General features: G+C 67.1%; 108 protein-coding genes, 1 tRNA gene and 1 riboswitch (1 of these 110 cut by a window edge). Of the genes, 39 read left to right on the plus strand and 70 right to left on the minus strand.

Annotated features, from left to right (window positions below; translation table 11 throughout):
- Positions 1 to 214: 214 nt before the first annotated feature.
- The 8 genes from cas2 to CHB73_RS09145 all read right to left on the minus strand — a co-directional run bounded on the left by cas2 (position 215) and on the right by CHB73_RS09145 (position 8,700).
- Complete coding sequence (cas2, locus tag CHB73_RS09110; protein ID WP_089274268.1) at positions 215 to 505, minus strand: CRISPR-associated endonuclease Cas2; 291 nt, start codon at positions 503 to 505, stop codon at positions 215 to 217.
- Between the two features lie 11 nt (positions 506 to 516).
- Complete coding sequence (cas1c, locus tag CHB73_RS09115) at positions 517 to 1,548, minus strand: type I-C CRISPR-associated endonuclease Cas1c (protein ID WP_089274269.1); 1,032 nt, start codon at positions 1,546 to 1,548, stop codon at positions 517 to 519.
- The gene (gene cas4, locus CHB73_RS09120) at positions 1,545 to 2,192 is read right to left on the minus strand and encodes a CRISPR-associated protein Cas4 (RefSeq protein WP_089274270.1); all 648 of its coding nucleotides are present in this window, start codon (positions 2,190 to 2,192) and stop codon (positions 1,545 to 1,547) included. Before cas4 ends, cas1c begins: the two co-directional genes overlap by 4 nt.
- Positions 2,193 to 2,390: 198 nt before the next feature.
- On the minus strand, positions 2,391 to 3,254 hold the full coding sequence (gene cas7c, locus CHB73_RS09125) for a type I-C CRISPR-associated protein Cas7/Csd2 (protein ID WP_089274271.1): 864 nt from the start codon (positions 3,252 to 3,254) through the stop codon (positions 2,391 to 2,393).
- A gap of 3 nt (positions 3,255 to 3,257) precedes the next feature.
- Entirely contained in the window at positions 3,258 to 5,021 is a 1,764-nt protein-coding gene (cas8c, locus tag CHB73_RS09130; RefSeq protein WP_089274272.1) for a type I-C CRISPR-associated protein Cas8c/Csd1, read from the minus strand.
- Complete coding sequence (gene cas5c, locus CHB73_RS09135; protein ID WP_089274273.1) at positions 5,018 to 5,713, minus strand: type I-C CRISPR-associated protein Cas5c; 696 nt, start codon at positions 5,711 to 5,713, stop codon at positions 5,018 to 5,020. Before cas5c ends, cas8c begins: the two co-directional genes overlap by 4 nt.
- A 299-nt stretch (positions 5,714 to 6,012) precedes the next feature.
- Positions 6,013 to 8,295: a CRISPR-associated endonuclease Cas3'' gene (locus CHB73_RS09140; RefSeq protein WP_089274274.1), complete on the minus strand. Its 2,283-nt coding sequence runs from the start codon at positions 8,293 to 8,295 to the stop codon at positions 6,013 to 6,015.
- A gap of 81 nt (positions 8,296 to 8,376) precedes the next feature.
- Entirely contained in the window at positions 8,377 to 8,700 is a 324-nt protein-coding gene (locus tag CHB73_RS09145) for a hypothetical protein (RefSeq protein ID WP_089274275.1), read from the minus strand.
- Between the two features lie 614 nt (positions 8,701 to 9,314).
- Here CHB73_RS09145 and CHB73_RS16795 point away from each other — a divergent pair.
- Positions 9,315 to 9,578 carry a hypothetical protein gene (locus CHB73_RS16795; protein WP_089274276.1) on the plus strand — a complete coding sequence of 88 codons (264 nt, stop codon included), beginning with the start codon at positions 9,315 to 9,317 and terminating at the stop codon, positions 9,576 to 9,578.
- 78 nt (positions 9,579 to 9,656) lie between these two features.
- On the opposite strand, the gene CHB73_RS09155 is transcribed toward CHB73_RS16795, so the two are convergent.
- The 5 genes from CHB73_RS09155 to CHB73_RS09175 all read right to left on the minus strand — a co-directional run bounded on the left by CHB73_RS09155 (position 9,657) and on the right by CHB73_RS09175 (position 14,756).
- Positions 9,657 to 10,475 (minus strand): metal ABC transporter permease, encoded by an 819-nt coding sequence (locus tag CHB73_RS09155; RefSeq protein ID WP_089274277.1) that lies wholly within the window; start codon positions 10,473 to 10,475, stop codon positions 9,657 to 9,659.
- A 9-nt stretch (positions 10,476 to 10,484) separates the two neighbouring features.
- Positions 10,485 to 11,264: a metal ABC transporter ATP-binding protein gene (locus tag CHB73_RS09160; RefSeq protein WP_089274278.1), complete on the minus strand. Its 780-nt coding sequence runs from the start codon at positions 11,262 to 11,264 to the stop codon at positions 10,485 to 10,487.
- The gene (locus CHB73_RS09165) at positions 11,261 to 12,142 is read right to left on the minus strand and encodes a metal ABC transporter solute-binding protein, Zn/Mn family (RefSeq protein ID WP_089274279.1); all 882 of its coding nucleotides are present in this window, start codon (positions 12,140 to 12,142) and stop codon (positions 11,261 to 11,263) included. Before CHB73_RS09165 ends, CHB73_RS09160 begins: the two co-directional genes overlap by 4 nt.
- Positions 12,117 to 12,743, minus strand: a complete 627-nt coding sequence (locus CHB73_RS09170; RefSeq protein ID WP_089274280.1) for a class I SAM-dependent methyltransferase — start codon at positions 12,741 to 12,743, stop codon at positions 12,117 to 12,119. The genes CHB73_RS09165 and CHB73_RS09170 overlap by 26 nt, the downstream gene beginning before the upstream one ends.
- A 90-nt stretch (positions 12,744 to 12,833) precedes the next feature.
- Complete coding sequence (locus CHB73_RS09175) at positions 12,834 to 14,756, minus strand: TonB-dependent receptor (RefSeq protein WP_089274281.1); 1,923 nt, start codon at positions 14,754 to 14,756, stop codon at positions 12,834 to 12,836.
- Positions 14,757 to 15,078: 322 nt separating this feature from the next.
- On the opposite strand from CHB73_RS09175, the gene CHB73_RS09180 reads away from it, so the two are divergent.
- The 6 genes from CHB73_RS09180 to CHB73_RS09205 all read left to right on the plus strand — a co-directional run bounded on the left by CHB73_RS09180 (position 15,079) and on the right by CHB73_RS09205 (position 23,265).
- Positions 15,079 to 15,750 (plus strand): site-2 protease family protein, encoded by a 672-nt coding sequence (locus CHB73_RS09180; protein ID WP_089274282.1) that lies wholly within the window; start codon positions 15,079 to 15,081, stop codon positions 15,748 to 15,750.
- Between the two features lie 26 nt (positions 15,751 to 15,776).
- Positions 15,777 to 16,787, plus strand: coding sequence for a tryptophan--tRNA ligase (gene trpS / locus CHB73_RS09185; RefSeq protein WP_089274283.1), 1,011 nt, complete (start codon positions 15,777 to 15,779; stop codon positions 16,785 to 16,787).
- Between the two features lie 80 nt (positions 16,788 to 16,867).
- Positions 16,868 to 18,046, plus strand: a complete 1,179-nt coding sequence (locus CHB73_RS09190; RefSeq protein WP_089274284.1) for a pyridoxal phosphate-dependent aminotransferase — start codon at positions 16,868 to 16,870, stop codon at positions 18,044 to 18,046.
- Positions 18,047 to 18,086: 40 nt separating this feature from the next.
- Positions 18,087 to 18,668, plus strand: coding sequence for a hypothetical protein (locus CHB73_RS09195; RefSeq protein ID WP_089274285.1), 582 nt, complete (start codon positions 18,087 to 18,089; stop codon positions 18,666 to 18,668).
- 14 nt (positions 18,669 to 18,682) lie between these two features.
- Complete coding sequence (locus tag CHB73_RS09200) at positions 18,683 to 19,933, plus strand: HD-GYP domain-containing protein (protein ID WP_089274286.1); 1,251 nt, start codon at positions 18,683 to 18,685, stop codon at positions 19,931 to 19,933.
- Between the two features lie 80 nt (positions 19,934 to 20,013).
- Positions 20,014 to 23,265, plus strand: coding sequence for a UvrD-helicase domain-containing protein (locus CHB73_RS09205; RefSeq protein WP_089274287.1), 3,252 nt, complete (start codon positions 20,014 to 20,016; stop codon positions 23,263 to 23,265).
- Here the strand turns inward: CHB73_RS09205 and CHB73_RS09210 are convergent.
- Entirely contained in the window at positions 23,262 to 24,245 is a 984-nt protein-coding gene (locus tag CHB73_RS09210; RefSeq protein WP_235641572.1) for a M15 family metallopeptidase, read from the minus strand. The genes CHB73_RS09205 and CHB73_RS09210 overlap by 4 nt on opposite strands.
- Before the next feature lie 161 nt (positions 24,246 to 24,406).
- On the opposite strand from CHB73_RS09210, the gene CHB73_RS09215 reads away from it, so the two are divergent.
- The 3 genes from CHB73_RS09215 (at position 24,407) to CHB73_RS09225 (ending at position 29,162) form a co-directional block, all read left to right on the plus strand.
- Entirely contained in the window at positions 24,407 to 27,112 is a 2,706-nt protein-coding gene (locus CHB73_RS09215) for a M16 family metallopeptidase (RefSeq protein WP_089274288.1), read from the plus strand.
- A 112-nt stretch (positions 27,113 to 27,224) separates the two neighbouring features.
- Positions 27,225 to 27,554 carry a hypothetical protein gene (locus tag CHB73_RS09220; protein WP_089274289.1) on the plus strand — a complete coding sequence of 110 codons (330 nt, stop codon included), beginning with the start codon at positions 27,225 to 27,227 and terminating at the stop codon, positions 27,552 to 27,554.
- A gap of 120 nt (positions 27,555 to 27,674) precedes the next feature.
- Positions 27,675 to 29,162 (plus strand): fused MFS/spermidine synthase, encoded by a 1,488-nt coding sequence (locus CHB73_RS09225; RefSeq protein WP_089274290.1) that lies wholly within the window; start codon positions 27,675 to 27,677, stop codon positions 29,160 to 29,162.
- Positions 29,163 to 29,182: 20 nt separating this feature from the next.
- Here the strand turns inward: CHB73_RS09225 and cobT are convergent, their stop codons facing one another.
- Positions 29,183 to 30,250, minus strand: coding sequence for a nicotinate-nucleotide--dimethylbenzimidazole phosphoribosyltransferase (cobT, locus tag CHB73_RS09230; protein ID WP_089274291.1), 1,068 nt, complete (start codon positions 30,248 to 30,250; stop codon positions 29,183 to 29,185).
- A 112-nt stretch (positions 30,251 to 30,362) separates the two neighbouring features.
- Positions 30,363 to 30,500: riboswitch (cobalamin riboswitch) on the minus strand.
- A gap of 98 nt (positions 30,501 to 30,598) precedes the next feature.
- On the opposite strand from cobT, the gene CHB73_RS09235 reads away from it, so the two are divergent.
- The 3 genes from CHB73_RS09235 to CHB73_RS09245 are packed head-to-tail and all read left to right on the plus strand — an operon-like array spanning position 30,599 to position 33,612.
- Complete coding sequence (locus CHB73_RS09235) at positions 30,599 to 31,420, plus strand: WcbI family polysaccharide biosynthesis putative acetyltransferase (RefSeq protein WP_089274657.1); 822 nt, start codon at positions 30,599 to 30,601, stop codon at positions 31,418 to 31,420.
- A 3-nt stretch (positions 31,421 to 31,423) separates the two neighbouring features.
- Entirely contained in the window at positions 31,424 to 32,437 is a 1,014-nt protein-coding gene (locus tag CHB73_RS09240) for a glycosyltransferase family protein (protein ID WP_089274292.1), read from the plus strand.
- Positions 32,434 to 33,612, plus strand: coding sequence for a murein transglycosylase domain-containing protein (locus CHB73_RS09245; RefSeq protein ID WP_089274293.1), 1,179 nt, complete (start codon positions 32,434 to 32,436; stop codon positions 33,610 to 33,612). Before CHB73_RS09240 ends, CHB73_RS09245 begins: the two co-directional genes overlap by 4 nt.
- 6 nt (positions 33,613 to 33,618) lie before the next feature.
- On the opposite strand, the gene CHB73_RS09250 is transcribed toward CHB73_RS09245, so the two are convergent.
- The 21 genes from CHB73_RS09250 to CHB73_RS09350 all read right to left on the minus strand — a co-directional run bounded on the left by CHB73_RS09250 (position 33,619) and on the right by CHB73_RS09350 (position 56,075).
- Positions 33,619 to 34,113 (minus strand): metallophosphoesterase family protein, encoded by a 495-nt coding sequence (locus CHB73_RS09250; RefSeq protein WP_143337354.1) that lies wholly within the window; start codon positions 34,111 to 34,113, stop codon positions 33,619 to 33,621.
- A 17-nt stretch (positions 34,114 to 34,130) separates the two neighbouring features.
- Positions 34,131 to 34,976 (minus strand): MlaA family lipoprotein, encoded by an 846-nt coding sequence (locus CHB73_RS09255; RefSeq protein ID WP_089274295.1) that lies wholly within the window; start codon positions 34,974 to 34,976, stop codon positions 34,131 to 34,133.
- 21 nt (positions 34,977 to 34,997) lie between these two features.
- Positions 34,998 to 35,621: an MlaC/ttg2D family ABC transporter substrate-binding protein gene (locus CHB73_RS09260; RefSeq protein ID WP_089274296.1), complete on the minus strand. Its 624-nt coding sequence runs from the start codon at positions 35,619 to 35,621 to the stop codon at positions 34,998 to 35,000.
- 39 nt (positions 35,622 to 35,660) lie between these two features.
- Complete coding sequence (gene mlaD / locus CHB73_RS09265; RefSeq protein WP_089274297.1) at positions 35,661 to 36,104, minus strand: outer membrane lipid asymmetry maintenance protein MlaD; 444 nt, start codon at positions 36,102 to 36,104, stop codon at positions 35,661 to 35,663.
- Positions 36,105 to 36,147: 43 nt separating this feature from the next.
- On the minus strand, positions 36,148 to 36,978 hold the full coding sequence (locus tag CHB73_RS09270; RefSeq protein WP_089274298.1) for an ABC transporter ATP-binding protein: 831 nt from the start codon (positions 36,976 to 36,978) through the stop codon (positions 36,148 to 36,150).
- A 12-nt stretch (positions 36,979 to 36,990) separates the two neighbouring features.
- Complete coding sequence (locus CHB73_RS09275) at positions 36,991 to 37,797, minus strand: MlaE family ABC transporter permease (protein ID WP_089274299.1); 807 nt, start codon at positions 37,795 to 37,797, stop codon at positions 36,991 to 36,993.
- A 203-nt stretch (positions 37,798 to 38,000) separates the two neighbouring features.
- Complete coding sequence (locus CHB73_RS09280; RefSeq protein ID WP_089274300.1) at positions 38,001 to 38,663, minus strand: HD domain-containing protein; 663 nt, start codon at positions 38,661 to 38,663, stop codon at positions 38,001 to 38,003.
- Positions 38,664 to 38,803: 140 nt separating this feature from the next.
- A complete protein-coding gene (argJ, locus tag CHB73_RS09285) occupies positions 38,804 to 39,988 on the minus strand; it encodes a bifunctional glutamate N-acetyltransferase/amino-acid acetyltransferase ArgJ (RefSeq protein ID WP_089274301.1) in 1,185 nt (394 codons plus the stop codon).
- Positions 39,989 to 40,067: 79 nt separating this feature from the next.
- Positions 40,068 to 41,348: a diguanylate cyclase gene (locus CHB73_RS09290; RefSeq protein WP_089274302.1), complete on the minus strand. Its 1,281-nt coding sequence runs from the start codon at positions 41,346 to 41,348 to the stop codon at positions 40,068 to 40,070.
- A 143-nt stretch (positions 41,349 to 41,491) separates the two neighbouring features.
- A complete protein-coding gene (gene secA / locus CHB73_RS09295; RefSeq protein WP_089274303.1) occupies positions 41,492 to 44,044 on the minus strand; it encodes a preprotein translocase subunit SecA in 2,553 nt (850 codons plus the stop codon).
- 238 nt (positions 44,045 to 44,282) lie between these two features.
- A complete protein-coding gene (locus CHB73_RS09300; RefSeq protein WP_089274304.1) occupies positions 44,283 to 45,590 on the minus strand; it encodes a (Fe-S)-binding protein in 1,308 nt (435 codons plus the stop codon).
- Positions 45,591 to 46,988 (minus strand): FAD-binding oxidoreductase, encoded by a 1,398-nt coding sequence (locus tag CHB73_RS09305; protein WP_089274305.1) that lies wholly within the window; start codon positions 46,986 to 46,988, stop codon positions 45,591 to 45,593.
- A 37-nt stretch (positions 46,989 to 47,025) separates the two neighbouring features.
- Complete coding sequence (gene smpB / locus CHB73_RS09310) at positions 47,026 to 47,502, minus strand: SsrA-binding protein SmpB (protein WP_089274306.1); 477 nt, start codon at positions 47,500 to 47,502, stop codon at positions 47,026 to 47,028.
- Between the two features lie 5 nt (positions 47,503 to 47,507).
- On the minus strand, positions 47,508 to 49,292 hold the full coding sequence (ptsP, locus tag CHB73_RS09315) for a phosphoenolpyruvate--protein phosphotransferase (RefSeq protein ID WP_089274307.1): 1,785 nt from the start codon (positions 49,290 to 49,292) through the stop codon (positions 47,508 to 47,510).
- On the minus strand, positions 49,292 to 49,636 hold the full coding sequence (locus CHB73_RS09320; protein WP_407656610.1) for an HPr family phosphocarrier protein: 345 nt from the start codon (positions 49,634 to 49,636) through the stop codon (positions 49,292 to 49,294). Before CHB73_RS09320 ends, ptsP begins: the two co-directional genes overlap by 1 nt.
- Before the next feature lie 12 nt (positions 49,637 to 49,648).
- The gene (locus CHB73_RS09325) at positions 49,649 to 50,452 is read right to left on the minus strand and encodes a PTS system mannose/fructose/sorbose family transporter subunit IID (protein WP_089274308.1); all 804 of its coding nucleotides are present in this window, start codon (positions 50,450 to 50,452) and stop codon (positions 49,649 to 49,651) included.
- 4 nt (positions 50,453 to 50,456) lie between these two features.
- Entirely contained in the window at positions 50,457 to 51,500 is a 1,044-nt protein-coding gene (gene bioB / locus CHB73_RS09330) for a biotin synthase BioB (RefSeq protein WP_089274309.1), read from the minus strand.
- A complete protein-coding gene (gene rsmI / locus CHB73_RS09335; RefSeq protein ID WP_089274310.1) occupies positions 51,481 to 52,404 on the minus strand; it encodes a 16S rRNA (cytidine(1402)-2'-O)-methyltransferase in 924 nt (307 codons plus the stop codon). The genes bioB and rsmI overlap by 20 nt, the downstream gene beginning before the upstream one ends.
- Position 52,405: 1 nt before the next feature.
- Positions 52,406 to 53,665: an HD domain-containing protein gene (locus CHB73_RS09340; protein WP_089274311.1), complete on the minus strand. Its 1,260-nt coding sequence runs from the start codon at positions 53,663 to 53,665 to the stop codon at positions 52,406 to 52,408.
- A gap of 76 nt (positions 53,666 to 53,741) precedes the next feature.
- Entirely contained in the window at positions 53,742 to 55,274 is a 1,533-nt protein-coding gene (rlmD, locus tag CHB73_RS09345; RefSeq protein WP_089274312.1) for a 23S rRNA (uracil(1939)-C(5))-methyltransferase RlmD, read from the minus strand.
- Between the two features lie 48 nt (positions 55,275 to 55,322).
- On the minus strand, positions 55,323 to 56,075 hold the full coding sequence (locus CHB73_RS09350; RefSeq protein ID WP_235641573.1) for a DUF3108 domain-containing protein: 753 nt from the start codon (positions 56,073 to 56,075) through the stop codon (positions 55,323 to 55,325).
- A 140-nt stretch (positions 56,076 to 56,215) separates the two neighbouring features.
- Between CHB73_RS09350 and CHB73_RS09355 the strand changes: the two genes are divergently transcribed.
- Entirely contained in the window at positions 56,216 to 56,710 is a 495-nt protein-coding gene (locus tag CHB73_RS09355; protein ID WP_089274313.1) for a CBS domain-containing protein, read from the plus strand.
- Positions 56,711 to 56,720: 10 nt separating this feature from the next.
- On the opposite strand, the gene CHB73_RS09360 is transcribed toward CHB73_RS09355, so the two are convergent.
- The 4 genes from CHB73_RS09360 to CHB73_RS09375 form a co-directional block, all read right to left on the minus strand.
- Entirely contained in the window at positions 56,721 to 57,392 is a 672-nt protein-coding gene (locus tag CHB73_RS09360) for an energy-coupling factor ABC transporter ATP-binding protein (protein ID WP_089274314.1), read from the minus strand.
- Positions 57,389 to 58,102 (minus strand): ABC transporter permease, encoded by a 714-nt coding sequence (locus CHB73_RS09365; protein WP_089274315.1) that lies wholly within the window; start codon positions 58,100 to 58,102, stop codon positions 57,389 to 57,391. Before CHB73_RS09365 ends, CHB73_RS09360 begins: the two co-directional genes overlap by 4 nt.
- Before the next feature lie 18 nt (positions 58,103 to 58,120).
- Positions 58,121 to 58,945: a substrate-binding domain-containing protein gene (locus CHB73_RS09370; protein ID WP_089274316.1), complete on the minus strand. Its 825-nt coding sequence runs from the start codon at positions 58,943 to 58,945 to the stop codon at positions 58,121 to 58,123.
- Between the two features lie 90 nt (positions 58,946 to 59,035).
- Complete coding sequence (locus CHB73_RS09375; protein WP_089274317.1) at positions 59,036 to 60,013, minus strand: D-2-hydroxyacid dehydrogenase; 978 nt, start codon at positions 60,011 to 60,013, stop codon at positions 59,036 to 59,038.
- 165 nt (positions 60,014 to 60,178) lie between these two features.
- Between CHB73_RS09375 and CHB73_RS16800 the strand changes: the two genes are divergently transcribed.
- Both CHB73_RS16800 and CHB73_RS16805 read left to right on the plus strand, forming a co-directional pair.
- Complete coding sequence (locus CHB73_RS16800) at positions 60,179 to 60,322, plus strand: hypothetical protein (RefSeq protein WP_179216983.1); 144 nt, start codon at positions 60,179 to 60,181, stop codon at positions 60,320 to 60,322.
- A gap of 92 nt (positions 60,323 to 60,414) precedes the next feature.
- The gene (locus CHB73_RS16805; protein WP_179216984.1) at positions 60,415 to 60,555 is read left to right on the plus strand and encodes a hypothetical protein; all 141 of its coding nucleotides are present in this window, start codon (positions 60,415 to 60,417) and stop codon (positions 60,553 to 60,555) included.
- A gap of 340 nt (positions 60,556 to 60,895) precedes the next feature.
- Here CHB73_RS16805 and CHB73_RS09380 read toward each other — a convergent pair whose 3' ends face one another.
- Genes CHB73_RS09380 through CHB73_RS09390 form a run of 3 tightly spaced genes read right to left on the minus strand, consistent with a single transcriptional unit; the run spans position 60,896 to position 63,858 of the window.
- On the minus strand, positions 60,896 to 61,564 hold the full coding sequence (locus tag CHB73_RS09380; protein WP_235641574.1) for a cyclic nucleotide-binding domain-containing protein: 669 nt from the start codon (positions 61,562 to 61,564) through the stop codon (positions 60,896 to 60,898).
- A gap of 40 nt (positions 61,565 to 61,604) precedes the next feature.
- The gene (locus CHB73_RS09385; protein ID WP_089274319.1) at positions 61,605 to 62,126 is read right to left on the minus strand and encodes a hypothetical protein; all 522 of its coding nucleotides are present in this window, start codon (positions 62,124 to 62,126) and stop codon (positions 61,605 to 61,607) included.
- Positions 62,127 to 62,184: 58 nt separating this feature from the next.
- Positions 62,185 to 63,858: a glycosyltransferase family 2 protein gene (locus CHB73_RS09390; protein WP_089274320.1), complete on the minus strand. Its 1,674-nt coding sequence runs from the start codon at positions 63,856 to 63,858 to the stop codon at positions 62,185 to 62,187.
- Positions 63,859 to 63,935: 77 nt separating this feature from the next.
- Here CHB73_RS09390 and CHB73_RS09395 point away from each other — a divergent pair, with 77 nt between their 5' ends.
- The 7 genes from CHB73_RS09395 to groL all read left to right on the plus strand — a co-directional run bounded on the left by CHB73_RS09395 (position 63,936) and on the right by groL (position 71,521).
- Positions 63,936 to 64,568, plus strand: coding sequence for an L-threonylcarbamoyladenylate synthase (locus CHB73_RS09395; protein ID WP_089274321.1), 633 nt, complete (start codon positions 63,936 to 63,938; stop codon positions 64,566 to 64,568).
- A gap of 622 nt (positions 64,569 to 65,190) precedes the next feature.
- On the plus strand, positions 65,191 to 65,616 hold the full coding sequence (locus CHB73_RS09400) for an NUDIX domain-containing protein (RefSeq protein ID WP_235641575.1): 426 nt from the start codon (positions 65,191 to 65,193) through the stop codon (positions 65,614 to 65,616).
- A 71-nt stretch (positions 65,617 to 65,687) separates the two neighbouring features.
- Positions 65,688 to 67,142, plus strand: a complete 1,455-nt coding sequence (gene glgA, locus CHB73_RS09405) for a glycogen synthase GlgA (RefSeq protein ID WP_179217010.1) — start codon at positions 65,688 to 65,690, stop codon at positions 67,140 to 67,142.
- A 71-nt stretch (positions 67,143 to 67,213) separates the two neighbouring features.
- The gene (locus CHB73_RS09410) at positions 67,214 to 67,513 is read left to right on the plus strand and encodes an isoamylase early set domain-containing protein (protein WP_089274324.1); all 300 of its coding nucleotides are present in this window, start codon (positions 67,214 to 67,216) and stop codon (positions 67,511 to 67,513) included.
- Positions 67,514 to 67,687: 174 nt separating this feature from the next.
- Positions 67,688 to 69,274, plus strand: a complete 1,587-nt coding sequence (malQ, locus tag CHB73_RS09415; protein ID WP_089274325.1) for a 4-alpha-glucanotransferase — start codon at positions 67,688 to 67,690, stop codon at positions 69,272 to 69,274.
- 193 nt (positions 69,275 to 69,467) lie between these two features.
- On the plus strand, positions 69,468 to 69,758 hold the full coding sequence (gene groES, locus CHB73_RS09420) for a co-chaperone GroES (protein ID WP_089274326.1): 291 nt from the start codon (positions 69,468 to 69,470) through the stop codon (positions 69,756 to 69,758).
- 110 nt (positions 69,759 to 69,868) lie between these two features.
- Complete coding sequence (gene groL / locus CHB73_RS09425) at positions 69,869 to 71,521, plus strand: chaperonin GroEL (protein WP_089274327.1); 1,653 nt, start codon at positions 69,869 to 69,871, stop codon at positions 71,519 to 71,521.
- A 118-nt stretch (positions 71,522 to 71,639) separates the two neighbouring features.
- Here the strand turns inward: groL and lepB are convergent, their stop codons facing one another.
- Positions 71,640 to 72,497: a signal peptidase I gene (gene lepB, locus CHB73_RS09430; protein WP_143337355.1), complete on the minus strand. Its 858-nt coding sequence runs from the start codon at positions 72,495 to 72,497 to the stop codon at positions 71,640 to 71,642.
- Positions 72,498 to 72,681: 184 nt separating this feature from the next.
- Between lepB and ruvX the strand changes: the two genes are divergently transcribed.
- The 3 genes from ruvX to CHB73_RS09445 all read left to right on the plus strand — a co-directional run bounded on the left by ruvX (position 72,682) and on the right by CHB73_RS09445 (position 76,373).
- Complete coding sequence (gene ruvX / locus CHB73_RS09435) at positions 72,682 to 73,095, plus strand: Holliday junction resolvase RuvX (protein ID WP_089274329.1); 414 nt, start codon at positions 72,682 to 72,684, stop codon at positions 73,093 to 73,095.
- Positions 73,011 to 74,330, plus strand: coding sequence for an endolytic transglycosylase MltG (gene mltG, locus CHB73_RS09440; RefSeq protein WP_235641576.1), 1,320 nt, complete (start codon positions 73,011 to 73,013; stop codon positions 74,328 to 74,330). Before ruvX ends, mltG begins: the two co-directional genes overlap by 85 nt.
- A gap of 81 nt (positions 74,331 to 74,411) precedes the next feature.
- Positions 74,412 to 76,373: a molybdopterin biosynthesis protein gene (locus tag CHB73_RS09445; protein ID WP_089274330.1), complete on the plus strand. Its 1,962-nt coding sequence runs from the start codon at positions 74,412 to 74,414 to the stop codon at positions 76,371 to 76,373.
- A gap of 82 nt (positions 76,374 to 76,455) precedes the next feature.
- Here CHB73_RS09445 and argC read toward each other — a convergent pair whose 3' ends face one another.
- Both argC and CHB73_RS09455 read right to left on the minus strand, forming a co-directional pair.
- On the minus strand, positions 76,456 to 77,526 hold the full coding sequence (gene argC / locus CHB73_RS09450; protein ID WP_089274331.1) for an N-acetyl-gamma-glutamyl-phosphate reductase: 1,071 nt from the start codon (positions 77,524 to 77,526) through the stop codon (positions 76,456 to 76,458).
- Between the two features lie 2 nt (positions 77,527 to 77,528).
- A complete protein-coding gene (locus CHB73_RS09455; RefSeq protein ID WP_089274332.1) occupies positions 77,529 to 77,819 on the minus strand; it encodes a DUF1844 domain-containing protein in 291 nt (96 codons plus the stop codon).
- Positions 77,820 to 77,989: 170 nt separating this feature from the next.
- Between CHB73_RS09455 and plsY the strand changes: the two genes are divergently transcribed.
- Entirely contained in the window at positions 77,990 to 78,592 is a 603-nt protein-coding gene (gene plsY / locus CHB73_RS09460) for a glycerol-3-phosphate 1-O-acyltransferase PlsY (RefSeq protein WP_089274333.1), read from the plus strand.
- Between the two features lie 46 nt (positions 78,593 to 78,638).
- Entirely contained in the window at positions 78,639 to 79,694 is a 1,056-nt protein-coding gene (locus CHB73_RS09465; protein WP_089274334.1) for a GTP pyrophosphokinase, read from the plus strand.
- Positions 79,695 to 79,826: 132 nt separating this feature from the next.
- Here the strand turns inward: CHB73_RS09465 and CHB73_RS09470 are convergent, their stop codons facing one another.
- The 4 genes from CHB73_RS09470 to CHB73_RS09485 form a co-directional block, all read right to left on the minus strand.
- A complete protein-coding gene (locus tag CHB73_RS09470) occupies positions 79,827 to 80,417 on the minus strand; it encodes a hypothetical protein (protein WP_089274335.1) in 591 nt (196 codons plus the stop codon).
- A 30-nt stretch (positions 80,418 to 80,447) separates the two neighbouring features.
- Complete coding sequence (gene hflX / locus CHB73_RS09475; RefSeq protein ID WP_327438376.1) at positions 80,448 to 82,055, minus strand: GTPase HflX; 1,608 nt, start codon at positions 82,053 to 82,055, stop codon at positions 80,448 to 80,450.
- A gap of 172 nt (positions 82,056 to 82,227) precedes the next feature.
- Positions 82,228 to 82,827: an IMP cyclohydrolase gene (locus CHB73_RS09480; RefSeq protein WP_089274337.1), complete on the minus strand. Its 600-nt coding sequence runs from the start codon at positions 82,825 to 82,827 to the stop codon at positions 82,228 to 82,230.
- Between the two features lie 159 nt (positions 82,828 to 82,986).
- Positions 82,987 to 83,547, minus strand: coding sequence for a tetratricopeptide repeat protein (locus CHB73_RS09485; RefSeq protein WP_089274338.1), 561 nt, complete (start codon positions 83,545 to 83,547; stop codon positions 82,987 to 82,989).
- A 341-nt stretch (positions 83,548 to 83,888) separates the two neighbouring features.
- Here CHB73_RS09485 and flgB point away from each other — a divergent pair, with 341 nt between their 5' ends.
- The 7 genes from flgB to CHB73_RS09520 are packed head-to-tail and all read left to right on the plus strand — an operon-like array spanning position 83,889 to position 89,941.
- A complete protein-coding gene (flgB, locus tag CHB73_RS09490; RefSeq protein WP_089274339.1) occupies positions 83,889 to 84,299 on the plus strand; it encodes a flagellar basal body rod protein FlgB in 411 nt (136 codons plus the stop codon).
- The gene (gene flgC / locus CHB73_RS09495; RefSeq protein WP_089274340.1) at positions 84,300 to 84,737 is read left to right on the plus strand and encodes a flagellar basal body rod protein FlgC; all 438 of its coding nucleotides are present in this window, start codon (positions 84,300 to 84,302) and stop codon (positions 84,735 to 84,737) included.
- Between the two features lie 22 nt (positions 84,738 to 84,759).
- Entirely contained in the window at positions 84,760 to 85,089 is a 330-nt protein-coding gene (fliE, locus tag CHB73_RS09500) for a flagellar hook-basal body complex protein FliE (RefSeq protein WP_089274341.1), read from the plus strand.
- Positions 85,090 to 85,129: 40 nt separating this feature from the next.
- Positions 85,130 to 86,731 carry a flagellar basal-body MS-ring/collar protein FliF gene (gene fliF, locus CHB73_RS09505; protein WP_089274342.1) on the plus strand — a complete coding sequence of 534 codons (1,602 nt, stop codon included), beginning with the start codon at positions 85,130 to 85,132 and terminating at the stop codon, positions 86,729 to 86,731.
- 4 nt (positions 86,732 to 86,735) lie between these two features.
- Positions 86,736 to 87,734 (plus strand): flagellar motor switch protein FliG, encoded by a 999-nt coding sequence (gene fliG / locus CHB73_RS09510; protein ID WP_089274343.1) that lies wholly within the window; start codon positions 86,736 to 86,738, stop codon positions 87,732 to 87,734.
- On the plus strand, positions 87,721 to 88,635 hold the full coding sequence (locus CHB73_RS09515; RefSeq protein ID WP_089274344.1) for a FliH/SctL family protein: 915 nt from the start codon (positions 87,721 to 87,723) through the stop codon (positions 88,633 to 88,635). The genes fliG and CHB73_RS09515 overlap by 14 nt, the downstream gene beginning before the upstream one ends.
- On the plus strand, positions 88,619 to 89,941 hold the full coding sequence (locus tag CHB73_RS09520; RefSeq protein WP_407656611.1) for a FliI/YscN family ATPase: 1,323 nt from the start codon (positions 88,619 to 88,621) through the stop codon (positions 89,939 to 89,941). The genes CHB73_RS09515 and CHB73_RS09520 overlap by 17 nt, the downstream gene beginning before the upstream one ends.
- On the opposite strand, the gene CHB73_RS09525 is transcribed toward CHB73_RS09520, so the two are convergent.
- From CHB73_RS09525 to CHB73_RS17285, 6 genes are all read right to left on the minus strand, one after another.
- Positions 89,913 to 90,824, minus strand: a complete 912-nt coding sequence (locus tag CHB73_RS09525; RefSeq protein ID WP_089274345.1) for a hypothetical protein — start codon at positions 90,822 to 90,824, stop codon at positions 89,913 to 89,915. The genes CHB73_RS09520 and CHB73_RS09525 overlap by 29 nt on opposite strands.
- Positions 90,821 to 91,258: a DUF2784 domain-containing protein gene (locus CHB73_RS09530; protein ID WP_218819386.1), complete on the minus strand. Its 438-nt coding sequence runs from the start codon at positions 91,256 to 91,258 to the stop codon at positions 90,821 to 90,823. The genes CHB73_RS09525 and CHB73_RS09530 overlap by 4 nt, the downstream gene beginning before the upstream one ends.
- A complete protein-coding gene (locus CHB73_RS09535) occupies positions 91,255 to 92,472 on the minus strand; it encodes a GGDEF domain-containing protein (RefSeq protein ID WP_089274346.1) in 1,218 nt (405 codons plus the stop codon). Before CHB73_RS09535 ends, CHB73_RS09530 begins: the two co-directional genes overlap by 4 nt.
- A gap of 249 nt (positions 92,473 to 92,721) precedes the next feature.
- Positions 92,722 to 93,513, minus strand: coding sequence for an NYN domain-containing protein (locus CHB73_RS09540; protein WP_089274347.1), 792 nt, complete (start codon positions 93,511 to 93,513; stop codon positions 92,722 to 92,724).
- A gap of 20 nt (positions 93,514 to 93,533) precedes the next feature.
- Positions 93,534 to 95,669: an AsmA family protein gene (locus tag CHB73_RS09545; RefSeq protein ID WP_089274348.1), complete on the minus strand. Its 2,136-nt coding sequence runs from the start codon at positions 95,667 to 95,669 to the stop codon at positions 93,534 to 93,536.
- A gap of 30 nt (positions 95,670 to 95,699) precedes the next feature.
- On the minus strand, positions 95,700 to 96,218 hold the full coding sequence (locus CHB73_RS17285) for a MerR family transcriptional regulator (protein WP_089274349.1): 519 nt from the start codon (positions 96,216 to 96,218) through the stop codon (positions 95,700 to 95,702).
- Between the two features lie 108 nt (positions 96,219 to 96,326).
- Between CHB73_RS17285 and CHB73_RS09555 the strand changes: the two genes are divergently transcribed.
- Positions 96,327 to 96,737, plus strand: coding sequence for a hypothetical protein (locus tag CHB73_RS09555; protein ID WP_089274350.1), 411 nt, complete (start codon positions 96,327 to 96,329; stop codon positions 96,735 to 96,737).
- Positions 96,738 to 96,803: 66 nt separating this feature from the next.
- Here CHB73_RS09555 and CHB73_RS09560 read toward each other — a convergent pair whose 3' ends face one another.
- The 14 genes from CHB73_RS09560 to CHB73_RS09625 all read right to left on the minus strand — a co-directional run bounded on the left by CHB73_RS09560 (position 96,804) and on the right by CHB73_RS09625 (position 107,769).
- Positions 96,804 to 97,151 carry a helix-turn-helix transcriptional regulator gene (locus CHB73_RS09560; protein ID WP_089274351.1) on the minus strand — a complete coding sequence of 116 codons (348 nt, stop codon included), beginning with the start codon at positions 97,149 to 97,151 and terminating at the stop codon, positions 96,804 to 96,806.
- Positions 97,120 to 97,398, minus strand: a complete 279-nt coding sequence (locus tag CHB73_RS09565; protein WP_089274352.1) for a cytotoxic translational repressor of toxin-antitoxin stability system — start codon at positions 97,396 to 97,398, stop codon at positions 97,120 to 97,122. The genes CHB73_RS09560 and CHB73_RS09565 overlap by 32 nt, the downstream gene beginning before the upstream one ends.
- A gap of 119 nt (positions 97,399 to 97,517) precedes the next feature.
- Positions 97,518 to 99,950 (minus strand): phenylalanine--tRNA ligase subunit beta, encoded by a 2,433-nt coding sequence (gene pheT, locus CHB73_RS09570; RefSeq protein WP_089274353.1) that lies wholly within the window; start codon positions 99,948 to 99,950, stop codon positions 97,518 to 97,520.
- Positions 99,951 to 100,075: 125 nt separating this feature from the next.
- A complete protein-coding gene (gene pheS, locus CHB73_RS09575) occupies positions 100,076 to 101,146 on the minus strand; it encodes a phenylalanine--tRNA ligase subunit alpha (protein WP_235641577.1) in 1,071 nt (356 codons plus the stop codon).
- 3 nt (positions 101,147 to 101,149) lie between these two features.
- Entirely contained in the window at positions 101,150 to 101,503 is a 354-nt protein-coding gene (gene rplT, locus CHB73_RS09580; protein WP_089274354.1) for a 50S ribosomal protein L20, read from the minus strand.
- 88 nt (positions 101,504 to 101,591) lie between these two features.
- The gene (gene rpmI, locus CHB73_RS09585; RefSeq protein ID WP_089274355.1) at positions 101,592 to 101,789 is read right to left on the minus strand and encodes a 50S ribosomal protein L35; all 198 of its coding nucleotides are present in this window, start codon (positions 101,787 to 101,789) and stop codon (positions 101,592 to 101,594) included.
- A 58-nt stretch (positions 101,790 to 101,847) separates the two neighbouring features.
- Positions 101,848 to 102,393 carry a translation initiation factor IF-3 gene (infC, locus tag CHB73_RS09590; RefSeq protein WP_089274356.1) on the minus strand — a complete coding sequence of 182 codons (546 nt, stop codon included), beginning with the start codon at positions 102,391 to 102,393 and terminating at the stop codon, positions 101,848 to 101,850.
- Positions 102,380 to 104,314, minus strand: a complete 1,935-nt coding sequence (gene thrS, locus CHB73_RS09595; RefSeq protein WP_089274357.1) for a threonine--tRNA ligase — start codon at positions 104,312 to 104,314, stop codon at positions 102,380 to 102,382. The genes infC and thrS overlap by 14 nt, the downstream gene beginning before the upstream one ends.
- Positions 104,315 to 104,414: 100 nt before the next feature.
- Positions 104,415 to 104,491 (minus strand) — tRNA-Val (locus CHB73_RS09600).
- 120 nt (positions 104,492 to 104,611) lie between these two features.
- Positions 104,612 to 105,337 (minus strand): DVU0298 family protein, encoded by a 726-nt coding sequence (locus tag CHB73_RS09605; protein ID WP_089274358.1) that lies wholly within the window; start codon positions 105,335 to 105,337, stop codon positions 104,612 to 104,614.
- Between the two features lie 33 nt (positions 105,338 to 105,370).
- Positions 105,371 to 106,000 (minus strand): tetratricopeptide repeat protein, encoded by a 630-nt coding sequence (locus tag CHB73_RS09610; protein ID WP_089274359.1) that lies wholly within the window; start codon positions 105,998 to 106,000, stop codon positions 105,371 to 105,373.
- 5 nt (positions 106,001 to 106,005) lie between these two features.
- Positions 106,006 to 106,392 carry a hypothetical protein gene (locus CHB73_RS09615; RefSeq protein ID WP_089274360.1) on the minus strand — a complete coding sequence of 129 codons (387 nt, stop codon included), beginning with the start codon at positions 106,390 to 106,392 and terminating at the stop codon, positions 106,006 to 106,008.
- A gap of 4 nt (positions 106,393 to 106,396) precedes the next feature.
- Complete coding sequence (locus tag CHB73_RS09620; RefSeq protein WP_143337356.1) at positions 106,397 to 107,374, minus strand: YkgJ family cysteine cluster protein; 978 nt, start codon at positions 107,372 to 107,374, stop codon at positions 106,397 to 106,399.
- A gap of 206 nt (positions 107,375 to 107,580) precedes the next feature.
- The gene (locus CHB73_RS09625; RefSeq protein ID WP_089274361.1) at positions 107,581 to 107,769 is read right to left on the minus strand and encodes a ferredoxin; all 189 of its coding nucleotides are present in this window, start codon (positions 107,767 to 107,769) and stop codon (positions 107,581 to 107,583) included.
- A gap of 318 nt (positions 107,770 to 108,087) precedes the next feature.
- Between CHB73_RS09625 and CHB73_RS09630 the strand changes: the two genes are divergently transcribed.
- From CHB73_RS09630 to CHB73_RS09640, 3 genes are all read left to right on the plus strand, one after another.
- Positions 108,088 to 109,287 (plus strand): aminopeptidase, encoded by a 1,200-nt coding sequence (locus tag CHB73_RS09630; RefSeq protein ID WP_089274362.1) that lies wholly within the window; start codon positions 108,088 to 108,090, stop codon positions 109,285 to 109,287.
- A gap of 103 nt (positions 109,288 to 109,390) precedes the next feature.
- Positions 109,391 to 110,473: an ABC transporter substrate-binding protein gene (locus tag CHB73_RS09635; protein WP_089274363.1), complete on the plus strand. Its 1,083-nt coding sequence runs from the start codon at positions 109,391 to 109,393 to the stop codon at positions 110,471 to 110,473.
- Positions 110,474 to 110,597: 124 nt separating this feature from the next.
- A protein-coding gene (locus tag CHB73_RS09640) for an ABC transporter substrate-binding protein (protein WP_089274364.1) crosses the window boundary here: on the plus strand, positions 110,598 to 110,917 show its 5' end (the start). The gene runs 703 nt beyond the window's last position; only the first 320 of its 1,023 coding nucleotides appear in the window; its start codon is at positions 110,598 to 110,600; its stop codon lies off the right edge, out of view.

Here is a 110,917-nt window from a genome sequence, read left to right on the forward strand (position 1 = left end):
GTTTCAATCCACGCCCCCGCGCGGGGGGCGACTGTACGCTAAAAAGTTGTTGTCCCGCCTTGTTTGGCGAGCCTGATCGCGCGAACCTCAATCTCCATAAGCCAGAAAAATTAGCTGACCGTCAAACCAAATACGCAATATACTGATTTTGTAGCCTAAACGCCCTGCGCGAACCTGCCAGGAAACAGCGGACAACTCCAGGTTCGCGCTCAACTCACACCACCAGCGGCCCTTCCAGGTCGATAGCGGGCTTGGCCCCCACGTGCTCCACCCTTTTGCGCCAATTAGACCCCAGGAAATAGTAGCGTAGACTGTCCTGCGCCGGGTCAATAATCTCCTCCAGCCGTGCGCGCAACCGCGTCCACTGCGCCGGGTCCACAATACACTCGAACACCGAGTACTGCACGCGCTGTCCAAAGTCCTTGCAGGCCTTGGAAACACGCCGCAGCCGCCGCGCACCGTCAGAATCGGACAGGCTTACATCGTAGCTTACCAGAACCATCATGTCGTTCTCTCCTAGCGCCACAAAAAGGCCGGATACCCGTCCAGGTCGCCACGCAGGCGGCGGGCCAAGAGCAGGGCCTGCACATGGCAAAGCAGGCCCAGCTCCAGTTTCTCCTGCAGAAACGGATGCAGTATCTCCTCTTGCTTGCGCTTTTGGTAGGCCACCAGCACCAGCTTGCGGGCCTCGTCGCTGAGCAGCACGGCTCCGCTTTCCTCGTGGCGGAAGTCCCGAGCGCGCAGCTGCCCCAAGTTCATCAGATTTAGCGCTACGCGGTCGGCCAGCACGGGGCGCAGCTCCTCCATCAAATCCAGCGCCAGGCTTTGCCTACCGGGCCTGTCGCGGTGCAAAAAGCCCACAGAAGGATCAAGTCCGACCCCCTCCAGGGCGGAGCGCGCATCGTGCGCGAGCAAGGTATACAGAAACGAAAGCAGGCAGTTCGCCGCATCAAGCGGCGGTCTGCGGCTTCTGCCAGTGAAGCGGAACGCCTTGTCCTGGTTGGTGATGAGCGCGTCGAAAGCTCCGAAATACGCACCTGCGCCTTCGCCCTCGATGCCGCGCAGCTCGTCCAGGCCAGCCGCGCCACGCAGGCGCGACAGGCAGTCCGCAAGCCGCCGGGCCGCGTCCTCCAATGCCTCCACGTCGGTTTTGCCTTCGTGGTCGCGCCGGGCGCGCAACAGCACATGCCGGGCGTTGGCCAGCTTGCCGGTGAGCATATGCTTGGCGATTTCGGTGCATTTCTCTACATCGTCGGCCCAGCGGTACTGTGTGCGCCGCAGCAGCACGTTGCCGCACACCGGGCCGGAAACTCGGGCCAGGAAACGCCCGTTCTCCGAGTGGAAACTGACGCCCACACCGCGTTCCGCGCACAGGTGCAAAAGCTGCGGGCTGCACCAGACCTGGCCGAAGGTGACCAATCCGCCCAGGCCGTGCACCGGCACGCGCAGCAGTACCTCGTCATCGGCCCGCACCAGCACGTTTTCGCCTTCCTTCACCACGCTGGCCCCCTGCCGCGTGACGAAGAGCGTGTTGAGCAGCTTCTTCATGCGTTCTCCTCCGGCCCCAGCACGCTGGCCAGATAGCTCTCCACTCCGCCCCTGCGCGCCGCCGCCCTGGGCTGGCAGAGCGGCAGCAGGGAACAGGCGTCGCACAGGGCGGAATCATAGCGTGCGGGCGGGGTTTCGCCCCGGTCCAGCAGCTCGTGGAAGCGGCGGGCAGCGCCCGCGGTCGTCTCCCGCAGCGACATGTCAAAGGCCACATCCTGACGGCGGCGCGTCTGGCCATAGAACAGCGCGCCCGCATTGATCTCCACCCCCAGCATCTCCTCCAAGCACATGGCCTGGGCGCAGAGCTGCACCCGGTCGGCGTCGCCGTGCTTGGGCCGCCCGCGCTTGTGCTCCACCGGAAAGGGCCGCCATGGGCCGCCGGGCGTGTCCTGGCGGAACTCCACAACATCCGCCACGCCGGAGAGCCCCAGCGCGAGCGAGCGCAGGTGCAGGGAAAAGGCCGTGCGCAGCCCCGGCGCACTATGCCCCCCGCCGCCATGCACGCGCTCATGGGCCAAACGCCCCTCGGCGGTATATCTATTCTCGCCCCACTGCCCTTCCACGTGGATCAGCGCGCACTGGCGCTCGCAGTAGAGCAGGTGCTGCAGACCGGAGAGCGGCAACAGCTCGTCCTCGGAGTACATTGGCGGGCCTCCTTCCAGGGTGGGGCGGGGTTCACGGTTTACGCCGTTTGCCCCGCGCGGGGCAATTTCATATTTGAAGTAGGGCAACTCCCCTTCGTCATTTCAATCCTTGCCCCCGCGCGGGGGGCGACCTCCATACAATGGGACACATAATCCCAATCGCACAGTTTCAATCCAGGCCCCCCGCGCGGTGCTTCGCTAAATCTTCTCCTCCAGCGTCACCCCGGCAGGCAGGGCGGCGGCGTCCACAGTCACGGCGTAATCGCCGTAGCTGCGCGCCGGAATGTCCTTGTCTTTGGTCTTATCGATCTTCACCAGGTCGAAAAGCTTGTGCGCCGGGGCGCTGCCCAGCGCGTTGTCGTGCTTGAACACGATGAGCCTGCGCGCGCTCATCGTGCCGCGCGCCGCGCTGTGGTCGTGGTCGAACATCATGCTCAGCGCCTGCCAGAACAGCTCCAGGTCCGCCTCGGAGAATCCGGTCTGCGCGGCCAGCGGCGCGGAGATGAACCCATTGGCGCGGTACAGGCCATAGGGCACGATGTGCTTGCGGCCCATGGTGCGGTTGTCGCCGGTGTCCGAAGCGTCCTTGGCCGCCTCCACAGCCATGCGGGTAATCGTCACGTCCAGCGGAGTCACAGGCTCCACGGAGCGGGCAAAGGAGAACTGCACCGGCCCGCGCACCTGGCCGCAGTTGTTCTCCTTGGTGCTCATCACCGCGCCAAAGGAGCGCACGTCATAGAAGTTGGCGCACATGAAGTCGCGGCCCAGGCGCACCTTCTCGGCATCGGTCTTGGCCTTGCCTTCCACGGACTGGTAAGCCCCGGCGCGCGTGGCGGAAAGCACGGCCTTCTCCCGAACGTAGATGCAAAAAGGCGATTCCCCGCCCTTGGCCAGCTCCACAAAGTTGCGCACCTTGCGCTTCAGGCACACGTCGGTGATGAGCCCGTGGTTGGTCTCCGGGTCGATGCGCGGCAGGTTGCCCGCGTCCGGGTCACCGTTGGGGTTGCCGTTCTCCACATCGAAAAGCAGCACGAACTCGTAACGGTTCTGAATGGCGCTCATGGTCTATTCCTCCGTGGGGGTGATGTTGGCGGTTTCGGGTGCGGCGTTCTTCTTGCTGGTCCACAGGGCCTTGCGCTGGTGATAGTAGCCCAAGGCGAAACGCCCCTGGTCCTCCAGCGCCAGGTGCGCGGGGAAGTCCTTTTGCGGGTCGATGCCGTCCAGGATGTCCTGGATGCTGTTGTCATAGACGTAGCCGTACTTGAGCTTGGAGACGTGATGTTGGGCCAGGCGCAGCAGAATGGGGAAGGTGGCGCGCGGCGTGGCCGAGGCCGAGCCGAAGTAGCGGTCCTTGATGGTGGCGTTGATTCCGGGGATGGCCTCCTGCTGGAGTTTCTCCAACACGGCGAAGAGACGGCCCAGGCGGTAGGGAACGTTCTTGAACTGTTCGTCGAGGCTCACGAAATCGACCTCCGGGTTTTGCTCGCGTTGGCGGGCGTTGCGCACAATGCAGGCCTTGATGAGGGCGGCGCGGGGATAGGTGACCTCCTGCTCCGCGCGGATGCGCCCCATGACGGCGGAGAGCAGCGCGCCGGGATAGGCCGCGCCGGTGAGGATGGAGCGCATGAGCGCGCCGGAGAGCAGCGGGGAGATGTTGTCCAGCTCCTCCCGCAGGGCCACGGCCTTGAGCAGCAGCCATTGGGGCGGGAAGTCCTGCTCCTTCTCAAAGCGTTTGACGATGCGCAGGTCCGCGAAGTGCTGGCCGATTCTGCGCCACAGCTCCTCCACGGTGCCGGAATGCCAGAAGCGCACGGATAAGCGAGAGGCGTTCGGCGAGAGTCCCAGCGCGTAGAAACGCACCCCGCCTTCGTCCTTCAGCTCGTTGGGCATCTTGCCTTCGCGCACGGCCTCCAGAAACGCGCGCAGGTCGGCCACGTCGCCCTGGTCCTCCCCCTGGCCGTCCCCCTGGCCGAAGATTGCGGGGAACAGGCCCTCGGAGCGGGTGGCCCGCTCGGTCCAGAACACCACGGTGGCGTCGCCGATCTGCACCCTGCGCCCGCCATCTCGGCGCAGCAGATGGTTGAGCGCGGTGGTGTAGTTGAAGGCTGCCTCCTCGCTCACCGGGGCGTTGTAGCTCTGCTGCTTGCCGTAAGAGGCAAAGGCGTCCAGGTTGAATCCGACCAGGGTCGCGCCCTTGCTCTGGGCGCCACGCACACCCTTGAGGTCCGCGTGCAGCCGGGCGATGGGCTGGCCTTCCAGGCCCGTCACCAGACATTGGCCCAGCACCTCGGAGGTCCCGGCGAAGTAGTGCTTGAGCCAAGCCTCGCGCACTTTTGGCCGTTCATGCACGTATTCCCTGCGGCCAGCGAGCCGGAAAACCAGGTTCAGTCCGCTCATCTCCTCCCAGTGGGGCAACTCGGCGGCGCGTTCCGGGCTCCAGGAACCGAGAAAGGCCAGCACGGCGTCCACCCCCTCGTCCTCAACCCCGGAGCAGACCTCGCGCAGCTTCTGGCGGAAGGCCTCGAAGCACTGGGCGCTCCGTTCCGGCTTGCCCTTGGAATCCGCGCCCAGCACATAGCCGGAGTTGTCCCACAAGAAGTTGGGCATGACTGCCACTGTGCGCTTTGCCGCTTCCGGCACCACCAGTTGCCTGGGCACGGGCTTTTTCCCGGAATGGTCGCGCAGGTCCAGCACCTGCTTAAGTTCGCCGTCCGGGCCGAGTTCCAGGGCAAAGGGCACCGGCTGCCTGCTGAAGCCGCGCAGGGGGATGCCGGAGTCCTCGTCCGCCGCCAGCCGTCTGAAATACGCGTCCAGCGCCTGGAGGATCATGCCGCCCCCTTTCCGGTCGCCGGGCCGGCCTGGGCCTTGGGAGGCTCCAGCCAGTCCGGTGTCGGAACTTCGATGACGCCGTCCTTCATGATGGGTCGGAAGAAGCGCGGGGTCATGCCGCCCCCAAAGTCGATGTCGTGCAACATCCAGCCCAGGTCGCGCTCGCCCAGAAGCGACGCGGGGGGCGCGGGGAGGGGCTCCGGCGCGGGTTCGAACATGGCCGGGAACTCCCGGCAACCCAGATAGGGCCTGTGGAAGCACTGGCCCTTGGCCGCGCGGCGCTCGAACATGTCCTTGTGCTTTGCGGTGTTGCGGTCCTCGTCGCCCGCAAAGTCGAAGCGGGCCTCGATGACGTACTCCACATCGCGCAGCACCAGCGCCGCGCGCTGCTGGCGGTCCTCTTCGATGAACGTGGACACGGCGGCGCGCCCATCCTTCATGGCCAGCCGCACATTGCCCAGGGGCAGCTTGCCCGCCAGCTCGTTGCGACGGATGGTGTCGAAGCGGATGGGCCGGAGCACCCGTATCCGCTCCACCACCCAGCGAATGGCTGGCTTCCAGTAGATCGCCTCCAGGACTCCCCTGGCGGCGGAGGGCGTCATCACGTCGTAACTCACGCGCTCCACTTTCATCTCCGGCCGCGTGAAGCAGGCGTAATCGCCCCAGACCCTCAGCCGAATTCCGTAGGACATGGGCACCTCCTTGGGCTGGGTGAAGAGACTTCGGGAGGGTGACAAGGCGTCACACCTCCCTAAGCTCCACAAAACTACTGTTTCAACCCACGGCAGCGTGGCTGCCGACATTGATTATGCTGATGGCGCACGAATCGGAGGTCCATATACCCAGACAATAGCCTGAATACACTTCCCTATCTCGTCAAAACTACTAAATATGAAAACAGCCATGTCCAGAGTCTAGATCATTCCGTTCTGCCTGTCTATATGGTTATGCATGTTTTATTTTTGAAAACGATATTGGTATTCAGAAATTATTAAGAGATCAGATCCTCCGGGACCTGCACTCCCGGCGCGGCCCGGAACAGGTCCAGGCCCACAAGCGGATCGTACAGCCCCATGTTGCTGAGAACGAAGCAATGGCCACCCGGCCCGGCTCCAGTCTGTCCAACTCTGCGGATGGCCCCGGCCCCTTCAAGGGCGGCGAAGTCGCGTTCGTAGAGCGACACGGTGTGGCGCTGCAGCCTGCGCAGCAGCCCGCCCGCACGCTGGCCGGGGGCCAGGGAGTCCAGGGCGCGCACAAGGTCGTTGGCCGCCTTGTCATAGGGTATGATCAGGCCTTGGGTGGGCGTGTCGATGAGCTGAAAGTCGCGCTCGATCTCCCGAAAGGGGAACAGGCATTGCCGCTGCCGCTCGCAGGTGCGGGCCACGATCTTCCTGGCGTCCAGTTGGTCGTCGCCCACGCGCCAGTACAGTTCCCCAAAGTAGTCGCGAACGGCGTCCGGGTGCAGCAGGTCCTTCTCGTGGCGCCCAGCCACGCTGCGTCCCGCCTCGGCGGAACGACGGAAGACGCCACGCGGCAAACCGTTCTCCGGCTCGAACACGAAAACCCGGCCCGGCTGGGGCAGCAGGCCCTCGCGGTTGCAGCGGCCCGCAGCCTGGGCAATGGAGTCAATGCCCGCCTCGGCCCGGTAGACCACCGGGAAGTCCAGGTCCACGCCCGCCTCCACCAGCGTGGTGCTCACCACCCGGCAGGGCCGCTTCTCCTCAAGTGCGTCGCGGACGGCATTCAGCACCTCGGTACGGTGCTGCGGACACATGAGGGCGCTCAAATGGAACACGTCCTCCGGCGACGGCAGGGCGGCGCGCAGGGCCTCGAACACCTCGCGGGCCATGCGCCGGGTGGGCACAATGCACAGGACCTGACGCTCCGCCGCCAGCCGCGCGGCCAAGTCGGCGTCGGTGATGCGCCCAATGCGCCGCACCTCCACACGCCTGAGCGCGGCGTGCAGGCCCTTGGGGTCGTCCATGATCTCGCGCACGCCCGTCAGTCCCCCCTTGAGGCCCTCTTCCTCCCCTTCCCCCGGAGCGCCAAGGGCGGGCTGGGTTGCGGTGCACAGCACCACGCTGGCCCCGTAGCTCTGCGTCAGCTCGCGCAGGCCTTCCAGGCAGGGCCGCAAGTAGGTCAGGGGCAGCATCTGGGCCTCGTCCAGGATGATGACGCTTTGGGCCAGATTGTGCAGCTTGCGGCAGCGTCCGGCACGAGCCGCGAAGAGACTCTCGAAAAACTGGACGGAGGTGGTGACGATGACCGAGGCGTCCCAATTCTCCGTGGCAGGATGCGGGCGGTCGTCATCATCGCCCTCAGCCGGGGCAAGATTGCTGTGGTGCTCGATGACGAATCCGTCGGCATCGCCCTTCTCGTCGGCCAGGGCCTGGCGGAACACCTGGGCGTTCTGCTCGATGATACTGGTGAAAGGAATGACGTAGACCACGCGCCCCAGACCATGGCGCTCGGCGTGGGCCAGGGCGAACGCAAGCGAGGAGAGCGTTTTGCCGCCGCCTGTGGGTACGGTGAGGGAAAACATCCCCGGCGCACGCTCAGAGGCCTTGCGACACTGCTCCAGCACCTGGGCGCGGATACTGCGCACGGGCGTGTCGGCGACGAACCTCGTCAGGTGCACGTCCAGCCGCTGGCGCAGCTCCGTCATTTTGGGATACCTGCGCAGGCCCGCGCGTGCCAGGTCGGCGGGCTCCCCGGCGGCCTCGGCATCCAGTCGGTCGGCGTCCACCAGGCAGGAGAAAAGCATCCGCACAAACAAGGCGGCAGCGAAGCCGACGCCCTTACAGGCCACGTTAAAGGGCAGGTTCTTGGCATCCGGGCGTGGCATGTCCGCATCGGCCCCCAGACAGGCCTCCCATGCGGAATGGTCTTCGATGCGATAAAGCGCCGGATTGAGCCTGCGTTCCAGGCTGCCCGCCCTGTCCGACTGGTTCTCCATTTTGCCGTCGGGAAGCCCGGCATGGTGCCCGGCAATACAGTAGGCCAGAAGTTTGCCGGCTTCGCCCCATTTCTGCACGGCATGGCGGGCCCCTGCCGTGGAATGGTCGGTGCGCACCTCTTCGCCCCGCACGCGGCGCTGAAATACGGTTGAGGCCTTGCCGATGTCGTGCAGCAAGCCACAGGCCGCTCCCCACGACCCTGCGCCAAACCGCTTGGCAAATACCTCGGCCATCGTGGCAACATTTTGCAAATGTTCTCGCAGGCGCTGATTTGGCCGAGCAAGCAGATCGAACGGCACATCCCCTTCCCTCTCCATGGAACCTCCAGCATTTGTTGTTCATGGTGCACAATACTGCGACAAATGGCTTGCAGCGTGAGCCTGGAGGGTCAACTGCCGTTACAACCGGAGGATTCTCGTTGCTTCCTCTGCGACAAAGCGCTTCAGGCTTTCCGGCCCTTCAACCTGCACCCTGACTCCCCGCAGCGCATAGATTTCGGGAAGTTCATGCGCCAGGCCGTCTGGCGCCTTCTGCTCGAAACGATAGCTTGGCGCCTCGCGATCCCAGATTATGGAGGCGTTGGGTCTGTCGCGAAGATATTCCATGTCGCGCTTGAAGGTGGCGCGGAAAACGCCGAGCTCGACCCAAAATACGGCGAGGGGCACAGTCCGGCGTTCGGTGAGGAGGTGGTTGATGTGGCACAGACGTTCGGTGCTGTTCATGTTGATTTGAATACAGCCTAACTCATTCCACCTCAACAGCTATTTCGGCCACGCTGATTCGTTTCCCAAGCTTCTGCCTCCTCACGAGAACAAAACCGTCAGCCGCCATGAAAGACTCAAGCATGACATCCCACTAAATATACGCAATATTACGGTGTACAGAGATAGCATTCGCCTTGGACCACCTGCCCACAGAACTTGCTCACTTCACACGGAATGACCATATTCACCTATTCATGAGCACATTCCCCGCTCACCCCTTCCGCCAGACAGCGTCCCGCCCCTGGCTGGCGCAGTGCACGACGCCCTGCGCCTTGAGGTCATCCAAGACGCGCCGGATGGTCGAATGGCTGATCCCGACGCAAATCTGTTCCAGGTCGGCCCAGCGGGACTCTTCGGGCATCTCGCCCGCTTTTCTTTTGCGCCTTGGACTTGGCCCTGCCCGCTGCGTCTCGCCCCAGCAGCACCCCCGTGCACGTGCGACCAGACGCCAAAACTTGCGAAGTCAGTCGCACGACAAAAAGAATCGTGCGGGCTATACGTCCTGTGCTTCCGGCACTATACGGAAGACAAGAGGCCCCGTTCCCCTTCACCCCCAAACAAGGAGGCACGCCATGAAGGGCGACCACGATCATTCCCACGACCACGCGCACGAGCACACGCATAGCCACGACCACGCGCACTCGCACCCCGGCATCGGGGAGCACAGCCACCCGCACGAACACACCCACAGCCACGACCATCACCACCAGCACGCGCATCCCCACGAGCACGCGCACGGCGAGCAGGACCACGCACACGACCACGGCCACGACCACGGCCCCCACGAGCACGAGCACCCCGGCCACGAGCACGAGGCCCACGACCACAAGCACTAGCACAGCACAACGCCCGGAGGCCCACGGCGCACCTTGCCGCAGGCCTCCGGCGCCTTTGGGCGCGCGGACGTGTCGGCCTTAGCCGCCCCTGCGGCCGCGTTTCGGGGAAAAAGCCGCGCACACCACGAAAAGCGCGCTGGAGGCCAGCACGATGGAGGCCCCGGCGGGCAAGTCCATCTGGTAGGACAAAAACAGCCCCGCCTCGCAGGACACGACCCCGAACAGCGCGGCAAGCAGAAACATGCGCCGCAGGCTGTAGGTGAGCTGGTAGGCCGCAGCCGCCGGATTGATGATCAGGCTGTACACAAGCAGCCCGCCCACGCTGGGCAGGCAGGCGGTCACGGTGACGCCGGTGAAGCACAGAATGGCATAAAAGATGGCCGTGGCGGGAAGCCCGGCCGCCGCCGCGATCTCCCTGTGGCAGGCCACGGCCTGAATCTCCTTGTAGAACAGGCCGAGCGCGGCCACGGCGGCCAGGGTCACCCCGCCCAAGAGCCAGACATCCCTTGCCGAAACCGTGAGGATGTTGCCCCAGAAAAGCCCCAGGGCCTCCGCCTTGGACCCCGGCAGCAGGCCGATGCACAGGATGGCCGCGCCCAGCATGGTGGAAAACACGATGCCCACGGCCGTATCGGGCGAGAAATCGCCCCGGTCGGACATGGGGCCGATGACCGCGGCCGAGGCCAGGCTGAGGACAAGGCTGCCCAGCAGCGGGTCCAGCCCAAGCACCATGGCCAAGAGCCCCCCGGCGAAGGCCGCGTGGGCCAGGCACACCCCGATGAAGGTCAGCCGCATGAGCACGGCGAAGACACCGGCAAGGGAACAGCACACCCCGGCAAACGCCCCGGCAAGCAGCGCATGGCGCATGAACGCGTGTTCGAACAAACCAAAATCCATGGTGATTCCTCAGAAAAGCACCACCGGGCGGTCCTGGTGGGAAAGCACGGTGAAGGGCACGTCGAAAATCGCGGCCAGGCGCTCCGGCTCCAGGGCCTGAGCCGCTGGGCCAAGCCACTGCGGGCGGCCCTGCCGTAAGGCCAGCACGCGGGTGCACAGCACGGGCAGCGAGTTCAGCTCGTGGGTCACCATGACCGTGGTCAGGCCCAGACGCGCGTGGATGTCGCGCACGCATTCCAGAATTTCGCGCTGGGCGCGCCAGTCCAGAGCCGAGGTGGGTTCGTCCAGCAGCAGCACGTCCGGCCGTTGCAACAGCGCGCGCGCAATGGCCGCGCGCTGGGCCTCGCCTCCGGAGCAGCGGCCGATGGGCCGGTCCTGCAAATGCGCAATGCCCACAAGGGTGAGCAGCTCCCTGGCGCGCGCGCGCACCTCCGGCCCAGGGCGGCGCAGCGGCCCAAGCTCCGCGTAGGCCCCCACCATCACGGACTCCAGCACGCTGATGGGCAGCCGGGGGTCCAGGGCGGACATCTGCGGCGCCAGGGCCACGCGGCCCCTGCCGCCCTTGCCGGAACCCGGCACCAGCGCTTGGCCGCCGCCGCACCCCAGCCTTCCTGCCAGCACGGCCAGAAGCGTGCTCTTTCCCGACCCGTTGGGTCCGATGACGCCCAGAAACTCCCCCCGCACAATCTCCAGCAGGGGCACGTCCAGCACCACGCGGCCCTGCCGCAGCACGCGGACATCGCGCAGCAGCGCAGCAGCGCCGCCAGTGTCCGGCATCTCCCGGCTCATCCGCGCGCCTTCATGGCCGCAAGCAGGCGGTCCAGGTTCATCTCCACCGCCCGCTCCCAGGTATCCGCACGCGGGTCCCCGCCAGGGAAGTTGGTCAGCACGGCGTGCCCGGCCCGCAAGTCATCGGCCAGGGCCTTGCCCGAGCCACCCGTGCTCTGCATGTTGTCCACCACCAGCACGGCCTTCCCGGCCTTGGCCTTGGACATCACCTCGGCCAGCTGTCTCGGGTTCATGCCTTCGAAGCGGCCATAGTCCGCCACCACCACGCAGCCCAGCCATTCAAGAAACGGCTTCTGCATGGCGTCGCAGATGACCCGCAGGCCGACGATGCCGCCCTGGGCCGCCCGCGCCTTGACCCTGGCCGCCAGGGCCGCGATGCGCGCCTGGCGCTCGCGGGCGCGCCGCTGCACGTCCTTGGCACCTGCGGCGTCGATCTCCGCGAGCATTGCGGCCAAGGCCGTGGTGGCCTGGGCTTGCCGTTCCGGCAGCATCCAGTTGCCCGGAGCATTGACGGGGCGGACCCGCGCGAAGGTCTCCGGCGCGCTGCGCCGCAAGGCCTGGAGCATGGGCATGTCGCGCTGCCAGTCGTGGATAAGCACGGCCCTCGCGCTGCCCGCGAAGCTCACGTCCGACGCGCGCAAATCCGCATGGCCCGGACAGGCCGAGCCGGGGATCAAGGTCCGGACGCTGACACGCCCCTGCCCCAGGTCGGCCACGATGTCCTCGATCAGCGTGGTGCCCGCCAGCACGCGCGGCAGCTCCGCCGCGCACGCGTGGCGCGTTCCGGCCAAAGCCAGGCACAGGGCGAGGGCCAGGAGCGCCAGCCGGAATGCCCGCGGCAGGGCGGTCGCCTCAAAGCTTGCGCGCGCGGGCTTCATAATAGTTCTCCAGGCTCGTCACCTCCGGAGCCGGGAGCCCGGCCTGCAGGAACAGCTCACGCATGGCTTCGTCGGAAGGCAGGTGGTCGTCGGCCACGGCGGGATGCGTGCCGTGATGCGCGGCCAGCTGCGCGCGGCCGAGCAAATGCGCGATGACGACCGGCCCTCCAGGCCGGGCCACGCGGGCCATTTCGCGCAGGGCCAGAATCTTGTCCGTGAAATGCGGGAAGGCCGCGAAGCAGACCACGGCATCGAAGCTGGCGGAATCAAAGGGCATGTCCAGGGCCGAGGCGCAGACCACAGTGGCGCGGCCGTCCACGCATTTGCGCCGGGCCACCTCCACCATCACGGGCGAGGCGTCGAAGGCGGTGACGCGCCCCTTGGGCCCGATGGCCCGCAGCAAGTACGGAATAAGCGTGCCCGGCCCGGTGCCCATGTCCAGCACGTGGCCGCCCTCGGGCAGGCCAAAGGCCTCCACCATGGGCCAAAGCCTCTGGCGCACGGGGTCGGGGTAGCATTTGTCCTCCCAGCCTTCGGCCCGTTCGTCGAAAAACCGCGCGCGCGTTGCTTCCTTGTCCATTCCAGCGTGACTGGCGTCCATGGTTCCTCCTGCAAAATGCTGAAGGCGAAGGCCCGCGCCGGGGCCTCCGCCAGTGGGTATGCGTGTCGGCAAGCGTCCTGCCGACAGGGGTTAGAAGGTCAGGTTCATGCCCACCGTGGCCCCGATGCCCGGCATGGGATAGTCGGGCCGGGTGCAGTAGTTGCTGTCCGTAAGGTTGTCGCCCGCGATGAACAGCTCGCCGCTTTTCGCGCCCAGGGCCTTGGCGTCGAACAGCCAGGCAAGCTTGGCGTTGAGCAGAAAGTACTGCACCACCTTCAGGCTGTTGGTCGGGGACAGGCTGGCCCGCGTGGTGGTCAGCGCGTACATGGAATCCACGTACTGAGCGTCCACTGACAGCTTGAAATCTTTGAGGAACATCCAATTTCCGCCCGCCGAGGCCGTCCAGTCCGGGGCGTAGGGCAGGTTCTGGGGCGAGTGGGAAAGCCAGGTGAACCCGGTGTACAGCGAAAGCGTGCTGGTGGGCGCCCAGTTGATGTTGCCCTCCACGCCCTGCATCTCGTAGTGGCCGGTGTTCTGCCACACGCCGCCGAAGCCGGAGCGCACGTAGCGGTTGTCGCCGTGCTCCTGGAAGAAGGTCACGTCGGCCTTGAGCTCCTTGGTGAACGTCTGGGCCAGGCCCACTTCCATGTGGTGCATGATCTCGGGCTTGAGTTCACTGCCGTTTCTGCCCTGGGCCAGCACCTCCAGGCCGGGGTAGTTCACGCCCCTGGCGACGGAGAAGTGCGCCTCGGTGTCCTTGTACCCGGCCACGAGGCCCGCGTGGGGCGCCCACTCGCTGCCGAAAATGCTGTTGTCGAAGTAGCGCACGCCGGTGGACGGGATGACGTAGAGGCCGTTCTTGTCGCCAAAGAGCTGGCTTACGGCCATGCGCGGAGAGATGGTGGTGTACTTGTTGGCGAAGTCCGTTGGCGTGGCGCCGTTGTCGTAGTTGACGTTGGAGCGGCCGGTGGCCCGGTCGAAATCCAGGCCGGTCAAGATCTCGCCGCCGTCCCAGAGGGTGAAGGCCTCCTTGGCCTTGATGCCCATGTTGTCGCCGCGCATGGTGGTGTTCTTGGTGTTGCCGCTCTGGTCCTGCCACTTGGCCTCAATGTGGCTCAGGTACAGCTTGATCTCGCCGTTGGCCTTGTCAAAGGCGTTGGACAGGGTGATGGTGCCCAGGCTGTTGGTGGTGCGGTATAACTCGTTGCGCGGGTTGGGGTTCACGTCCGGGCCGGGGTCCGCGGCCTTGTTGTCCGAGCCCAGGGCGAAGGCCCGCACCTGCCAGTTCTTGTTCAGCTCGTAGCCGATGTTGCCGTACACGTCGTTGAGGAAGCCGTAGCTCTTGGCGCGGTGCCCGTCGGAATGGCGGTAGCCCTGGCCGAGGTAGTAATCCAACGCGCCTTCCTTGCCGCCGTGCTCCACGGTCTCCGTGAAGGTGTTGAAGGAGCCGTAGCTGCTCCCGACCTTGGTCTGGTAGCCGTCCTCGGCCATGCGCTTGGGAACGATGTTCACGCCCCCGAATCCGGAGCCCTGTTCAGTGGGCTGCACGCCCTTGATGACCTCGATCTGTCCGGCGGGATCAATGGGCATGAGGTCCATGAGGCCGTGGTTGAACACCGGGTTGCCCAGGTTCACGCCGTCGATGGTGGTCTTGATTTCGCCGCCCGGACGGCCGGAGCCCATGCCGCGGATGAACACCGCTCCGCCCTCGCCGCCGCCAAAGGAACCGATGACGTTGTACCGGGAGATGGTGACGCCAGGCGTGGTGCGCAGAGCGTTGGTCACGTCCTGTGCGTTCAGGTCGTGGATCTGCTCCTGCCCGACCACGGTCTTGACGCCGCCGTAGCGCGAAACCTGGTTGCCCTCGATGACGGGAGAGGCCACAACGACCTCCTCCTTCAGCAGCACCCCGGACTTTTCGTCCCCCGACCCCTGTTCCGCCGCCAGCGCGCCTCCGCACAGGCACAGGGCCATTGCCAGGGCCATGACCCCGCTTCCCGTTCTCCTCTTCATCACTCCCTCCCGTATTCGTCGCCGCCCGTCCTTTCCTCGGCGTCCCCCCTGCACGGGCGCGACGCTGATGGGCCTTGGTGACACGTTTCAAAATTTCGTTAGACCTTTGGGCAATTTCCATCTGCGAGTCAACGAAAAATGATGACGATTGCATTATTTGTGTTACTGAATCATGCGACCCGCCGGGACTTCCGGCAGGCACAGCGCCGCCGCGCCCGCTGCCCGCGTTCGCCGAACGCCCCGATGCAGCTCCGGGAACTGACCCCGCGCCCGGCACATTGCCCCTTGCCCGCGCTGGCGCTTCGTGCTAGCCGCCTTACCCATGTCCGATCTTGCCCAATACCTGCGCGAGCTCACCGTGCTGCTCGTGCCGCTGCTGTTCACCATCACCTGTCACGAAGCCGCCCACGGGCTTGTGGCTGGTTGGCTGGGCGACCCCACGGCCAAGCTCGCCGGGCGGGTCACCCTGAACCCCGTGCGCCACCTGGATCCCTTCGGCACGTTGATCATGGTCGTGCCGCCGCACATCGGCTGGGCCAGGCCCGTGCCCGTGGACGCGCGCCACTTCAAGAACCCGCGCACCGGAATGCTGCTGGTGGCCCTGGCCGGGCCGGGGGCGAACCTGCTGGTGGCGCTTTTGTGCGCGGCCCTGTTCCACGCGCTGGTCAGCGTGCCCATCAGCGATCCCGAGGGCCTTGGCGTACGCATGTTGGTGCCGCTGCTGACCATGGCCCAGGCGGGCGTGTACGTCAGCCTGCTCATCGGGGCCTTCAACCTGCTGCCCATCCCGCCGCTGGACGGCAGCAACATCGTGGCCCGGCTGCTGCCCGAGCGCCTGGCCTGGCGCTACCTGGACATGGGCCGCTACGGCATCCTGTTCATCATCGGGCTCATGCTGCTGGGCAACTTCGCGGGCATTAGCCTCTTCGGCACCCTGCTCTTCCCCGTGGTGGGCGCTGCGGCTTCCCTCATGGGCATGGGCAACCCTTTCTGACACACAACCAAACAACGGACACGCACATGACCGCCACCAAAGAATGCATCGTCTCCGGCATGAGGCCCACCGGGCCCCTCCACCTGGGCCACCACTTCGGCGTGCTGGCCAACTGGCTCGACCTGCAGGAGAAGCACGACTGCCTGTTCTTCGTGGCCGACTGGCACGCGCTCACCACAGAGTACGCCGACCCCAAAAAGGTCAAGGGCTTCGTGCCCGGCTTGGTGCTCGATTGGGTGGCGGCCGGGCTCGACCCGGACAAGTGCGTCATCTTCCAGCAATCGCAGGTGAAGGAACATGCGGAGCTGCACCTGCTTTTGTCCATGCTCACCCCGGTGGGCTGGCTGGAGCGCAACCCCACCTACAAGGACGTTGCCACGGAGCTGGCCGGGCAGAAGGACCTGGCCACTTACGGCTTCCTCGGCTACCCCGTGCTCATGGCGGCGGACATCATCCTCTACCGCTCCACCGCGGTGCCCGTGGGCCACGACCAGCTGCCCCACCTGGAGCTCACCCGCGAGATCGCCCGGCGCTTCAATTTCCTGAACTGCCCGGAGGACAAGCCCTTCTTCCCCGAGCCCAAGGCCCTGCTCACCGAGGAGGCCAAGCTGCCGGGCCTCGACGGACGCAAGATGAGCAAGAGCTACGGCAACTCCATCGCCCTTGGGGAACCCTTGGAGAACATCGCTCCGAAAATTAAGACCATGCTCACGGACAAGAACCGCCTGCGCAGGACCGACCCCGGCGACCCGGCCGTGTGCAACCTGTACCCCTACCACAAGCTGTTGACCGCGCCGGAAAAATGCGCGGAGATACGCGAGGGCTGCACCACGGCCTCCTTCGGCTGCGTGGACTGCAAGAAGGCGCTCATGGAGTCCCTCACCGCCTTCTTGACGCCCATCCACGAGCGCAGGCGCGCCCTGGAGGCCGACCCCGAGCGGCTTTGGCACATTCTGGAGCAGGGCAACGCAAAGGCGCGCGCCCGCGCGGCCGAGAGCATGGACGCCATCCGCAAGCTGTTGAACTTCGATTTCTAGGACAGGCGCATCCCGGCCGGGGCAGGGCGCACTTCGCCCCGCTCCGGCCTTTTCCTTTTCTGAACCGCACGAGGCCCCACATGAGCGAAAACGTCCGCGTGTCGCAGCGCGCCAGCGAAATCACCCCGTTTCTGGTCATGGACATCCTGGAGGCCGCGCACAGGCTTGAGGCCGCCGGGCACACGGTCATCCACCTGGAGATCGGCGAGCCGGACTTCGACACCCCCGAATGCGTGAAGGAGGCGGCGAAAAAGGCCCTGGCCGATGGCGAGACCCACTACACCCACAGTCTGGGCCTGCTCCCCCTGCGGGAGGCCATTTGCGAAAATCTGGCCCAGCGCTACGGCGTGGCGGTCGATCCCGGCCAGGTCATCGTGACCCAGGGCACCAGCCCGGCCATGCTGCTGCTGTTCTCCACCATTCTTGAGGCCGGGGACGAGGTCATCCTGTCCGACCCGGCTTACGCCTGCTACGACAACTTCATCCGCTTCGCCGGGGCCAGGCCCGTACGCGTTCCCGTGACCGAGGACGACAGCTTCCAGTACCGGCCCGCGGCCATAGAGGCCGCCATGACCCCGAAGACCCGCGCCATCCTGCTCAACTCCCCGGCCAATCCAACGGGAACGCTGCTCTCCGCCGAGCGCATGGATGCCGTGTGCCGCCTGGCCGACAGCCGCGGGGCCTTCGTGGTCTCCGACGAGATTTACGGCGGCCTGGTGTACGAGGGCAGCGAACACAGCGCGCTGGAGTTCAGCGACCGCGCCTTTGTGCTGAACGGGTTTTCCAAGCTCTACGCCATGACCGGCTGGCGGCTGGGCTATCTGGTGGCGCCGAAGGAATTCATCCGTCCCATGCAGAAGCTGTGTCAAAACTTCTTCATTTCGGCCAACTCCGTGGCCCAGCGTGCGGGCGTCGCCGCCCTCGAAAAGGGGGCGGAAGACGTGGCGCGCATGAAGGCCGTGTACGACGAGCGGCGACGCTTTCTTCTCCCCAGGCTGAAGGCCCTGGGCCTGGGCGTGGCCAACGACCCCACCGGCGCGTTTTATGTCCTGGCCAACGCCCGCCACTGGGCCGCGAACTTCGGCGGCAGCTCCCTCAGGCTGGCCTACGACATCCTTGAAAAATGCCACGTGGGCGTCACCCCCGGCATCGACTTCGGCCAGGGCGCGGAAGGGTACCTGCGCTTCTCCTACGCCAATTCCCTGGAGAACATCGCCGAGGCCGTGCGCAGACTTGAGAAGTACGCCGCACTGGCGTAGGAGAAACAACATAAGGAGCGGCAACCGCCGCAAGACCGCCATGAAACGTCTGCTCCGGCTCGACATCTGCCTGGCTTCCTGCCTGGCCCTCTGCCTGGCCTTCACCGGGGGCTTGGCGTCGCGCGGGCTTTGCGGTCAGGTTGGCGGCGCTCCGGAGACCCCGGCCAAGCAACCGGCCAAGCAACCGGCCAAGCGCACGGGCGATGCTGCGTCTAAACGGCCAAAAACGACGCGCAAGGCCAGAACCGCCCAGGCCGGCGTGTCCGAGGCCGAGGCGCTGCTGGGCAAGCGCAAGCTCACCCGCCAGGACATGGCCAGCCCGTTCAGCGCCACGGCGGACTACGGGCCGCCAGCCCCGGAACGGGCCGAGGAAGACAACGCGACCACCCGTCTGGACTTCGATCCCGCGCCCAAGAAGGGACCGTTCGCCAAACAACAAAACGATTCGCCCATCACCCTGCGTTTTGGCAGCGACAAGGTGGTGGACCCCATCACCGGGCTTGAGGTGAACCCGAAATCCGATGCGGCCAAGAACCGCGACCCGGCCAAATCCGAGATCAAGGGCGCTCTGGAAAAGGTCGGCGGCAAGGCCGAGGTCCAGGTGGACATCTTCAAGTTTTAACAGGCCCCCTGACAGTGAACCTGCGACTCTTCGACTTCCTCTCCGGGCTCTCCGGAGCCCTCGACCTCATGAGCAGCGAGGTGGTGGGCCACCACAAGCGGGTGGCCTACATCGCCGCGCGCCTGGGCAAAACGCTGGCCCTGCCCCGCCAGGAGCGCGCGCTCCTGTTCATGGCCGCCATCCTGCACGACGTGGGCGGCTTCACCCTGCAAAGCAGGTTGGCCGCGCTGTCCTTCGAAGCCGACGGTGCGCGCCACGCCGAACTGGGCTACCGCCTGCTGCGCGCCAATCCCCTGCTGAAGGAAGCCGCGGTCATCGTGCGGCACCACCACACCCCGCGCTCGCGCCAAGCGGAGCTGGACGAGCCGCCACGCGCGCTGGAGCTCTCCTGTCTGCTGAACCTGGCCGACCGCGTGGACGTGCTGACCCTGCGCTCCCACTCCTTCGACCCCGCCTGGGTCATGGCCCAGATAGCCCCGCGCGCGCCGCAGCAGTTCGCCCCGGCGGACGTGGACGCCCTTGCCGTGCTTGCCGCGGACCCGGACTTCTGGGCGCCCCTGGCCGGGCCGGATCCCGTGGCGACCTTAGAGGAGGAGCCGCTGCTGCTGGAGGAACGCCACGTGTCCCAGGCACAGCTGGAGCAGGCTTCCACCGCGTTCTCGCAGATCATCGACTTCCGCAGCCGGTTCACGGCCACGCACTCGCGCGGGGTGGCCGAAACCGCCGTGTGCCTGGCCGAAAAGGCGGGCATGGCGGACGGACAGCTTGCGGCCATGCGCCTGGCTGGAAACCTGCACGACCTGGGCAAGCTGGCGGTCCCCTCCGAGATCATCGACAAGCCCGGCCCCCTCGACGACCAGGAACGCGCGGTGATGGACCGGCATCCGGAACTGGCCCAGGGCATCCTCTCCCGCGTGGACGGGCTGGAAACCGTTGCGGCCTGGGCCTCGCAGCACCACGAGCGCCTTGACGGCCGGGGCTACCCGCGCGGTCTGGTCGGAACGGAGCTGTCGCTGGGCTCGCGCATCATGAGCCTGGCCGATGTGTTCACCGCCCTGCGCGAGGACCGGCCCTACCGGCGCGGCCTGGAGAACGGGGAAACCCTGAACATCCTGGACGACATGGCCGCACAGGGGGCGCTGGACGGCCATGTGCTGGCCCTGGCGCGCGCCAACCTGGACGAGCTGGACGTGCGCAGATGCGCGGCGCAAAACGCCGCTGCCCGCGAATTCCGGGAGTTCTACTCCGGCGTTCCGGTAGCCTAGCCCCCCCGCGGGCTCCCAAGGCTTGCCAAGCCTGCCCACGCTGGCGTACATCCAAAAAAATCGGTCATTCAAGGACAGGCATGAGCGACTTTGCGACGGACCTGCACATCCATTCGCGCTTTTCCCGCGCCACCAGCAAAGGCCTCACCGTGAGAAGCCTCACAGCCTGGGCCGAGGTCAAGGGCATCGGCGTGCTGGGCACGGGCGACTGCACCCACCCCGGCTGGCTGGCCGAAGTGGAGCGCGAACTTGCCGAGGACGGCTCCGGGCTGCTCCGTCTGCGCGACCCCTCCTCCCTGGCCGGGCAGATCCCCGGCCTGCCCGTGACCCTCTCCGGGTCGGCCCGCTTCATGCTCCAGGGCGAAATCAGCTCCATCTACAAACGCGGCGGCCGCGTGCGCAAGGTCCACAACCTCGTGTACCTGCCCACCCTTCAGGCGGCCAAGTCCCTCAACGCCAAGCTCGCCCAGGTGGGCAACCTCGCCGCCGACGGCCGCCCCATCCTGGGCCTGGACAGCCGCAACCTGCTGGAGATGGTCCTTGAAACCCACCCCGAGGCCTTCCTGGTGCCCGCGCACATCTGGACGCCCTGGTTCGCGCTCTTCGGCTCCATGAGCGGCTTCGATTCGGTGGAGGAGTGCTACGGCGACCTCACCGGACACATCTTCGCCATGGAGACCGGCCTTTCCAGCGATCCGGCCATGAACTGGACCCTCTCCGCCCTGGACCGCTACCGCATGATCTCGAACTCCGACGCGCATTCTGGCGAGAAGCTCGGCCGCGAGGCCAACCTCTTGCGCGGCGAACCGTCCTTTTCCGGCATCCGCGGCGCCCTGCGCGCGCACCTGCCGCGCGGGGAAGGCGGCGCCGGGGCCGGAGATTGCGAATTCCTGGGCACCGTCGAGTTCTACCCGGAAGAGGGCAAATACCACCTCGACGGGCACCGCAAGTGCAACTGGTGCATGGAGCCCGCCGAGACCCTGGCCCACAAGGGCCTGTGCCCGGTGTGCGGCAAACCCGCCACCCTGGGCGTGCTGCATAGGGTGCTCGCCCTGGCGGACCGCCCGGAACCCGTGCAGCCCCATGGCCAAGCAGGGTATTGCTCCCTCATCCCCCTGCGGGAGGTGCTCTCCGAGGTGCTGGACGTGGGGCCGGGCAGCAAGGCGGTGACCGCCGAATACTTCCGCCTCATCGGGCGCCTGGGGCCGGAGCTGTCCATTCTGCGCGAGGCCCCGGTGCAGGACATCGCCCGCGCCGCGCCCGTGCTGGCCGAGGCCGTGGAGCGGATGCGCGCGGGCAAGGTGCTGCGCCGGGCGGGCTTTGACGGCGAATACGGGGTCATCACCGTGTTCACCCCGGAGGAGCGCGCGCAAATGCGCCAGGGCAGAATGCTGGCGGGCATTCCCGCCCGCCGGGGCCGTCGTCCGGCCTCCGGTTCAGGGGCTGCCCGGCCGGAGCCCGAGGCCGAGGGCGAAGGCGACCCCGCCCCGGGACTTGCGCCTGCGGCCCAGGCCCTCCCGGCCGGGCTGAACCCCTCCCAGGAGGCCGCTGCCGCCTTGGGGCTGGGGGAGGTTCCGGCCCCGGCGCTGGTGCTGGCGGGACCGGGCACGGGCAAGACCCACACCCTCGTTTCCCGCGTGGAGCGCCTGCTGGAAACAGGCGTCGCGCCGGAGTCCATCGCCGTCATCACCTTCACCCGCCGCGCGGCGGACGAACTGCACGAGCGCCTGGCCGCGCGCTTCGGGCCGCAGGCGCGCCTGCCCCTGGCCGACACCCTGCACGCCCTGGCCCTGGACCTGTGGGCCGCGCGCCGGAGCCAGCCCCCGGTGCTGCTCTCCGAAGACGCGGCGCGGCGCATGTTCCTGGAGGCCCTGGCCCAGGCCGGAGGCCAGGAACTGCCCAAGGCCCGGCGGCTGGAGCTCTTCCGCAGCCACGGCCTGGCGCGGGAGACCCTTTCGCCCCTGGCAGGGCCGGACGCGGCGCTGGTTTCCGCCGCCTGGGAGCTGGTGCGCGAGGCCAAGGCCCTGCGCAACCAGGCCGATTTCACGGACCTGCTGGAATTCCTGCTGACCACGGTCAGCGAGCCCGGCTTCGCCGCGCCCTTCGCCCACCTGCTGGTGGACGAGGCCCAGGATCTTTCGCTGTTGCAGCTCCAGGCCGTGCTGGGCCTTGCCGGGCAGTCCGGGGCCGGGTTCTTCGCCATCGGCGACCCCAACCAGAGCATTTACGCCTTTCGGGGCGCGGCGGGCGACCTGCGCCAGCGCCTTGCCGCGCGCTGGCCGCACCTCGCCGTGGCCTCCCTGGCCGAAAACTACCGCAGCGGCCAGGGCATTCTGGACGCCGCGGCCGTGCTCCTGCCCGAGCCGCCCGTGCTGCGCGCTCTGCCGGAACGCACCTGGGACATGGAATTGCTGGAGGCCCCGGACGCCCGGCACGAGGCCTCGCTCATCGCCTCGCGTGCGGCGGCCCTGCTGGGCGGCACAAGCCTCACCCTCATGGACCGCACAGCGGATTGCGGGCTGGCGCCGGGCGACGTGGCCGTGCTGGTGCGCCTGCGCGCGCTCATCCCGCCCCTCAAGGCCGCGCTGGAGCTGGCGGGCCTGCCCTGCTCCGCCCCGGAAACCGAAATGTTCTGGGAGGAGCCGCGCGCGGCGCTCATCCTGCGCGCGGCAGGACGGCTCTTCGGCCTGCCCGAGTCCGAACCCAGCGGGGAACCCGGCGGAGAACCCGGCGGAGAACCCGGCGGAGAACCGCCCCTTGCCGAAGCCCAGGCGGCGCTGCCGGACTTTTTGCTGCTGCAGGGGCCGCGCGTGCTGCCCGCCGCCCTGCGCGAAACCCCGCCCTTCGACCGCTTCTTCTGGGACGGCGCTGCCTTCCGCGACCTGTGCCACGCCTTTGACGAGGGACGCGGCTGGGTGGGGCTGCTGGACCGCGTGCGCCTGGAGACGGGCTACGCCAGCATCCGGCAGGCGGCCCAGAAGGTGCGCATTTTGACCATGCACGCGGCCAAGGGGTTGGAGTTCGAGGCGGTGTTTTTGCCCGCGCTGGAGCGGGGCCTGCTGCCCCTGTGCGGACATGGCGCGCAGGACGCCGAGCTTCCGCCCGAGGCGCTGGCCGAGGAGCGACGCCTGCTGTACGTGGCCATGACGCGCGCCAAGAGCCGCCTGTGTCTGTCCTTTGCGCGTTCGCGCACGCTCTATGGCGCGGCAACGTTCCGCGACCCCTCGCCCCTGCTGGAGGAGCTGCTGGCGCAACTGCCCGCCCACGCGCTGCGGCGCACGGTGCTGGCCCAAAAGATCCAGACCCGGCAAACCCACCTGTCCCTCTTCTAGCCCGCTCCAAACGCCTTGCGGGACGGCGCGCCCGGCAGGCGGATGTCCCCGCGCAGATGCCGGGCCTTCAGGATCAGTTCGGGCCGGTATTCGAAGTGCATGAGGTCGAAGGCCGCCCACTTGCCGCCCCAAATGAAGCCCTCGGCCTCGAAGGCCGCCACGATGCCGCGCGGAAAGGCTTGCACGCGCGCGGGCGCGGCCTCCGGGTGGCGGCAGGTGAGCCAATAGGGCAGCGCGGGATTCAGGTCCACGGCGATGCCGAAAGCGTGGGCGCTCAGGCGGTCCGTGGCCGCGATCTCGCGCCAGCAGAAGCCGCCGCCGAAGGGCCTGAGCACCTGCCGCCACGCGGGCCGGGCCGCACGCGGGGCCAGCCTGCGCCACACGCGCGCCAACGCGTTGGCCGCGCCAAAGCGCGTGTTCATGGACGCCCCGTGGCCGTCGAAGGAGACCACGCGGCAGGCCGCGCGCACCGCATCCTCGTCCGCCCCGTAGAGCGCCGTGAACAGGGGCTCCACCCGGCTGCGGCCGGGATCGAAGCCGGGCCGCGGGTTCGCAGTCTTGGGCGTGGTCCGGCCCAGCGGATACACCTGGGCCAGCATGGCCCGCACGTCCGGCTCCTCCAGAACCTGCCCCGGCGTCCGGATGCGGCCGTCGTCGTAGGCCAGGCGCGCGCCATGGGCCAGCACAAGGTCCAGGCCCCCGGAATCCCTCCGCGCCAGGCCCAAGAATGCTCCAGGATACGCCGCGCGCAGGGCGGCGAGGTCCAGGACCGCCATGGCGGGCAGTTCGCTGGACGCCAAAAGGCCTTGCCACCGCGCCGAAGCGTCTAGGGCCTCGGCGCGCGCCGCCAGGCACAGCAGGACAATGATGGTGAGGGCGGCCAGGCGGGTCCAGTGGCCCCGGAACGCGCCATGCGCACGCCCCCGCACTCGCCAAGCCGGACGCCAGGCCAGGGCGCGGCGCTCAAGAAAAGTCATCATGCCGCGAGCCTAGTCCCTTGAACGGGCAGGGTCAACCATACCCCGCCGTCGCCCTGCAGTCCCCCTCTTGCCGTCCGTGCAGGGCGGGCTTATCTATGCGGACGCGACGCGTGCCCAGGCGCGCGCTCCGCATCCGCCGCAACCTGCCAAGGAGACTCCCCATGCATCGCAGCTTCTCCCCGGTCTTCGCCTTGCTTTCCGCCTTGCTGCTGGCCTGCTCCGCCACCGGGGCCCTGGCCGCACGAACCCTGCACACGAAATCCGCGCCCAAGGCCGCCCCGGCCATTGCCGCCGCGCAAAACACCCACATAGACGGCGTGCGCTTCGTGCGCCTGAAAAACGGCCTGGGCGTGCTGGTCAAAGAGGACGGACGCTTCCCCCTGGCGCATGTTCGGATGCTCGTGCACGCGGGCAGCGCCTACGAGACCCCGGCCCAGGCGGGCATCAGCCACCAGTTGGAGCACATGGTCTTCAAGGGCGCTGGCGACATGGGTCCGGGCGAGGCCGCCCGGCGCGTGGAGGCGGCGGGAGGCAGCCTGAACGCCGCCACCAGCTTCGACTACACCGTGTACTATGTGGAGGTGCCGGACGCTTCCTGGCGCATGGCCATGCAGGTGGTGGCGGACATGACCTTCAAGCCAGCCCTCGTCCCGGCGGAGCTTGAAAGCGAGAAGGAGGTGGTGCTGGCCGAACTCAAGCGCGGCGAGGACACCCCCAGCGACCTGCTTTTCCAGACCGTGCAGGCCATGCTGTGGAAAGGCACCAGCTACGGGTGGCCCATCATCGGCTATCGCGACACCGTGCGCTCCTTCACCAGCCAGTCCATCCGCGACTACATCGCGCCCCTGTACCAGCCGCAGAACATGGTGCTGTGCGTGGTGGGCAAGGTCAAGGCCGACGAGGTGATCGCCTGGGCCGAGGAGCGCCTGGGCGGCATGGCCAACACCGCGCCCCTTTCCCCGCCCACGACGCTGGCCCTGGCTCCTTCCTCCGGGCCGCAGGCCAAGGTGCTGCCCGGCGCCTGGAACAAGGTCCATCTGGCCCTGGCCTTCCCCGCGCCGGACTTCCGCTCCGCCAAGATGCCCGGTCTGGACATGCTGGCCCAGATTCTGGGCGGCGACGAGACCTCGCGCCTGTACCGCAAGTTCAAGTACCAGCTGCGTCTGGTGGACTCCATCGACGCCACCTCCTTCAACCTGGAGCGCGGCGGCGTCATCGGGGTCTGGGCCGTGCTCGACGCGGACAAATTGCCCGCCTTCTGGGACGCCCTCGTTTCCGAGCTGGCGGCCTTCGACGCGTCAAGCGTCACGGACGAGGAGCTGGCCAGAGCGCGCGCCAACATCGAGGCCGGGCTTTTCCTGTCCAGGGAGACCATCGGCGGTTTGGCGGGCAAGCTGCTGCACCAGTACGCCTTTGACGGCGGGCAGCAGGCCGAGGCCAACTACCTGACGCAGCTGGCCGCGACAAACCGCGCGCAGCTGGCCGCCCTGCACCGCGAGTTCTTCCGGCCCGCGGAGGCGCGCCTCGCCGTGCTCGCGCCCAAGGGCGCTCCCGTGACGGAAGCCGCCCTGCTCAAGACCCTGAACACGCGCTGGCCCGCGGGCGCGGCGGCGGCCACGGCCAAGGCCAAGGCGCAGGGCGGCGCGGTGCGTCAGGTGTCCCTGCCCGGCGGCGCCACCCTTGTGCTGCAGCCGGACCCCACCCTGCCCTACGCGGCGCTTTCCATGGCCTGGCCCGGCGGCGACGGCCTGCTCCACGCCGATGAGCAAGGCCTGGGCGCGCTCACGGCCTCGCTGCTGGGGCGCGGCACCAAATCCCTTTCCGCCACGCGCTTCGAGGACTTCCTGTCTGACCGCGCGGCGGCGCTCTCGGCCAGCAGCGGCTCGGAGACCTTCAGCCTCTCGGCCAAGTACCCCAGCCGCTTCGAAGCCGACATGCTGGGCCTGCTGCGCGAGGTGCTGACCGCCCCGGCCCTGGCCGGGACCGAACTGGCCCGCGCCCGCGAGGACCAGCTGAACGCCATCAAGCGCGGCGAGGACCAGCCCCTTGGCCTGCTGTTCCGCAAGCTGCCGGGCATCCTGTTCACATCCGCTCCCCACGCCTACCTGCGCCTGGGCGACCCGCAGCAGGTGGCGCGCTTCACCCGCGCCCAGGCGGCCGCCTTCTGGAAACGGCAGTCGGCCCAGCCCTTCGTGCTCTCCGTGTGCGGCCAGTTCGACGAGGCGCAGGTGACGCGCTTCGCCCAGGAGCTGGCCCGCATCCTGATCCCCGATGGCGCGGCCGCGGCCAAGGCCAGGGTCCCGGCCTGGAAGCCCACGCACCGCACCGTGCTGCACCTGCCGGAGCGCAACCAGTCCCATCTGCTGGTGGTGTTCAAGGCCCCTGGCCGCGCGGACCAGGACACCACCGCCAGGCTCTCGCTCCTGCGCGCGGCCCTGGCGGGCCAGAGCGGCCTGCTGTTCCGCGACATGCGCGACAAGCAGGGCCTTGGCTACACGGTGACCGCCTTCCTCTCCCAGTATCGCGAGGCCGGCTTCCTGGCCTTCTACATCGGCACCGACCCGGACAAGCTCGGCCAGGCGGTGGAAGGTTTCCGCAAGGCGGCTGCAGATTTGGCCGCCACCCCCCTGCCCGAGGCCGAACTCTCACGGGCCAGGAACATCCTCTCCGGCGACTACTACCAGGAGCGGCAGGCGCTTCTCGCCCGCAGCCGCGAAGCTGCCGGGGCCATCGTGCAAGGGTTTGACCGCGACGCCGAACTGAAGCTGGTGGAGGCCGCGCAGAAGCTCGGCGCGGAGGACGTGCGCAAGGCCGCGGCGGAAGTGCTCAAGTGGGACGAGGCCATCCTGGTGGAGGTGGCCCCGTAGGGACTGGCCCCGCTTATTCCTTGCCTGCCGGGGCGGGGATGGGCTACATGACCCGATGGCCGGGGCGACTGACGCCACGGCCCGCCCCGGCACACGGAACCAGGAGGAGCGCATGGCGATTTTCAAAGGCGGCAAGCCCAGGCCCGAAGAGGAAGAGAAATCGGACCCGCGCCTGGGCCAGGCCAAGGACGTGTATACCGGCGGCCGCTTCAAGATCGTCACCCTGGACGCCATCCCGGCGCGCGAGGTGCTGGGCACCTTCGGGCTCATCGTCAGCCGGAGCTACAATTGCGACAACGCCTTCTACGGCCTCATCGCCCAGGCGCTGGAGGTCAACGCCGACGCCATCCTCGGCTACAGGGAAAGCGTTGCCTTCCACCCCGAGGGCGCGCGCTACTACTCCTGCTACGGCACGGCAGTACGCCTGAAGCCGGTGAAATAGCGCGAAACGCAAAACGACGTGAAGGCCCGGAACTCCCAAGCGGATTCCGGGCCTTTTTCGCGGGTCGCGCCCCGGTCCGGACATCTGGACTTTTGCTCCTGGTCCGGGCACAGCAGAACAATGCTGGAAATCGCCGTCTTTCTCTGCGGAGCCGTAGTCATGGTGCTGGAACTCGCGGGCTCGCGCGTGCTGGCGCCCTTTCTGGGAACCTCCATCGTGGTCTGGACCAGCCTCATCGGGGTGGTGCTGGGCGCGCTCAGCCTGGGGTACTGGTGGGGCGGCCGCATCGCCGACCGCAGACCCGAACCAAGACTCCTCTCGCGCCTCATCCTGCTGGCGGCCCTGGCCACCCTGCTCATCGCAGGCTCCAAGGGGCTGCTCCTGCCCTTTTTGCAGCGCAAGGCCGGACTCTCCGCCGCAAGCCTGGCCGGAGCCACGGCGCTTTTCGCCCCGGCGGCAATTCTGCTGGGAATGGTTTCGCCCTTCGCCGTGCGCCTGCGCATGAAGGACGCCGACGCCTCCGGCCGCACGGCTGGCACCCTGTACGCCCTGTCCACGGTGGGCAGCATCGCCGGCACCTTCGCGGCGGGCTTCTGGCTCACCGCCGCCATCGGCACCACCAATCTGGTGCTCTGCATGGCCGGGGTGCTGGTGCTGGCGTCCTTCTGCATCCACCGGGGAGACCTGCCCGCAAAGCTCGCCACCGCGGCGCTCATCGGCCTGACGGCCCTGGGACTCTCAATCTACGACCGCCAGCTCCGCGCGGCGGACATCCACGACCTGGACACGCCCTACCAGCGGGTGCTTGTGTACAACGCGCGCAACAACCGCACCGGCGCGCTGCTCAAGATGCTCTCCACAGGGCCGGAGGGCAGCCAGTCGGCCATGGACCTTTCCGATCCCACCCTGCTGGCCCTGCCCTACACCCAGTACTACCGCCTGGCCACGCACTTCCGGCCGGACCTGCGCCGCGTGCTCATGCTGGGCGGGGGCGCGTGCTCCTTCCCCAAGTATGCGCTGAGCCGCCCGGAGGAGTTCGGCGGCGGCCCGCGCATGGACGTAGTGGAGATCGACCCCGGCGTGACGGACATCGCGCGGCGGCACTTCGGCCTCGCGGAGCTGCCCGGCCTTGCCCTGCGCCACGGCGACGCCCGGCGCTTCCTGAACCACGACGCCGCGCCGGGAAGCTATCAGGTTGCGCTGGTGGACGTGTTCACCAGCCACCTCTCCGTGCCCTTCCACCTGGCCACGCGGGAAACCGCCCAGGCGCTCTCCCGCGCCCTGGACGACCACGGCGTGGTGCTGGTGAACTGCATCAGCGCGGCCGAGGGCGGCAAAAGCCGCTTCTACCGCGCCCTGCTCGCCACCTACCGCTCCGTGTTCCCGCGCGTGGAGAGCTTCCTGCTGGAGCCGGAGGATCCGTCCTCGCCCCAGAACATCATCCTGGCGGCCTTCAAGGACGGCGAGGAGCCGCTCTTGCACAGCGACAATGCCGACTACGCGGCCATGCTGGCCACGCGCTACCTGCCGCCAGCCCCTCTGCCCGGCGATCCCCCCGTGCTCACCGACGACTTCGCGCCCGTGGACCACTACCTGCTTGACCTTTAGGCGGACGCAAGCGTCCAGGCCTAGGCGCTCTCGCTCACCCCGGCCTGGGTGAAGGAGGCCATGCCGTTGTAGATGGCCGCTGCCGAACGCAGCAGGAACATGGCCACGGCCGCTCCCGTGCCCTCGCCCAGGCGCATCCCCAAGTCGAGCAGAGGCTTCTGCCCCAATTTTTCCGCTGCCAGCTTGTGTCCGGGCTCGGCCGAGGCGTGGGCCAACGCCAGGTAGTCGGTGACGGCGGGCGCCAGCTTCCAGGCGGCAACGCAGGCGGCGGTGGAGATGAAGCCATCCACGCACACGAACTGCCTGTTCTTGGCCCCGCCCAGAATCAGCCCGGCCAGGCAGGCTATTTCCAGACCTCCCAGGGCGGCGAGGATTCCCAGCGCATCCCCCTTGGCCACCACGGCCGCGTTGGCCGCCAGGCCACGCCGCACCACCTCGGCCTTGCGGCGCACGCCCTCCTGGTCCAGGCCGGTGCCGGGTCCGGTCATGGCCTCCGGCTCCAGGCCCAGATAGGCGCAGTAGAGGGCCGTGGACGGCGTGGTGTTGCCGATGCCCATGTCCCCGGTGCCCAGCACGCGCACGCCCTCGGCATAGGCGATGTCCGCCAGGTTCACGCCCAGGAGCAGCGCGCCCAGGCACTGCTCTTCGCTCATGGCCGGCCCCTTGGCCAGGTTGGCCGTGCCCTGGGCCACCTTGCCGGACACCAGCCGGGGATGCTCGTCGAAGTCAGGGCCCAGACAGCCCGCGTCCACCACGAACAGTTGCGCTCCGGCCTCGCGGGCAAGCACATTTATCCCAGCGCCGCCATTCAGAAAATTGAGCACCATCTGCCGCGTGACTTCTTGCGGAAAGAGGCTCACGCCCTCCTCCACCACGCCATGATCGCCCGCCACGGTGTACACGCGGCAAGGGTCGGCCTTGGGCGCGCCGCCGCCCTGCGCCAGGCACAGGCGCAGGGCCAGCTCCTCCAGGCGGCCCAGGCTGCCGCGCGGCTTGGTGAGGTTGTCCAGATGGGCCTGGGCGGCCTGAGCCAGGGTGCGGTCCACCGGCGTTATGGCGGACAGGACGGATTCGAAACGCTGACGCATGGGGGGGCTCCTTTGCTTGCTGTGGGCGAAAAAAAGGTTCCGGCAGGCACATGACAAGCCCGCCGAAACCCTTTGCCATCGGATTCCTGCACTGGTTCGCCGCTGCGGACAGGTCTTCCGACTTCCGGATCAGCCCGGCGGGGACGGCCTTCCCAGGGGATTGCTCCCCCAGTGGCCCGGCGCGCGCGCCATACGTCCCCCCGGTCCCCGGTTACGGCGACGGGATCGCCACGGATTCGCACCGTGTTCCGGGATGTCCGCCCGGTTCACTGCTGCTAGCCCATGGCGGAGCGTTTTTCAAGCCTCGCCGGGCTTCCCCATCGGCACGGCGATTGCTACAGTGCGGGCGTGAAGCACCCTCTCGCCATACTGCACGCCAATTGCCAGGGAGAGCCCCTGGCCCGCGCCCTGCTCGCCAGCCCGGAATTTCGCCGCGCCTACGCCCCACGGGTGTTCCTCAACTACACGCGGGAAGAACTCCCGCAATCCGCCCTGAACGCCTGCGGGCTCTTCCTTTACCAGCACCTCGGCCCCCAGTGGGGCGGCCTCGCCTCGGACGCGCTGCTGCGCCGCCTGCCGTCGGGCTGCCCCAGCCTGTGCATCCCCAACATGTTCTTCCGGGGGCCCTGGCCGCTGTGGTCCGGCGCGCCGGGCTTCGACTTCCGCGACACGTATCTGGATCGACTGCTGGACATGGACCTGCCCGCCCAGGACATCCTGCGCGTGTACCTCGGCCCCGGACTGGCGAGGCACTTCGACCTGGACGCCCTCCTGGCCGAGACCGTGGCCATGGAACGGGAACGCCAGGCGCGCACGCCGGTCCCCTACCTGGACCACGTGCTGGAGCATTTCCGCAAGCGGCCCCTGTTCCTCACCGTGAACCATCCCTCGTCCGAACTCATCATCCTGGCGGCCCAAGGCATCCTGCGCGAGCTGGGGCTGGCCCCGGCCGAGGAACGCGAGCTGTCGGCCTTCACCACCGGGTACGAGGACTTCTTCCTGCCCATCCACCCGCAGGCGGCGGCCCATTACGGCCTGGCCTACGGCGGGGCCGAGGCGCGCTACCCGGTGTACGGGCGCGAGCGCTCCTTCACCGAGTACGCTGCGGCCTACGTGGCGTGCAGACAGGCCGGCGTGGACGACTTCATCGGCTTTTTGAAGGCGGCGTAAGCAATGGACGGACGCGAACGCAGCATCGCCTGGGTGGGCGGCATGTACTTCATGGAGGACATGCGCGACCAGGGCTTCCGGCCCGTGGCCCTACCGCTCACAGGCCCGGCCGTGCTCGGCTTTGAGGACATCGTCCAGAGGCTCGGCTTTGCGCCGGATGCCGTGGTCTACACCGACCGCAGCCTGCCGCCGCCCCTGGTGGGCCTGGAACGCTTCCCCTGCCTCACCGCCTTCTACTGCATCGATTCGCACATCCACAGCTGGTACCCGCTCTACGCCAGGAGCTTCGACCTCTGCGCCGTGAGCCTGCGCGACCACGTGGACGCCTTCGCCCGCGCCCTTGGGCAGGACCGCGTGGCCTGGCTGCCGCCCTTTGCCGCCCGGCACCACCGGCCGCGCCAGGCGGACACGGAATTCGACCTGCTCTTCGTGGGCACGGTGGACCCGGAAACAACGCCGCTGCGCTGCGACTTCCTCTCGCGCCTGGGCAGGCTGGCGCCAGGGCTGGCCGTGCGCCAGGGCAGCTTTCCGGAGCTCATGCCCCGCGCCCGCGTGGTGCTGAACATCGCCGAACGCGGGGATCTGAACTTCCGGGTGTTCGAGGCGCTGGCCTGCGGCGCGTGCCTGCTGACCCCGGAACTGGAGCATGGCCAGAACGAGCTGTTCACGCCGGGGGAGCATTTCGCCACCTACAGGGCGGACGATGCCGAGGACTGCGCGGCCAAGGCCCGCGAGCTGCTGGATGACCCGCAGCGCTGCGAGGCGCTGGCCCAGGCGGGCCTGCGCGCCGTGGACACCGCCCACAGGCCGCGGCACCGCGCCCGGGCTTTGGCCGCCCTGCTCCGCCAAGGACTTGACGCCGGACTCGCGGAGCGCCGCCTCGCAACCCCGGACCTGGCCCTGCGCAGGGAACTGCGCTTGCTGTGGCTGCATTGGGCCGAGCATTCCGACAACCCGGCCCTGGCCGCCCGCTATCTGGCCGAGGCCCGGCGCCTTGCCGGAGGCGCACGGCCATGATCCCTGGCGGCAACCGCCTGCCGCTCTTGGCGGCGCTCCTTTGCGCCTGCCTGCTGGCCTCGTCATGCTCCCTGGGGGACATGACCAACCTGGCGCGCATCGCCTCCGGCGACACCAATGCCGCCGTGGACATGGCGCGCAGCAAGGCCATCCGCTACGCCACCAACCCCAGCGCCATCCAGGCGGACTACAAACGCTTCAAGCGGCTCATCGCCACCTTCCGTAAGGCCGTGCGCGGCCAGTGGGGCGCGGCCGACGCCCGCGAGGCCCAGCCCAAGCGCTACGTCAAATACACGCAGAACTACCTGTCCCGCGCCAGCGTGGATTTCGAGAACGGCAGCATCACGGTGGAGACCCTGGATGCCGAGGCCCCGCTCAAGAGCCTGCGCGAGGCCATCGTCACCACCCTGCTGACCCCCTACGATCCACGCGCCGTGGACATGTACTCCAGCGGACCGGTGCCCCTTGGAGGCAGGCCCTTTCTGCTTGGCGAGGTCAAGGACGCGCGCGGCCGGGACATCACAACCGAGAAGCAGGCCCTGGAGTACGCCCGCGCCCTGCTGGCCCAGGGTCCGCAGGAGCGGCCCGCCTCAAGCCCCGGCAAGACCGTGCGCTTCGTGGTTATTCCCATGGTGCGCGACCATCTGCAGGTGCGCGCGGTGAAGTTCAAGCCGCTGGTGGAGGCGGCCTCGCGCCGCTTCGGCGTGTCCCGCGTGCTGATCTACGCCGTCATCCGCGTGGAAAGCGACTTCAACCCCTACGCCATCAACAGCGTGCCCGCCATCGGCCTCATGCAGGTGGTGCCGCGTTCGGCCGGGGCCGATGTGCACCGCGAGCTTACGGGCAGGCGCGGCGAGCCGGACAAGGCCTTCCTCTTCGACCCGGAGAACAACATCACGTACGGCACGGCCTACCTGTCCATTCTGTCCCGGCGGCATCTTGCAGGCGTGACCGATCCGGTAAGCCGGGAATACTGCGTCATCGCCTCCTACAACGGCGGCTCCGGCGCGCTCTTGAAGACCTTCTCGCCCAGCCGGGCCAAGGCCCTCGCGGCCATCAACGGCCGTGCGCCCACGGCCGTGTACGACACCATCACCACGCGCCACGCGGCCGCGGAGACGCGCCAGTACCTCCGCAAAGTGCTGGAAGCCAAAAAGCAATTCGTCGGGTTGTAGGAACCGCTAAAGGTCCACGAAGGTGCAGTCGAGCGTGCCGTCCTGGGCCACGTCCACCAGGGCCATGGAGCCCTCGGCCACGCTGCCGGGATTCAGGAGCCAGACGCCCTGGTGCTGCTCCCAGTGGCGGCGGTGGGTGTGGCCGTAGCAGAGCAGTCGATGACCGGGCAAGGCGTCGAACACGCGCCGCCACACGCTGTCGCGCTGCCCCCAGCCATGGGCCATGCCCAACGCGAGGGAGCCGCCGCCTGGAATCTCCAGCTCACGGCTTAGGGTCAGGGGCAGGTCGTGGTCCAGCTCGAAATGGTCGCAGTTGCCGCGCACGCACAGAAAACGCGGGTGTCGGCACAGGTAATGATACACCGAAGCGCCCACCATGTCCCCGCAGTGCAGCAGGAACGTGGCGGGCGCGAGGTGTGCGTCGTACAGCGTCTGGAAGGCTTCATCCGGCCCGCTCAGGTGCGTGTCGGAGATGACGGCCAGGCGCATGGGGGTGTGCACGAACGGCCCTGTCCGGGCTAGTCGTTCATCTTCTTCAGGCGCAGGCGCAGGTAGGCGTCGCGCACGGCCTCGTACGGATCGACGCTGGCGTCCTTGAGGGCCTCGTAGTCGCCGATGCGCAGGGACACTTCGTTGAGTTTGTCGTAGCTCTTGGCGCCCATGGACCAGTACCAGGGGTTCAGGTAGCTGGTGGGGGTCAGGAAGTAATCGCCCACGTAGCCCAGGCTGTCGCGCCCGGTGGAGGGGCCGAGGAAGGGCCACACGATGTAGAAGCCGTTGTCCATGCCCCAGTAGCCGAATGTCAGGCCCAGGTCCTGCTCGGTGGACGGGATTGGCCTGAATGGCTTGGAATCGCTGGTGATATCCGCCAGACCACCCAGGCCGAAGGCCGTGTTGCCGATGAAGCGCGAGGTCTCCACCGCTGCGGCGTCGAACTTGGCCTGGAGCATAAGGCTGGTGAAGCGCACCGGGAACATGAGGTTGTGGAAGAAGTTGTGCACCCACAGGCGCGGGCGTTCGGGGATGACGAAGCTGTATCCCTGGGCCACGGGCTTGAGGGCCCAGAAATAGAGCTTGTCGTTGAAGGTGAACATGGCCCGGTTCCACCCCTCGATGGGGTCCGCGGTCATGGCGACCTCGTCGGCCTGGGTCATGTTGGCCGCGCCATGGCCCTTCTTGATGATCTGGCCGTTTTCGTCCCAGATGTCGTCGTCGCCGTAGGCCAGCAGCACAGGAGCGGCGGGCTGGACCTGGGGCGGCGTCTCGGCGGCGGAAGAAATTCCGGCGCCAAGCAGGACAAGCAGCGCGGCGACGGACGCGGCGCGAGCCAGGGCGGTGAATGCGGTCCCGACGGGCTTCATCATCTGCTCCCCTTCCCTTTTGCGCTACTTGCCGACCACATCGTCGACGTTCTTGCCCTCGTCCAAGGCCTTGATCTTGTCCTTGATGCGCTGGAGCAACGCCTCGGGGCTCTCCTTGGAAAGCACCTTGGCGAACTGGCTGCGATAGTTCTTGACCAGGCTCACGCCCTCCACCACCACGTCGTAGACCATCCACTGGTCGCGCTTGATCATGACGTAGTTGATGGGGATGTTCTTGTCCTTCATCACCACCTGGGTGCTGATGAAGGCCTGGTTGCCCTCGATCTGCTCCTTCAGGTAGTTGACCTTCTCGTTGTTGTATTTCTCAAGCTTGAGGATGTACGTCTTCTGCAGCAGCTCGGAAAAGCAGGAAACGAATTCATCCTGCTGCTTGGCGTTGTACTTCTTCCAATTCTCACCCAGGGCGCGGCGGGAAAGCTCGTTCCAGTCAAAAAAGCCATCAGCCACGGTACGCAGCTTCTTCTGGCGTTCCTGCCGCTTGGCCGAGCCCTTGAGAGAGGCGTCGGACAAGATGGCGATGACCTTGTCAATGCCGACCTTGAGACGATCCTGCGGCTCGCCGGCGAAGGCCGAAGCAGAGAAGGCGAAAAGGAGCAACACCGCGAGAAAAAAAGCTGTTTTTTTCATTCCACCAGTCCTAATGAGATATGAAAATACGGGCGGACGCTACACGCCGCCGAACACATATTTACTGATTAACTCTTCAAGGTCAATAGAGGATTCCGTGTCCCGCAACACAGCGCCCGCCTGAATGGGGTCGCCGCCGCCGCGCGAAAGTTTCACGTACTTGTCGCCGATGAGGCCGCTGGTCTTTACCGAGGCGATGGTGTCATCGGTGAGCTGCACGTCCTTGCGGATGCGCAGGGTCACAACAGACATGCCGCTCTCAAGGTCGATGCCGATCTTCTCCACAAAGCCCATCTCCACGCCGTACATCTGCACCGGCGCATTGACCTTGAGGCCGGTGACATCGTTGAACTTCGCGGTGATGGCGTAGTCGTTCTCGCCGAACAGCCGCACATTGCCGAGCTTGATGCTCATGTAGGCGATGGCGATGAAGCCGATGAGCACGAACAGCCCGACTTGCGTTTCCTTTGCGTATTTCTTCATCCGGCACCTCGATTGGTCTGGCCCTGGCGCGCGCGCCCGGCCGCTATTGGCCCCGATATCCGGAGCAGTCGCGCTTCATGGCCTTTGTCCCAAGGTGCGGCATGGTCAGCCGGGGCGTGCTGCGGCTGGCCGCCCTGCGGTCCAGGAAGCGGCGCAGGTACTCGTCCTGCGTGGCCTCCAGCGCCGCAAGGCCGCCCTCGAAAAGCACCCGGCCCTCGCCCAACACAAGCACATGGTCGGCTATGGCGCGCATACTGTGCAGGTCGTGGCTCACCACCACCATGGTCATGTCAAAGCTCCGCTTGAGCTCCAGCAGCAACTGGTCCAGTTCCGCCGCGGTTACCGGGTCCAGGCCGCTGGTGGGCTCGTCGCAAAACAGCAGCGGCGGGTCCATGACCATGGCCCGGGCAAGCCCGGCGCGCTTGCGCATCCCCCCGGAAAGCTCGTTGGGGTAGTAGTCGTAAAAATCGGCCAGGCCCACCAGCCCCAGCTTGGCCAGCACACGCTCGCGAACGTCCTTCTCCGTAAGGCGGGTGTGCTCCCGCAGGGGCAGGGCCACATTGTCGCCCAGGGTCAGCGACCCAAGCAGCGCGCCGTCCTGGAACAGCACGCCCATGCGCTGGCGCAGGCAGTGCATCCCCTTGCGGTCCAGGGAGGAGAGGTCGTGGCCGTCGATGATGATCCGACCGGCCAGCACCGGGTGCAGGCGGAGGATGTGCTTCAGAAGTGTGGACTTGCCGCAGCCGGAACCGCCCAGGATGACGGAAATCTTGCCGCCCGGCAGGGTGGCGTTGATGTTGCTGACCACGGCGTGCTCTCCGTAGCCGATGGTCAGCCCCTCCATGACGATGTCCTGCGTGTTGGTCGCTGTCATGCGGCGTGTCTCCTAGAACAAGAGCGAGGTCAGCACGTAATCGGACAGCAGGATGAGCACGCAGGAGGTGACCACAGCCGATGTGGTCGCCTGGCTCACGGCCTCCGGCCCGACGGAATCGCGCCGCAAATGCGTGAAGTAGCCCATGTAGCAGCTCACGGTGCACACCACCACGCCGAACACCAGGGATTTGATGAATCCGCCGGAGATGTCGCTGCGCTGCAGATAGGCGCCGACGCGGTACCAGTAGACGCCGGAGTTGCCGCCCAGAAGCAGCACGCCGGTGAGGTAGCCGCCCACCATGCCTACAAGGTCGAAAAAGGCGGTGAGGATGGGGAAGCAGATGATGCTCGCGGCCAGCTTGGGGCTCACCAGGTAGCCCATGGGATTGATGTCCATGACCTGCAGGGCGTCCACCTGCTCGGAGATGCGCATGACGCCGATCTCGGCGGTCATGGACGAGCCCGCCCGGCCGGTGATCATGATGGCCGTGAGCACCGGCCCAAGCTCGCGCACCAGCGAAAGCGACACCGCCGCGCCAAGAAAGCCGTCGGCTCCGAACTTGGCCAGGGCGTAATACATCTGCAGGCCGATGACCATGCCGGTGAACAGGCTGATGAGCGTGATGACGCTGACGCTCTTGACGCCGATGAAGTAGACTTGGCGTACGGTCTTCTGCACTTGGCCGAAGGAGGTGAACAGGCGGCTGACGGCCTCCAGCAGGAACAGCAGCATGGCCCCCATCTCGCCCAGCAGGCGCAGGAAGGCGTCGCCCAGGCGGGCGATTGGCGGCATCTGCGGGCGTCGCGCCTCGATCATGGTGCTGGCGTCTCCTTCTGGCGGGCTCAAAAAACGGCCACGCCGCGACACGGCCGTACTGAAACCCCGGCCAAATCCAGGTTGAGCATGTCCAATCCCTTATGCCTACCACAGCCGAAACAGGCAGGCAAGCCGTGGCCTTGGCGGGCAAAGCATTTTAAACAAATCGGGATCATGCGCGCGGTTGTGCCGCCAGCAGCCTGCTATTCCCCGTCGCGCGGGCCGCCCTGGCCCGCTTTCGCGCCGCCTCCGGCCGCAGCCTTGCGCGCGCCGTTCTTGCGCTCCCACCAGCTCTGGTCCGGGCCCAGAAACCACCAGTCGGTGTGGTCCGTCTCCATGATGGTCCCGGCCAGTTCCTGGCCTTGCGGCGTGCGCAGGCGCTCCCTGGCCGCGGCAAGCCACTTGTCCGCATACCTGTTGCCCAGGTCGCTCTGCTCCTTCAGATTCAGCATCAGGTCCAGCTGGTCGGCGTCCTGCGCCAGCCTGGCCTCAAGGCTGGCCGTCTCCTCCAGCTCCTCCCACATGGGCAGAAGCTCGCCCTCAAGCCCCGTGCCGGACAGGCAATGTTCCAGGGCCTTGGTGCGCGTGCTGGTGTTGTAGATGCGGTTCACGTAATTGAAGTCGCCGGTGCGCGCCTCGTGCAGATCGTGGAACAGGCACAGAAGGGCCGTGCGCTCCTTGTTGGCCCCGGCCATGTGCGCCAGCACGAAGCCGATGACCGCCGTGCGGAAGGAGTGCTCGGCGACGTTCTCCTGCCCGGTGCCCAGAAACTGGTAGCCGCTGCGCGGCGTACGGCGCAGCATTCCGCATTCGTTGAGAAAGTCCACTATGCGTGTGAGCCTGGAGCGGGAGTCGAGTCGTGACATGGGGGATAGGCCTCCGGGGATGCGCCTTGCGGGGTGTTAGGGACGCCGCCGCTGGCGGAGGCGTTCCGGGCTGGGAAACAACGCCGCAGTCCGGGCCCAAATAGCTTCCCGGAGCAGCGGCGTCGAAAAGGTCCGGGGGCCTAGGTCCGGTAATCGGCGTTGATCTCGATGTAGCGCTTGGTCAAGTCCGAGGCCAGGAGCGTGAAGCGGCCCCGCCCGGCCTTGAGATCGAGGGATATCTCCACATCCTGGTGCCGCATGATGGGCGCGAGCAGCGCGTCCAGGTCCACGGGCGCGGGCTGCCCCTTCTCGAACACCAGGATGCCGCCGATTCTGAGCTCCACAGCATCGGGGTCGAAGTCCGCCCCGCTGCGCCCCAGGGCCGCCACGATGCGCCCCCAGTTGGGGTCGCAGCCGAAGAGCGCCGTCTTGACCAGGGGCGAAGTGCCGATGGCGCGGGCGGCCATTTCCGCCTGGGCGGCGCTTTTGGCCCCGGCGACCGTGATGTGCGCCACCTTGGTGCCGCCCTCGGCGTCCTGCACGATGCGGTAGGACAGCTCCTGGCAAAGCTCGGTGACGCATTCCCGCAGGGCCTTGAGGCCCTTGGCGTCGCGCACGGCCACGCGGGAGGCGCCGTTGGCCAGCCCCAACACGGTGTCGTTGGTGCTGGTGTCGCCGTCCACGGTAAGCGCGTTGAAGGAGCGGTCGGCCGCGTGGCGCAGGATGGCCTGCCAGTCCGCGGGGTCCACGTCGGCGTCGCAGAGGATGAAGCCCAGCATGGTGGCCATGGTGGGGCTGATCATGCCCGCGCCCTTGCACATGCCCAGCACGCGCACCTCGCCAGCGGGCAGGGAGAGGGTCTTGGCCACGAGCTTGGGAAAGGTGTCCGTGGTCATCATGGCCTTGGCCACGTCCATGGCCGTGGCCGTGCCCAAGCTTGCGGCCAGCTGCGGCGCGGCGGCCGCCCACTTGTCCATCTTGAGCTGCGCGCCAATGACCCCGGTGGAGGTGGGGAGCACGTCCCCGGCCCCGATTCCGACCGCCTTGGCGACCATTTCGAGGGTGGCGCGGCAGTTGGCGAGTCCTTCCTCCCCGGTGCAGGCGTTGGCCTGGCCGGAGTTCACCACCAGGGCGCGGGCCAGGGGCCGCGCGCCGAGCAGTTCCTTGCACACCAGCACGGGCGCGGCCTGGAAGCGATTTGTGGTGAACACCCCGGCGGCGGAGGCCGGGCCAAGGCTCAGCACGAGCCCCAGGTCGTTGCGGTCGGGCCGCTTGAACCCGGCCGCGGCAACGGCGAACTGGAAACCTTTGGGTTCAATGCTCATGGGCGCACCTCGCGAAAAAGCGTCGCGAGCGGGTGGAGCCCGCCGCGCACGAACAGCCCTAGCACAGGCCGGGACGGGTTTAAAGGGCCGGGGAGCAGCCGTCGAAGGCGGCGGGTTCGAAAAGGGTGACGCTGTTGCGGCCGACGGCCTTGGAGCGGTACAGCATCCGGTCGGCCTCGCGCAGCATGTCGTCAAGGCTCAGGCCCAGCGCGCAGCACAGACCGATGCTCACGGTATAGGCGATGGGCTGGCCGTCGAAGTCCACGGGCGTCTCGGCGATGGCCGTGCGCAATTCCTCGAACAGCAGGCGGGCCTGGTCGGCGCGCATGTCCGAGGCCAGAACGCAGAACTCCTCGCCGCCGATGCGGGCCACAATGTCCGACGCGCGGAAGCGGGAAACCAGCAACTGGGCCATGTGCTTAAGCACGGCGTCGCCTGCCTCGTGGCCGTAGGTGTCGTTGATGGCCTTGAAATTGTCGATGTCGAGCATGGCCACGGTGGCGGGCTGGCTGCGCCGGGTCAAAAGCGCGTGCAGCTGCCCCCCGGCGGAGAAGAAATAGCGCCGGTTGAACACGCGGGTCAAAAAGTCCCGCTCGGCCATGTAGCGCACCTGGGCGATGTGGTCGAGCATCTCCAGGTTCTGGGTGATGCGCGTGTAGAATTCCTCGGCCAGGAAGGGCTTGTTCAGGTAGTCGTTGGCGCCGCTCTTGATGAACCGGGCGGAAAGCCTGGCCCCGCCCACGGCGGAGACGCCGATGATGGCCAACTTGTCCTTGCCGGAGCGGCGGCGCATTTCGCGGACCAGGGCGAAGCCGTCCATGCCCGGCATACTGTAGTCCACCAGGGCCAGCTTCAAGTCCGGATGTTCGGCCAGCACGGCCAGGGCCTCCTCGCCGCTCGCGGCCTCCAGCACGTGGTAGCGGTGGGCGGCCAAGAGCCGGAGCACGGCCTGCCGATAGCTGCGCGAATCATCCACCACCAGGACCTTGGTCTGCGGATTGCGGTGCAGCCGCCCCAGCAGCCGCACGACGTAGTCCACATTCTCCGGTCCGTCCTTGAGCACATAGTCCACTATGTGGCGGCTCCAGAAATTCTCCTGCATGGCGTCGGAAAGGTCGGCGGTGAAGACGATGGCGGGAATGGAATAGGCGAGGGCGAGCTCCACGGATTGCCCGTCCGGGGCGTCTGGCAGGCGCAGGTCCACCAGGGCGGCCAGATACTCGTTCTCCTGGCCAATGCTTTCCACAGCCTCGGTGAGGCAATGGGCCACATGGACCTCGAAGCCCAGTTCGAGCCGCACCCGCCGGGCCAGCATTTCCGCAAAGGAAGGGCTGTCCTCGACGATGAGCACTTTTGTCATTGCGCACTCCCGGCAGGGGCGGACGGACAGTCACGCCCCCAGGCGTCGCCGCGTCGGGACGACCGGCCGCTTCGCCGCTTGGGCCCTAGCACACGAGCATCACGCAGCGCAATACCGCATTGGCGCCGCCGATACCCGGTCCGCTACTTGCCGCAGCAATTCTTGAACTTCTTGCCCGACCCGCAGGAGCAGGGATCGTTCCGGCCCACCTTGGCCGAACGCTTGACGGGCTGCGGCTTCCTGGCCTCCGCAGGCTCCGAGGATGGCGAGCCCTTGTACTCCACCTCGCCGGCGTCCTCCTTGTGCTGGAACTCCTCCTCGCGCACCTCCTTCTGGATGCGCAGGCGGCAGATGAGGCTCATGGACTTCTCGGCGATGGTGTAGAGCATGGCGCGGAAGAGCTCGAAGCCCTCGCGCTTGTATTCCTGCTTGGGATCCTTCTGGCCGTAGCCGCGCAGGCCGATGCCGTCGCGCAGGTGATCCATGCTGAGCAGATGGTCCTTCCAGTTGCGGTCAAGGGTCTCCAGGCTGAAGTAGCGCAAGATTTCCTGGTAGCTGTCCGGAGCGGCGTTCTCCAGCGCCTTCAGGCTCTCGGCTATCCACTCCTCGGCCTGCTCGCGGGAAGGCAGGGCGGCGGCGAAATCCGGGTAGCGGGAGAGGTCGAAGACCTCGTCCAGGCGGGAGGCGACGATGCCCGCGGTCTCCTCGTCGGGCTCGCCCTTCAGGTGCTCCACGGGCGCGTAGATGTCGTCCAGCAGCTCGGCCACGTACTCGTCCACGATGCCGTCCAGGGTCTCGGCGTACATGATCTCACGGCGGCGGGCGTAGATGACCTCGCGCTGCTGGTTCATGACGTTGTCGTAGTCGAGCAGCTGCTTTCTGATCTCGAAGTTGTGGGCCTCCACGCGCTTTTGCGAGCCCTCTATGGCGCGGCTGACCATGCGGTTCTCGATGGCCTCGCCATCCTCCAGGCCGAGCGTGTTCATCAGGCCCGCGATGCGGTCGCTGCCGAAAAGCCGCATAAGGTCGTCGTCCAACGCCAGGTAGAAGCGCGAGCTGCCCGGATCGCCCTGGCGGCCGGAGCGGCCGCGCAACTGGTTGTCGATGCGCCGGGACTCGTGGCGTTCCGTGCCCAGGATGTGCAGGCCGCCAAGCTCCTTGACGCCCTCGCCCAGCACGATGTCCGTGCCGCGGCCGGCCATGTTGGTGGCGATGGTGACCCGGCCCGCGTGTCCGGCCTCGGCCACTATCTGGGCCTCCAGCTCGTGCTGTTTGGCGTTCAGCACGTTGTGGGGCACGCCGCGCTTTTTCAGCATCTCGGACACCAGTTCGCTCTTCTCGATGGAGACCGTGCCCACCAGCACGGGCTGGCCGCGCTTGTGGCAGTCGGCGATCTCCTCGGCGATGGCGTGGTACTTCTCCTTCTGGGTCTTGAAGATCATGTCCGGGTTGTCGATGCGCACCATGGGCCGGTTGGTGGGAATCACGGTCACGTCGAGGTTGTAGATCTCCTTGAATTCCACGGCCTCGGTGTCGGCGGTGCCGGTCATGCCGGAGAGCTTCTCGTACATGCGGAAATAGTTCTGGAAGGTGATGGAGGCCAGCGTCTGGTTCTCGGCCTCCACCTTCACATGCTCCTTGGCCTCCAGGGCCTGGTGCAGGCCGTCGGAGAAGCGGCGGCCGGGCATGAGCCGCCCGGTGAACTCGTCCACGATGACCACCTGCCCGTCCTTGACGATGTACTCCACGTCGCGGCGGTACAGCTGGTGCGCCTTCAAGCCCTGCATGACGTGGTGCTGCAGGGTCGCGTTGGCGGGATCGTAGAGGTTCTCCACGCCAAGCAGCTTCTCGGCCTTGGCCACGCCGCGCTCGGTCAAGGCCACGGTGCGGCCCTTCTCGTCCACGGTGAAGTCGCCGCTGGGCTCCTCGCCCTCCTCCTTGGCCTTCTCGCCCTTCACCAGCATGGGGATGATGGCGTCCACCTTGCGATAGAGCTGGGTGCTCTCCTCGGCCGCGCCGCTGATGATGAGCGGGGTGCGCGCCTCGTCGATGAGGATGGAGTCCACCTCGTCCACGATGGCGTAGTTCAGGGGCCGCTGCACCAGCGACTCCTTGTAGAACTTCATGTTGTCGCGCAGGTAGTCGAAGCCGAACTCGTTGTTGGTGCCGTAGGTGATGTCCGAACCGTAGGCGGCCTGGCGTTCTTCGTCGTTGAGGCCGTGCACGATGACGCCCACGGACAGCCCCAGAAAATTGTACAGCTTGCCCATCCAGGCCGCGTCGCGCTTGGCCAGGTAGTCGTTCACCGTCACCAGGTGCACGCCCTTGCCGGAAAGCGCGTTCAGCACCACAGGCAGCGTGGCCACAAGGGTCTTGCCCTCGCCGGTCTTCATCTCGGCGATGCGGCCGTGGTGCAGAACCATGCCGCCCACCATCTGCACGTCGTAGTGGCGCATCCCCAGCACGCGCCGCCCGGCCTCGCGCACCAGGGCGAAGCACTCGGGCAGCAGATCATCCAGGCTGCGGCCGCCCGCCACCTCCTCCTTCCATGCGGCGATCCTGGCCGGGAAGTCGGCGTCGGAAAGCTCCTGCATCTTGGGCTCAAACGAGGCGATGGCGGCCACCGTGGGCTGAAGCTTCTTGAGGTAGCGCTCGTTGCTGGAGCCGATGATCTTTTTCAGGATGGAGCTGAACATGGGCAGATACTCCTCGGGCTGGGGGCCGTGCGGCCGACAGCGGATTTCGTCGTCATGGCGCCCCGCGAAGCGGCGGGACCGCGGTCCTGGCGCAGGGGGCGTCCCCCGGCCTGGGCAGGGGTGTTCTCGGATATTTCCCGAGCCGCGTCAAATTGTCCGCTTGCAGATAACGCCCCAGGCGCGTTCGTCAAGGCGCAAGGGTTCGATTTTCCTTGCCAGGCGGTGCAAGCGCTATGGTTCACGAGCAGCGGACGATCTCCAGCCAATGCCCCACCCTGGCCCCTGCCGGGGCCGTGGCCGCAAGCTGCAGCACGCAGGCGCTGCACCCGGTAAGCACGTATGCCGGGACCGCCTCCGGCGCGGCCGTGAAGCCAAGCGCACCGTCAAGCGTGTCCCAGCAGGCGCGGCCCACGGCACCGGAAAGCTGCGGCGCGGAAAGCTGCATGATGCCGCCAAAACCGCAGCAGCCGCCCTTGGCCGGAGTGCGCAGCCGTGCGCCCAGCAGCCCGGACAGAAGCGCATGGTCCGCATCGCCCAGTCCGTCGCGCACATCCGCGTGGCAGGGGCGATGGTAGCCCACCACGGCGGGCGCGCCGCGCCCGGCCTTGCCCCGCGCGCCCGCAAGCAGGGCCGAAAGCGGCAGCACCGAGGCCCGCCACAGCGCCTCCTCGCCCGCATCGGAAAAAATGTCGCCGCCCGCGCCGACATAGTCCACCAGCCCTTTGCGGCAGGTGGCGCAATAGGCCACGACCAGCGGCCGCCCGGCCTCGCGCCAGGCCGCGACATTGGCCCGACGCACCTCGGCCTGCTCCTGCGGCAAGCCGGCCGCGCCCAGGGTGGACCCGCAGCAGGAAAAACGCGCCGCCACGGGCGCACTGTCCAGCCCACGCAACAGAAACCGCGTCGTTTCGGCCCAGGCCCTTCGCGGTCCGCCGCCCACGCAGCCGTCGAACACGGCCACGGGCCTGCCCCCTGTGCGCTGGCGGCAGGCGTCCACGGGGAAATGGGTGATGCTGAGCCAGGGCGAGAGTCCCGCGCCGGGCCGAAGCCCGCGAAGCCCCTTGAGCGCAAGCCCCAGCCGCTCCGGAACAAGGGCATCGGGCGCAAGCGCGGCGCCCGCGCCAGCAAGTCCCCAAAACGGCGCCAGGCGGGTGATCCACTGCTTCCAGAGCCACTGGCGAAAATCCGGGTGCGCGGCGCGCAGGGCCGCCACAAGGGCGGGCACCGCAACGCCTTGCGGGCACAGCTTTTCGCAGCGGCCGCAGGCCAGGCACAGGGAACAGAGCGCGGCCACGTCGGCCTCGGGCAGCCCGCCCTCGGGCAGGGCGGCGAACTTGCTCGGCCCGGCGAGCAAGGCCTTGGCGCGCGGGGACAGCTCCTCGCGCCCGGTGGCGGCGAACAGCGGGCAGCCCTCCAGGCAGCAGCCGCAGAGCACGCAGGACGGCTGGCGCTGCGGGACCGCGCTGGCGGCCTCCTGGCCGGACAGCTCGCCGGGCTTCTCGACAGCGGCGTCGCCGGGCGTGTCGCCGGGCTTCTTGTCGGGCATTTATGACCACCCCTTGCCGGGGTTCAGGATGCCGCTCGGGTCGAACACCTGCTTGATGCCCGCCATGAGGCGGCGCTCCTCCTCGCCCAGCTGCCACTGCACGTACGGCCCCTTGGTGATGCCGGTGCCGTGTTCCCCGGAAAGGGTGCCGCCCAGGGACAGGGTGAGCCGGAACACGGCCTCCTTGCTGGCCTGGGCGCGCTGGCGCTGGCCCTCATCGGCCGCATCATAGAAGATGTTCACGTGGATGTTGCCGTCGCCCAGGTGTCCGTAGCAGGCCACCTGCACGCCCTGCTCCGCGCCGATGGCCTGGAAGCCCTCCACGGCTTGCGCGGTCTTGCCGCGCGGCACGGCCACGTCCTCGCCCAGCTTGTCCGGCCCCAGGCGGAAGCCCGCGGGGCTCACCAGGCGGCGCAGCTCCCACAGGGGCTCCTCCTCCTTCGGCCCCAGTCCCTTGAACAGGCACAGGGGCGCGGCAGGCGCCAGCGCGGCCTCCAGCCGGGCCATCTCCGCCGCAAGCGCGGCCTTGCCGCCGTCCACCTTGAGCACCAGCACAGCCTGGGTCTGCGCCCCCCAGGGCACGTCGCGAATCTGCCCGATGGCCCAGCAGGCCTTGGAATCCATGAACTCCATGGCCGTGGGCAAAACGCCCGCGCGGAACACGCCGCGCGCGCCCTCCAGGGCCGCCGGAAGCGACGCGAAGCCCGCCAGCACCGTGGCCGAACCTTCGGGCAAGGGCAGCAGCTTGAGGGTCATTTTGGTGATGAGCCCCAGCGTGCCGCAGGAGCCCACGAAGAGCCGCGTCAAGTCCAGGCCCACCACGTTCTTGTGGCTGCGGCCGCCAGCGTCCATGATGCGCCCGCCGGGCAGCACGGCCCGCACGCCCAGCACATAGTCCCGCGTCACGCCGTACTTGACCGCGCGCATTCCACCCGCGCAGGTGGCCACGTTGCCGCCCAGGGTGGAGATTTTGAGGCTGGCCGGGTCCGGCGGATAGAAGAGCCCGCGCTTCTGCGTCAGGGCCTGGAACTCCGCCGTCACCACGCCGGGCTCCACCTCGGCGCAAAAATCGTCGGCGTCGATGTCCAGCACACGGTTCAGGTGCAGGCAGCTCACCACCACCCCGCCGCAAACCGGCACCGCGCCGCCGCTCATGCCGGTGCCGCGCGCACGGGGGACGATGGGCACGGCTTCCGCCTCGGCCCATTTGAGCAGCTCCACCACCTGCCCCTCTTCCCTGGGCCGCGCCACGGCGAAGGGCATGGCCGCCCGGCGGCTGGAGTCCGCCCCGTATACGGCCATGGCCGCAGGGTCGGTGACCAGATCCCCGCCGGGGAACAGACCTTCAAGGAAGCGCAAATGCGCGGGAGTGAGGGAGGAAACCAGAGAATTCGTCATGGGATGCCGTCCGATGCGGACCGCGCCGGGGCGCGCCTTAGTGCTTCCAGTCCGCCAGTTGGCGCTGGGTATCGCGCTGCAGGTCGCGTTCTTTGAGGTCGTCGCGGCGGTCGTGCACGTTCTTGCCGCGCCCAAGCGCGATTTCCAGCTTCACGCGGCCGTTCTTGAAGTAGAGCCGCACCGGCACAACGGTAAGGCCCTTTTGCGCGGCGGAAGCCTGCAGCTTGTCGATTTCCCGGTGGTGCAGGAGGAGCTTGCGCTCGCGCGTGGGGTCGTGCGGGTCCATGCCCGCGTTGGCGTAGGGCGCAATGTGCACGCCCGTCAGCCAGGCCTCGTGGTTCTGGAAGCGCACGTAGCCGTCCATGAAGTTCACGCGGCCCTCGCGCAGGCTCTTGAGTTCAGAGCCCATGAGCACGAGCCCGGCCTCGTAGGTGTCGAGGAATTCGTACAGGCGCCGCGCGTTCCTGTTGCTGGCGATGAGCTTTTCGCCCGCGTGGCGATTGGGATTGGACATGGGGGTTATCCGCCGAGGTCGTCGTTGTCCAGCAGCGACGCAAAGAAGTTAAGTTCTTCAGGGTACTTATGGAAAATCGTGTCGCGCACCAGGCGGTTGATCTTGCCCACGGTGCGGCAGGCCAGCACATCGCGCAACAGCGCCTTGCACTCGCTCATGCGGGCTTGCCGGATGATGCGCTTGATGCCGGGGATGGCCTGCGGGGAAAGGGAGATGCAATCGATCTGCATTCCCATGAGGATGGGCACGCAAAAGGGGTCGCTGGCCACCTCGCCGCAGAGGCTGGCCTCGATGCCGGCCTGGTGCGCGGCGTCCACCACGTGCTTGATGCTCCGGAGCACGGCCGGGTGCAGCGGCTGGTACAGGTAGCTCACGTGGGCGTTGGTGCGGTCTATGCCCAGGCTGTACTGGATGAGGTCGTTGGTGCCGATGCTGAAGAAGTCGACCTCTTCCGCCAGCATGGAGGCCATCATCACCGCTGCGGGCAGCTCGATCATGATGCCCACGGGCATTTCCGCGTTGAAGCGGCGGCCCTGCGAACGCAACTCGTCCTGGGCCTCGCGCAGTTTCGCCTTGGCGCGGCGCACCTCGCGCAGGCCGGAGATCATGGGGAACATGATGGACACGTTGCCGTAGGCGCTGGCGCGGGAAATGGCCTTGAGCTGGGTTTTGAAGAGCTCCGGGTGCTGCATGCAGAAGCGGATGGCGCGCAGGCCCATGGCCGGGTTGGCCTCGTCCAGCGCCCCGAAGCTGGCGATGAACTTGTCCGCGCCCAGGTCCAGGGTGCGGAAGATGACCTTGCGCGGGCTCATGATGGCGGCCAGGTCCGAGTATTTGTCGGCCAGTTCGTCCTCGCCGGGCAGGTCGGTGCGGTTCAGGTAGCTGTACTCGGTGCGGTAGAGGCCGATGCCCTCGCCGCCGTTGTCCAGCACGGCCGCCACTTCCTCGATAAGCTCGATGTTGGCCAGCACCTGCACCCGGTAGCCGTCGATGGTCTCGGCCGGGAGCTGGCAGCCCCGGTAGATCCGGCGCTGATAGTCCTCGAACTGGGCGGCCAACTCGTTGAACTCGGCCAGCTCGTCCTCGTCGGGGTCCACCAGCACGCGGCCGCCCACGCCGTCGATGATGACCAGGTCGCCGTCGCCGACCAGCTCTTCCAGCTCGCCCGCGCCCACCAGGGCGGGAATGCCCAGCGTGCGCGCCATGATGCCCGTGTGCGAGGTCTTGCCGCCCTGCGCCGTGGCGAAGCCCATGATCTTGCCCACTTCGAGCATCACCGTGTCCGCCGGGGTCAGGTCGTGGGCCATGATGATGACCCGCCCCGCCACTGCCAGCTCCGAGCGCGCCGCGCCAAGCAGCCGCGACATGACGCGGTCGCCCATGACGCGCACGTCCTGCAGGCGTTCGCGGATATAGAAATCGTCCAGCAGGCTGAAGGCCTTCTCCACCTCGGCGACGGCCTTCTCCAGGGCCCACTCGGCATTGACGCGCAGCTCGCGCACGAGCTTGGCCGCAGCCCCGCAGAGCTTGGGATCCTTCAGGATCATCAGATGCGATTCGAGGATGTGGCGGTGCTCGGAAAGCTCGGCCGGAATGCGGTCGCGGGCGCTGGCCAGGTCGGCCTCCACCTCGGCGAAGGCGTGGCGCAGGCGGTTCTCCTCGTGCTCCACCAGGGCGGACGCAATGGACTGGCGAGGCACCTCCGCGTGGTGCCTGCGGTTGACGAACACGGCCTTGCCGATGGCGAAGCCCGTGGACACCGAAATGCCGCGAACGATTGCCCTGGCCACTATTTCTCCCCAAACCTGGCGGCAAAGAGTTGGGCGATTTTCTCCACCGCGTCCTGGGCGTCGGCCCCGCTGGCGCGAATCTCAAGGGTGCTGCCCGGCCCCGCGGCCAGAGTCAACACGTCCAGAATGCTTTTGGCGTCCACGGTCTGCCCCGATGCGCACAGGCTGATGTCCGCGGCAAAGGCCTGGGCCTCGCGGGCGATCTGGCTTGCGGGCCTTGCGTGCAGGCCCAGCTGGTTGGTCACCAGCACCTGCCGGGCGCACTGTCCGGCCTCGGAGGCATCGCACGCGGATATTGCGCTCGTCTCGGTCATGATCGTAAATCCGCCGTCCTTGTCCTTCATGCGTCTTGCGGCCTAAGGCATTCCCATGGGCGGCAGGCCTATGGGCAGGTTGTGGGCGCGCCCTGCAAGCCAGGGTATGGCCGCAACCAGGGCCAACACGGCCCCGGCCACAAGCCACCTGGGCAGCACGGGCCGAATGGAAAGCACCCCGGCCAGGGCGAACGCGGCCATGCCCCAGGTCCAGGCGAGGGCGTCCCCCTTGGGGAACAGAATCGCCCACAGCCACAGCAACAAGGCGGCGTTCACATACTTCACGCGCCGCCCCCAGTTGATGAGGTCCCAGCGCTTGAGCGCGGACAGGAAGCTGAAGCCCCTGCGCAGGCCACCGAGAAAAGTGTACACGCGGAAGGCCTGCAGTCCAAGAAAAAAGAGCAGCCCCACGGCCAGGGGCAGGGCGCGGTGCCCCAACAGCAACAGACAGGAGGACAACAACGCCCAGAAGATGAGCAGACTGCCCGCGAACACCGAATCGCCGATGGCGGACAGGGTGTAGCTGGTGGTGTTGCGAATCTTCTCAAGGGTTTCCGGCGGCAGCCTGCGCCCGGCGATGTCCGTTTCCACGGCGAGGAAGATGCCCACCAGACACGGCACCCAGAAGGGATGCGAGCTGAAATGCTTGGCATAGCGCTTGAGGGCCCGCTCCCGCGCCTTGGGTTCCTTGTGGATGATCCACAGCCCTGGCTGCATGGCGTAGAGGATGCCCACGCTCATGAGCCCGCGCGGGTTCATGGACGCGCCCACCAGATAGGTGCGCAGAAAGCACTTGAGGTAGGCCTTGCCCCGCTCGCTCCAGAACCGGTCCCTGAGCCCGCGCATGGTCCTAGCCTCCCTGCCCGGCCACGGCGAGGCCCAGCGCCTCCGCCAGGGCCAAGTCGGCCTCGGGCGGGGTGCCCGCAACGGTCAGGTAGTCGCCGATCATGATCCCGCTGGCACCGGAATCGAAGAGTTCGCGCTGGCCTTCGCCCCCGGCCGCGCCGAACACCAGCCCGCGCCCGCCGCACACCCTGAGCGCCGCCTCCGGCAGCATGAGCCGCAAGAGCGCCAGGATGCGCAGGGCCTCGGACGGGCCAAGAGGCGCGCGGTCCGCCATGCGCGTACCGGCAATGGGCACCAGAAAATTCACGGGCACATGCCGCACGCCAAGCTCCCGCAGGGTGGCGGCCAGCTCGGCGCGCTGCTCCCAGCTCTCGCCCAGGCCGAAAATGCCGCCCGAGCACACGAACAGGCCTTCCTCAAGCGCCAGGCGCACGGCCTCCACATCCTCCTCGTAGCTGTGGGTGGTGCACACCCGGGGGAAAAAGCTGCGCGCCACCTCCAGGTTGTGGTGCACGCCGGAGAGCCCGGCCGCCTTGAGCCGCCGCAGCCGCTCGCGCGTCAGCAGCCCCACGGACACGTCCGGGGCCAGGCCCGCGGCCCGCACAAGGGTCACGGCCTCGCACAAGGCGCGGAACTCCGCTTCCGTGGGCGCCAGCCCGCTGGCCACGATGCCGAAGCGCGTGGCCCCGCGCGCCTGCATGGCGCTGGCGGCGCGGACGATCTCCGCAGGCTCCAGAAAGGGGTGGCGTGGGCTCTGCGTCCTGTGGCGGGAAGACTGGGCGCAGAAGGCGCAGTCCTCGGAGCAGGCGCCGCTTTTGGCGTTCACAATGGCGCAAAATTCCAGGCGTCGGCCCGCGTGCCGCTCGCGAACGGCGCGGGCCCCGGCCAGCAGGCGCGGAACCTCCGCAGCGCCGCCCTGCGCGTTTCCGGCCGCGCAGCAGGCCAGCACGGCCGCAAGCGCGGGGGCGTCCAGGGCGCGGCCCTGCAAGGCCAGGGCAACGGCCCTGTCCAGGGAGTCGTGCGGGGCTTCACCGCTTGAGCAGATCATACACGTCCTTCACTGTGCGTCCAGGCGCGGCTCCGCCAAGACGCTCGACCACCCTGCGGGCCACTTCGCGGGGCTTGCCGCCGCGCGCCTTCTCCTCGGCCAGCACGGCCTCCAGGTCCGGCCCGGTTCCGGCCTCAACGCCCTGGGCCGAGGGCGACGCCGAAGCCGCCCCCGGAACGGGGGCCAGGGCCTCCGGCCCGATGACCACCGTCACCTCGCCCAGCACGCCGAGCCGGGCCTCGTCGAGCCTGCCCAGCCTGCCCAGAATAAATTCCTCGTATTGTTTGGTCAATTCCCGGCACACGGCGAATTCCCTGTCGCCCAGCACACCGGCCGCCAGGGCCAGGGTTTCGGCCAGGCGGTCCTTGCGCTCGAAAAAGACCAGGCTGGCCCCGGTGGCGGCATGGCGGGAAAGCAGCCGCTGGGCCTGGCCCTTGTGCCGGGGCAGAAAGCCCAGAAAGGTGAAGGGCGCCGGAGGCAATCCGCAGGCCGAAAGCGCCACGGCCGGGGCAAAGGGCCCGGGCAGGGAGGCGACGGGCAGCCCGGCCAGCCGACAGGCCCGCACCAGACGGTAGCCGGGGTCGGAGAGCACCGGCGTGCCCGCATCGCTGATGAGCGCCACGCTCTGCCCGGCCTGGATCAGTTCCATGACCTGCGGAATGCGCCCGGCCTCGTTGTGCTCGTGCAGGCTCATAAAGCCCTTGCGCCCGGCCTCGCGCGCAAGGTCCTGGCGGCGGAAGAACAGCCCGGCCCGGCGCGTGTCCTCGGCCAGCACCACCCCGGCGCGGCGCAACACCTCGGCCGCGCGCGGCGAAAGATCGCCCGCGTTGCCAATGGGCGTGGCCACCAGGTACAGGCCCGGCGCCAGCTCGTCCGGGGCGGATGCGTCCAGCGCCTGGTCCATGCTAGTTGAAATCCGCCAAAAGCGCGCCCACCTGGATGCCCATGACCTCCGGCCGGTTCTCGTAGAACTGGCGGATGCGCCAACGGGCCTGGTGCAGCTGCTCGTTGTTGATGCCATTGGTGAGCGCGGTGTCGGCCTCGATGAAGGCGGCCAGACGGTCGCACATCTTGAGCAACGGCCCGTCCTTGGGGTCCAGCTCGTCGCGGTTCATGGGGCCGAGCAGCTCGGCCTCGGTGACGTTGCGCACCTCCACGCCGCTGCCCGTCGGCTCGCGCACGGTGGCGATGAACTCCGAGCCCACCTCAAGCCCCATGAGATAGGAGAGCCGCTCGGCCAGGTCCTCGCAGCCGCCTTGGTTCAGCGGACCGATGATCTTGCGCTCCAACTCCTGGGTCTCATACTGCTTGATGAGTTCGCCGATGGAGGCGTCCGCGCTTTTGACCGGCGAGATGATGTCGCGGGTCAAGAGCTCAGGCAGGTCGTGGAACAGCCCGGCGAAGAAGTTGTTCTGCCGCCGGGCCTGGCAGGCCCCGGCCTCCACGCTGAAGAACCAGGCGTAAGAGGCCACCAGGAACATGTGTCCAAGCACCGTTGTCTCGGGCACGCGGGGGGTTTGCGACCAGCGCTTCTGGAAGCGCAGCTGGCCCGCGCGCGCGGCGAAGCGGCTGAACTCGCCCTCGCCGGAGAGCAGCTCGGCCACGCCGGGAATGTCGGAGAGATCCGCCAGGCGGGAGCGGAAGCTCTCCTCGATCTCCGGCATCTCCTCGTCGTGCGGGTTCATGGGCCGGAGCACGCGGAACTCCGAGTAGGAGGCGTACAGGTGCGCGGCCATGAGGATGCGCCGGGCCAGGGTCTTTTCCTCCGGCTCCATGAGGCTTGCGGTCATGCGCTCCCAGAACTCCGGCCCGAGCGGAGCCAGCCTGGCCTTGAGCTGCGGCAGCACCCACTGGGTGAGCTTCTGGTAGTCCTCGCGGTTTGCCTTGATCTTATAGAACACCGGCGGCTTGATGTCGGTGATGACCAGCCTGTAGAAATAGCTGAACAGCCCGCCCTCGATGACCTCCTCGACCAGGGCCAGGCGCTCGGCCGGGGCCATGTTCGCCGTGACGCGGGTAAGCAGCATCCAGGCGGCGATCATCTTGTGCGCCTGCTTGTCCACTTCCATGAGTTCCATGGGGCGCAGACGGTCGTTCCAGCGCTTCATGAACGCGCCGGAGAACACAAGCTGCAACAGGCTTTTACGGATTACCACGGATGACATGACAGCCTCCTTTGGGCGTCTTGCTTGAAATACCTAGCGCGTTTGCCCCCGGCGGGCAAACCGTCCGGCCGGGCCATCAGCCCCTGGGCGTGAACAGGGCCAGGCACTCGGCATGTGCCGTATGCGGGAACAGGTCCACCGCGCGCACGGCGGAAAGCTCGAAGCCCCCGCCCGCCCCGGCCAAGAGTCCGGCATCGCGCGCAAGGGTGGCCGGGTTGCAGGACACGTAGGCCAGACGCGCGGGCCGGGTGCGGTTCAGCCACTGGATGAGCCCGGCGTCCAGGCCCTCGCGCGGGGGGTCCGCCACCACGGCGTCGGCCCGGGCGAACCCCTCGGGCAGGCGCTCGGGCACGGCGCTCTCGCCGGTCAAGTCCGCGCGCAGAAAGCGGCAGTTGCCCGCGCCGTTGAGCTGGGCGTTGGCCTCGGCGTCGGCCACGGCGGCCGGGTTGGCCTCCAGCCCCAGCACGCGGGCGGCGGAGCGCGCCAGAAACAGCGCAATGCCCCCGCCGCCGCAGAACAGGTCCAGCACCACGTCCGCAGGGCGCAGGTCCAGCAGCTCGCGCAGGCCGGAGTACAGGGCCAGGGCCCCGCCGGTGCTGGTCTGAAAGAAGGCGTCCGCGCCCACGCGGTAACGCACGTCTTCCAGGCCCTCCACAAGGGCGTGCCCGCCCAAGGCCAGCACGGTGCGCTCGGCCTGGGCCAGGCCATCGGCACGGGCGCGCTCGGCGTGGACAAAGCCGACAAGCTTCGGAAAACGCGCCAGAAGCTCCTCGCCCAGGCCGCGGATGGCCTGGGCCGGGGCACTATCCGCCGGAAGGGGCGCGGTGATGAGCTGGGCCAGGAAACGGTCCTCCAGCACGCTGTGCCGCAGCACCAGGTGGCGCAGCAGGCCCAGGCCCGTGCGGCGGTCGTAGGCGGCAAGGCCCGCCGTGCGGCAGGCCGCGCGCACGTTGTCCACCAGTGCCGCCCCTTCGGCCGGGAAAATGGCGCAGGAGGCGAGGTCGAACACGCGGCCGGGGTCGGACGCGCAGTAGAGTCCCAGGCGCAGGCCCTCGCCCAGGCCCTGGAAGGCGAACTCCATCTTGTTGCGAAAGGCCGTGGCGCTGGGCGCGGGCACGGCGGGCAGCACGGAGCCGGGCGTCACCCGCCCGATGCGCGAGAGCGCGTCCAGGATCTGGCGCTCCTTCCATTGCAGCTGGCGCTCGGAGGCAAGGTGCATGAGCGGACAGCCGCCGCACACGCCGAAATGCGGGCACGGGGGCTCCACGGCCTCGGGCGAGGGTTCGAGCACCTCCACGGCCACGGCCTCGGCGTGGCGGCGGTGCACGCGGGAAATGCGCGCCCGCACCACGGAGCCAGGGAGCGCCCCGGCCACGAACACGGCCATGCCCGCGCCCTGCTCAAGGCCCGCCACGCCCTCGGGCAGACGGGCCACGCCCGCGCCGCCAAGGGCCAGGCTGTCGATGCGCAGTTCAAGGGCCTTGCCCTCCAGCGGATGCGCCTCGCGCTGCGGCGCGGACCTGCGCTGCTGGCCGCCCCTGGACGGCTTCTGGGAATGCCGGCCCGAGGCGTGCCCTCTGCCGCCGCGTCCGCTTGCTCTATTCTTCATGCTGCTCCTGGTGTTCGGGTAGGGGGGCGCAACCACATGCGCCCGTCGTCATCTTGGGGGCTCGTAGCCCGTCAGCTCCATGGAAAAATGGCCCACGGCCACCTTGCTCTTCACCCGCACGGGAATGCGCCGGGCGTCGTCGGTAATCCAGACCTGCAGGGTGGCGTCCGGGCTCTTGCGGAACACCCCGCCGATGTCCCGCACATCGGGCTCCACCAGCAGGGTGTCGAACTCGCCCGCCGGGGTCTTCACGCGCTCGCGCCGCACGACCTTGGCCGTGCCGGTGACGCTCTTGTCGCCATCGGTGACCGGGGCGGCGAACTGATAGCCCACGGCCAGCGGCTTGGTGCGGAACAGGAACAGCATGGACAGGGGATCGAAGGTGCCCTGCCGGATGATGACCGCGTTCTTGAGCGCGCCCTTGCTGTAGCGGTAGGCAACATTGCCGTTCGCATCAAAGCGCACCAGGTAGTGGCGCACGTAGTCGCCCTCGCTCTGGTCCTTGCGGTACAGGATGGCGTGGGTCACCTCCGGGTCCACCCAGGACTCTATGGAGTCGCGCACCTTGTAGAACGTGTCGATGAAGGGCGTGCTTTTGGCCAGGGCGCGGAAGTGCAGCGCGGGCCGTCCTTCCACCGGCTCGGAGTCGAGCGTCTCCAGCGTGGCCGATCCCGCCAGGATGAAGGTCCAGTAGAGCTTGTAGCTGAGCTTCTCCCCCGGCCCGAAGGGCAGCGCGGCCGCCTGCGCCGCCGGGGCGGCCAGCAGGACCAGCAGGGCCGCCAGGGTCAGAACGCGCTTCATATACCGCAGAGTGCGGCCTGCGCCCATGATTGTCAAGGCCGCGCCCCCTTGCCTGTCCGGGCCGCGCCGGGCTATGGTGCCGAAGACCGTCCGGCTCCGAACGTTTCCGGGCGGAAACATACCCCTGCGAGGTACGCCGCATGTTGTTTCGCAAACGGGCCTGGGATTTGATGCGTGACGATTTCGCCACCGTGGACGAGGCTGCGAGCCTGGCCGAGGCCGTGCGCGCCCTGCGCGCAAGCCAGAAGAAGGCGCCGGAAAACAACGTGGTGCTCGTCATGGGCAAAAGCGGCGGCAAGGACGTGCTCAAGGGCGTGGTGAGCGTGTGGACGGTGCTTGCCGCCCTGGACGAGAATGTTCTGCGCGATCCGGAGCTCAAGGTGGCGCGCGAGGGCGACTTCGACAAGGCCTTCGCCAGGGCCAGCGCCGTGTGCACCCACACCCCGCTGGACACCCACATGGAGCCCGACGTGCCCACGCTGAAGCCCAACGACCCCATGCCCGTGGTGCTGGAGCTGTTTCTGCGGCGCAGGCGCGGCTGGGCCGTGGTGCAGGAAAACGGCAAGGTCCTTGGGGTGATCCTGGTGGCCGACCTGTACAGGGAGCTTTCCGGCGACATCGCCGCCGCGCTGTAAGCTGCCGGGCTTACAGGCCGGACACGATGCGCCCCTCCTCCAGGGTCAGCACCGTGTCCGCGCAGGAGCTCAACCACTCCAGGTCGTGGCTGGCGATGACAAGGGTTGCGCCCTGCTCCGCGCGGGCGGCCAGCACGGCCTGCTTCACGTGCTGCACGCTGGCCCGGTCCAGCCCTGCGGTGGGCTCGTCGAGCAAAAGCGCCAGGGGCGAAAGCACCAGCCTGGCGGCCAGGGCCACGCGCCGGGCCTCGCCGCCGGAAAGCCGCCGCCAGCTGCGCCCGGCATATTCGCGCGCGCGAAGCCCCACCTGCTCCAAGGCCCAGGCGATGCGCTCCGGCGGCGTGGGCAGGCCGCGCAGCTTCAGGCCATAAGCCACGTTGGCCGCAACCGAGCGCGAAAGCAGGCAGGTATCCTGTCCAAGAAGCACGGCCTTGCGCCGCAGCAAGTGCGCCGAGCGCCAAGCCCTGGCGTCCACAAGCGCGCCGTCGAAAACCATCTCCCCCGCGCGCGGCATGAGCTGAAAGCCCAGAAGCTTGAGCAGGGTGCTCTTGCCCGAGCCGTTGTGCCCGGCCAATCCCAGGATGCCCCCGCGCGGAATGTCCAGCCGGGGCACGAAGAGCGCGGTCCCTTCCGCGCCGTAGGCGGCCTCCACGCCGCGCAGGCCATACAGCGGCGCGCTCATGCCCGGCCCCGCCAGTCCGCGCCGGAGCGCAGACGCAGCAAGCCCACCAGCACGTTCACCGCCAGGGCCACCAGCATGAGCACGATGCCCAGCGCGATGCCCGTGGCGAATTCGCCCTTGCCGGTTTCCAGCGCGATGGCCGTGGTGATGGTGCGGGTGTGCCACTTGATGTTGCCGCCCACCATCATGGCGATGCCCACTTCGCTGACGATGCGGCCGAAGGCCGAGGCCGACGCCAGCGCCATGGAGAAGCGCGCCTCGGCCAGGGTGGCGCACAGAAGCTGCCAGCGGTCCGCACCAAAGGCCAGCACGGTCTGGGTCAGGCGCACGTCCGTAGACTCGACCGCCGTCGCGGTCATGGCGGTGACAATGGGCAGGCCGAGCAGGGTGAGGCCTACGGCCATGCCCGGAACGGTGAACAACAGGCCCCACTCGCCCAGCGGCCCGCGCGTGGTGAACAGCCCGTAGACGATGAGCCCGATGACCACCGTGGGCAGCGAGAGCATCCAGTCCACAAACAGTCGGACCGCGCGGCGGCCGGGAAAACGGAAATGCCCCAGGGCGAAGCCGAGGGGCAGCCCCAGGGCAAGGCTGGCGGCCAGGGCCAGGGCCGTTACGCCGGCCGTGGCCCAGACCGCCGAAAAGGTCTCGGGGTCCAGGGCCAGCAGCAGCGCCACGGCCCTGGAAAACCCCTCGCTGAAGAAGTCCACGCTGCGCAGGGCTCCCGGCTACTTGGCCGCGTTGGGGATGAAGAGCTGCTTGCCCTCCACCTTGAAGTCGGCGATGGCCTTCTGCCCCACGGGCGAAACGAACCAGTCCAGCAGCTTCTTGGCCGCGCCGTGCTTGATCTTGGCGCACTTCTGGGCCAGCAGGATGATGCTGTACTGGTTGCGCAGGGCCAGATCGCCCTCGGAGAGGATCACCAGGCCGGACTTGCCATGATCCTTGGCCTCGTAGGCGATCCAGGTGCCCCGGTCGGTGATGGTGTAGGCCCCGCGCTCCGCGGCGATGCGCAGCGTGGCCAGCATCCCCTGGCCAACGCTCACGTACCAGGCGTCCTTGTCCGGGGCCAGGCCCGCGTTCTTCCACAGGCCCTGCTCCAGCTTGTGCGTGCCGGAGTCGTCGCCGCGGCTGACGAACACGGCCTTGGCGGCGGCGATGGTCTTCAGGGAGTCGCCCGCGCCCGCGCCCTTGATCTTGGCGGGGTCCTTGGCCGGGCCCACGATGACGAAATCGTTGTACATGAACTCCGAACGCTGCACGCCAAAGCCGTCGGCGATGAACTTCTTCTCCGCGCCCGGCGCGTGGACCATGAGCACGTCCACATCGCAGTTCTTGCCGTGCTCAAGGGCCTTGCCCGTGCCGACAGCGATCCAGCGCATGTCGAGCCCGGTGTCCTTCAGCACCTTGGGGGCGAGAGAATCAAGCAGGCCGGTGTCGGCGGTGCTGGTGGTGGTGCCCACCAGGATGGATTCGGCGGCCAGGGCGCTGCCGCAGAAGGCCAGCAGGGCCAGCAGGGCCAGCACGGTCAGAACCAGGGAAAATTTCCGCATGTGGAGCCTCCAGATTGTCTTTCATAACCTTCAACAACTCTGACACATGTCACAAATGACACAAGTCCCGTGACAGTGTAAAGTCCTGGTCTACCTCCCCACGCCATTGACCACGTTTTGCGGGCTGCCCGCGAGAAAGGCCCGCACATTGGCCGCGGCGATGCCGATGAGCCGCCTGCGCGCCTCCACGCTGGCCCAGGCCACGTGCGGCGTGACAAGGCAGTTGGGCGCGCCAAGCAGCGGATGGTCCGCGGCCGGGGGTTCCTGGCGCAGCACGTCCAGCGCCGCGCCGCCGATTCTCCCCTCCTGGAGGGCCGCCGCAAGCGCGTCCTCGTCCACCAGTTGGCCGCGCGCGGTGTTCACCAGAAAGGCCGAGGGCTTCATGCGCGCAAGCAGGGCGGCGTCCACCATGTTCTCGGTCTCCGGCGTAAGCGGGCAATGCAGGCTCACCACGTCCGCATCCTCGAAAAGATCCACCAGGCTGGCGAAGGCGAAGGGACCGTAAGGCGGAAGCTCCTTTGCGCGCGGCGCGTAGGCCAGCACGTTCATGCCGAAGGCGTGGGCCAGCTCGGCCACGCGGGCGCCGATGGCCCCGAACCCCACAACGCCCATGGTCTTGTTCGCAAGCTCCATGATGGGCGCGTCCCAGAAGCAGAAATCCGGCTGGGCGGACCAGCGGCCCTCGGCCACGGCGCGGGCATGGCGGCAGGCCTTGCCGAAAAGCTCCAAGGTCACGGCCATGACGTGCTGGGCCACGGACGAAGGCGAATAGCCCGGCACGTTGCAGACCGGAATGCCACGCGCGGCGGCGGCGGCCACATCGACCACGTTGTACCCGGTGGCCAGCAGGCAGATGCAGCGCAGTTCCGGCAGGGCCTCGATGGCGTTTTTGTCCAGCACGGTCTTGTTGGTGAAGAGCACCTGCGCCCCGTGCGCACGCTCCAACAGTTCCTCCGGGGCGGTGCGGTCGTACAGGGTCAGTTCACCCTGGTCGCCTATAAGCTCCCAATACGCCTCGCGCCCCATGGTCCAGGCGTCGAGCACGACAATACGCGGTGTTTCGGACATGCCATTCCTCCGATTGCGGTAGTATCGGAAATCCTAGCCCGCGTGCGGCGCCGCTGGCAAGAGGGCGAACCCGGCGACGAAACCCCCTTGACATTCCGCCGGGTTCGGGTGAAATGAAAACGGCCTGTGCGCCAGCATGGGCAAGAAACTTCCGGAGGGACGAGAATGTTCGCCGAACTCTTGAAAGACATGGCCCACAGCACCCCGCAGGGAACGGTCGGCGTCTCCCTGATCTTCATCTATCTTGCCTGGATCATCACCGTGGCCTTCATCCGCATCCAGCAAGGCAAGAAGGAAGGCCACCACTAGGCCTCCGGACCGGCCCGTCCGGTCCGCCATCATGGAAGAACCGATCCGCTGACCAGGCCGTTTCGCGCGGCTTGGTCAGTGTATATTTCGCCATGAGACACACCCGCCACAAACACCGTAAGCACATCGCCCCACTGCGCCTGTTCTGGCTCACAAGCGCGCTCCTGCTCTCCGTGCTGGCCGCGGCCGTGGGCGACGCCAGCGCCTCGGCCTGCGTTCCCGCGCTCTGCTGAAGCAGGCGCACGGACCGAAAGCCGCGCCTGGAGCGCGCCTACCTGTCTGCCCCTGGGGTCCGCCTCTCTCCTGCGCGGCACGCTTCCGGATAGTGCCCTCAATGCTCCCGGACAGTCCCTCTCCTGCGCTGAACGCGGCGCGCGCCAGCGGCAAGGCCGAATGCTTCATGCCAGCGGCCCTGCGCCAGTGGACCTACGCCGCCCGCTGCGCCCCCGAACAGGAAAGCGCCAACAGGGTCGCCCCGCTGGCTCCATGGGGACAGCCTCCCTTTCGTGGAACAGGACAAACAGCGGATCGGCCGACGGGGACGGAGTGCGAGCGAGGTCGTGCATGCCACAACTAGGCGTGCTGCTCCGCTCCGGCTTGATCCTTGCCGCCCAGAAGCACGGCCTGCAGCAGGTGGGGGGTGATGATGCGGATGACGCGGCGCCCCGTGGTGGCCGGACCGTCTGCGCCGGTGGTTTCGATGCTGATGTGGCGCTGGCCGACAAGACCCTGCAGATAGCCTTCGATGGTGGCGGGCGCGCAGACAAAGACATCGGCCAGTTGGCGCACGGCGGAATCGTACAGGAGCTCGCTCTGGCCGTTGGCCGCAAAAAGGTCCAGCACCCGCACGATGCCCATGGGCACGTTGGGCGCGCGCAGGGCCTTCTTGGTGGTGTTCTTGAGCCGCGTCACCATGACGTTCAGAATGGCCTGGATGGCGGGAGGCGCGGTCTGGATGTAGCCGTCCAGGTCGTCGCCATTCAGCACCACCACCTTGGAGTCCTCCAGGGCGATGGCCGTGGCCGTGCGGCTGTGGCTCTCCAGGAACAGCGCCATTTCCCCGAAAATGGACACGGGCTTGAGCACCGCGAAGACCTTCTTGCGGCCGTCCACGTTGCCGGAAATCTCCACCTTGCCCTCGACAAGAAGGTAGGCTTCGTCGCCCTTGCTGCCCTCGCTGAAGACGACGTTGTGCTTGAGCACGGTGCGCTGCAAAAACGAGCCCTGGCTCACCCGCTTCATGACCACGGAGCTGTCGCGGCTTCCCGGCAATGGCATGGCGCTACCTCGCGGTTGCTTCTTCGCTGACGAAAAACGGTCCCTTGCCGCCCTCTGCGCCGCGGCCCTCGGTCAGCACCATCCGGTAGCCGAAGGCGATGAACAGCGGGCGCTGGCCCCAGGTCTTCGGCCGCAGGCTGAACTCGAAGCCGATGCCCTGGTCGGCCCGCGCCTCGCGCGGGAGAAAGGTGCGCGTGTCCTGGGCCAGCACGCGGCCGTCCGCATCGCAAATATAGGCGGTGAAGCTCAGGGAATCGGCCCAGGTCGCCCACTGGGGCAGGCGCCTCATGTCCAGGTAGGCCCAGCCCTTGATGCCCGCAACATCGCCCACGGGCAGCACCTGATAGTCAAAGCGCATGAAATTCGTCGTCAGCGAGCGCGGCTCCTCAAGGGACCAGGCGTCGCGCTTCAGGTGCGCAGCGCTCATGGTCGGCTTGGCGCAACCCGCCACAAGCAGGACAAGAGCGGCCAGCGCCAGCGCGGCCACGACGCGCAGGGGGGTGGTGTGCGGCGTTTCTGTGCTCATGATTCCTGGATAGCACAAACGTCGCCGTATGCAAACAGGAACAGTCCGGACAGGGCAATCAGCCGCCGGGCATGTCCCGCCACTTGTCGCGCAGGTCGGCCCACAAGGCGGCCAAGCCAGCACGGAACACGGCGTCCATCTCCTCCCGCCCGTGCCGCCCCTCCAGCTTGATTTTGTTGCCGAACACCTGGCCCATGGCCGCCGGACCTTTGGCCTTGGCCAGGCTGGAATGCTGCACATGGGCCACGGCCACATCGCCCGCGTACACGGCCGGACGCCCGGCCGCGGCGCTGCGCAGGTCGCGGTCCAGGTCGTCGAACTGGGTGGGGCTGAAGCGGATGTCAAAACCGCCCAGGTCGCGCAGGGCGTCCACGCGCAGGGCATGGCAGCAGCCCGAGACGTGGACCGCCGGGCGCGCGTAGCTGTACAGGCCGAAATCCAGGGCCCCGGCGCAATTGTCGAACACGTTCACGTGTTCGGGCAGGCCGCGTATGGTGGCCTCGCGCCCGCTGGGGGCGAAGAGCTGGTAGTCGGCGGATTGCAGGCACTGCGGCGGTGTGGCCGAGACGATGCGGCACCCGGCGGCACCGGCCGAAGGATTGGCCTGCAACTCGCCCAGCAGGCGGGAAAGCCAGCGCTCCGGCAAAACCACGTCGTCGTCCAGAAACACGGCGAACTCCGCCGCCTGGACCTCCGGCTGGGCGATAAGCCAGTTGCGCGCGGCGGGCGCGCCCACGTTCACCGGCAGGCGGATGACCCGCAGGGCCCCCGGCGCGAACAGCCCGGCGGAAGCCTCCATGGCTTCGCCCGTGCCGTCGGCGCTGCCGTTGTCCAGGGCCAGCACCCGGGCCCCGCCCATGTCCGTGCGGGCCAGGCTGGCCAGGGTCTGTCGCGTCAGCTCCGCCTTGTTCCAGGAATAGACCAAAATGACCGCGCGCGAGGCGGCCTCGAGCCGGGCCTCCGGCCGGGGATGCAGCAGGCCGTGCAGCTTGAGGCCCAGATGCGTGTGCCAGGGCAAGGCCTTGAAACACCCGGCCAACAGCACTGTCCCGGCTTCCGCCTCGCCAAGGCGCAGAAGCAGCTCGGCGCGCAGGTACGCGGCCCAGGCGGCGAAAACCCCTTCCGGGTCCGCCGCGTCCAGGGCGTCCAGGGCGGTCAAGGCCTCGGCGGGCGCGGCGTGGAGGACGAGCAGCTCGGCCAGCAGGCGCGCGCGCAAACACGCGGCCCCGCCTCCCAGAAGCCTTGGCCAGGGGCAGGCGTCCAGGGCCGCCAAGGCAAGGTCCGCGGTGGGCTGGCGCGTCAGGCCGTCCCAGGCCGGGGCCAGCCAGGCCAGGGCGGAACGGGCGTCGCGCAGGCGTGGCAACAGAATCCGCAGAATGTCCCCGGCGCGGCCCTCGGAGAGCAGCAGCCCCAGCTCCGCCGGGTCCGGCCCGCCGGACAGCAACGGCGCAAGGACGGCGGCCATGCGGCCGGAAGGGCTTGCCGCCAGCGGCCCGGCCAGCAGGGCCGCGCGCGCGGCGTCCAGGGGCGCGCGCTGCCAGGACCACAGGGCCAGCCCGGCCCCGCAGGCGACAATATCGGGGTCTGCCGCGCCACAGGCCGTGGCGGCCAAATGCCGCGCCAGGCCAGGCTCCTCCAAGCCCATGGCCCAGTGGGGCAGCGCGGCGTGGAGCTTGTCAGCCAGTGCGGCCGGGGCTATGGACAGGGCCGGGAAGCCTGAGGGGCGGGTCATGGGGCCTCGCTTGCTGCTGGGGTGGACATGCTGGCCGCACTGTAGGCCATGCACGCGAGGATGAAAAGGAGCAGGGCATGGATCTGGAACTGGAGCGCGGGCTTGCGGAGACGGCGGCGGCGCTCGCGCACGGCGGTGTGGCCGTGTACCCCACGGAAACCCTCTACGCCCTGGGCTGCCGCGCCGAGGACGCCCGCGCCTGCGCGCGCATCGCCGCCCTCAAGGGGCGCCCCGAGGCCAAGCCCTTTCCGCTCATCGTGGCCGACATGGACGGCCTGGCCGCCATTGCCGAGGAACTGCCAGAGGACGTGCTCCGCCTGGCCGGAGCCTTCTGGCCCGGGCCGCTCTCCGTGCTGGTCCGCACCAGGGACTCCCTGCCCCGCCACGTGCGCGACGCCGACGGCTTCTCCTCCGTGCGCATGAGCCCGCATCCCACGGCCCGCGCGCTGTGCCGCCTGGCTGGCCCGGCCCTTGTGGCCACCAGCGCCAACAAAAGCGGCCGACCCGCCACGGCCCTGCCCGCCGAGCTGGACCCCGGCCTGCTTGCCGGGGCCGATGCAAGCCTGCTTTGCCCGCCCCTGCCCGGCGGCGGCGCGCCCTCCACCCTGGTGCGTCTGCTGGGCGGCGGCAGGCTGCGCGTGCTGCGCCTTGGCGCAGTGGACGCGCAGGCACTTGGCGCAGTGTTCCGGCTTGAACCGCACGCGCCCTGACCCGGCCCGTAAAAAATCCTGAACCACGCCCACAGGGTTTCCGGGCATTTCCTCTTTCATGGTTTAAATTTCTGTACCATTTCCTTGCATTCCAGCCACCCCACGCGGACACAGCCCGCGAAAAGTATCTGGCAACACACTGAATTAGAACGATTATTTTTTATCCACCTCAAAGTGCCCCCACTTGGCCCGACTCTTGCTCTATTGAAAGCATCCTTCCTTCTTTTGCTGAAATCGGCTTCCCTGGGGCGGTCCCACGGGAAGCCGATTTCGTTTCAGGGGTCCGCACGGGCCGCTGCAGCCCACAAGCCCCCGCCATTCCGCCATGGGCGCACGTTTCCCGGCTTTCCCCGGCCAAGGCTCAAGGAAGCCCGCCGCGCGGTTGGAGGCGCACAAGTGCCTCTGCGCGCCCCGCAACGCGCCTCCGCCATTCCCGACCCATCCGGTACAAAGACTTTGACCGCCCCTCCTGCCGCCGCCGGGGCCCGTCCGTTTGAAACCAGATTCTCGCGGATTCGTCACCCCAATGTGCTTGTCAGCCCGCGCGAAATGGCCTAAGCAGGAAATGCTGTACGCAAAAGACCAGTATCGGCGGTCTTTGCGTCAAGCGGAAGGAGAACGCGTGCCCGCAGGCCAGCAACCCAGAAACCCCGCCCCCACCGTGGACGTTGTCATTTTCGACCCGGCGCGCGGGGTGGTGCTGGTGGAGCGCAAGAACCCGCCTCCGGGCTGGGCCTTGCCGGGGGGCTTCGTGGACTACGGGGAAAGCTGCGAGGCGGCGGCCCTGCGCGAGGCGCGCGAGGAGACCGGGCTCGACATCGTGCTCATCGGGCTGGTGGGCGTGTACTCCGACCCCGCCCGCGACCCGCGCGGGCACACCATGAGCGTGGTCTACGCCGCCCAGGCACTGGAACCGGCGCGCCTGCAAGCGGGCGACGACGCCGCAAACGCCGCCTTCCACCAGTTGGACGCTTTGCCGCCCCTGGCCTTTGACCACGGGCGCATCGTCCGCGACTTCATGTCCGGCCTGGCCCGCCTTCGCCCGTAAGGTTCGCCGCCGGACCGAACTGACCTGCGCCGGAGCCGACCCGGCCGGTCGTTTTGAGGGCTCGCATGGGCATCAAGCCGCTCGTCCTGTTCATGACCTCGGAGATGTATCCTTTCTCCAAGACCGGCGGTCTGGCCGACGTGCTGGGGGCCCTGCCCCTGACGCTCTTCCGCATGGGCGTGAACGCCGCCGTGGTCACCCCGCTCTACGGCCGCATGAACACCTCGGAGTTCGGCCTGCGCCTGCTCACGGAGCGCTGCCCCGTGGGCTACCCCTGGGCGCCCATCACGGCGGAAATCTACCAGGCCGACTACTACGGAATGCCCATCTACTTCGTGGGCCGGGGCGAGTACTTCGACCGCAGAAACCTCTACAACACCCACGCGGGCGACTACTTCGACAACTGCGAGCGCTTCAATTTCTTCTGCCGCGCCACGCTGGAGTGGGCGCGCAGGCTCGACTGGGCCCCGGCCGTCATTCACGCCCACGACTGGCAGAGCGCGCTTGTGCCCGCCTATCTGCACTTCTGGCGACGCACGGACCCCTTCTGGAAAGACACCAAGACGGTCCTGACCATCCACAATCTGGCCTTCCAGGGCCGCTTCGCCTCGCGGCTGTTCTTCGAATCCGGCCTGCCCGCGGAGGCCTGGAACATGGACGGGGCCGAATTCTACGGCGACTTCAACCTGCTCAAGACCGGCATCGCCTACGCCGATTCCGTGACCACGGTGAGCCCCTCCTACGCCGAGGAAATCCTGACCCCGCGGTTCGGCTGCGGCCTGGAGGGAATGCTGGCCCGAAGACGCGGCGTGCTGCGCGGCATTCTGAACGGGGCCGACTACAGCGTATGGGATCCCCGCGACGACAAATTCCTGCCGTGCATCTACAAGGCGGGCTGCGCAGAAGGCAAAAAGGACTGCAAGGCCGCGCTCCTGAAGGAAATGCACCTGCCCGACCAGTTGGAGGACCGCCCGGTCATGAGCTTCATCGGCCGCTTCCGGGGGCAGAAAGGCGTGGATCTGTTGATCGACATCATCCCCCGGCTCATGGAGCGGGAGGTGGGACTCATCGTGCTGGGCGAGGGCAAACTGGAGCACGAGGCCCGGCTGCAGGAACTGGCCGAAGTGCACCAGGACCGCCTGCGCGTCATCGTGGGCTACTCCGAGGACCTGGCCCACCGCATCCAGGCCGGGTCGGACATCTTCCTCATGCCGTCGCGCTACGAGCCCTGCGGCCTGACGCAGATGTACGCCCTGCGCTTCGGCACGCCGCCGGTGGCCACGGCCGTGGGCGGCCTGCGCGACACCATCGTGCCCCATCCCGCCCCCGGTGCCACGGGCTTCACCTTCCAGGACCCCACCCCGGACGGGTTTTTCGCGGCCATCCAGCAAGCCCTGGAGCTTTGGGACGCCGACAAGCCCGCCTGGGAGGCCATGGTGGATCGCGCCATGGGCCAGGACTTCAGCTGGGAGCAATCCGCCGCGCAGTACATCGACCTGTATCGTTCCCTGGGCGCGCGCGTCTAGCGCGCCGCGTGTCACGTGCGGCCCGGCCCAGCTCGCCGGGCCAAGAAGCAATACTCGCAAGGGAGGACGCCATGCCGCTGAACAAGAAGCCCTCGAAGGACAAGACCCTGTGCAAGGTCGATTTTTCGCTGCCTGAAGAGGCTGCGGCCGGGGCCAAGAAACTCTTCCTGGCCGGGGAGTTCAACGCCTGGAAACCCGCGCCCATGCGCAAGGCCAAGGGAGTGTTCACCGTAAGCCTGGAGCTGCCCGCCGGGGCCAGCTACCAGTACCGCTACGTCACGGACGCGGGCCAATGGCTGAACGACACCGAGGCCGACTGCTACGTGTTCAACAGCTTCGCCGACGCCGACAACTCCGTGGTCGTGCTCTAGGCTTGGACGCCCTGCGGTCCCCAAGGCCGCCGGGCTTTCCGCGTCCTGCGCTCCGCCGTTTCATGCCGCCCCAGGCCCGAAGGGGCGCGGGGGCGCCCTTCCGTCCGGACGCAAAGACGTATAGGGTGGTCCCTGGCCGCGCAAAGCCCAATCCCCACGGCCGCAGGAGGCCCCATGCCCCCCCAGACCCGAACCAGCGGCGTGCTGCTGCACCTCACCTCCCTTCCCTCACGCTTCGGCATCGGCGACATGGGGCCAGAGGCCCTGCGCTTCGCGGAGTTCCTGGCCCTGGCCGGGCAGAGCCGCTGGCAGGTTCTCCCGCTCAACCCCACGGCCGACAGCCTCGGCAACTCGCCCTACTCCAGCTTTTCCGCCTTTGCGGGCAACACCCTGTGCATCAGCCCGGAGCTGCTGGCCGAGGACGGGCTGCTGTCCCAGGCGGAGCTTGAGGAATTCGTCCCGCCGCGCACGGAGCGCGTGGACTTCCCGACCGTGGAGCGCGCCAAGGCCGCCCTGCTGCGCAGGATCTTCGACAGGCTGATGTCTGGCGGCCCCGGCGGCCTGGAGGACGACCCGGCGTTCCAGGCCTTTGTGGGCGACAACGCCTCTTGGCTGCCGGACTACGCGCTGTTCATGGCCGTGAAGCAAAACCTGGGCGGAGCGGGCTGGACCGGCTGGCCCAAGGACATCCGCGACCGGGAGGAGCGCGCCCTGGGCGCTTACGGAACGCGGCTGCACCGCGAAATCGTGTACCAGCAGTTCTGCCAGTGGCTGTTCTTCCGCCAATGGGGGCGGCTTAAGTGGGAATGCGGCGCGCTCGGCATCGATTTGGTGGGCGACGTGCCCATCTACGTGACCCACGACTCCGCCGACGTATGGGCCAACCGCGGCCTGTTCACGCTGGACCGGGACGGCGCGCCCCTCAAGGTGGCGGGCGTGCCGCCGGACTACTTCAGCAAGACCGGCCAGCGCTGGGGCAATCCCGTGTTCGACTGGGAGGCCTGCGAAGCCCAGAGTTTCTCTTGGTGGATCAGCCGGTTGCGGCACAACCTTGGGCTTTTCGACGTGGTGCGGCTGGACCACTTCCGCGGTTTCGAGGCCTACTGGGAGATAGACGCCACGGAGAAAACCGCCATCAACGGCCGCTGGGTTCCCGGCCCGGGCGCGGCCTTCTTCGAGGCCCTGCTGGCCGCCCATGGCGCGCTTCCCCTCATCGCCGAAGACCTGGGCCTCATCACCGAGGAGGTTGTGGCCCTGAAGGAGCGTTTCGGCCTTCCCGGCATGAAGGTGCTGCAGTTCGCCTTTGGCCCGCACACGCCCACCAGCCCGGATTCTCCCCACAACCACGAAAAGAACTGCGTGGTCTACACCGGCACCCACGACAACGCCACCACGCGCGGCTGGTTCGAGGCCGAAACCACGCCCACGGTGCGCCGCGTGCTCTCCCGCTACCTGGGGCACGCGCCCACGGCCGAGACCATTGTGCGCGAAATGGTCCGCCTGGCCCTTGCCAGCCCGGCCAACCACGCCGTCATCCCGGCCCAGGACCTGCTGGGCCTGGGGAGGGAGGCGCGCATGAACACCCCCGGCCAGGCCAAGGGCAACTGGGGCTGGCGCGCCCCGGCAGAAGCCTTGACCCTGGCGGGAGGCCGCGCCCTGGCCGAAGAGCTGCGCGGCGCGTGCGAGCTGTACGGCCGCACCCAGATCGGCGCGCCCCCCGTGCCGGAAACGGACCCGAAAACGGATCCGGAAGCAGACTGACTCCCCCGGCGTTTTTTTCCTCCGCGCGTGTTGACAGCACCAAGAGCGTGTTTATGTAAGCCATGCTTCAAGCGCCCCGCCAGTTGCAGGCGGCGCGCATTGTTCGCACACTGGCGGCGGCCGATTGCACGCAGATCACCTGCGCTGGCCGCCGCACACACCACACACATCACACTCGCGGAGGAACGAAACGATGAAGTTGAAGCCCCTCAATGACCGTGTTCTGGTGAAGCGCCTGGAGTCCGAGGAAGTGACCTCCGGCGGCATCATCATCCCCGACAGCGCCAAAGAGAAGCCCCAGAAGGGCCAGGTGGTGGCCGCCGGCCCCGGCAAGCTGGACGACAAGGGCTCCCTGGTCAAGATGGCCGTGAAGGCCGGAGACGTGGTGCTGTTCACCAAGTACGCGGGCACCGAGATCAAGATCGACGGCGTTGAGCACTTGGTGCTGCGCGAGGACGACATCCTCGCCATCGTCGAGAAATAGGTCGGCGCAATCCGCAAAGAGGCAGCCTGACGGGCGCGGCGAAACACCCGCGCGCCCGCACCTGAACCAAACGCCGCCGCGCGCGGCATACATTTCAAGGAGTCCCCACCATGGCCAAAGAGATCATTTTCGACGCCAAGGCGCGTGAGAAGCTGAAGATCGGCGTGGACAAGCTGGCCAACGCCGTCAAGGTCACCCTGGGTCCCAAGGGCCGCAACGTGGTCATCGACCGCAGCTTCGGCTCCCCGCTCATCACCAAGGACGGCGTGACCGTGGCCAAGGAGATCGAGCTTGAGGACAAGTTCGAGAACATGGGCGCCCAGATGGTGAAGGAAGTCGCCTCCAAGACCTCCGATGTGGCCGGCGACGGCACCACCACCGCCACCATCCTGGCCCAGGGCATCTTCTCCGAGGGCGTGAAGCTCGTGGCCGCCGGCCGCAACCCCATGGCCATCAAGCGCGGCATCGACAAGGCCGTGGAGGCCATCACCGCGGAGCTGGGCAAAATGGCCAAGCCCACCCGCGACCAGAAGGAAATCGCCCAGGTCGGCACCATCTCCGCCAACAACGACGCCACCATCGGCAACATCATCGCCGAGGCCATGAGCAAGGTCGGCAAGGAAGGCGTCATCACCGTCGAGGAAGCCAAGGGCCTGGAGACCACCCTGGACGTGGTGGAAGGCATGCAGTTCGACCGCGGCTACCTCTCCCCCTACTTCGTCACCAACCCGGAGAAGATGACCTGCGAGATGAGCGATCCGCTGATCCTCATCTGCGAGAAGAAGATCTCCTCCATGAAGGACATGCTGCCCGTGCTGGAGCAGGTGGCCAAGATGAGCAAGCCGCTTGTGATCATCAGCGAGGACATCGAGGGCGAGGCCCTGGCCACCCTGGTGGTCAACAAGCTGCGCGGCACCCTGAACGTGGCCGCCGTCAAGGCCCCCGGCTTCGGCGACCGCCGCAAGGCCATGCTCCAGGACATCGCCATCCTGACCGGCGGCACGTGCATCTCCGAAGACCTGGGCGTGAAGCTTGAGAGCGCCACCGTGAACGACCTGGGCCAGGCCAAGCGCGTGGTCATCGACAAGGAATCCTGCACCATCGTGGACGGCAAGGGCCAGAAGGCCGACATCACCGCCCGCGTGAAGCAGATCCGCGCCGAGCTCGACGAGACCAGCTCCAGCTACGACAAGGAAAAGCTCCAGGAGCGCCTGGCCAAGATCGTTGGCGGCGTTGCCGTCATCCATGTCGGCGCCGCCACCGAGACCGAGATGAAGGAGAAGAAGGCCCGCGTGGAAGACGCGCTGAACGCCACCCGCGCGGCCGTCGAGGAAGGCATCGTGCCCGGCGGCGGAGTGGCCCTGGTGCGCAGCCAGAAGGTGCTTGAGAAGGTGAAGGCCGTGGACGACGACGAAGAGGCCGGCATCGACATCATCCGCCGCGCCATCGAGGTGCCCCTGCGCTCCATTTCCGCCAACGCGGGCTTCGAAGGCTCCATCGTGGTGGAGAAGGTCAAGGACGGCAAGGACGGCTTCGGCTTCAACGCCGGCACCGGCGTCTACGAAGACCTCATCAAGGCCGGCGTCATCGACCCCAAGAAGGTGACCCGCATCGCCCTGCAGAACGCCTCCTCCGTGGCGGGCCTGCTCCTCACCACCGAATGCGCCATCGCCGACAAGCCCGAGCCCAAGGGCGCCGCTCCGGCCATGCCCGGCGGCATGGGCGGCATGGGCGGCATGGGCGGAATGGGCGGCATGTACTAGCCCCCAGCCGCAATCCCCGCTTCATACGAGGCCGGAATCCGCAAGGGTTCCGGCCTTTTTTTTATCCCCGCGCGTGCGCGGGCGTGGATGCGGGCAAGGGGTCCGGCCCCCTGCGGGCCTATCTGGCGGGCAGGCCGATGCGGTCCCAGTAGACGCGGCCGAAATCGTCCCGGGAGAAGATCACATAAAGGGGCGTGGCCAGCATCCGCGCCCGGTTCACCGGGCCGAAGCTGCGGGAGTCGAAGGAGGCGTATCTGTTGTCGCCCATGACGTAATACTCGTCCGGGGCCAGGCGCGCCGGGGGCATGTCCAGGCTCTTCCTGCCCGGCCCGCGCATGGCGTAGTAGCCCTCGTCGATGGGATCGCCGTTGACGTACACCGACCCGTCGGCCACCTCCACCACCTCGCCCGGCAGGCCCACCACACGCTTGACAAAGATCAGCGAGTGCTCGGAGGGGTACTCGAACACCACCAGCTGTCCGCGCCGGACAATGTCGCGCGGGCGCAAGGCCTGGCAGCGCAGGCGGTCGCCGGAGCGCAGGGTGGGCCGCATGGAGGTCTGGGCCACGGCGAAGATGGGGAAGGCCCAGCGCTCCGCCTGCCCGGCCGCGATGGCCGCCGTGGCCATGAGCGCCACGGCCCCCAGATAGACCGGAAGGCTGTTCCTGGGGCCGGGGACGAAATGCGTGAGCCTGCGGGCCGTGCGCAAGGCCTCCCAGGCGGCGTACAGGGAAAGAAGCAGATAGCCCGCAAGGGACGACAGCCACCAGCGAAAGGTTTCCACCGCGCCGATGCCCAACAGCTGCCAGGCCGCGGCCAGGCACAGCAGACCCGCGCCCTTGCGGAAACGGCCGTTGTACAGCTGTCCCAGGCCAGGCAACAGGAAAGAGGCCAGCGCCGCCAGCCAAGGCTTGCGCGGGCTGGACGGCGGCCCGGCGGAACCTCCGTCGCGGCGGGGCAGGACGGTCACATGCATGGAAAACCCTCGTGGATGTGTCCCTCCCCCACTAGCAGATGACGCGCCACGACGCAAAGGGTTGCGCAACCCCAGCCCCAAAGGGCCATCGCCCTTGACACCCGGCACGCCTATGCCCCAAACTCCGCGCGCCCGGTCCATCCGGCAGAAACCCCGCCACGGCGGAGCGAAACAGGACAGCCACATGCGCGTGCTCGGCATCGACTACGGACAGGTCCGCGTGGGCCTGGCGATAACGGACCCGGAAGGGCGCATGGCCTTTCCCCGCCCGACCATTGCACGCACCACGCGCGACAGCCTTTTCGAGGAGCTGGCGACCCTCATCCGGTCCGAAGGAATCGACGCCGTGGTGGTGGGCCTGCCCCTCACCCTGGATGGTGAAGATTCCCTCACCACGCGTCAGGCCAGAAATTTTGCGGCAAGCCTTGCCCGGCGCATCGATGCGCCCGTACACCTCATGGACGAGCGGCTGAGCTCCGCAGCGGCGGACGCCCAGCTCAAGGAGGCCGGCCTGTGCAGCCGGAAGAGAAAGACGCATCTGGACAGCCAGGCGGCGGTGCAGATCCTGGAAACCTGGATCGGCCAAAACCCCGTGTAAGCCGCCTGTTCCGGCTCCTGCTCTGCCTGGCCCTTGTGCTGGCGGCGGCGGGCGGCGGCGCGGCGTTCCTCCTCGCCCCGGCGCACACGCCCGGCCGCGAGGCCGTTGCGCTCATCCGCCCCGGCATGAGCCTGCCCGCCATCGCCCGCGAGCTTGAGGCCCAGGGGGTCATCAAGAGCGCACCGGCCTTCACCCTCCTGGCCCGGCTCTGCGGCGGCGCGCAGCGGGCCAAGGCGGGCGAGTTCCTGCTCTCCTCGGGCCAAAGCGCCTGGGACATCCTGCGCGTCATCACCACCACCAACGGCATACAGCGCAGGGTGACCGTGCGCGAGGGCCTGCCCTGGTGGGAGACAGCCCGGCTCTACGAGGCCCACGGCCTTGCCGACCGCGAACGCTTCGTCCAGGCCATGCACAACGCCACCCTGCTTGAACGCCATGGCGTGCCCGCCGCCAGCGCCGAAGGCTACCTGTTCCCCGAAACCTACCAGCTTTCGCGCGGGAAGGACGACGCCGCCGCCGTGGTGGAGGCCATGCTCAAGGAATTCGGCCGCCGCGCCAAAGCGCTTTGGCCCCAAGGCCCGCCCCCGCCTGACGAACTGCGCCGCGTGGTCATCCTGGCCTCGCTTGTGGAGCGCGAAACCGGCGACCCTGCCGAGCGCCCGCGCATCGCCGGAGTATTCGCCAATCGCCTCAGGCTGGGGATGCGCCTGCAGTGCGACCCCACCACAATCTACGGCCTTGGGCCGGACTTCGACGGCGACCTTAAACGCGCCCACCTGGAGGACGCCCAGAATCCCTATAACACCTACGCCCACGCGGGACTGCCTCCAGGCCCCATCTGCTCGCCAGGGCTCGAATCCCTCAAGGCGGCGCTGGCCCCGGAGAAACACGACTTCCTCTACTTCGTGGCCAAGGGCGACGGCAGCCACGAATTCAACGCCACGCTCGACGAACACAACCGCGCGGTGAACCGCTTCCAGCGCCGCCGCGACCCCGAGGACTCCCGCTCGGCCCAGCCTTCCGGTCCTGTGGTCCCTGCAACGGTCGCTCCGGCCACCAAAGCCGCGTCAGCCAAAGGAAAGGCCGCCAAAGCCCAGGCAAAGCCTGCGGCCAAGCCGCCGACCAAGACCCAGGCAAAACCTGCAGCCAAGCCGACAGCCAAGGCCCAGGCCAAGCCGCAGCCAAAGTCCGCCGCAACGCCTGCGCCCAAAGCAGGGGCGCAGCGCACGGGCTGAGAGCGCATCAGTCCCAATTTCTTGACACCCAATCGCCGCATGGGGCATCCTCTGCCATATGAGACATATCAGGAGGCGGCCATGAGCGACACCGACGACCGCAACATCTACCTTTCCACCATCGCCCCGGAAGAGGCCGTGCGCCGCGCCAAGAACGCGCTCGACCGCGCCGCCCTCATCCGGCAAGAGACCGTGACCGCCCATGAATCCTGCGGCCGGGTGACCAGCCAGCCCATCTTCGCGCGCTGTTCCTCGCCCACCTTCCACTCCGCAGCCATGGACGGCATCGCCGTGCGCTCCGCCGACACCTTCGCCGCGCGCGAGGGCAGCCCCGTGACCCTGGCCAAGGGCCGGGACTACGCGCCCGTGAACACCGGCCACCCCCTGCCCGAGGGCATGGACGCCGTGGTCATGATCGAGCACGTGGAGCAGGCGGGCGACAACAGCGTGCGCATAGAGGCCCCGGCCTTCCCCTGGCAGCACGTGCGCCGCATCGGCGAGGACATTGTGGCCACGGAGCTTCTGCTCCCGCAGAACCACGCCCTTTCGCCCTACGACGTGGGCGCGCTGCTGGCCGCGGGCATCTACGAGGTGGACGTATGGGAACGCGTGCGCCTGACCTTCATTCCCACCGGAGACGAGGTGCTGGACTTCACGGCCCGCCCCACGCCCAAGGCCGGGCAGGTCATCGAGTCCAACTCCCAGGTGTTCCGCGCCATTGCGGCCTCCTGGGGCGCGCAGCCCTCCTTCACCCCGCCCGTTCCCGACAGGCCCGAGGCCCTGGCGGCCGCCGTGGCCAACGCCCTGGCCGGGGGCGCGCACATCGTGGTGGTGGGCGCGGGTTCCAGCGCGGGCAGCAAGGACTTCACCCGCGCCACCTTCGAAGGCCTGGGCCGCGTGCTGGCCCACGGCATTTCCGTGATGCCGGGCAAGCCGACCGTGCTGGGCGTCAGCGAAGGCGAATTCGCCGGGCGGCTCCTGGTGGGCGCGCCGGGATATCCGGTCAGCGCCGTGGTCTGCCTGGAGGACGTTCTGGAGCCCGTTGTCCGCTGGCTGGTGCGGCAAAGCCCGCCGGGCCGGACACGCATCCGCGCGCGGCTGGCCCGCAAGACCCCAAGCCGTCCCGGCCTGGAGGAGATTGTGCGGCTGGCCGTGGGCAAGGTTGGCCAAGGCTACGTGGCCGCGCCCCTGGCGCGCGGGGCCGGGCTCATCACCAGCCTCACCAAGGCCCAGGCCGTCACCCGCATCCCGGCCCAGAGCGAGGGCCTGGAGCAGGACGCCATGATCGAGGCCGAGCTGCTGACCCCGCTCTCCGGGCTGGACGCCGTGCTGGTGCACATCGGCAGCCACGACAACATCCTGGACCTGCTGGCAAACGAGCTCATGGGCCTGGCCGAGCCGCTGCAACTGGTGTCCAGCCACGTGGGCAGCATGGGCGGGCTGACGGCCCTCAAAAATGGCGCCGCCCTGTTCGCGGGCTGCCACCTCTTCGACCCCGCAACGGGCGACTTCAACTTCCCCTTCCTCGCCAAGCACCTGCCCGGCATGGACCTGACGGTGCTGAACCTGGCCATCCGCCACCAGGGGCTCATGGTGGCCAAGGGGAACCCCAAGGGCATACGCGGCGTGGCCGACCTGGCCCGGCCCGACATATCCTTCATCAACCGCCAGCGCGGCGCGGGCACGCGCATTCTGCTGGACCACCACCTGTCCCAGGCGGGCATTGCGCCTGCGTCCGTGCGCGGCTACGAGCGCGAGGAGTACACCCACATGGCCGTGGCCGTGAACGTGCTCACCCTTGCTGCGGATTGCGGCCTGGGCATCTTCGCCGCGGCAAAGGCGCTGGACCTGGACTTCGTGCCCCTGGCGCTGGAGCGCTACGACCTGGTGCTGCCCACGGCGCACCTCTCCGACCCGCGCATCCAGACCCTGCGGGAGGTCATCGGCCGCGAGGACTTCCAGCGCAGGATGCGCGACCTGGGCGGCTACGACACCCCGCTCACAGGCCAAATGATGCGGCCGGGCATGGGCCTGGGCGCATAGGGGGCAAGCCCGCAAAGCCAACGCCCCGGACCGCTGCGGCGATCCGGGGCGTTCTTGCGTCCTTTGGAAAACGCTCTGACCCTCAGGGCATCAGCGGGGCCAAGTGCAGGCCCTGGTCCTCGGGCAGGCCGAGCATGAGGTTGGCCCCCAGCACAGCCTGGCCCGACGCGCCCCGGCAGAGGTTGTCGATGACGGCCACGATGATGAGCCGCCCCAGGCGCTCATCCACCGCCAGCCCGATGTCGCAGAACATGGTGCCGCGCACGAAGCGGGTCTCCGGCAGCTGCCCTGCGGGCAGCACGCGCACGAAGCCTTCCGCGGCGTAGCGCTCCGCGTAGGCCGCGTGCGCCTCGGCCAGACTCAGGGGCCGGGCCAGCTTGGTGTAGATGGTGGACAGAATGCCTCGGTTCATGGGCAGCAGGTGCGTGTTGAAGGAAAGCGCCACAGCCTCACCCGCCAGGCGGGACGCCTCCTGCTCGATCTCCGGCGTGTGGCGGTGCCGGGTCAGGTTGTAGGCGCGGAAGCTGTCGGAGACCTCGCAAAACAGCGTGCCCACCCCGGCCTTTCTGCCCGCGCCGGTGGTGCCGCTCTTGGAATCCACAACGATGTCGCTGGCGCTCACAAGGCCCTGCTCCAGGGCGGGCAGCAGGCCCAGAATGGCGGACGTGGGGTAGCAGCCGGGGTTGGCGATGAGCCGCGCCCGCTTCATGTCCTCGCGGTACAACTCGGGCAGGCCGTACACGGCCTCGGCCAAGAGCGCCTGTTGCGTGTGCGGGGTGGCGTACCACTTCTCGTACACATTCTTGTCGCGCAGGCGGAAATCAGCGGAAAGGTCCACCACCTTCACGCCCTTGGCGATGAGCGCGGCCGCGATGTCCTGGGCGGTCTTGTGCGGCACGGCCAGAAACACCAGCTTGCACGCGGCGGCCAGGTCCGCCGGGTCGGGCTGGGTGATGGTGAGCGCGCCCATGCGGCCAAGCTCGCCCGGGCCGGAAAGGAAGGGGTAGAGGGACGAGAGCGGGCGGCCCGCCTCGGAGCGGCTGGTGGCGCGCACCAACTCCATGCCGGGGTGCCCGGCCAGGATGCGGGCCAGCTCCATGCCGGTGTAGCCGGTGACCCCAACCAAGCCGACGGGAATGCGCGTGTTCGCCATGCCTAGCCCGCCTTGCTCACGTATTTCATGCGCAGGGTGTAGAGCATCTCGCACAGGAGCTTCTTCTCCTCGTCGGAGAGGCCCTTTTCGGTCTTCTGCTGCAACATGCCCAGGATGTCGATGACCTGCTTTGCCAGGTGGGGCTGGTAGTCCACCGTGCCGGTGCTGGGGTCCGGGGCCTCGCCCAGGTGCACCATGGCGGAGGACGAAAGGGACAGCACGAAAGTGGAGAAGTCTATTTCCGGCAAGCCCATGAGGTGCTCGCCACAGCCGCAGCTTTTGGTCTCGGCCATTGTCGCCTCCAGCGAAAATCGGGATTGCAGGGTGATACACCTTCCGCGCGCGGCGCACAAGGCCGCAGCCCGGCCGGGGCGCGCACAAGCGCCGTTTGGCGGGGCTTTGCAACCCGGCCCGAAGCATGTACAAGGGTGCGTACGTTCCATTACCCGCGCAAGGAGTCCGCATGGTCGCGTTTCTGCTGTTTCTGATGGCCTTCGGCCTGGGCATGGTGCCCTTCGGCCTGTATGTGGCGCGCTTCGTCAAGGGCATAGACCCGCGCGATGCGGGCAGCAGGAACGTGGGCGCCACCAACGTGGCGCGGCTGTGCGGCACCCCCTGGGGCGTGCTGACCCTTGCCCTGGACCTGCTCAAGGGCTTCATTCCCTGCGCGCTGGCGGTGGGCGCGGAAACCGGCTGGCTGGCCTTGTCGCTCATCGGCCTGGCGGCGATTCTCGGCCACGCGTACTCGCCCATGCTGAACTTCCGGGGCGGCAAGGCCGTGGCGACGACGGTGGGCGTGTTCCTGGCGCTGGCGCCGGTCGCGCTTATTCTTGCGGCCATCTGCACTCTTGGGGTCATCTGGCTTTCAGGCTACGTCTCGGTGGGCTCGCTGACGCTGGCCCTCACCCTGCCCTTCTTCTGCCTGCTCACGGGCAACATCGGCATGATTCCGCTGGCCCTGGCGGTGATGCTGTTCCTGTTCTGGCGGCATAGGGAAAACATTTTGCGCCTGGACCGTGGGGAGGAGATGCCGTGGCGGAAGGGGAAGGAGGAAGAGGGGGCGTGAGGGGGGCTCACAATTCACCAGTATTGATCCACGCCTTGGGGGCCACATGCAAAAAAAAACAGCGCTAGACCCCATTAAAATTTTTGCTGACTACGAAACGGAAGCATCACTCCGTGATGTTTTCCTTGAGCATTTAGAGAAAGTTCTAGCTGAGATTCTAACGCAGCACAAAATAGATAGCCTCAGCAAAAGAACAAAGGACATTGATAGCTTCATCGCTAAAGCTTGCTCGAGAGGAAAGCCTTACAAGAACCCTATCCAAGAAATTACGGACATAACAGGGTTCAGAATTGTCGTCGGCTACAAGGACGAAGCGAACGCGGTTGCCGAGACCATACGAAAGCGTCTAACGGTAGATGAAGTTCATTCTAGAGACACGAGCAATGATTCAGCCGAGGGCGAGTTCGGGTACTCTTCAATCCATATTATCGCGTCCTTACCTCAGCAGATCCTCAAGCAATACAGACTTGAAGCCTTCGGAACTAGAAAATTTGAAATCCAAATCAGAACACAACTTGAACATGCCTGGGCAGAAAAGTCACGATCCTTATTTTATAACAAGGAGGTACCTTCAGAGCACAAAAGAATGATGAATAGACTTGCGGCTCTTTTAGAACTCACCGACATGACTTTTTTAGACCTAAAGCAACAATTGCAAAGCTCGTTCACAAGCGAACCAGAAAAGCAAGAGAATTGCACTCGTTTATCAGAATCAGACATAAGAGAAATACTCAAGTCAGGCATTGTCTCTGGAATTATACAAGATTTAGCAATTACTGGCCTCAACGCCTATACAACGGAGCGAGAACAATATTATCCAGCAATAGCAAACATTCTGTCACGACAAAACATTACTACTCCAGAGGACGCGTATAGAGAAATACAAACATTCCGATCCGACATTGCTTTTGCGGCACAGCTTTACATGACTGCAACTGATATGAAGTCTTTCTCCCTCGACACTCTATTAGTTGCAGCACTCGCTATCGTTGACAATGGCAACGTTAGTCCAGACGACTTTTCTAGAGGTTGGAGCGAACGTTGGAGGGAAGGTTTTTTAAAGGCTTCTCACGAATATAAATCACGGCGCGACAAAGGATAGCCCCTACTGCACCACATCACTCCCCATCTCGATATCCCACACGGCCACGTTGTCGCCTGAGCCCTCAGCCAGCGTGACGGAAAAGGCCGGGTCGGCCTGGGGCTCCGTGGGCAGCAGGCCCAGGCTGCCCCCCTACCCCGCCAACCGGACCACAAACGCCTCGCCCTCCACAAGCGCATACGCCCGCTCCGGGCAGAGGGCGTCATTGGACCAGCGCCCGGACTCCGGGTGCCAGGTCTCCGCGTAGCGGCAGGGCGAGCCGTTACACGCCCGCTGGTGCCGCACGGAGCAGGCCACGGCCAGGCGTTCGCGCGCGCCGTCGTACGCCACCGCGCACACCCAGTGGTCCATGCTGTCCGCGAACTGTGAGCTGCCCTGATAGCGCAGGATGACCACGCTCGCCGCATCAAGCAGCGCGCCCAGCGCAGCGGCCGTCATCGGGCCGGGGATGCGGCTGACGAGGAAGCGCCCGCCCTGAAGCAGGGCCAACATGCGCTCCATGTTGTCCTGCAGCAGCGCGTGGTTCTGGTCAAAGCCGCCGGTGGTGCCCACCGAGGCGTTGAGGAAGTCCGCCGGGTGGTCCACCTGGCAGAAGGCCGCACACACGCGCTCGAACTCCGGGGGCTGCCCGCACAGGGCCGCATGGGCGTTGACGATGCTGTAGAGAAAGCAGGCCCCGTCCAGGTCGCCCTGGGCGAAAATGCGTCGTTTGGCGTCCGGCATCGGCAGCGTCCCCGCGTTTTGGGCCAGCGCCTACTGCACCACGTCGCTGCCCATTTCGATGTCCCATACGGCCACGTCCTCGTCCGGGTCCGCGTCCGAATCGGCGGCGGGCACGGCGGAAAAGGCCGGGTCGGTCTGCGACTCCGTGGGCAGCAAGCCCAAAATGGCCGCCACCAGCGGGGTAAGGCCCTGGCGCTTGAGGGCCGTCACAGGAATGCCCGAGGGGTACACCCGGCGCATGACCTCCTGCTGGTCCGGGGAAAGCAGCTCCCACTTGTTCAGCGCCAGCAGGCGCGGCGTCTCGGCCAAGTTCATCTCGGTGAGGATGCTCTCCACGGCGCCGATCTGCTCCTCGGCCTCGGGGTGGGAGATGTCGGCCACATGCACCAGCACGTCGGCCGACTCCAGTTCCTCCAGGGTGGCGCGGAAGGCCTCCTGCAAGTCCGGCGGCAGGCGGCGGATGAAGCCCACGGTGTCGGTCAGAATGACCTCGCGCTCGCGCGGGAAGCGGATGCGGCGGCTTGTGGGGTCGAGCGTTGCGAAGAGCTTGTTCTCGGCCAGCACGCGGCTTCCGGTGAGGGTGTTCAGCAGGGTGGACTTGCCCGCGTTGGTGTAGCCCACAAGGGCGATGACCGGGCAGCCCGCCTTTGCGCGGCGGTCGCGGGTGCCGCTGCGGTGGCGGCGCACGCTCTCCAGCTCCTTGCGCACCTTGGTGATGCGCTCGCGCACCCTGCGGCGGTCGATCTCAAGCTTTGTCTCGCCCGGCCCGCGGCCGCCGATGCCGCCCATGAGCCGCGACATGGCGGGCGTTTTGCCCACCAGCCTGGGCAGCGTGTACTTGAGCTGCGCCAGTTCCACCTGCAGCTTTCCGGCCCGGCTGGTGGCCCGGCGGGCAAAGATGTCCAGAATGAGCTGGGTGCGGTCCAACACGCGGCGTTCGGTGGCTTCCGCCAGGTTGCGCAACTGCGAGGGCGAAAGGTCCTGGTCGAAAATGACGATCTGCGCGCCGGTTTGCAGGCACAGGACTTCGAGCTCCTGCAATTTTCCCTTGCCCAAAATGTGCCGGGCATCGGCCTTGTCCACCCTTTGGATCATGCGGGCCGGGCAGGCCAGCCCGGCGGTGCGCGCCAGCTCGGCCAGCTCGTCCAGGCTGCGCTCCTGCACAATGCGCGGGGCGCCGGACACGCTCACAAGCAGCGCGCGCTCGCGGCCCTTGTCCGCTGCCACGGCGCGCTCCTGGCGGCCGAACTCGTCCTCCAGGGCCTGCACCAGGGCGGCGAAATCCACCTCGGAGCGGTCCCAGCGCACGGAGGGCAGCACGTCGTATGGCTTGGCGTCCGGTCCGGAGAGCTCGGAAACCGGCACCACGTGGGCCACGTGCAGGCGTTCCGGCCCGCCGAATTCGTCCACGGTGAGGGCGGCCACGGAGTCGAGCCTGAGCGCCACCATGTCCATCAAGTCTTCCTGCGAGAGGGCCTCGCCGGAGAGGTGGGTGTGCAACAGGCGCAGGCCGCGCAGGCGCGTTTCGCCCAGGCGCGCGCGGGGCAGCTCCGGGATGAGGATGCGGTCCGGCTCGCCCACGATGAGCATGTCCACACGGCCCTGCCGGTCGATGAGCAGGCCGATCTGGCGGCCCACATCGCGCGAGAGGATGGCCAGCTCACGGGCCTGGTCGGTGGTGTAGCCGCCACCCGAAGGCGGAAACCTTCGGGTGGCGAGGCGGGAAAGCCGTTGGATCTGGCCGGGCTTGAGGCCCTGGACGTTGCCTTGCGGTTTCTGGGCGATGGCGCTTCCCCTCCCCTTTGGGGGCTTACAGGGCGGTCTTGGCCAAGTATTTGGCGATCATGTCGTCGTAGGCCGAAACGCGGGCGAAGGTCTCGGCCGCAAGCTCGCGCCGGAGCGCCAGGGACACGCCGCCGGAGTTGGCCTCCATGTCGGCCTGCACGCGCGGGTAGTAGGCCGGGTCGGGCACCACGAGCATGGAGTGGAAGTTCTTGGCCGCGGCGCGCAACATGCAGGGGCCGCCGATGTCGATCTCCTCCACGGCGGACTTGAGGTCCACGCCCTTGGCGGCGGCGTCGGCGAAGTTGTAGAGGTTGACGCAGACCATGTCGAAGCTCTGGATGCGCAGCTCGTCCAGGGTGAGCAGGTGGCCGGGGTTGTCCTTGTCGGCCAGGATGCCGGCGTGGATGCGCGGATGCAGGGTTTTGACGCGACCGCCCAGGATCTCGGGGAAGCCGGTGACGTCGCTGACGCTGGCGACCTTGAGGCCAGCGGCCACGAGCTTCTTGTGGGTGCCGCCGGTGGAGACGAGCTCCACTCCGCGTTCGGCCAGAAAGGAAGCGAAATCAGCCAGTCCGGACTTGTCGGTGACGGACAGGATGGCCCGTCGTATGGGTAGGAAATTCATGCACAACCTCTCTCTGGTTTCAGAAGTTGTGCCAGAAGATCCGCCCCAAGGCAAGCCGTGGCGGGTGTGGACGACTCCTCCCGGCTTCCTATGCGGCTGCCTGCCCCCGCCCGACCACCGGACGGGGACAGGGAGCCATTAGGGAGGGGAGACCGTTGGTTAGTCGTCGAGCTGCGCGAGCAGTTCCTGCGCCGGGGCGAAGGAGGGATCCGCGGCCACGATCTGTTCCAGCTGGGCCTGGGCCTCGTCCTTGCGGTCAAGGCAGACCAGACAGCCGGCCAGGGAGTAGCGGACCTCGCTCTTGCCGGGGTTGAGGGAGAGGTAGCTCTCCAGGGGCGCAAGGATCTCGCTCAGCCTCTCCAGCTCGTGTCCGAGGCGGATGAGGCTCAACAGCGCGACCATGTTTTCGGGATTCCTGGCCAGGGCGTTCTGGAACAGGTCGAAGGCGTCGTCCTTCAGGCCCTGCTCCATCTTCACCAGGCCCATGCCCGAGAAAGTCTTGTCGTTGGCGTCTATGCCGTGGGCCTTGGAGTACAAGGTCAGGGCGGCGTCCAGATCGCCGCGCTGCACGGCGATGGTGGCCAGGCCCAGGTACGGGTCCGGGTGGACGCCGTTGGATGACGCGGCCTTCTTGTAGTAGTCCTCGGCCTTGTCGAGCTCACCCATGAACAGGTAGCACTCGCCGAGTTCCTTGTTGATCTCGTAATCCAGATGGCTCATGGTTCCCCTCCGTTTTCCCTAGAAACACCCGCGTCTCCGTTGCGGGCGGCAAAAGTTGCGCGGCTCCTGGGAGCCTGCCTCGCATATGCACATGGCGTGCCAATGTGCACTCATCCGATTTCTGGCCCCTTCGCTCCGCCCTGCGGCAACCGCCCCCCCTCGCGCACGCGATTCCACGTTCTTGTTGAAGCGGACGAACAGCACCAACGCAAGGCAGAAAAGTAAATAATTTCAATGAAATTTTGCTTTGGAACGACCTTTGCTATTCCCTGGCAGGCCAGGCGACGCGGTTGCCCGGCCCCGGCCCGGCAAAACCGGCCCAAGACCAGGAGGATAGCGGCATGAAAGGACTGTTTGAGCGGCACTTCGGCGTGGTGGAAAAGGTGCTGGACTTGCGCCTGCAACGTCAAAATGTCGTCATGGCCAACGTCGCCAACGTGAACACCCCCAAGTACAAGGCCCGCAAGCTGGAGTTCGAAGAGGACCTGCAGAAGGCCATGAACATGGACCAGCGCGGCCGCATGACCAGGACGGACGCCAAGCACATGCCCGCGGAGTTCGACGTCAACGGCTTCAACGGCAAGAACTTCGCGGACTGGAAGCCCCGCACCGTGTACGGCGAGGACGTGGTGGATCTGGACAAAGAAATGACCACCATGGCCAAGAACTCCATGATGTACAACGCGTTGTCCGACATCATCGCCAAGAACTTCAGCGGGCTCTCCACGGTCATCCAGGAAGGAGGCAAGTAAATGGACTTCATGAGCGCTCTCGACGTCAGCGCCTCGGGCATGAAGGCCCAGCGCACGTACATGAACGTCATTTCCATGAACCTGGCCAACGTGAAGACCACCCGCACGCCCGAGGGCGGGGCCTATCGCCGCAAGAGCGTGGCCTTTGCCGCCGCGCCAGTGTTCACCCCCTTCGACAAGGCCATGGAGAACGCCGACAACCGCGAGCTCAAGGGCGTCATGGTGCGCGGCATTGTGACCGACAAGCGCCCGCAGAAGCGCGTGCACGAGCCCGGCCACCCAGACGCCGACAAGGACGGCTATGTCACCTACCCGGACATCAACGTGGTGGAGGAAATGGCCAACATGATCACCACCATGCGGTCCTACGAGGCCAACGTCCAGGCCATCCAGGACGTGAAGGCCATGTTCAACAAGGCCCTGCAGATCGCCCGCTAGGCTTACCAGAGGAGTACCCGCCATGATCGTCAAATCCGTTGCCATGCAGGCCTATCAGAACGCGCTCAAGGCCCACCAGGGGGCCCTCACCGGCGAGACCCAAAGCGTCAAGAAATCCGGCGGCGGCGCGCCCGGCGGCTTCATGGAGACGCTCAAGGGCAGCCTGTCCAAGGTCAACGACATGCAGCAGGAAAAGACCGCCCTTGTGGAATCCTTCGCCGCGGGCAAGGACCACAACGTGCACGAGCTCATGATCTCGCTGCAGAAGGCCGGACTGGCCATGAGCATGACCAGCGCCGTGCGCAGCAAGATCCTGGCCAGCTACCAGGAACTGACCAAGATGCAGTTCTAGCCGCCGCCACGCGCCCTGAGAAGAGCAGAGGAGAGAGCACATGCACCCGAAAGTCGCCGAGTATTTCGACAAGGCCAAGAACCTGTGGGCCGCCCGTTCCATGACGCAGCAAATGCTCATCGGCAGCTTGGCCGTATTGCTGGTGGCCGCCTTCGTGGGCGGCATCATCTACATGAACCAGCCCGACTACAAGGTGCTCTACACCAAGCTTTCCAACGAGGACGCGGCCAAGGTGGTGAACCTGCTCAAGGCCAGCAAGGAGCCCTACCGCCTGGAGGACAACGGCCAGACCGTGCTCGTGCAGTCCGAGCGCGTGTACGACCTGCGGCTCAAGGTGGCCAGCGAAGGCAACCTGCACGGCCAGGGCATCGGCTTCGAGATCTTTGACGATGTCAAAATCGGCCAGACCGACTTCGTGCAGCACATCAACTACCAGCGCGCCCTGCAGGGGGAACTCGCCCGCACCATCGCCGAATTTCCCAAGATCGAAAACGCCCGCGTGCACTTGGTGGTGCCCAAGAAAAGCCTCTTCATAGAGGAGCAGACGCAGCCCTCGGCCTCGGTGGTGCTCCAGCTCAAGGAGAAGGACGCCAAGCTCGAACCCAAGGAAGTCCAGGGCATCGTCAATCTGGTGACCATGGCCGTGGAGGGCCTGGACAAGAAGCGCATCACCATCACCGACCAGAACGGCCAGCCCCTCTACCAGCCCGCCGACGAGGACACCGCGGGCATGAACACCACCCAGCTGGAGTTCAAGGCCCAGATGGAGCGCAAGATCGAGCGCCGCATCGAGGAGCTGCTTGCCCCCATCGTCGGCCCCCAGAAGATCATCGCCCGGGTCAACACCGATCTTGATTTCAGCCACAAGACCATCAAGAAGGAGCTGTTCAACCCGGACGGCCAAGTGGTGCGCAGCGAAAGCCGCAGCGAGGAAACCGTTGCCGGCCGCGCCAACCTGGACGGCGCCGCGCCCGAGGCCAATTTCCGCGGCGACGGCTTCACCGGCACGCAAAGCTCCCAGGACTCCAGCCGCGAGACGCGCACCACCAACTACGAGATCAACCGCGAGGAGCAGCAGATCGTCTCCCCCGTGGGCGAGTTGAAGCGCCTGGGAGTTGCTGTTATCGTGGATGGCACGTACACCAAGGACGAGAAGACCGGCCAGACGACCTTCGTGCCGCGCTCCGAGGAGGAGATGACGCGCATAAAGAGCCTGGTGCAAAGTGCGGTGGGCTTCGACGGGGACCGCGGCGACACCATCGAGGTGTCCAACATCGCCTTCGGCTCCACCGACCTGGGCGAAGGCCCCTCGCTGGTGAAGCACTTCCTCGACCTGAGCGGGAAGCTCGGCAAGCCGCTTCTGACCGGCCTGCTCATCTTCCTCTTCCTCATCCTGGTGGTCCGGCCCGTGGTCATGGCCCTTATCCGGCCCAAGGTGGCCGAGGAGGAGGTTGAGGAAGTGGCGAGCCTGCCCAGCACGGACGAACGCCTGGCCATTGAGGAAACCGTGGAGGTTCCCGAGGAGGCCCTGGACACCGCGCGCCGCCTGGAGCTTTTGAAGGGCCAGGCCGTGCAGCTGACAGAGCAGAACATGGAGCAGGCCATACGGCTCTTGAAGTCGTGGGCCAGACAGGAGGCATAAGCGCGTGGCAAGCTTCACCGGGCCCCAGAAAACCGCCATCGTCATGCTCGCCCTGGGCGAGAAGTTCACGGCCGAGGCCTTCAAACGCATGGAGCGGCAAGAGATCGCCCTTGTTTCCAAGGCCATGCTGGACATCGATTCCGTGTCCCGCGACGACGTGATCGACGTGCTGAAGGAGTTCAACGACGCCATCACCTACGGCGCCGAGACCCTCACCGGCGGTGCGGACCAAGTGAAGCGGCTGCTCACCAAGGCCCTGGACTCCGAGACGGCCAAGTACATTCTGGACAGCCTGGAGATCGACACCGGCCCCACCCCCTTCCAGGAGCTTTCCAACGTCAGCCCGCGCATCCTGGCGCAGATCCTCAGAAACGAGCATCCGCAGACCCTGGCGCTCATCCTTGGGCACCTGCACCCGGACCAGGCCGCGGAGCTTTTGTCCAACCTGCCCTCCGGTGTGCGGCCCGAGGTGCTGATGCGCCTGGCCAAGCTGGAGGCCGTGGCCGAGGAAATGCTCCACGAGGTGGACAAGGTGCTGCAGAGCCAGCTCATCGCCATGGGCGGCAAGGAAGGCAAGAAGGTGGGCGGCGTTAGCGCCGTGGCCGAAATCCTCAACGCCGTGGACCGCGCCACGGAAGAGGAAGTGCTCTCCGAGATCGAGGAAGAGAGCCAGCAGATGGCCGACGACATCCGGAACCTCATGTTCGTGTTCGAGGACATCAAGGGCCTGGACGACCGCAGCATCCGCGAACTGTTGAAGGACATCTCCAACGAGGAGTTGACCAAGGCCTTGAAGGGCGCCAGCGACGACCTCAAGGACAAGTTCCTCAAGAACCTGTCCGAGCGCGCCGCGAACATGATCCGCGAGGATCTGGAGATCATGGGCCCGGTGAAGCTCTCCGAGGTGGAGGGCGCCCAGCAGAACATCGTCAAGACGGTGCGCCGCCTCGAAGCCGAGGGCCGCATCGCCATAAGCAGAGGCGGCGGCGATGAATTCATCTAGCACCGAGCAGACGCCCCTGGCCGCGCCCCCGGCTCCGCCCGAAACGGCGGGCCTGGCCGACATGCCAGCCGAAGCCGCCCGCGCCATTCCGGCCGGTCCGCGCTACTCCGGCAGGGTGCTCATGGGCTGCGACTCCCCCGGCCCCGGATTCGTCACCATCCAGGAGATAGAGGGCAAGCGCCACCGTCCCGTGTGGGACGAGGCCACAGAGGCCGAATACATCGACCGCTGCACGCGCAAGGCCGAGGCCCTGGCCCGCGAGATCATCAACCAGGCCATGCACAAGGCCGAAGCCCAGGCCCAGGCCATCCGCGAGACCGAGGAAGCCCGCGTGGCCGCCGCCGTGGCCGAGGCGCAGCACAAGGCCGAGACCGAGGCGCAAGCCCGTCTCGATGCCGAGGTGGACGCCCACGTGCAGGCAATGGACGCGCTCATCTCCGGCATACAGACCCTGGGCCAGGAGGTGTGGGCCGCCCGCCGCAAGGACTTCGCCACCCTGGCCAAGGCCTTTGCCCGCAGGGCGCTTGGCCTGGAGATGGAAACCCGACGCGCCGAAATTCTGGAGCATCTGATGGATGAGGCCTGCGCCCGGCTGGACGCGCACCGCGCATTCACCCTCAAGGTCGCCCCGGAGGATTTCGAACTGGCGCAGACCCTGCTGCAGTCCGTGCAGGCACGGCGACCGGACCTGGGGCAGTGGCAGCTCGCGGCCGACCCCGGCATGACGCTTGGCGGCGTGTGCCTGGAAACGCAGGAAATGCTGGCCGACAACGACCTGGGCAACCGGCTTGCCCTGCTGGAGCCCTACCTGGAACAGCTTTCCCTGCCCGAGGACCTGGCCCAGGCGCGCGCAGAGGCCGCACAGCACGAGAGCGAGGCCCCCGGTGTCCCTGAATCCTGAGGCGGTGTGCCAGGCTTTTGACGAGCTCACCCTCTGTCAAACCTTTGGCAAGGTGACCAAGGTCGTCGGTCTCATCGCCGAAGGCCAGGGAATCCGCCCGCCCGTAGGCTCCGTGTGCCACCTGCTGCCAGAGGACCGCGACTCCACGCCCATTCCGGCGGAGGTGGTGGGCTTCCGCGAGCACTCCTGCCTGCTTATGCCCTATGGCGACCTGCGCGGCATCCGCCCCGGCAGCCTCATCAAGAATTCCGCCGCGCCGCCGCTGTTTCCCGTTGGCCAGGGCCTGCTCGGCCGCACCCTGGACGCCTTCGGCGACGCCATAGACAACAAGGGCATGTTCGCGGCCGAAGGCTACGCGCCGCTCTACCGCGACCCGCCAAATCCCATGGACCGCCCGCGCATCGACCAGCCGCTGGATGTTGGCGTGCGCGCCATAAACGGCCTGCTCACCCTGGCCAAGGGCCAACGCGTGGGCATCATGGCCGGTTCCGGCGTGGGCAAAAGCACGCTCATGGGCATGATGGCCCGCTACACCAAGGCCGACGTCAACGTCATCGGCCTGGTGGGCGAGCGTGGCCGCGAGGTGGTGGAGTTCATCGAGCGCGACCTGGGGCCGGAGGGCATGGCCAAAAGCGTGGTCATCGTGGCGACCTCCGACAAAAGCCCGCTCATCCGGATGCGCGCGGCCTTCGCCGCCACGGCCGTGGCCGAATTTTTCCGCGACCAGGGCAAGGACGTGCTCTTGATGATGGACTCCGTGACGCGCTTCGCCATGGCCGGGCGCGAGGTGGGGCTTGCCGCGGGCGAACCGCCCACGCGCGGCGGCTACACGCCCAGCGTGTTCGCGCTGCTGCCGCAGCTTTTGGAGCGCGCTGGCAAAAGCGCGGTGGGGTCCATCACCGGCGTGTACACCGTGCTGGTGGATGGCGACGACTTCACCGAACCCATCGCCGACGCGGTGCGCTCCATTCTCGACGGGCACATCGTGCTGACGCGCGAACTGGCGGACCAGGCGCATTTCCCGGCCATTGACGTGTTGAAGAGCATCAGCCGTCTGCGCAGCGAGGTGGTAGCGCGCGAGGACATCGAGGCCGGGCGCGCGGTGCTCCGGCTCATGAGCACGTACAAGCGCGTGGAGGACATGGTGAACATCGGGGCGTACCAGAAGGGCGCCAGCCCGGACATCGACCGCGCCATCGCCATGCTCCCGCCCATCAACGCCTTCTTGCAGCAGCACGTGGGCGACAACGAGTCCCTGGACGCCTGCTTCGCCAAGCTCAAGGAGCTGGCCGGGGCGGGGGGGTAGGCCCCTCCCGCCGCGCCCGTTCGCAGGGGTCTCCTACTCCGGCATTGAGAACCCGGACCAGCCGCCCCACCCGCTCCTCGCGTCCTGCGGAACCCTCCCGCAGGGAGTCGAGCCAGCGCGCCTCCAACTCGTCCAGGTCGGCCCCCAGGGCCTCGCGCCAGGGGCGAGCCCCAGAAGTGTGCGAAAGCCGCTGCAGCCGCTTCAAGGCCTCCAGGCCATAGGTGTCGGCCAGATACTTCGCGAACGAGGCCGCCTCGGCATAGGCCCGCAACTGGCGCTGGCGATCAAACGAGCGCAACCTGCCTCCGCCCTCGTCGCGCATCCCCCAGGAGGCATGGCCCGGACCAAGTTCGGCAAGCGGAATGCGCGTGCCGCTGCGGACGGCCGCCCGCACCCAGTCGTCCACATCCTGCCCGCAGGCGGGAAAGCTCATCGGATCGCCCACGCGCTGTTCCGAAAGCGCGCCCGCCATATTGCGCAAGAGCTTGTCCGGCTGCGGCATGAGCGCGCTGGTAAGCTTGTGCGCCAGCATCAGCGGGGCCTCGGCGCAGCCGAACACGCGCAGGCTCCGCGCCCCGCCGGGAACACGCCCCCCTGGCTGGAAAAACGTCGCGGTGCACTGGCCGCGCAAAGGCTCGTCGTACAGCACGCGAATCTTGCCCTGGCTGGACACCTGGGCATCAAGCCCCCAAAGCGCCAGGACTGCGCCAAGACTGGCCTCCGCCCGTTCGGCAAAGTCGGAAAGCCGCTGCTCGCCAAGGGAGCATGTGGTGTCCTGGACGCGCAGATGTTCCGTCTCAAGCTGTGCCTCCGCCGCATGGGCCAAGCCAAACAACAGCACGGAGGCCGCGCAGGCGCAAATACTGCAGAGCCCGTTCTTCACCGCCTCCCTCCTTTTGCTCTGTCCGGCGGCCACCTCCGCCACGCCCAGACCGTCAGCCCCAACGCAGCCAGATACGCGGCCGCGAACGCGCGCTCGTTGAAGTCATAAAAGAGCAGCCGGGACAGCCAGTGGCCGATGAAGCTCTGCGGATAGGGCTGGCCCCCGGCCTGGACGCGCAGCAGCGATTCCAGGTCCGTAAGCGGACAGGTGACGCCAAGCAGCGCCTCCGCCGCAACCACGGCCATGCCGACAAGGTGCGCCACGCGGAAGGCGCGGTTATGGACCCAGCGCCAGCCGCCGAAGCCGCGCCCAAACAACCGCCAGCGCGGCCCGCCGACGAGGATGGCCGCCAGGCCAAGGGTGAGGAAGAGCGCCAGCAGCATATGCGCCGCCAGCACGATATCGGCAAGCAGTCGCAGCCCGGCCGGGCTCACGCAGGCTCCGCAGCCAGGACGGCCGCAAGCTCCACGCGGTTCCTGCCGCCCTGCTTGGCCGCATACAGGGCCGTATCGGCCTGCCCCAGCAACTCATCCAGGCTGGCCGTCCTGGAACTGGCCACCCCGAAACTGGCGGTCACCTGCGCGCCGCCCGTGGCCTCGAAATGCTCGGATTCCACGGCCAAACGCATGCGGTCGGCCAACTGGAGGGCCTCGGCCGGGCCGGTGTACGGGGCCACCACCACGAATTCCTCCCCGCCGAAGCGGGCGAACACGTCGTCCTCCCGCAGGGAGCGTGCGCACAGCAGCGCCACGGCCTTGAGCAGCGCATCGCCCGCCACGTGCCCCAACGTGTCGTTGACATGCTTGAACCAGTCCAGATCTAGCATGATGACCGCGGACGGCCGCTTGCGACGCTGTGATCTGCGCAGCGCGTCCGCGCCAAGGGCGGCAAGCCCGCGACGGTTCAGCACGCCGGTCAAGGCATCGGTGCTGGCCATGCGTTCTATCTGCGCAGTGGCCTGCCGCAGGTCGTCCTCCAGCATCTGCGAGTTCATGGAAAAGACCACATACAGTTCCAGCACGGATTGCAGAATGCGCGCAAAGACAAAGGCCGCCAGCAGCCGATCGGAAAGCATCATGGAGCCGTAATCATAGCCGGTGGCGCCCAGCAAATCCCACACGCGGGCCGCGTGGATGGCCGCAACGACAAGATAGCTGGCGCACAGAAGCTTGAACCCGGTGAGCGGGCGACGGCAGATGAGGGGCAGCTCCAGCCCCGTGCGCACGGTGACGAGAAAGGCGACCGCGAGGAAGATCAGTCCCCGGCGGACCATGTTCGGCTCTAGGAGGAGGTCGGCCAGGTAGCCCAAAGCCACGAGCGCGGCCAGGGCGAAGTTCTGCCTGCTGCGCGCGGACAGCCTTGGAGCCCGGCCGAACACGCCCAGCCCGTGGTAGGCCGCCACAGGCTGCAGCACGGTGCCCACCCCGGTAAGAAACACCAGCGGGAGCAATTCCCCCCAGGAGGCGCGCAACACAACGGCGAGCATGGCCAGAAGGGCGAAAAACTCCGCCCAAATGAAGGAGGTGAAGCCGGGATACACCTTGCGGTGCAGGGCGTAATGCCCCATGACGGCGAAACGCGTAAGGGTGACGCCGAAAAGCACGGCCATGAGCGCGCTCAGATTCAGATCAAAGCTGACGTGTGCCACGGCCCCTCTCCTTCCCCAGGCCGCCTACGGGCGCAGGGGAAAACTGTCGAAACGCCGCGAGCAGGGGGGGACCGACGCGGACCTAGGCTCAACTATGCCCAGGCCCAGGGGCGTGGTCAAGGGATATGACTGTTTCCGCCCGAAATGTAACAAATTTTCATTTCGATGCAGGTTGTAAATACGGGGCGCTCAGGCCAGGTCCGGCATGGGGGGCCGAGCCGATGCGGCCCCCTTCGCCCCTCGGCGGGGCTAGCCGTTGGCCCCCTTGTTGCGGTGGTCCAGGTGCAGCAGGTCCTGCTCGTGAATGCGCACCACGAAATCCGCATGGAGCCTGAGGCGCGAGGAGAAGGCCCGGCCGCGCACATCTTGCGCCGCCCCGCCGATGAACTCCACCGCGCCGATGTGTTTGCCGCGCTCCTTCAGGTGCCGCATGGAGGGAATGGCGTCGGCATCGCCGGAAACCACAAGGGCCACGTCGTAGTTGTCCTGCAGGGCCACCATGTCCACGGCCAAGGTGGTGTCCAGGCCCTTTTCCTCCACCAGGCGGTGCAGGAAGTTCACCTTCCAGTGCCCGGCCTCGCGGATGTCGATAAGGTCGGACGAGGCGCGCACCCCGGCGTAGAACCTGCGCATTCCCTCCAGGGCGCGGCCCTTTGCGGCGTACCAGTCGCGGAAATCCGCCGCGCAGGCGTTCCAGGCGGCCTCCTCCAGCTCGGCTTCGGGCAGGCTGGGGTTGGTCATGGAGGCGCGCGTCATCCACAGGGCGCGGATCTCGGCATCGCGCACAAAGGCGGCGCGCAGGGCCTGCCGCGACTGCGGAGCGGACAGATCCCACTCGTCCATGGAGCCCACGCCGTACCAGTACACCCGGCGCAATTGCGCGGCCACGGGCGCGGTGGGCAGCGTCACCTCCTGCCAAGAGCGCACGGCCTCGCGATAGATGTGTGCATAGAGTTGGCCGTAATTTGCGATTTCAAGATTCATGGTGCGCATGGAGCCATAGAGATTGGACCCATCCACAAAAAACGCGAAGCGCTGCATTCAACCTCCTGGATTGCGCACTAAAACAGCTTCTTTACGCCTTCAAGCAGTCCTCCGGAGGACTTTTTTGGCGTGCCCCCCTGATGTTTTGAAGAACTTCCACCTGTCAGTACATCGCCTATGCCCTGCACCACTCCGCCCACTGCGTCAAGGGCGCCCTTGCCGATGGTGCGCAGGTAGTCCGTGCCGAAGCTCAGGTTGTCATACGGTCCGGTGGCGCGCAGGGGCACGGCCAGGCCAAGCAGGCCGGAGCTGCCGCCCTGCCCCTCGGCGCTGGGCACCACGCGCAGGCGCAGGGTCATGTCCGTGTGCTTGGTGGCGATGTCCACCGTGCCGCGGCCATCTGCCCGCAGAAAGGGGGCCTTGATGTCCAGGTCGTTGATGACGGCCACTCCGCTGTTGATTGCGGCGGTGGCGTCGATGCTGCCGAAACGCGTGGACTTGGCCGTACCGGCCTCGGCCTCCGCTCCGGCGCTGAAAAGCGCATCGCGGCCCTTCTTGCCCGAATCGCGCACCACGCCATGCATGTTCACGCCGGGGAACACGCCATCGCGCACGGCTATGCGCACCCGTCCAGACAGGCTGCGCTTCAAAGCCTGGGCGCTGTTGCCCTGGCACACCAGCGGCGACACGGTGTCCAGGGTCATGACGCCCGCGAACTCGCTCTCCTTGCCGGAAAGGTCGCTGAACAGCGGCTTCTGCTGCACGCCCGCCAGCGTGGCCGAAAGGGTCACGGCCGGACGCTCGCCCTGCACGTCCAGGCGCAAAAATCCCTTGAGCACGCCCTCGTACAGTCTGGCGTCCACCTGGCCGATGTCCAGAATGCCCCCCTGGGCCATGACCGGCAAAACAAGGCTGGTGAGGCGCAGACCCTTGATCTTCACGCGCTCGGCCGTGACCTTGCCGTCGATGCTGGCCGTGCGCAGGGCCTCCACGGGAAACAGGCCCTCTTTGCCCTGCCCGGCCTCCTTGGCGGCATGGGCGGCATGGGCGTGCTGCCCCCCTTCCGCCCTGGACGGCGGCAAGAAGCGGTCGGCGTCCAGGCCGCTGACGCGCACGTTGAAATTGTATGCCTTCTTGTCCAGCCCGGTGGCGCGAAAACGGCCCTCCACATGGGCATCGTCCAGCTTGGCCGTAAAGTTGGGAATCTCGGTGTAGCCCCGGCCGGTCCTGAATTCCAGGCTTGCGGTGATGTGCTCGTAGGCCGCGGCGTCGGCAGTGTCCGGAGCCTTGCCCGTCAACGCGGCCGAAAGCGCGCGGCCGTTGAAGTCCGGCACGTCCACCCGGCCCTTGATGTCCGGGCCGTCGAAGATGTTGGTGGCCTGAAACTGGCCCGTGCCCTTGGCCCCGTAGGCGGAGAAGCTCAGGCCAGCGGCGCTTGCCGTCTGCTTGTCCTCGTCGACCTTGAGCTCGGAGAGGCCCAGGGCGAAATCGCCCTTGCCGCCGGGCACATCTTTCCCCGTGGCCGCAAGCTTGAGGGACAGATCCGCGAACACATGCCGATTGGACGCCGCGTTCAGCGTGACCGTGCCGGAAAGCTCAGCCCGGGCGGAATACTCCGGCTTGGCGCTTTGCAGCTGGAACGACGCGGCAAACGCGCTTGGGCTGCCGGAGCTGATGGCCTGCACCTCCAGGTCCAGGCCGCTTACGGCGTAGCGCTTGCCCACCAGCCGATCCTCCCAGAGGATGCTGGCGTTGGTCACGCAAACGCCGTCGAGGGAGATGTCGCCCAACTGCCAGGGGGAGGCCTCCTCCGGAACGGAGTCGTCCACCAAGTCGGCCCAGCTGGAACGGCCCTGCTCGTCGCGTTGCAGGTGCAATTGCAGACCATCCAGGGCCAGGCGGCCCACCTGCACCTTGCCGGAGAGCAGCGGCAGCAGGCGGATGGTGACGCTGGCGCGTTCCACGCGCGAAAACGGCTTGTCGTCGAATCCAGGGGGATTGCCCAGGCGCACGCCGCCGGTCTCTATGCCCAGGCGCGGGAAATAGGCCAGCTTGACGTCGCCCTCGAACACCAGCTCGCGGCCCGTGGCCGCCTTGACCATGCGGGTGAAGTCGTCCTTGTACTTGTTGGGGTCCACCATGAAGGCGAACAAGAGCGCCCCCACGACGAAGAACGCCGCCACGGCGCCGCCCAGAAGCACGAGAAAGCGCATGTGGCCTCCTTTGTTTGGCGTCGGCGCGGCCTAGCCCAGCAGGTCGCGCAGGGACCGGAGTTCGGAAAGCACGCCGACGAGGGCGGCCTGGAGGGTCTGGGCCCTGTCCTCTGCACGGCGCAGGGCATCGGGGTCGGCGGCCGGCGTGATGGCTGCGACGGCAGGCCCCTGGGCCTGGGGCGGGTCCAGCAGCGAAGGCTGCGCAGGACGCCGGGCTCCGGCGGCGGATGCAGCAAGGGCAGCAGCGGCGGGGGCAGGCACGCTTTCGCCGACAGCGGCGTCGCGCGGGGCCGAAGTCGGCCTGGAATCCTGGCTGGCGGCTTCGCGCAGGCGCTTCTTGGCGCCCTCGATGGTCAGGCCCTCGTCGTAAAGCAGGCGCTTGATTTCGCGCACGGTCTCGACGTTCTGCTCGGTGTAGGCGCGCTGGCCGGAGGGCGTGCGCACGGGCACGAGCAGGCCCTTGAACTCGCCTTCCCAAAAGCGCAGCACAAAGGGCTTGACGTCCAACAACTTGGCCGCCTGCCCGATCTTATACGTCTTGCGCTCCATCCCTGCGTCCATTCTTAAAGTCATACCAGAGGAAAAGCCGGGGGGGAAGGGGGTTGACAGATTCGCTAAAACAGATAAATCGATATCACCCAACACAAGGAGGCGAACATGTCACTCTCTCCAGCCGAAATTTTCCCCGGGAGCATTGCCTATTTCGACCATTCGCTGCTTGCAGGCGCAAGTTTCCAGTACAGTGGAACGCTGATCACGCGCTCCGGCCCCATGGTCTGCTACAAGGTCAGCGGGGACAGTTCGTCCAGCTTCTGGACCCCTCTCACGACAGAGTATCGACCGGAGAGGGTGCCCATAGCGGTCGGAGACATCCAGAATGCCTACGGCGCCTTGGCGCGTACCCAGAACTATCTGCAAGACGGCAGAAACACGTGCACTGGCGACAATGCGATTTTCCTCGCTGCGGCTCAGTCATCGGACCTGTTCTGCCCCGCGACCCGGCCCTCCATCGGTGGCGCATCGTTTGCGCAGATTCTCGCAGCCATCCAGACACGAGGCGGCCTGTAGCGACGACAAAGGGGAACCCCTGCGGACTCCCCTTCTCGTTCCCTCTGCGGAATTCCAGCGGCCGCCCTACAAAAAAACCTTGTAGCTGACCCCCAGCGCCTTGCCCAAGCGCTTGGCCATTTCCTTGCCGATGGGACGCTTGCCGTGCTCAATTTCCGATACGTGCCGCTGCGGAATGCCGACCAACGCGGCGAGTTGGGCCTGAGTCAGTCCCTCCTTCACGCGCCCGCCCCGGACCATCTCGCCCGGCAAGTCAGCATCGTCAATCCCAAGCGCCTCGCGCCAGGGCACGGCGCTGGTCTCCTCCTCAAGGAACGGAGCCACGGCCTTGCGCACGGCATCAGCCTTGGACGCGGGCACAACAAAGCGCAGCTCGACATTCTCAATAGGGCGCGCCTTCGTGCGTTCCAACATATGTCACCTCGATGACCCTAACCATGCCTTGGACTTCAATCCACACGGCAACGTAGGTCGGTTTCCCCTTTTTCAAGTGGCAATGATGTCTGCCTTGGCCCAGCTTGCCGTAATTGCACCAGTTGCCGCGCACCGGGCCGGACACTTCCAACTCGCGCAGCAGCACCCCTAAAACAGAAGCGACGGACTTCGGCAACCGGGGCAACACCTTGGCCACCTTCTTGGATATATCCACTGTCCACGCCATGCAGATTCAATATACCTGAAAATAGTATATGTCCAGAGGCGGCGCGCAAACAAATTGTAAAGGGGAGCCCCTGCGGACTCCCCTTCTCGTTCCCTTTGCGGGATTCTCTCTGATTTCGATTAGATGCGCACGGGCAGCTTTTGCGGCAGGCCTGCGAGCACCTTGCCGTGCTCCTTGTCCACTTCCTTGTCCACAAGGGTGCGCTCCGCGTGGCGGTAGGTAAGGCGGAAGCTCAGGTTGCGCGTGGCCTCCGCAGCATCAGGGGCCTTGTCCTCCGGGGCGTACACAGCCACAAGGGCGATGCTCTCCAGATTCTTGGGCTTCAGCTCGCCAATTGCCGCCTCCACCGCCTCCGCGTTAAGCGTGGCCGGGCAGATGACGGTCACGTCGCGCCGCACGGGCGGGAACTTGGGCAGGTTCCTGAAGCTGGGCGAGGTCGCGCAATGGAGGCTGCGCAGCAGGTCCGCGTCCAGATCCGCCAGCCACACATCCTTGCGGGCATGGTAGGCGTCGGCGATCTTGGGCTCCACGCGGCCGATGCGCCCCGCCAGAACCGGGCCATCGGCACCCGGCACCTCCACCCGCACGCAGGGGGAAAGATACGGGTGCTCCGGTTCGAGCACAAAGGCGGCAGGCCCCAGGCGCAGGTGCGCAAGCAGATTCTCCACCAGGCCCTTCATGTCCAGATAGTCGGCCTCGCCCTGCTCCCACGGCCACTCCTGGCCGTGCCGCGCGCCGTGCACCAGCAGCCCCAGGCGCGAATTCTCCCGCGCGCCGGTGTCGCTCTGGGCGTCCTCGCGGAAGGCTTTGGCGATTTCAAACAACCGCAAGGAAGCGTTGCCCTGGCTGAGGTTGTGCCGCACGTTGTTCAGAAGGCCGGGCGCAATCTCCGTGCGCAGCACGTTCTGGTCCTCGGAAAGCGGGTTGGCGATCATGATGCGGCCTTCCTGCGGCAAATGCAGGCGGTCCAGGTCGTCTGTGCCCACGAAGCTGTAATTGACGGCCTCGCGCAGGCCGCTCGCCACGGCCCAGGCCTTGAGCGACTGCAGGAAGCCGAATTCGGTGTCGCGCAGCTGCACGGAATCGAGGGATTTCGAGATCTTCGGCAACACGGCGGGGATGCGGTCCAGGCCATGCACGCGGCCGCATTCCTCGAACAGGTCCACCTCGCGCTCCAGGTCCAGGCGGTGGGGGGGGGAGGTCACGCGCCAGTTGGCCGGGTCGGCGTCGTCCACGCCGCAGCCCAGGCCCGTGAGGGTGGTCTTGCAGAATTCCGGGGTCAGCTCCAGGCCCAAAAGCGCGTTGCAGCGGTCGATGCGGAAGGTGTGTTCCCGCGTGACCCAGGGCTTGGGCTCGGCCACGGCGATGCCGCGCATGACGCGCGCGCCGGAGACCTCGGCCATGAGCTGGGCGGCGCGCTCCAGGGCGAACAGGCTGGCCACCTGGTCCACGCCGCGCTCGAAGCGGTAGGACGCCTCGCTTGGCAGGGCGAGCCTGCGCGCGGTCTTGCGGATGGTGCCGGGCCGGAAGATGGCGCATTCGAGCAGCACTTCGCTGGTGGCGTCGGACACGCTGGAATTCGCGCCGCCCATGACGCCCGCCAGGGCCACGGGCCGCTCGGCGTCCCAGATGAGCAGGTCGCTGCCCAGCAGCTTGCGCTCCTGGCCGTCCAGGGTGGTGATGCTCATGCCGTCCTGCGCCGGGGCCACGCGGACGACGCCGCCCTTGAGCAGGCCGCGGTCAAAGGCGTGCAGGGGCTGGCCCAGCTCCATCAAAATGTAGTTGGTCACGTCCACGATGTTGCTGATGGGCCGCTGGCCGATGGCGATGAGCCGGTAGCGCAGCCAATCCGGACTTTTGGCGATTGTGACGCCGGAAAGGGCGCGGGCGCGGTACACCGGGCAGAGCTCGCCGTCGGCGATCTCGATGCGCACCACCGCGGTGGCGTCGCCAGCGTCAGCGTCCGCCACGAGGTTGAGTGCGGGCATGGTCAGCGGCAGGCCGAAGCCCAGCGCGGTCTCCCGAGCGATGCCGAGCACGGAGAGGCAATCCGCCCGGTTGGGGGTAATGGAGACTTCCAGCACCTCGCGCTCCAGACCCAGAGCCTCGGTAAGCGGCTGGCCGGGGCGCAAGGACGCGGGCAGCACCATGATGCCCTCGTGGTCCTCGGAAAGGCCAAGCTCGCGCTCGGAACAAATCATGCCGTGGGAGGCCACGCCGCGCAGCTTGCCCTTCTTGATCTGCATTCCGCCGGGCATGGTGGTGCCGATGGGCGCCACAGGAACCTTCTGGCCCTTGGCCACATTGGGCGCGCCGCACACGATCTGCAGGGCCTCCGGACCGCCCACGTCCACGGAGCAGACGTGCAGGTGGTCGGAGTCGGGATGGTCGGCGCATTCCAGCACATGTCCCACCACGATTCCGGCGATGGACTCGAAGGGGTCGATGATGGCCTCGACCTCCAGGCCCTGCATGGTGAGCCTGTCGGCCAGTTCCTGCACGGTGCCGGTGTAGGGCACGAATTCCCGGAGCCATTGCACGCTGATGAGCATATGCGCCTCGCCTGAAAGGCTTGTGGGCGGAAAAAGCGCCCCGTTGGAACGATAACGCCCCGGTTCCCGGCCTTCGCCGTGGCTGATGCCCTGGGCGGAAGGCGGGACGCGGGGCGCTTGCGGACTTACGAGAACTGTTCGAGGAAGCGCACGTCGTTCTCGAAGAACATGCGCAAATCGCCGATGCCGTACTTGAGCATGGCCACGCGCTCCACGCCCAGGCCGAAGGCGAAGCCGGTGACGGACTCGGGGTCGTAGCCGCCCACGCCCACCTTGTCCACGGCGCGGAACACGTTGGGGTCCACCATGCCGCAGCCCAGAATCTCCACCCAGCCGGTCTTCTTGCACACGCGACACGGCTCGCCATGCACATGGCCCTCGCCGCCGCACAACATGCACGAGATGTCCACCTCGGCGCTGGGCTCGGTAAAGGGGAAGAAGCTGGGGCGGAAGCGCACCTTGGTGTCGGCGCTGAAGAGCTGGCGCACGAAGGCGGTGAGGGTGCCGCGCAGATCGGCCATGCTCACGTTCTTGTCCACCAGCAGGCCCTCGATCTGGTGGAACATGGGCGTGTGGGTGATGTCGGAGTCGCGCCGGTACACCTTGCCAGGGGCGATGACCGCCACGGGCGGCCTGCGCGAAAGCATGGTGCGCACCTGCAGCGGAGAGGTATGCGTGCGCAGCAGCACCCGGTCCGAGACGTACAGCGTGTCCTGCATGTCGCGGGCGGGATGGTCCGGCGGCATGTTCAGCGCCTCGAAGTTGTTCCAGTCGTTCTCCACCTCCGGCCCGGAGACCACCTCGAAACCCAGGCCGGTGAGCACCTCGCAGATTTCCTGCATGGCCAGGGTGACGGGGTGCAGGCTGCCAACGGCCGGGCGGCGGCCGGGCAGGCTGGGGTCGAAGCCGGAGAGCGCGCCCTTGGCGGCCTCGGCCTCAAGCTCGGCCTGGCGGGATTCGAGCAGCTCGACGAGGGCGTTCTTGACCTCGTTGGCCTTCCTGCCTGCGGCGGGCTTGTCCTCGGGTCCCATCTGGGAGAGCGCGCCCATGGCTGCGGCGAGCTTGCCCTTGCGTCCGAGGAATTCGACGCGCAGGGCCTCCAGGTCCTTCAAACTGCAAGCCTGACCCCGGCGCGCTTGGCACTCCAGGGTCAGGCCGTCGAGTCCTTCCAGGAAGGACTTGAGCATCTCGTTCACGGGCTACGCCTTGGCCGCCTTGGCCGCCTGGCAGACCTGGGCGAACACGGCGGGCTCGCGCACTGCCAAATCGGCGAGCATCTTGCGGTTCACCTCAATGCCGGCCTTGGCCAGACCGCCGATGAGCTTGCTGTAGGAAAGACCGTTCAGGCGCGCGCCGGCGTTGATGCGCACGATCCACAGACGGCGGAAATCACGCTTCTTCTGCTTGCGGTCGCGGAAGGCGAAGCACAGGGCGCGCTCGACGCGCTCGCGGGCGGTGCGGTACAGGCGGTGGCCCGCGCCGATGTAGCCCTTGGCCATCTTCAAAAACTTCTTGTGCCGACGATGGGCGGCGACTCCACGCTTGACTCTCATGATCCGGTTCCTCCGATACGTTTAGGCACGGTCAGCTTGCGCCGACAGGCACGATCGTGGGGTTGAAGGGTGGCTGTCGAAAAAGGGGCTAGCCGTAGGGCAGCAGACGCTTCACGGCGCCCAGATTGGCGTCGTCGACCAAGGTGCCCTGGCCCAGGCGGCGCTTGCGCTTGGCGCTCTTCTTGGTCAGGATGTGACGCAGGTTCTGGCGGCGGCGCTTGAACTTGCCGGAGCCGTTGCTGACGAAGCGCTTGGCGGCGCTGCGGTTGGTCTTCATCTTGGGCATGGTGTATCCTCCTCACAATATGCACACGCGGGGGACGCGCCCGCCGCGAGGGCTGTCGTTACTTCTTGACCGGGGTCAGCATCATCACCAGGGTGCGGCCCTCGGCCAACGCCGGAGACTCCACCTTGGCGATATCCGCCACATCGACCACCACGCGGTCGAGCATGGTCTGTCCACGGTCCTTGTGCACAATCTCGCGTCCGCGGAAGAACACGGCCACCTTGCAGCGGTCGCCGTCCTCCAGGAAGCGGCGGATGTGCTTCAGCTTCGTCTGGTAGTCATGTTCGTCGGTCTTGGGACGGAACTTGACTTCCTTGATCTGAATGACCGTCTGTTTCTTTTTGGCTTCCTGCTGGCGCTTCTGCTGCTCGTACTTGAACTTCCCGTAGTCCATGATGCGGCAGACGGGAGGATCGGCGTTGGGGGACACCTCGACCAGGTCGAGGCCCTTGCCCTGCGCCATGGCCAAGGCTTCTGAGGTCGCCATTATGCCCAGCTGCGTGCCCTCGTCATCGACCACGCGCACCTGGGGAATACGGATTCTTTCGTTTCGGCGGACGCCATCATCCTGAGGACGCTGGTCCTGCCGTCTAGGAAAAGCTATAGCTCATCCCTCCGCGCTTGAAAGGTTCAATGGCCGCATCCCGGATCATCTGCGCGGCCTCCGGGAGCGCCGCAAACCCGACATCGGCACCGCCGCGCACACGCACGTTGACGCCGTCGGCCTCCACTTCCTTGTCTCCGACTATGAGCATGTAGGGGATGCGCTCAAGCTGCGCCTCGCGCACCTTGTACCCAAGTTTCTCGTTACGCACATCCGCTTCGGCGCGTATGCCCTGTTCCCGCAAAAACCGCAAGACTTTTTCCGCATGGGCGTTGTGCGCATCGGTGACGGTGAGCACGCGCGCCTGCACCGGGGCGAGCCACACCGGGAACGCCCCGGCGAAGTGCTCGATGAGCACGCCCATGAAGCGTTCGATGGAGCCCAGGATCACGCGGTGCAGCATCACCGGGCGGTGCTTGTTCCCGTCCTCGCCCACATAGGAGAGGTCGAAGCGCTCCGGCAGGGTGAAATCGCACTGCACGGTGGCGCACTGCCAGCTGCGGTCCAGCGCGTCCTTGATCTTGATGTCGATCTTGGGGCCGTAGAAGGCGCCGTCGCCCTCGTTGATGGCATACGCCATGCCCATGTGCTCCAGGGCGTCCTTGAGCGCCCCGGTGGCGCGGTCCCAGTCCTCGTCGCTGCCGATGCTCTTTTCCGGCCGGGTGCTGATCTCGGCCTCGAAGTTGAAGCCGAAGATGTCCATCACGTCGCGCACGAACTTCACCACGCCGATGATCTCCTCGCGCAGCTGGTCCGGGCGGCACAGGATGTGGGCGTCGTCCTGGGTGAAGGAGCGCACGCGCAACAGCCCGTGCAGCACGCCGCTCTTCTCGTGGCGGTGCACCACGCCGTGCTCGAAATAGCGCTGGGGCATGTCGCGGTAGCTGCGCAGCCTGCTCTTGAAGATGAGCATGTGCGACAGGCAGTTCATGGGCTTGATGCCGTAGGCCTGCTCGTCGATCTCGGTGAAGTACATGTTCTCGCGGTAGTTGTCGTAGTGGCCGCTCTTCTCCCACAGCTCGCGCCGGAGGATGAGCGGGCCCTGGACGAACTGGTAGCCGCGCTTCAAATGCTCCTTGCGCTCGAAGTCCTCAAGGATGGCGCGCACCAGCGCCCCCTTGGGGTGCCACAGCACCATGCCGCCGCCCACCTCGTCGCTGAAGCTGAACAGGTCGAGCGCCACGCCCAGCTTGCGGTGGTCGCGCTTCTTGGCCTCCTCGATGCGCTCAAGGTAGAGCTTGAGGTCCTTGGGGTTGGCCCAGGCGGTGCCGTAGATGCGCTGGAGCATGGGGTTCTTCTCGTCGCCGCGCCAGTAGGCCCCGGCAACGCTGGTGAGCTTGAAGGCCTTCAGGAGGCCGGTGCGCGGCACGTGGGGACCGCGGCACAAATCGGTGAAGCCGCCCTGGGTGTAGGTGGACACGCGTTCCACGCCCAGGTCGTCGATGAGCTCCACCTTGTAGGTCTCACCCTCGGCGGCGAACTGCTTCCGCGCGTCGGCGCTTGAAAGCTCGGCCCGCGCAAAGGGGCGGTCCGCGCCCACGAGCCGCTGCATCTCGGCCTCAATGGCCTGCAAATCCTCGGGCGTGAAGGGCCGCTCGAAATCGAAATCGTAGTAGAAGCCATTGTCGATGGCCGGGCCGATGGTGACCTTGGCCGAAGGGAACAGCTTCTTCACGGCCTCGGCCATGAGGTGGGCGGTGGAGTGGCGGATGACCTCAAGCCCTTCCGGAGAGTCGGCGTACACGGGCTCGAAGCCCTCGCACCCGTCCGGAATGGCGGCGGAGAGGTCAAAGAGGGCCTCGCCGCAGCGGGCCACCACAAGTTCCTTGAGTTGTTTCTTGGACAGGGATTCTTTGAAGGCGTCGGCGAAGGTGGCGCCCGCCTCCACGGAAATCTGCCGACCGGCTACGGAAAGCTGCACGGCGAAGCTCCTTATTGCCCCGGCCCCCCGGCTTTCTGCGGCGCGGCGGCCAGCGGCGGAAAAGGAAGAGGGAGGCAAGGGCCTCCCTCTTCGCATAATATGGTAGGCACGAGGAGACTTGAACTCCTGACCCCTTGCGTGTCGAGCAAGTGCTCTAACCAACTGAGCTACGCGCCTAAATCGCTCAAGGGAAGGACCGTTTACCCAAACCCCATGCGCTTGTCAACAGCAGAATGCGAGAAGTCTTCACTCGGACCGGGGCGGCCTGCTCCCGGCGTTCTGCTGGTCGGCGCGGCGTCATGCCCCGCTCCCCAACCGGGCCAGGGCCTGCCGGGCCAGCCCGCCCACCGTGCAGGTGACCAGTTCGCCATCCAGAAAAAGCGTCAGCTCCGCCGGATCCGAATCCAGGGGCGCCAGGGCCAGGCGCGCCTGCTCCTCCCTGTCCGCCGGGCAGCACAGCCCCAGGGCCCAGGCGGCGAGGCCGCGGTTGGCCCCGTCCCCGTCGGCAAGGGCGGCCACAAGCGACGGCGTTTCGCCCGCCACAAGCTCCGGCCGGACCTGGGCCAGGCGGCCAAGGGCCCAGTACACCCCGCGCCGCAGCGGCGTATGCTCCAGATAGTTGCCCTCGCCGCGCACCTCCTCGCGCACGTAAGAGGCCAGCACGCGGTGGAACTCCCCGGCCAGGCGGCCGTGCAGGGCGAGCGTTTCGCCCATGGCCTCGGCCACCCCCCAGCCAAGCCCGCCGGACTCCTCGTTCATGCGCCACAGGCACTGGCGCAGCACCACGCGGGCGGCCTCCAGGCCCTCGCCGGGTGCGCGGCTGTCGGCCAGGCGGGCCACGGCGCGGCCGAAGGCGGCCACGGCGCGCCAGCGCACGGCCTCGTCGCGGTCGAGCAGGAGCGAGAACAGCGGCCCGGCCAGCCTCCTGGCGGGAACCTCGTCAAAAACGGCAAGACCCTCGCGCCAGCCGGAACTGGAGAGGGTCTCGCGCAGATCATGCTTCAGATCGCGAAAACGGGCCATGCACGCCCCCGGCGCGCCCGTACGGCGCGGGTTCTACTTCGCCTTGGCGGCGATTTCGTCGAGCAGGGCCTGGGGCACGTCGTAGCCGGACTCCTGGGCCTTCTTCACGCTGGCCGCGGCCTCGGCCCATTGGCCGAGCTCGGCCTGGACAAGGGCCAGGTTGTTCCAGGCCGGGCCGAACATGGGCTGCAGCTCCACGGCCTTCTTCAAGAGCGGCAGGGCATCGTCCAGCTCGCCTCTGGAGAAATGGGCGCTGCCCAGGGTGGCCATGGCCTGCACGAAGTTGGGGTCGTACTTGATGGCCTTCTGCAGGGCGGGAATGGCCTTGTCGGAATCGCCCAGTTGCAGAAGCACAAAGCCGATGTTGCCCCAGGGCACGGCGAAGAACGGACGGATCTGGGTGGCCTGGCGGTTGAAGTTCAGGCAGCCTTCCATGTCGCCGCGCTCCAGGCAGATGCCGCCCAACTGCACATAGGCCTCGGCCATCTTGGGCGAATTGGACATGGCTTCGCGGAAGCAGCGCTCAGCTTCCTGGAACTCGCGCTTGGAAAGGTAGGCCACGCCCAGGTTGTAGTGGGTGTTGCCGCACTCCGGCGCCTGGCGCAGCTTGTCCTTCTGGTGGGCGATGTATTCGTCGACGTTGGCGAACGTGGGCTCTGTCATGGGGCTTACTCCTGGGAACCGCCCGCGCTGGCGGACTTGGGTTTGATGCTGATGCCGCGCTCCTTGAGGCGCTCGGCGTACCATTCGCTGAACTCCAGAATGGGCCGCACCTTTTCCACGTTCATCACCAGCAGCACCATGAACTCGGAGAGGGTCTGCATGTAGTCCGGGTCCGGCGGCGCGGGCAGACTCTTGTAGTAGCGGTTCAGCAACTCGTGGGTGGTGAGCCCGAGGGCGTCGGTGCGGATGTCGATGGGGTCGAAGGGGGCCTGGTAGGGGTCCCAGTTTTCGTAGCCGATGCGATCCACGAACCGCCTGCGCCGGGGCGAAAGGCCTTCGTACATGGCGCGCTTCTGCTCCTCCACCTGTTCCTGCGTGTACATGGGCTGCATGGGGCTATCCCTTGGCCTTTTTCGACGCGGCGGACTTTTTCCCCGCCGTCTTGGCGGGCTTGGCCGGGGCCTGGCCGATGGTGAAGCTCTGCGGGGTGCAGCCCGCGCAGCCGCCGGGTTTCGACTCGGGCGAACAGCCCGCGCAGGCGGGCATCCCCTTGCCGGGTTTGGCCTTGGGCGCGGCCTGGGCGCGCGGACGCGCCGGGGCGGCGGGCGCGGCCGGGGCGGCGGGCGCGGCCGGGGCGGCGGGCGCGGCCGGGGCGGCGGGCGCGGCCGGGGCGGCGGCCTTGGGCGCCGGAGGATCCTTGAGGGTCACGGTCTCCTCCTTCGGGGCCGGGCCGATGCCGAGATATTCCTCGGAGTATTCGGTCATGAGCGCCAGGGAGGGCGGCACAAGGAGCTCGCCCAGTTCCGTGTAGCGCGAGCCCAGGGTCGCGGCCAGCTCGTGGGACAGGGCGTACAGTTTGTCCTGGATGCGGTCCAGGTAGACCGTGGGGTAGGCCTTGCCCTTCTCGAAGCCGGACTTGCCGCAGGTGTGGGCCTGGCCGCCGATGGCCGTGGGAACGCCGTAGATGCGGCAGGTCACGGGGCGCTTGTCGTACATGAGGCACGCGCCGTTGTCGTCCAGAAGCGGGCAGCGCACGCGCACCTTGGCCATCTGGGCCAGTATGTCCTGGCTTTTGGCTCCTTCCTGCACGGCCTTGAAGGCATCGCGCTTGAGGCGGTGCACCAGGCGGTCGGCCTCGTCGGCGCGCTCCAGCACGGCGCTCTTGGCCTTGCCGGAAAAGCGCCCCAGAAAGTTGGCGTTCAGGTACAGGGCTTCGACCAGGGTCAGGTCGAACAGGGCGTGGCAACAGTCGCAGCAGCCCTTCTCGCAGCGCACGTTGTCGGCGTAGCGTTCCTTTACGGTATTGAAGACCTGGTCCGCTTCGGCGATGATCGCCTCATAGCGCCGGAAAAATTCGGAAAAATCAAGGGTCATGGGCACTCCTCGCAGGTGGTGCGAAAACGGCGGCCAACACGCGCCAAACCGCCAATGACAACGCGATACAAAAAGGCCGGGATGTTCCCGGCCCGGTGCCGCCCTTCCGGGCGGAAATGTCGCGAAGCCCGCCCCCGCGCAAGGCGGGGCGACGGCGTCGGGGCGGCTCTGCGCCGCCCCTGCCGTCTCAGCCGGAACTGTTGGTGCTACTCTTCCTCAATGGTGATGGCGTCCTGCTCGCAGACTTCCACGCAGGACTCGCAGCCCAGGCACTCCTCCATGTTCACCGGAACGGCCTTGCCGTCCTGCAGCTCATAGACTTCGACCGGGCAAACGTCCACGCACTCGCCATCGCCGATGCACTTGTCGTTATCGACAGTAACCTTGTAGCCCATTGTACCCTCCAGGTGTGTAATAGAATATCGTCAGCCCCGACCGGTGGCGTCCCCTCCACATCACGCATAGGACGCTTCCCGGTGGGCCAGGCGCCGTTGTTTCCAGGCCCGCAAGCCAGGCTGCGAGCGCGCTGGCTCCGGGCTTGCTGATATATGCAGGGACGCCCCGTGTCAAGACATGGCGGGCATTGACATCTTTATCACAGACATTCCGGGGCGTTCTCAATGGTTGAGCTTCGCGCTGGTCTGGAGTACGTATTGAACCACCGCCCGGCGACCGCCGGACGACAACCTTTGCCCCACAAACGAGGCTTGCGCATGTTTTCGCCCGCCGAACTGGAAAAATACGCCCGCACCCTGTGGTGGGGGCTCACCACAGCCCGCACCAAGCCCTACCGCCCCGGCGACGTCATCCTGCTGCGCTTCGACCCGGAGGCCACCCCCCTGGCCGAGGCCATGCACGCCCTGCTCATGGCCGAGGGAATGGTCCCTGCGCCCAGGCAAAACCTCACCAGCACCATGGAGGTCTCGTTCTACGGGCTGGGCTCCGAGACGCAAATCAAGGCGGTTCTGCCCGGCGACCGCGAGTTCACCGAAGGGCTCAACGGCCTCATCTCCCTCATCGCGCCCTCCTCGCTGACGCACCTGGCCGGGGTGGACCCGGCGAAAATTGGACTGGCCGCCGTGGCGCGCAAGTATCTGCGCGAAATAATGGAAAAGCGCGAGCAGACCGGCGATTTCGGCTGGACGCTCTGCGCCTACCCCACGGCTGAGCAGGCCCGCTGCGCCGGGCTCTCGCTGGAGGACTACGCAGGGCAGATCAGACGCGCCTGCTTTCTGGACACCGACGACCCGGTGGCCAAATGGCGCGAGGTCCACGCCGATGTGGCCCGCGTGAAGCAGGCCCTGGGGGCGCTCGACATCGAACGGATCAGGATAGAGAGCGAGCATTGCGACCTGAGCGTGACTCCGGGCCTGTCGCGCCGCTGGCTGGGCGTCTCCGGGCACAACATTCCAAGCTTCGAGGTCTTCCTCTCGCCGGACTGGCGCGGCACCGAGGGCGTGTACTACGCCGACCAGCCCTCCTACCGCTCCGGCAACCGCGTGGCAGGCGTGCGGCTGGAGTTCCAGGCGGGCATTGTGACCCGGGCCACGGCCGAGGAAGGCCAGGAATTCGTGCGCAAGCAACTGGCCATGGACGAAGGCGCATCCCGCCTGGGCGAATTCTCCCTTACCGACCGCAGGCACTCGCGCATCAACGCCTTCATGGCCAGCACGCTCTTTGACGAGAACTACGGCGGCGAGCACGGCAACTGCCACGTGGCCGTTGGCGCGAGCTATTCCGACACCTATTCCGGGGACCAGACCAGCCTGGACGAGGCGAAAAAGCGAGAGCTCGGCTTCAACGATTCGGCCCTGCACTGGGACTTGGTGAACACCGAGGACAAGACCGTCACCGCGCGGCTTGCCGGGGGCGGCAGCATCGTCATTTACAAAGGCGGCGAATTCCAGGTCTAGGCACGATCCCCGTCCGGACCGCTGCGCAGCGGTCCGGACCCCGAACAGGCGTGGTCCCCCAGCCACGGCCCCGTGCGCACCAGATGCTCAAAACGGAGGCCCCATGCTGCGACACACGCGATACAGTCGTCTCGTTTTTTCGCTGGCGGCGATTTTGCTGCTCCTGTCCGGCCTGCCCGCCCCCCTCGTCGCGGACGAACACGCGCACGCTGCGCGCCTCGCCGCCCAAGAGCCGATTCGCGGGCAGAAAACCCCGCAGATATTCATCGTGCACAGCTACACCAAGGATTACCCCTGGACCGACGCCATTGAGCAGGGCCTGCGAGACGGCCTGCGCGGGGCCAAGGCGCGCATCGAAACCGTCTACCTGGACGCCAAACGTGACCAATCCGTAGAGAACATGCGCGCCAAGGCCAAGGCTCTGCTTGAGCGCATCGAGACCTCCGACCCAGAGATTGTCATCGCGGTGGACGACCCCGCGCAGATTTACCTGAGCGCCCCCTACTTGCGGGGCCGGGTCAGACCGCAGGTCATCTTCTGCGGGGTCAACGCGCCCCTGAAGAACTACGGCTTCCCGGCGGCCAACGTTTCCGGCGTGCGCGAGCGCTGGCACTTCCGTCAAAGCGTGGAGCTGATGCAGCAGATCTCCCCGCGCGTGAAGCGCGTGGGCCTTGTCACCGACGATTCCGAAACCAGCATCTTTCTGCTGGCTGGCATTCGGGAGGAAATGGCTAAAGCCGGCCCCATGAGCGCCACGATCGTTGGGCTTAACAAGGTGGGCACCTTCCAACAGTGGCAACGCGCGGTAAAGAGCCTGCAAAACCGGGCAGATGCGCTTGCCGTTGGCCTGTTCCACTCCCTGCGCGACGAACGCACCGGCCAAGTGGTGCCCCCAGAGACAATCCATGCCTGGACCGAGGCGGCCAACCGACTGCCGACAATCGGATTCGGCGAATACGCCCGCAAGCACGAGCTGCTCTGCGGCATCCTGAGCTCCGGCCGGGAGCAGGGGGCGCTGGCGGCGGCCATGGCCCGCAGCCTACTGGAGCACAACAACAAGGCGGGCGAGCTGCCCGTGCGCATCAACCAGAAAGGCGTCATCTACCTCAACCTCAAGACGGCAAAACGCTTTGGAATCCTTGTTCCCTTTTCCCTCATCGAGGCTGCGGAGGTGGTGGCGCAATAGAAGGACCCCACGCCTTCCGCCGGGAGGCTGGACATGGCGGACAGCTTTGCATACTGTGGATTTCATGTGGCTTCCCCCCCGGCCACGTGGGACAACCTGTCCGGTGTCGCCATTGGAGTGGCTCATGCGCTGGGTCCTGATCTGCCTGCTGCTTGTCCAAGCCCTGTTCCCAGGAGGGTCGGCCCTTGGGCAGACCCGCGCCGGACAGTCCCCCGCGCGGGTTTTCGTGGTGCACAGCTACGATGCGGAGTATGTCTGGTGCCAGGCGCTGAACCAGGGGCTGCGCGCGGCCCTGCGCGGCCTGCCGGTGGAGCTGGAGACCGTCTACCTCGACGCCAAGCACGACCTGGACCAGGACAGTCTGCGCGCCAAGGGCATGAACGCCCTTGCAAAAATTTTTGAACGCCGCCCGGCCGTGGTCATCGCCGTGGACGATGCGGCCCA

It is taken from the genome of Humidesulfovibrio mexicanus (assembly GCF_900188225.1).
Lineage (GTDB): Bacteria > Desulfobacterota > Desulfovibrionia > Desulfovibrionales > Desulfovibrionaceae > Humidesulfovibrio > Humidesulfovibrio mexicanus.

Bases quoted from the DNA above. Each gene is read 5' to 3' on its own strand.
- cas2 (WP_089274268.1), bottom strand. From the start codon at position 505: ATGATGGTTCTGGTAAGCTACGATGTAAGCCTGTCCGATTCTGACGGT.
- cas1c (WP_089274269.1), bottom strand. From the start codon at position 1,548: ATGAAGAAGCTGCTCAACACGCTCTTCGTCACGCGGCAGGGGGCCAGC.
- cas4 (WP_089274270.1), bottom strand. From the start codon at position 2,192: ATGTACTCCGAGGACGAGCTGTTGCCGCTCTCCGGTCTGCAGCACCTG.
- cas7c (WP_089274271.1), bottom strand. From the start codon at position 3,254: ATGAGCGCCATTCAGAACCGTTACGAGTTCGTGCTGCTTTTCGATGTG.
- cas8c (WP_089274272.1), bottom strand. From the start codon at position 5,021: ATGATCCTCCAGGCGCTGGACGCGTATTTCAGACGGCTGGCGGCGGAC.
- cas5c (WP_089274273.1), bottom strand. From the start codon at position 5,713: ATGTCCTACGGAATTCGGCTGAGGGTCTGGGGCGATTACGCCTGCTTC.
- CHB73_RS09140 (WP_089274274.1), bottom strand. From the start codon at position 8,295: ATGGAGAGGGAAGGGGATGTGCCGTTCGATCTGCTTGCTCGGCCAAAT.
- CHB73_RS09145 (WP_089274275.1), bottom strand. From the start codon at position 8,700: ATGAACAGCACCGAACGTCTGTGCCACATCAACCACCTCCTCACCGAA.
- CHB73_RS16795 (WP_089274276.1), top strand. From the start codon at position 9,315: ATGAAGGGCGACCACGATCATTCCCACGACCACGCGCACGAGCACACG.
- CHB73_RS09155 (WP_089274277.1), bottom strand. From the start codon at position 10,475: ATGGATTTTGGTTTGTTCGAACACGCGTTCATGCGCCATGCGCTGCTT.
- CHB73_RS09160 (WP_089274278.1), bottom strand. From the start codon at position 11,264: ATGAGCCGGGAGATGCCGGACACTGGCGGCGCTGCTGCGCTGCTGCGC.
- CHB73_RS09165 (WP_089274279.1), bottom strand. From the start codon at position 12,142: ATGAAGCCCGCGCGCGCAAGCTTTGAGGCGACCGCCCTGCCGCGGGCA.
- CHB73_RS09170 (WP_089274280.1), bottom strand. From the start codon at position 12,743: ATGGACGCCAGTCACGCTGGAATGGACAAGGAAGCAACGCGCGCGCGG.
- CHB73_RS09175 (WP_089274281.1), bottom strand. From the start codon at position 14,756: ATGAAGAGGAGAACGGGAAGCGGGGTCATGGCCCTGGCAATGGCCCTG.
- CHB73_RS09180 (WP_089274282.1), top strand. From the start codon at position 15,079: ATGTCCGATCTTGCCCAATACCTGCGCGAGCTCACCGTGCTGCTCGTG.
- trpS (WP_089274283.1), top strand. From the start codon at position 15,777: ATGACCGCCACCAAAGAATGCATCGTCTCCGGCATGAGGCCCACCGGG.
- CHB73_RS09190 (WP_089274284.1), top strand. From the start codon at position 16,868: ATGAGCGAAAACGTCCGCGTGTCGCAGCGCGCCAGCGAAATCACCCCG.
- CHB73_RS09195 (WP_089274285.1), top strand. From the start codon at position 18,087: ATGAAACGTCTGCTCCGGCTCGACATCTGCCTGGCTTCCTGCCTGGCC.
- CHB73_RS09205 (WP_089274287.1), top strand. From the start codon at position 20,014: ATGAGCGACTTTGCGACGGACCTGCACATCCATTCGCGCTTTTCCCGC.
- CHB73_RS09210 (WP_235641572.1), bottom strand. From the start codon at position 24,245: ATGATGACTTTTCTTGAGCGCCGCGCCCTGGCCTGGCGTCCGGCTTGG.
- CHB73_RS09215 (WP_089274288.1), top strand. From the start codon at position 24,407: ATGCATCGCAGCTTCTCCCCGGTCTTCGCCTTGCTTTCCGCCTTGCTG.
- CHB73_RS09220 (WP_089274289.1), top strand. From the start codon at position 27,225: ATGGCGATTTTCAAAGGCGGCAAGCCCAGGCCCGAAGAGGAAGAGAAA.
- CHB73_RS09225 (WP_089274290.1), top strand. From the start codon at position 27,675: ATGCTGGAAATCGCCGTCTTTCTCTGCGGAGCCGTAGTCATGGTGCTG.
- cobT (WP_089274291.1), bottom strand. From the start codon at position 30,250: ATGCGTCAGCGTTTCGAATCCGTCCTGTCCGCCATAACGCCGGTGGAC.
- CHB73_RS09240 (WP_089274292.1), top strand. From the start codon at position 31,424: ATGGACGGACGCGAACGCAGCATCGCCTGGGTGGGCGGCATGTACTTC.
- CHB73_RS09245 (WP_089274293.1), top strand. From the start codon at position 32,434: ATGATCCCTGGCGGCAACCGCCTGCCGCTCTTGGCGGCGCTCCTTTGC.
- CHB73_RS09255 (WP_089274295.1), bottom strand. From the start codon at position 34,976: ATGATGAAGCCCGTCGGGACCGCATTCACCGCCCTGGCTCGCGCCGCG.
- CHB73_RS09260 (WP_089274296.1), bottom strand. From the start codon at position 35,621: ATGAAAAAAACAGCTTTTTTTCTCGCGGTGTTGCTCCTTTTCGCCTTC.
- mlaD (WP_089274297.1), bottom strand. From the start codon at position 36,104: ATGAAGAAATACGCAAAGGAAACGCAAGTCGGGCTGTTCGTGCTCATC.
- CHB73_RS09270 (WP_089274298.1), bottom strand. From the start codon at position 36,978: ATGACAGCGACCAACACGCAGGACATCGTCATGGAGGGGCTGACCATC.
- CHB73_RS09275 (WP_089274299.1), bottom strand. From the start codon at position 37,797: ATGATCGAGGCGCGACGCCCGCAGATGCCGCCAATCGCCCGCCTGGGC.
- CHB73_RS09280 (WP_089274300.1), bottom strand. From the start codon at position 38,663: ATGTCACGACTCGACTCCCGCTCCAGGCTCACACGCATAGTGGACTTT.
- argJ (WP_089274301.1), bottom strand. From the start codon at position 39,988: ATGAGCATTGAACCCAAAGGTTTCCAGTTCGCCGTTGCCGCGGCCGGG.
- CHB73_RS09290 (WP_089274302.1), bottom strand. From the start codon at position 41,348: ATGACAAAAGTGCTCATCGTCGAGGACAGCCCTTCCTTTGCGGAAATG.
- secA (WP_089274303.1), bottom strand. From the start codon at position 44,044: ATGTTCAGCTCCATCCTGAAAAAGATCATCGGCTCCAGCAACGAGCGC.
- CHB73_RS09300 (WP_089274304.1), bottom strand. From the start codon at position 45,590: ATGCCCGACAAGAAGCCCGGCGACACGCCCGGCGACGCCGCTGTCGAG.
- CHB73_RS09305 (WP_089274305.1), bottom strand. From the start codon at position 46,988: ATGACGAATTCTCTGGTTTCCTCCCTCACTCCCGCGCATTTGCGCTTC.
- smpB (WP_089274306.1), bottom strand. From the start codon at position 47,502: ATGTCCAATCCCAATCGCCACGCGGGCGAAAAGCTCATCGCCAGCAAC.
- CHB73_RS09320 (WP_407656610.1), bottom strand. From the start codon at position 49,636: ATGAAGGACAAGGACGGCGGATTTACGATCATGACCGAGACGAGCGCA.
- CHB73_RS09325 (WP_089274308.1), bottom strand. From the start codon at position 50,452: ATGCGCGGGCTCAGGGACCGGTTCTGGAGCGAGCGGGGCAAGGCCTAC.
- bioB (WP_089274309.1), bottom strand. From the start codon at position 51,500: ATGATCTGCTCAAGCGGTGAAGCCCCGCACGACTCCCTGGACAGGGCC.
- rsmI (WP_089274310.1), bottom strand. From the start codon at position 52,404: ATGGACCAGGCGCTGGACGCATCCGCCCCGGACGAGCTGGCGCCGGGC.
- CHB73_RS09340 (WP_089274311.1), bottom strand. From the start codon at position 53,665: ATGTCATCCGTGGTAATCCGTAAAAGCCTGTTGCAGCTTGTGTTCTCC.
- rlmD (WP_089274312.1), bottom strand. From the start codon at position 55,274: ATGAAGAATAGAGCAAGCGGACGCGGCGGCAGAGGGCACGCCTCGGGC.
- CHB73_RS09350 (WP_235641573.1), bottom strand. From the start codon at position 56,075: ATGAAGCGCGTTCTGACCCTGGCGGCCCTGCTGGTCCTGCTGGCCGCC.
- CHB73_RS09355 (WP_089274313.1), top strand. From the start codon at position 56,216: ATGTTGTTTCGCAAACGGGCCTGGGATTTGATGCGTGACGATTTCGCC.
- CHB73_RS09360 (WP_089274314.1), bottom strand. From the start codon at position 57,392: ATGAGCGCGCCGCTGTATGGCCTGCGCGGCGTGGAGGCCGCCTACGGC.
- CHB73_RS09370 (WP_089274316.1), bottom strand. From the start codon at position 58,945: ATGCGGAAATTTTCCCTGGTTCTGACCGTGCTGGCCCTGCTGGCCCTG.
- CHB73_RS09375 (WP_089274317.1), bottom strand. From the start codon at position 60,013: ATGTCCGAAACACCGCGTATTGTCGTGCTCGACGCCTGGACCATGGGG.
- CHB73_RS16800 (WP_179216983.1), top strand. From the start codon at position 60,179: ATGTTCGCCGAACTCTTGAAAGACATGGCCCACAGCACCCCGCAGGGA.
- CHB73_RS16805 (WP_179216984.1), top strand. From the start codon at position 60,415: ATGAGACACACCCGCCACAAACACCGTAAGCACATCGCCCCACTGCGC.
- CHB73_RS09380 (WP_235641574.1), bottom strand. From the start codon at position 61,564: ATGAAGCGGGTGAGCCAGGGCTCGTTTTTGCAGCGCACCGTGCTCAAG.
- CHB73_RS09385 (WP_089274319.1), bottom strand. From the start codon at position 62,126: ATGAGCACAGAAACGCCGCACACCACCCCCCTGCGCGTCGTGGCCGCG.
- CHB73_RS09390 (WP_089274320.1), bottom strand. From the start codon at position 63,858: ATGACCCGCCCCTCAGGCTTCCCGGCCCTGTCCATAGCCCCGGCCGCA.
- CHB73_RS09395 (WP_089274321.1), top strand. From the start codon at position 63,936: ATGGATCTGGAACTGGAGCGCGGGCTTGCGGAGACGGCGGCGGCGCTC.
- CHB73_RS09410 (WP_089274324.1), top strand. From the start codon at position 67,214: ATGCCGCTGAACAAGAAGCCCTCGAAGGACAAGACCCTGTGCAAGGTC.
- malQ (WP_089274325.1), top strand. From the start codon at position 67,688: ATGCCCCCCCAGACCCGAACCAGCGGCGTGCTGCTGCACCTCACCTCC.
- groES (WP_089274326.1), top strand. From the start codon at position 69,468: ATGAAGTTGAAGCCCCTCAATGACCGTGTTCTGGTGAAGCGCCTGGAG.
- groL (WP_089274327.1), top strand. From the start codon at position 69,869: ATGGCCAAAGAGATCATTTTCGACGCCAAGGCGCGTGAGAAGCTGAAG.
- lepB (WP_143337355.1), bottom strand. From the start codon at position 72,497: ATGCATGTGACCGTCCTGCCCCGCCGCGACGGAGGTTCCGCCGGGCCG.
- ruvX (WP_089274329.1), top strand. From the start codon at position 72,682: ATGCGCGTGCTCGGCATCGACTACGGACAGGTCCGCGTGGGCCTGGCG.
- CHB73_RS09445 (WP_089274330.1), top strand. From the start codon at position 74,412: ATGAGCGACACCGACGACCGCAACATCTACCTTTCCACCATCGCCCCG.
- argC (WP_089274331.1), bottom strand. From the start codon at position 77,526: ATGGCGAACACGCGCATTCCCGTCGGCTTGGTTGGGGTCACCGGCTAC.
- CHB73_RS09455 (WP_089274332.1), bottom strand. From the start codon at position 77,819: ATGGCCGAGACCAAAAGCTGCGGCTGTGGCGAGCACCTCATGGGCTTG.
- plsY (WP_089274333.1), top strand. From the start codon at position 77,990: ATGGTCGCGTTTCTGCTGTTTCTGATGGCCTTCGGCCTGGGCATGGTG.
- CHB73_RS09465 (WP_089274334.1), top strand. From the start codon at position 78,639: ATGCAAAAAAAAACAGCGCTAGACCCCATTAAAATTTTTGCTGACTAC.
- CHB73_RS09470 (WP_089274335.1), bottom strand. From the start codon at position 80,417: ATGCCGGACGCCAAACGACGCATTTTCGCCCAGGGCGACCTGGACGGG.
- CHB73_RS09480 (WP_089274337.1), bottom strand. From the start codon at position 82,827: ATGAATTTCCTACCCATACGACGGGCCATCCTGTCCGTCACCGACAAG.
- CHB73_RS09485 (WP_089274338.1), bottom strand. From the start codon at position 83,547: ATGAGCCATCTGGATTACGAGATCAACAAGGAACTCGGCGAGTGCTAC.
- flgB (WP_089274339.1), top strand. From the start codon at position 83,889: ATGAAAGGACTGTTTGAGCGGCACTTCGGCGTGGTGGAAAAGGTGCTG.
- flgC (WP_089274340.1), top strand. From the start codon at position 84,300: ATGGACTTCATGAGCGCTCTCGACGTCAGCGCCTCGGGCATGAAGGCC.
- fliE (WP_089274341.1), top strand. From the start codon at position 84,760: ATGATCGTCAAATCCGTTGCCATGCAGGCCTATCAGAACGCGCTCAAG.
- fliF (WP_089274342.1), top strand. From the start codon at position 85,130: ATGCACCCGAAAGTCGCCGAGTATTTCGACAAGGCCAAGAACCTGTGG.
- CHB73_RS09515 (WP_089274344.1), top strand. From the start codon at position 87,721: ATGAATTCATCTAGCACCGAGCAGACGCCCCTGGCCGCGCCCCCGGCT.
- CHB73_RS09540 (WP_089274347.1), bottom strand. From the start codon at position 93,513: ATGCAGCGCTTCGCGTTTTTTGTGGATGGGTCCAATCTCTATGGCTCC.
- CHB73_RS09545 (WP_089274348.1), bottom strand. From the start codon at position 95,669: ATGCGCTTTCTCGTGCTTCTGGGCGGCGCCGTGGCGGCGTTCTTCGTC.
- CHB73_RS17285 (WP_089274349.1), bottom strand. From the start codon at position 96,218: ATGGAGCGCAAGACGTATAAGATCGGGCAGGCGGCCAAGTTGTTGGAC.
- CHB73_RS09555 (WP_089274350.1), top strand. From the start codon at position 96,327: ATGTCACTCTCTCCAGCCGAAATTTTCCCCGGGAGCATTGCCTATTTC.
- CHB73_RS09560 (WP_089274351.1), bottom strand. From the start codon at position 97,151: ATGTTGGAACGCACGAAGGCGCGCCCTATTGAGAATGTCGAGCTGCGC.
- CHB73_RS09565 (WP_089274352.1), bottom strand. From the start codon at position 97,398: ATGGCGTGGACAGTGGATATATCCAAGAAGGTGGCCAAGGTGTTGCCC.
- pheT (WP_089274353.1), bottom strand. From the start codon at position 99,950: ATGCTCATCAGCGTGCAATGGCTCCGGGAATTCGTGCCCTACACCGGC.
- rplT (WP_089274354.1), bottom strand. From the start codon at position 101,503: ATGAGAGTCAAGCGTGGAGTCGCCGCCCATCGTCGGCACAAGAAGTTT.
- rpmI (WP_089274355.1), bottom strand. From the start codon at position 101,789: ATGCCCAAGATGAAGACCAACCGCAGCGCCGCCAAGCGCTTCGTCAGC.
- CHB73_RS09605 (WP_089274358.1), bottom strand. From the start codon at position 105,337: ATGGCCCGTTTTCGCGATCTGAAGCATGATCTGCGCGAGACCCTCTCC.
- CHB73_RS09610 (WP_089274359.1), bottom strand. From the start codon at position 106,000: ATGACAGAGCCCACGTTCGCCAACGTCGACGAATACATCGCCCACCAG.
- CHB73_RS09615 (WP_089274360.1), bottom strand. From the start codon at position 106,392: ATGCAGCCCATGTACACGCAGGAACAGGTGGAGGAGCAGAAGCGCGCC.
- CHB73_RS09620 (WP_143337356.1), bottom strand. From the start codon at position 107,374: ATGACCCTTGATTTTTCCGAATTTTTCCGGCGCTATGAGGCGATCATC.
- CHB73_RS09625 (WP_089274361.1), bottom strand. From the start codon at position 107,769: ATGGGCTACAAGGTTACTGTCGATAACGACAAGTGCATCGGCGATGGC.
- CHB73_RS09630 (WP_089274362.1), top strand. From the start codon at position 108,088: ATGTTTTCGCCCGCCGAACTGGAAAAATACGCCCGCACCCTGTGGTGG.
- CHB73_RS09635 (WP_089274363.1), top strand. From the start codon at position 109,391: ATGCTGCGACACACGCGATACAGTCGTCTCGTTTTTTCGCTGGCGGCG.